Source organism: Sphingomonas degradans (genome assembly GCF_053502645.1).
The window spans coordinates 4,181,484-4,293,836 of sequence record NZ_CP177172.1 but is presented as its reverse complement, the minus strand read 5'-3'; the positions used below and the strand labels follow the sequence as shown (position 1 = coordinate 4,293,836).

106 protein-coding genes, 1 tRNA gene and 9 pseudogenes (2 of these 116 running past the window's edge) are annotated in these 112,353 nt (G+C 65.5%); 69 read left to right on the top strand and 47 right to left on the bottom strand.

From position 1 onward, the window contains the following. The 5 genes from ACG3SL_RS19875 to ACG3SL_RS19855 all read right to left on the bottom strand — a co-directional run. On the bottom strand, positions 1-130 hold the start of the coding sequence (locus tag ACG3SL_RS19875; RefSeq protein ID WP_448662872.1) for a flagellar protein FlgN. Its footprint begins 182 nt before the window's first position; only the first 130 of its 312 coding nucleotides appear in the window; it begins with the start codon at positions 128-130; its stop codon lies off the left edge, out of view. After that, positions 117-410 carry a flagellar biosynthesis anti-sigma factor FlgM gene (flgM, locus tag ACG3SL_RS19870; protein WP_448662871.1) on the bottom strand — a complete coding sequence of 98 codons (294 nt, stop codon included), beginning with the start codon at positions 408-410 and terminating at the stop codon, positions 117-119. The genes ACG3SL_RS19875 and flgM overlap by 14 nt, the downstream gene beginning before the upstream one ends. Before the next feature lie 69 nt (positions 411-479). Next, entirely contained in the window at positions 480-1,010 is a 531-nt protein-coding gene (locus ACG3SL_RS19865) for a flagella basal body P-ring formation protein FlgA (protein ID WP_448662870.1), read from the bottom strand. Positions 1,011-1,021: 11 nt separating this feature from the next. Further along, positions 1,022-1,573: a flagellar motor protein MotB gene (locus ACG3SL_RS19860; RefSeq protein WP_448662869.1), complete on the bottom strand. Its 552-nt coding sequence runs from the start codon at positions 1,571-1,573 to the stop codon at positions 1,022-1,024. Continuing rightward, positions 1,570-2,235 (bottom strand): motility protein A, encoded by a 666-nt coding sequence (locus tag ACG3SL_RS19855; protein WP_448662868.1) that lies wholly within the window; start codon positions 2,233-2,235, stop codon positions 1,570-1,572. The genes ACG3SL_RS19860 and ACG3SL_RS19855 overlap by 4 nt, the downstream gene beginning before the upstream one ends. 212 nt (positions 2,236-2,447) lie before the next feature. Between ACG3SL_RS19855 and flgB the strand changes: the two genes are divergently transcribed. The 13 genes from flgB (at position 2,448) to ACG3SL_RS19790 (ending at position 13,089) form a co-directional block, all read left to right on the top strand. After that, positions 2,448-2,801, top strand: coding sequence for a flagellar basal body rod protein FlgB (gene flgB, locus ACG3SL_RS19850; protein WP_448662867.1), 354 nt, complete (start codon positions 2,448-2,450; stop codon positions 2,799-2,801). Between the two features lie 3 nt (positions 2,802-2,804). Next, entirely contained in the window at positions 2,805-3,215 is a 411-nt protein-coding gene (gene flgC, locus ACG3SL_RS19845; protein WP_448662866.1) for a flagellar basal body rod protein FlgC, read from the top strand. A 2-nt stretch (positions 3,216-3,217) separates the two neighbouring features. Then, entirely contained in the window at positions 3,218-3,901 is a 684-nt protein-coding gene (locus ACG3SL_RS19840) for a flagellar hook assembly protein FlgD (RefSeq protein WP_448662865.1), read from the top strand. 23 nt (positions 3,902-3,924) lie between these two features. Continuing rightward, positions 3,925-5,220, top strand: a complete 1,296-nt coding sequence (locus ACG3SL_RS19835) for a flagellar hook protein FlgE (RefSeq protein ID WP_448662864.1) — start codon at positions 3,925-3,927, stop codon at positions 5,218-5,220. A gap of 24 nt (positions 5,221-5,244) precedes the next feature. After that, entirely contained in the window at positions 5,245-5,988 is a 744-nt protein-coding gene (gene flgF / locus ACG3SL_RS19830) for a flagellar basal-body rod protein FlgF (RefSeq protein ID WP_448662863.1), read from the top strand. 12 nt (positions 5,989-6,000) lie between these two features. Further along, a complete protein-coding gene (flgG, locus tag ACG3SL_RS19825; RefSeq protein ID WP_448662862.1) occupies positions 6,001-6,789 on the top strand; it encodes a flagellar basal-body rod protein FlgG in 789 nt (262 codons plus the stop codon). Between the two features lie 10 nt (positions 6,790-6,799). Next, a complete protein-coding gene (locus tag ACG3SL_RS19820; RefSeq protein WP_448662861.1) occupies positions 6,800-7,495 on the top strand; it encodes a flagellar basal body L-ring protein FlgH in 696 nt (231 codons plus the stop codon). Positions 7,496-7,511: 16 nt separating this feature from the next. Next, positions 7,512-8,609, top strand: coding sequence for a flagellar basal body P-ring protein FlgI (locus ACG3SL_RS19815; protein WP_448662860.1), 1,098 nt, complete (start codon positions 7,512-7,514; stop codon positions 8,607-8,609). After that, positions 8,606-8,941, top strand: coding sequence for a rod-binding protein (locus tag ACG3SL_RS19810; protein WP_448662859.1), 336 nt, complete (start codon positions 8,606-8,608; stop codon positions 8,939-8,941). The genes ACG3SL_RS19815 and ACG3SL_RS19810 overlap by 4 nt, the downstream gene beginning before the upstream one ends. Then, a complete protein-coding gene (gene flgK / locus ACG3SL_RS19805; protein WP_448662858.1) occupies positions 8,938-10,266 on the top strand; it encodes a flagellar hook-associated protein FlgK in 1,329 nt (442 codons plus the stop codon). The genes ACG3SL_RS19810 and flgK overlap by 4 nt, the downstream gene beginning before the upstream one ends. Continuing rightward, complete coding sequence (gene flgL / locus ACG3SL_RS19800) at positions 10,266-11,165, top strand: flagellar hook-associated protein FlgL (RefSeq protein WP_448662857.1); 900 nt, start codon at positions 10,266-10,268, stop codon at positions 11,163-11,165. Before flgK ends, flgL begins: the two co-directional genes overlap by 1 nt. Before the next feature lie 105 nt (positions 11,166-11,270). Next, entirely contained in the window at positions 11,271-12,134 is an 864-nt protein-coding gene (motA, locus tag ACG3SL_RS19795) for a flagellar motor stator protein MotA (RefSeq protein WP_448662856.1), read from the top strand. A 4-nt stretch (positions 12,135-12,138) separates the two neighbouring features. After that, on the top strand, positions 12,139-13,089 hold the full coding sequence (locus ACG3SL_RS19790; RefSeq protein ID WP_448662855.1) for a flagellar motor protein MotB: 951 nt from the start codon (positions 12,139-12,141) through the stop codon (positions 13,087-13,089). Between the two features lie 70 nt (positions 13,090-13,159). Here ACG3SL_RS19790 and ACG3SL_RS19785 read toward each other — a convergent pair whose 3' ends face one another. After that, positions 13,160-14,680, bottom strand: coding sequence for a TonB-dependent receptor domain-containing protein (locus ACG3SL_RS19785; protein ID WP_448662854.1), 1,521 nt, complete (start codon positions 14,678-14,680; stop codon positions 13,160-13,162). A 5-nt stretch (positions 14,681-14,685) separates the two neighbouring features. Here ACG3SL_RS19785 and ACG3SL_RS19780 point away from each other — a divergent pair, with 5 nt between their 5' ends. The 4 genes and pseudogenes from ACG3SL_RS19780 to ACG3SL_RS19765 all read left to right on the top strand — a co-directional run bounded on the left by ACG3SL_RS19780 (position 14,686) and on the right by ACG3SL_RS19765 (position 20,033). Beyond that, positions 14,686-15,174, top strand: a complete 489-nt coding sequence (locus tag ACG3SL_RS19780; protein ID WP_448662853.1) for a hypothetical protein — start codon at positions 14,686-14,688, stop codon at positions 15,172-15,174. 186 nt (positions 15,175-15,360) lie between these two features. Further along, positions 15,361-15,456: pseudogene (locus ACG3SL_RS19775) on the top strand (VirB3 family type IV secretion system protein); the annotation flags it as partial. Positions 15,457-15,463: 7 nt separating this feature from the next. After that, positions 15,464-15,658, top strand: a pseudogene (locus ACG3SL_RS19770) (hypothetical protein); the annotation flags it as partial. 355 nt (positions 15,659-16,013) lie between these two features. Further along, entirely contained in the window at positions 16,014-20,033 is a 4,020-nt protein-coding gene (locus ACG3SL_RS19765; protein WP_448662852.1) for a hypothetical protein, read from the top strand. A 39-nt stretch (positions 20,034-20,072) separates the two neighbouring features. Here the strand turns inward: ACG3SL_RS19765 and ACG3SL_RS19760 are convergent, their stop codons facing one another. The 8 genes and pseudogenes from ACG3SL_RS19760 to ACG3SL_RS19725 form a co-directional block, all read right to left on the bottom strand. Further along, positions 20,073-20,966, bottom strand: a complete 894-nt coding sequence (locus ACG3SL_RS19760) for a DUF4238 domain-containing protein (protein WP_448662851.1) — start codon at positions 20,964-20,966, stop codon at positions 20,073-20,075. Continuing rightward, positions 20,967-21,724, bottom strand: a pseudogene (locus ACG3SL_RS19755) (IS5 family transposase). A gap of 77 nt (positions 21,725-21,801) precedes the next feature. Beyond that, a complete protein-coding gene (locus tag ACG3SL_RS19750; RefSeq protein WP_448662850.1) occupies positions 21,802-22,038 on the bottom strand; it encodes a hypothetical protein in 237 nt (78 codons plus the stop codon). A gap of 50 nt (positions 22,039-22,088) precedes the next feature. Beyond that, a pseudogene (locus ACG3SL_RS19745) lies at positions 22,089-22,870 on the bottom strand (IS5 family transposase). Positions 22,871-22,906: 36 nt separating this feature from the next. After that, a complete protein-coding gene (locus tag ACG3SL_RS19740; RefSeq protein ID WP_448662849.1) occupies positions 22,907-23,218 on the bottom strand; it encodes a hypothetical protein in 312 nt (103 codons plus the stop codon). Positions 23,219-23,699: 481 nt separating this feature from the next. After that, positions 23,700-24,998, bottom strand: a complete 1,299-nt coding sequence (locus tag ACG3SL_RS19735; RefSeq protein ID WP_448662848.1) for a hypothetical protein — start codon at positions 24,996-24,998, stop codon at positions 23,700-23,702. Between the two features lie 78 nt (positions 24,999-25,076). Then, the gene (locus tag ACG3SL_RS19730) at positions 25,077-25,757 is read right to left on the bottom strand and encodes a hypothetical protein (RefSeq protein ID WP_448662847.1); all 681 of its coding nucleotides are present in this window, start codon (positions 25,755-25,757) and stop codon (positions 25,077-25,079) included. Beyond that, entirely contained in the window at positions 25,754-26,635 is an 882-nt protein-coding gene (locus ACG3SL_RS19725) for a restriction endonuclease (RefSeq protein WP_448662846.1), read from the bottom strand. The genes ACG3SL_RS19730 and ACG3SL_RS19725 overlap by 4 nt, the downstream gene beginning before the upstream one ends. A gap of 160 nt (positions 26,636-26,795) precedes the next feature. Here ACG3SL_RS19725 and ACG3SL_RS19720 point away from each other — a divergent pair, with 160 nt between their 5' ends. From ACG3SL_RS19720 to ACG3SL_RS19710, 3 genes are all read left to right on the top strand, one after another. Then, a complete protein-coding gene (locus ACG3SL_RS19720; RefSeq protein ID WP_448662845.1) occupies positions 26,796-27,443 on the top strand; it encodes a DUF6088 family protein in 648 nt (215 codons plus the stop codon). Further along, complete coding sequence (locus tag ACG3SL_RS19715) at positions 27,440-28,492, top strand: nucleotidyl transferase AbiEii/AbiGii toxin family protein (RefSeq protein WP_448662844.1); 1,053 nt, start codon at positions 27,440-27,442, stop codon at positions 28,490-28,492. Before ACG3SL_RS19720 ends, ACG3SL_RS19715 begins: the two co-directional genes overlap by 4 nt. A gap of 130 nt (positions 28,493-28,622) precedes the next feature. After that, positions 28,623-29,411, top strand: coding sequence for a YkgJ family cysteine cluster protein (locus ACG3SL_RS19710; protein WP_448662843.1), 789 nt, complete (start codon positions 28,623-28,625; stop codon positions 29,409-29,411). Between the two features lie 13 nt (positions 29,412-29,424). On the opposite strand, the pseudogene ACG3SL_RS19705 reads toward ACG3SL_RS19710, so the two are convergent. From ACG3SL_RS19705 to ACG3SL_RS19695, 3 genes and pseudogenes are all read right to left on the bottom strand, one after another. Next, a pseudogene (locus tag ACG3SL_RS19705) lies at positions 29,425-30,182 on the bottom strand (IS5 family transposase). Positions 30,183-30,224: 42 nt separating this feature from the next. Next, positions 30,225-30,641, bottom strand: coding sequence for a hypothetical protein (locus ACG3SL_RS19700; RefSeq protein WP_448662842.1), 417 nt, complete (start codon positions 30,639-30,641; stop codon positions 30,225-30,227). A gap of 489 nt (positions 30,642-31,130) precedes the next feature. Next, positions 31,131-31,727 carry a hypothetical protein gene (locus ACG3SL_RS19695; RefSeq protein WP_448662841.1) on the bottom strand — a complete coding sequence of 199 codons (597 nt, stop codon included), beginning with the start codon at positions 31,725-31,727 and terminating at the stop codon, positions 31,131-31,133. A 302-nt stretch (positions 31,728-32,029) separates the two neighbouring features. Between ACG3SL_RS19695 and ACG3SL_RS19690 the strand changes: the two are divergent. The 7 genes and pseudogenes from ACG3SL_RS19690 (at position 32,030) to ACG3SL_RS19660 (ending at position 37,909) form a co-directional block, all read left to right on the top strand. Continuing rightward, positions 32,030-32,811, top strand: a pseudogene (locus ACG3SL_RS19690) (IS5 family transposase). A gap of 365 nt (positions 32,812-33,176) precedes the next feature. Beyond that, complete coding sequence (locus ACG3SL_RS19685; protein WP_448662840.1) at positions 33,177-33,479, top strand: PHP domain-containing protein; 303 nt, start codon at positions 33,177-33,179, stop codon at positions 33,477-33,479. 62 nt (positions 33,480-33,541) lie between these two features. Next, positions 33,542-34,614: pseudogene (locus tag ACG3SL_RS19680) on the top strand (IS3 family transposase); the annotation flags it as partial. A gap of 75 nt (positions 34,615-34,689) precedes the next feature. Then, positions 34,690-35,807 (top strand): IS3 family transposase gene (locus tag ACG3SL_RS19675; RefSeq protein WP_448662839.1). Its coding sequence is split into 2 segments (ribosomal slippage): positions 34,690-34,942 and positions 34,942-35,807, totalling 1,119 coding nucleotides; the frame shifts between segments, so codons are not numbered across the junction. Positions 35,808-35,964: 157 nt separating this feature from the next. Further along, positions 35,965-36,300: pseudogene (locus ACG3SL_RS19670) on the top strand (AAA family ATPase); the annotation flags it as partial. 388 nt (positions 36,301-36,688) lie between these two features. Then, positions 36,689-37,570, top strand: a complete 882-nt coding sequence (locus tag ACG3SL_RS19665) for a hypothetical protein (protein WP_448662838.1) — start codon at positions 36,689-36,691, stop codon at positions 37,568-37,570. Positions 37,571-37,579: 9 nt separating this feature from the next. After that, positions 37,580-37,909, top strand: coding sequence for a hypothetical protein (locus tag ACG3SL_RS19660; protein WP_448662837.1), 330 nt, complete (start codon positions 37,580-37,582; stop codon positions 37,907-37,909). A gap of 90 nt (positions 37,910-37,999) precedes the next feature. Here ACG3SL_RS19660 and ACG3SL_RS19655 read toward each other — a convergent pair whose 3' ends face one another. From ACG3SL_RS19655 to traA, 3 genes are read right to left on the bottom strand one after another with little or no spacing between them, the layout of a single operon-like run. Further along, entirely contained in the window at positions 38,000-38,143 is a 144-nt protein-coding gene (locus tag ACG3SL_RS19655) for a DUF5818 domain-containing protein (RefSeq protein WP_448665182.1), read from the bottom strand. A gap of 41 nt (positions 38,144-38,184) precedes the next feature. Beyond that, complete coding sequence (locus ACG3SL_RS19650; RefSeq protein WP_448662836.1) at positions 38,185-38,898, bottom strand: DUF6118 family protein; 714 nt, start codon at positions 38,896-38,898, stop codon at positions 38,185-38,187. After that, a complete protein-coding gene (gene traA / locus ACG3SL_RS19645) occupies positions 38,895-41,915 on the bottom strand; it encodes a Ti-type conjugative transfer relaxase TraA (protein ID WP_448662835.1) in 3,021 nt (1,006 codons plus the stop codon). The genes ACG3SL_RS19650 and traA overlap by 4 nt, the downstream gene beginning before the upstream one ends. A gap of 171 nt (positions 41,916-42,086) precedes the next feature. Between traA and ACG3SL_RS19640 the strand changes: the two genes are divergently transcribed. From ACG3SL_RS19640 to ACG3SL_RS19630, 3 genes are read left to right on the top strand one after another with little or no spacing between them, the layout of a single operon-like run. Then, positions 42,087-42,410, top strand: coding sequence for a conjugal transfer protein TraD (locus tag ACG3SL_RS19640; RefSeq protein ID WP_448662834.1), 324 nt, complete (start codon positions 42,087-42,089; stop codon positions 42,408-42,410). 16 nt (positions 42,411-42,426) lie between these two features. Further along, positions 42,427-42,651 carry a conjugal transfer protein TraD gene (locus ACG3SL_RS19635; RefSeq protein ID WP_448662833.1) on the top strand — a complete coding sequence of 75 codons (225 nt, stop codon included), beginning with the start codon at positions 42,427-42,429 and terminating at the stop codon, positions 42,649-42,651. A gap of 8 nt (positions 42,652-42,659) precedes the next feature. Beyond that, complete coding sequence (locus ACG3SL_RS19630; RefSeq protein ID WP_448662832.1) at positions 42,660-42,815, top strand: hypothetical protein; 156 nt, start codon at positions 42,660-42,662, stop codon at positions 42,813-42,815. Between the two features lie 13 nt (positions 42,816-42,828). Here ACG3SL_RS19630 and ACG3SL_RS19625 read toward each other — a convergent pair whose 3' ends face one another. From ACG3SL_RS19625 to ACG3SL_RS19615, 3 genes are all read right to left on the bottom strand, one after another. Further along, entirely contained in the window at positions 42,829-43,749 is a 921-nt protein-coding gene (locus tag ACG3SL_RS19625) for a HEPN domain-containing protein (RefSeq protein ID WP_448662831.1), read from the bottom strand. 68 nt (positions 43,750-43,817) lie between these two features. Continuing rightward, entirely contained in the window at positions 43,818-44,042 is a 225-nt protein-coding gene (locus ACG3SL_RS19620) for a sigma factor-like helix-turn-helix DNA-binding protein (RefSeq protein ID WP_448662830.1), read from the bottom strand. After that, positions 44,039-44,947 carry an ArdC family protein gene (locus ACG3SL_RS19615; RefSeq protein ID WP_448662829.1) on the bottom strand — a complete coding sequence of 303 codons (909 nt, stop codon included), beginning with the start codon at positions 44,945-44,947 and terminating at the stop codon, positions 44,039-44,041. The genes ACG3SL_RS19620 and ACG3SL_RS19615 overlap by 4 nt, the downstream gene beginning before the upstream one ends. 1,107 nt (positions 44,948-46,054) lie before the next feature. Here ACG3SL_RS19615 and ACG3SL_RS19610 point away from each other — a divergent pair. The 7 genes from ACG3SL_RS19610 (at position 46,055) to ACG3SL_RS19580 (ending at position 52,756) form a co-directional block, all read left to right on the top strand. Further along, positions 46,055-47,920: a reverse transcriptase domain-containing protein gene (locus tag ACG3SL_RS19610; RefSeq protein ID WP_448662828.1), complete on the top strand. Its 1,866-nt coding sequence runs from the start codon at positions 46,055-46,057 to the stop codon at positions 47,918-47,920. A gap of 303 nt (positions 47,921-48,223) precedes the next feature. Continuing rightward, positions 48,224-48,433: a helix-turn-helix transcriptional regulator gene (locus ACG3SL_RS19605; protein WP_448662827.1), complete on the top strand. Its 210-nt coding sequence runs from the start codon at positions 48,224-48,226 to the stop codon at positions 48,431-48,433. Between the two features lie 10 nt (positions 48,434-48,443). After that, on the top strand, positions 48,444-48,884 hold the full coding sequence (locus tag ACG3SL_RS19600) for an Eco29kI family restriction endonuclease (RefSeq protein WP_448662826.1): 441 nt from the start codon (positions 48,444-48,446) through the stop codon (positions 48,882-48,884). After that, complete coding sequence (locus ACG3SL_RS19595; protein WP_448662825.1) at positions 48,881-49,795, top strand: HNH endonuclease; 915 nt, start codon at positions 48,881-48,883, stop codon at positions 49,793-49,795. The genes ACG3SL_RS19600 and ACG3SL_RS19595 overlap by 4 nt, the downstream gene beginning before the upstream one ends. 371 nt (positions 49,796-50,166) lie before the next feature. Beyond that, positions 50,167-51,330, top strand: coding sequence for a DNA cytosine methyltransferase (locus tag ACG3SL_RS19590; RefSeq protein ID WP_448662824.1), 1,164 nt, complete (start codon positions 50,167-50,169; stop codon positions 51,328-51,330). Positions 51,331-51,372: 42 nt separating this feature from the next. Further along, on the top strand, positions 51,373-52,320 hold the full coding sequence (locus tag ACG3SL_RS19585) for an Eco29kI family restriction endonuclease (protein ID WP_448662823.1): 948 nt from the start codon (positions 51,373-51,375) through the stop codon (positions 52,318-52,320). After that, positions 52,292-52,756 carry a very short patch repair endonuclease gene (locus ACG3SL_RS19580; protein WP_448662822.1) on the top strand — a complete coding sequence of 155 codons (465 nt, stop codon included), beginning with the start codon at positions 52,292-52,294 and terminating at the stop codon, positions 52,754-52,756. The genes ACG3SL_RS19585 and ACG3SL_RS19580 overlap by 29 nt, the downstream gene beginning before the upstream one ends. A 49-nt stretch (positions 52,757-52,805) precedes the next feature. Here ACG3SL_RS19580 and ACG3SL_RS19575 read toward each other — a convergent pair whose 3' ends face one another. Next, positions 52,806-53,900 (bottom strand): hypothetical protein, encoded by a 1,095-nt coding sequence (locus ACG3SL_RS19575; protein ID WP_448662821.1) that lies wholly within the window; start codon positions 53,898-53,900, stop codon positions 52,806-52,808. Continuing rightward, a complete protein-coding gene (locus ACG3SL_RS19570; RefSeq protein ID WP_448662820.1) occupies positions 53,860-54,324 on the bottom strand; it encodes a thermonuclease family protein in 465 nt (154 codons plus the stop codon). Before ACG3SL_RS19570 ends, ACG3SL_RS19575 begins: the two co-directional genes overlap by 41 nt. Positions 54,325-54,462: 138 nt before the next feature. On the opposite strand from ACG3SL_RS19570, the gene ACG3SL_RS19565 reads away from it, so the two are divergent. The 4 genes from ACG3SL_RS19565 (at position 54,463) to ACG3SL_RS19550 (ending at position 59,794) form a co-directional block, all read left to right on the top strand. Further along, the gene (locus ACG3SL_RS19565) at positions 54,463-55,662 is read left to right on the top strand and encodes a PDDEXK-like family protein (protein ID WP_448662819.1); all 1,200 of its coding nucleotides are present in this window, start codon (positions 54,463-54,465) and stop codon (positions 55,660-55,662) included. A 91-nt stretch (positions 55,663-55,753) separates the two neighbouring features. Beyond that, positions 55,754-58,069, top strand: coding sequence for a hypothetical protein (locus tag ACG3SL_RS19560; protein ID WP_448662818.1), 2,316 nt, complete (start codon positions 55,754-55,756; stop codon positions 58,067-58,069). After that, a complete protein-coding gene (locus ACG3SL_RS19555) occupies positions 58,066-59,046 on the top strand; it encodes a hypothetical protein (protein ID WP_448662817.1) in 981 nt (326 codons plus the stop codon). Before ACG3SL_RS19560 ends, ACG3SL_RS19555 begins: the two co-directional genes overlap by 4 nt. 109 nt (positions 59,047-59,155) lie before the next feature. Beyond that, positions 59,156-59,794: a S1 family peptidase gene (locus ACG3SL_RS19550; protein ID WP_448662816.1), complete on the top strand. Its 639-nt coding sequence runs from the start codon at positions 59,156-59,158 to the stop codon at positions 59,792-59,794. 5 nt (positions 59,795-59,799) lie between these two features. On the opposite strand, the gene ACG3SL_RS19545 is transcribed toward ACG3SL_RS19550, so the two are convergent. The 3 genes from ACG3SL_RS19545 to ACG3SL_RS19535 form a co-directional block, all read right to left on the bottom strand. Next, complete coding sequence (locus ACG3SL_RS19545; RefSeq protein ID WP_448662815.1) at positions 59,800-60,159, bottom strand: hypothetical protein; 360 nt, start codon at positions 60,157-60,159, stop codon at positions 59,800-59,802. A 283-nt stretch (positions 60,160-60,442) separates the two neighbouring features. Then, positions 60,443-61,717: a tyrosine-type recombinase/integrase gene (locus ACG3SL_RS19540; protein ID WP_448662814.1), complete on the bottom strand. Its 1,275-nt coding sequence runs from the start codon at positions 61,715-61,717 to the stop codon at positions 60,443-60,445. A 227-nt stretch (positions 61,718-61,944) separates the two neighbouring features. Further along, a tRNA-Leu gene (locus tag ACG3SL_RS19535) sits at positions 61,945-62,031 on the bottom strand. A 186-nt stretch (positions 62,032-62,217) separates the two neighbouring features. Here ACG3SL_RS19535 and ACG3SL_RS19530 point away from each other — a divergent pair. The 6 genes from ACG3SL_RS19530 to gltB all read left to right on the top strand — a co-directional run bounded on the left by ACG3SL_RS19530 (position 62,218) and on the right by gltB (position 71,537). Beyond that, entirely contained in the window at positions 62,218-63,144 is a 927-nt protein-coding gene (locus tag ACG3SL_RS19530) for a complex I NDUFA9 subunit family protein (RefSeq protein ID WP_448662813.1), read from the top strand. Positions 63,145-63,174: 30 nt separating this feature from the next. Next, the gene (locus tag ACG3SL_RS19525; RefSeq protein ID WP_448662812.1) at positions 63,175-63,981 is read left to right on the top strand and encodes an undecaprenyl-diphosphate phosphatase; all 807 of its coding nucleotides are present in this window, start codon (positions 63,175-63,177) and stop codon (positions 63,979-63,981) included. Between the two features lie 122 nt (positions 63,982-64,103). Then, the gene (locus ACG3SL_RS19520) at positions 64,104-65,546 is read left to right on the top strand and encodes an NAD(P)-dependent oxidoreductase (protein ID WP_448662811.1); all 1,443 of its coding nucleotides are present in this window, start codon (positions 64,104-64,106) and stop codon (positions 65,544-65,546) included. A gap of 14 nt (positions 65,547-65,560) precedes the next feature. Continuing rightward, positions 65,561-66,250, top strand: a complete 690-nt coding sequence (locus ACG3SL_RS19515) for a DUF2059 domain-containing protein (RefSeq protein WP_448662810.1) — start codon at positions 65,561-65,563, stop codon at positions 66,248-66,250. Between the two features lie 8 nt (positions 66,251-66,258). Beyond that, entirely contained in the window at positions 66,259-66,999 is a 741-nt protein-coding gene (locus ACG3SL_RS19510; RefSeq protein WP_448662809.1) for a DUF2059 domain-containing protein, read from the top strand. Beyond that, positions 66,996-71,537, top strand: coding sequence for a glutamate synthase large subunit (gene gltB, locus ACG3SL_RS19505; RefSeq protein WP_448662808.1), 4,542 nt, complete (start codon positions 66,996-66,998; stop codon positions 71,535-71,537). The genes ACG3SL_RS19510 and gltB overlap by 4 nt, the downstream gene beginning before the upstream one ends. A 15-nt stretch (positions 71,538-71,552) precedes the next feature. Here gltB and ACG3SL_RS19500 read toward each other — a convergent pair whose 3' ends face one another. Next, positions 71,553-73,304 (bottom strand): hypothetical protein, encoded by a 1,752-nt coding sequence (locus ACG3SL_RS19500; protein WP_448662807.1) that lies wholly within the window; start codon positions 73,302-73,304, stop codon positions 71,553-71,555. A gap of 149 nt (positions 73,305-73,453) precedes the next feature. Between ACG3SL_RS19500 and ACG3SL_RS19495 the strand changes: the two genes are divergently transcribed. Both ACG3SL_RS19495 and ACG3SL_RS19490 read left to right on the top strand, forming a co-directional pair. Further along, on the top strand, positions 73,454-74,125 hold the full coding sequence (locus tag ACG3SL_RS19495; RefSeq protein WP_448662806.1) for a glutathione S-transferase family protein: 672 nt from the start codon (positions 73,454-73,456) through the stop codon (positions 74,123-74,125). A 58-nt stretch (positions 74,126-74,183) separates the two neighbouring features. Continuing rightward, positions 74,184-74,804 carry a YbhB/YbcL family Raf kinase inhibitor-like protein gene (locus ACG3SL_RS19490; protein ID WP_448662805.1) on the top strand — a complete coding sequence of 207 codons (621 nt, stop codon included), beginning with the start codon at positions 74,184-74,186 and terminating at the stop codon, positions 74,802-74,804. Between the two features lie 48 nt (positions 74,805-74,852). Here the strand turns inward: ACG3SL_RS19490 and ACG3SL_RS19485 are convergent, their stop codons facing one another. The 4 genes from ACG3SL_RS19485 to ACG3SL_RS19470 all read right to left on the bottom strand — a co-directional run bounded on the left by ACG3SL_RS19485 (position 74,853) and on the right by ACG3SL_RS19470 (position 79,129). After that, on the bottom strand, positions 74,853-75,710 hold the full coding sequence (locus tag ACG3SL_RS19485) for an SDR family oxidoreductase (RefSeq protein ID WP_448665181.1): 858 nt from the start codon (positions 75,708-75,710) through the stop codon (positions 74,853-74,855). A 505-nt stretch (positions 75,711-76,215) separates the two neighbouring features. Next, positions 76,216-77,247 (bottom strand): GGDEF domain-containing protein, encoded by a 1,032-nt coding sequence (locus tag ACG3SL_RS19480; RefSeq protein ID WP_448662804.1) that lies wholly within the window; start codon positions 77,245-77,247, stop codon positions 76,216-76,218. Positions 77,248-77,396: 149 nt separating this feature from the next. Beyond that, a complete protein-coding gene (locus ACG3SL_RS19475) occupies positions 77,397-77,942 on the bottom strand; it encodes a peroxiredoxin (protein ID WP_448662803.1) in 546 nt (181 codons plus the stop codon). A gap of 116 nt (positions 77,943-78,058) precedes the next feature. Then, positions 78,059-79,129 (bottom strand): phospholipase A, encoded by a 1,071-nt coding sequence (locus ACG3SL_RS19470; protein ID WP_448662802.1) that lies wholly within the window; start codon positions 79,127-79,129, stop codon positions 78,059-78,061. Between the two features lie 87 nt (positions 79,130-79,216). On the opposite strand from ACG3SL_RS19470, the gene hisN reads away from it, so the two are divergent. Continuing rightward, a complete protein-coding gene (gene hisN, locus ACG3SL_RS19465; protein ID WP_448662801.1) occupies positions 79,217-79,999 on the top strand; it encodes a histidinol-phosphatase in 783 nt (260 codons plus the stop codon). 62 nt (positions 80,000-80,061) lie between these two features. Here hisN and ACG3SL_RS19460 read toward each other — a convergent pair whose 3' ends face one another. The 4 genes and pseudogenes from ACG3SL_RS19460 to ACG3SL_RS19445 form a co-directional block, all read right to left on the bottom strand. Then, a complete protein-coding gene (locus tag ACG3SL_RS19460; RefSeq protein ID WP_448662800.1) occupies positions 80,062-80,541 on the bottom strand; it encodes a hypothetical protein in 480 nt (159 codons plus the stop codon). Positions 80,542-80,583: 42 nt separating this feature from the next. Beyond that, a pseudogene (locus ACG3SL_RS19455) lies at positions 80,584-81,033 on the bottom strand (IS5 family transposase); the annotation flags it as partial. Next, the gene (locus ACG3SL_RS19450; RefSeq protein ID WP_448665180.1) at positions 80,931-81,221 is read right to left on the bottom strand and encodes a transposase; all 291 of its coding nucleotides are present in this window, start codon (positions 81,219-81,221) and stop codon (positions 80,931-80,933) included. The pseudogene ACG3SL_RS19455 and the gene ACG3SL_RS19450, both read right to left, overlap by 103 nt. A 689-nt stretch (positions 81,222-81,910) precedes the next feature. Beyond that, entirely contained in the window at positions 81,911-84,037 is a 2,127-nt protein-coding gene (locus ACG3SL_RS19445) for an AsmA family protein (RefSeq protein WP_448662799.1), read from the bottom strand. 189 nt (positions 84,038-84,226) lie between these two features. Between ACG3SL_RS19445 and rpmI the strand changes: the two genes are divergently transcribed. The 7 genes from rpmI to pheT all read left to right on the top strand — a co-directional run bounded on the left by rpmI (position 84,227) and on the right by pheT (position 90,566). Beyond that, positions 84,227-84,430, top strand: coding sequence for a 50S ribosomal protein L35 (gene rpmI / locus ACG3SL_RS19440; protein ID WP_044334398.1), 204 nt, complete (start codon positions 84,227-84,229; stop codon positions 84,428-84,430). 13 nt (positions 84,431-84,443) lie between these two features. Further along, complete coding sequence (rplT, locus tag ACG3SL_RS19435; RefSeq protein WP_448662798.1) at positions 84,444-84,809, top strand: 50S ribosomal protein L20; 366 nt, start codon at positions 84,444-84,446, stop codon at positions 84,807-84,809. 90 nt (positions 84,810-84,899) lie between these two features. Beyond that, positions 84,900-85,517 carry a LysE family translocator gene (locus tag ACG3SL_RS19430; RefSeq protein WP_448665179.1) on the top strand — a complete coding sequence of 206 codons (618 nt, stop codon included), beginning with the start codon at positions 84,900-84,902 and terminating at the stop codon, positions 85,515-85,517. A gap of 143 nt (positions 85,518-85,660) precedes the next feature. Beyond that, positions 85,661-86,662, top strand: a complete 1,002-nt coding sequence (locus ACG3SL_RS19425; protein ID WP_448661285.1) for an IS30 family transposase — start codon at positions 85,661-85,663, stop codon at positions 86,660-86,662. Between the two features lie 65 nt (positions 86,663-86,727). After that, positions 86,728-87,057, top strand: a complete 330-nt coding sequence (locus tag ACG3SL_RS19420) for a GIY-YIG nuclease family protein (RefSeq protein WP_448662797.1) — start codon at positions 86,728-86,730, stop codon at positions 87,055-87,057. Positions 87,058-87,060: 3 nt separating this feature from the next. Further along, positions 87,061-88,146 carry a phenylalanine--tRNA ligase subunit alpha gene (pheS, locus tag ACG3SL_RS19415; protein ID WP_448662796.1) on the top strand — a complete coding sequence of 362 codons (1,086 nt, stop codon included), beginning with the start codon at positions 87,061-87,063 and terminating at the stop codon, positions 88,144-88,146. Then, positions 88,143-90,566 carry a phenylalanine--tRNA ligase subunit beta gene (gene pheT / locus ACG3SL_RS19410; protein WP_448662795.1) on the top strand — a complete coding sequence of 808 codons (2,424 nt, stop codon included), beginning with the start codon at positions 88,143-88,145 and terminating at the stop codon, positions 90,564-90,566. The genes pheS and pheT overlap by 4 nt, the downstream gene beginning before the upstream one ends. Positions 90,567-90,716: 150 nt before the next feature. On the opposite strand, the gene ACG3SL_RS19405 is transcribed toward pheT, so the two are convergent. Beyond that, complete coding sequence (locus tag ACG3SL_RS19405) at positions 90,717-91,469, bottom strand: sulfite exporter TauE/SafE family protein (protein WP_448662794.1); 753 nt, start codon at positions 91,467-91,469, stop codon at positions 90,717-90,719. A 53-nt stretch (positions 91,470-91,522) separates the two neighbouring features. Between ACG3SL_RS19405 and ACG3SL_RS19400 the strand changes: the two genes are divergently transcribed. Continuing rightward, on the top strand, positions 91,523-91,846 hold the full coding sequence (locus ACG3SL_RS19400; protein ID WP_448665178.1) for an antibiotic biosynthesis monooxygenase family protein: 324 nt from the start codon (positions 91,523-91,525) through the stop codon (positions 91,844-91,846). 44 nt (positions 91,847-91,890) lie between these two features. Then, complete coding sequence (locus ACG3SL_RS19395; RefSeq protein WP_448665177.1) at positions 91,891-93,153, top strand: MFS transporter; 1,263 nt, start codon at positions 91,891-91,893, stop codon at positions 93,151-93,153. Here ACG3SL_RS19395 and ACG3SL_RS19390 read toward each other — a convergent pair. After that, positions 93,104-95,392 (bottom strand): CDC48 family AAA ATPase, encoded by a 2,289-nt coding sequence (locus tag ACG3SL_RS19390; RefSeq protein ID WP_448662793.1) that lies wholly within the window; start codon positions 95,390-95,392, stop codon positions 93,104-93,106. The two genes, ACG3SL_RS19395 and ACG3SL_RS19390, sit on opposite strands and share 50 nt — an antisense overlap. A gap of 312 nt (positions 95,393-95,704) precedes the next feature. Here ACG3SL_RS19390 and ACG3SL_RS19385 point away from each other — a divergent pair, with 312 nt between their 5' ends. Then, positions 95,705-96,595: a LysR substrate-binding domain-containing protein gene (locus tag ACG3SL_RS19385; RefSeq protein ID WP_448662792.1), complete on the top strand. Its 891-nt coding sequence runs from the start codon at positions 95,705-95,707 to the stop codon at positions 96,593-96,595. A gap of 83 nt (positions 96,596-96,678) precedes the next feature. Here ACG3SL_RS19385 and ACG3SL_RS19380 read toward each other — a convergent pair whose 3' ends face one another. Together ACG3SL_RS19380 and ACG3SL_RS19375 are read right to left on the bottom strand one after the other, a co-directional pair. Then, complete coding sequence (locus tag ACG3SL_RS19380; RefSeq protein ID WP_448661419.1) at positions 96,679-97,680, bottom strand: IS30 family transposase; 1,002 nt, start codon at positions 97,678-97,680, stop codon at positions 96,679-96,681. Positions 97,681-97,860: 180 nt separating this feature from the next. After that, positions 97,861-98,289, bottom strand: coding sequence for a peptidylprolyl isomerase (locus ACG3SL_RS19375; protein WP_448665176.1), 429 nt, complete (start codon positions 98,287-98,289; stop codon positions 97,861-97,863). Positions 98,290-98,420: 131 nt separating this feature from the next. On the opposite strand from ACG3SL_RS19375, the gene mgtE reads away from it, so the two are divergent. Both mgtE and ACG3SL_RS19365 read left to right on the top strand, forming a co-directional pair. Beyond that, the gene (gene mgtE, locus ACG3SL_RS19370; RefSeq protein ID WP_448662791.1) at positions 98,421-99,824 is read left to right on the top strand and encodes a magnesium transporter; all 1,404 of its coding nucleotides are present in this window, start codon (positions 98,421-98,423) and stop codon (positions 99,822-99,824) included. 31 nt (positions 99,825-99,855) lie between these two features. Further along, positions 99,856-100,257, top strand: coding sequence for a DUF1489 family protein (locus tag ACG3SL_RS19365; RefSeq protein WP_448662790.1), 402 nt, complete (start codon positions 99,856-99,858; stop codon positions 100,255-100,257). A gap of 332 nt (positions 100,258-100,589) precedes the next feature. Here the strand turns inward: ACG3SL_RS19365 and msrA are convergent, their stop codons facing one another. The 3 genes from msrA to pabB form a co-directional block, all read right to left on the bottom strand. Next, positions 100,590-101,246, bottom strand: a complete 657-nt coding sequence (gene msrA, locus ACG3SL_RS19360) for a peptide-methionine (S)-S-oxide reductase MsrA (RefSeq protein WP_448662789.1) — start codon at positions 101,244-101,246, stop codon at positions 100,590-100,592. Positions 101,247-101,324: 78 nt separating this feature from the next. Beyond that, on the bottom strand, positions 101,325-102,524 hold the full coding sequence (locus tag ACG3SL_RS19355; RefSeq protein ID WP_448662788.1) for a pyridoxal phosphate-dependent aminotransferase: 1,200 nt from the start codon (positions 102,522-102,524) through the stop codon (positions 101,325-101,327). A 30-nt stretch (positions 102,525-102,554) separates the two neighbouring features. Further along, positions 102,555-104,288, bottom strand: coding sequence for an aminodeoxychorismate synthase component I (gene pabB / locus ACG3SL_RS19350; RefSeq protein ID WP_448662787.1), 1,734 nt, complete (start codon positions 104,286-104,288; stop codon positions 102,555-102,557). A gap of 94 nt (positions 104,289-104,382) precedes the next feature. On the opposite strand from pabB, the gene ACG3SL_RS19345 reads away from it, so the two are divergent. After that, complete coding sequence (locus ACG3SL_RS19345; protein ID WP_448662786.1) at positions 104,383-105,027, top strand: MBL fold metallo-hydrolase; 645 nt, start codon at positions 104,383-104,385, stop codon at positions 105,025-105,027. 3 nt (positions 105,028-105,030) lie between these two features. Here the strand turns inward: ACG3SL_RS19345 and ACG3SL_RS19340 are convergent, their stop codons facing one another. Then, complete coding sequence (locus ACG3SL_RS19340) at positions 105,031-105,465, bottom strand: MAPEG family protein (RefSeq protein ID WP_448662785.1); 435 nt, start codon at positions 105,463-105,465, stop codon at positions 105,031-105,033. Between the two features lie 182 nt (positions 105,466-105,647). On the opposite strand from ACG3SL_RS19340, the gene rpmF reads away from it, so the two are divergent. The 5 genes from rpmF to ACG3SL_RS19315 all read left to right on the top strand — a co-directional run bounded on the left by rpmF (position 105,648) and on the right by ACG3SL_RS19315 (position 108,600). Continuing rightward, positions 105,648-105,827: a 50S ribosomal protein L32 gene (rpmF, locus tag ACG3SL_RS19335; protein ID WP_448662784.1), complete on the top strand. Its 180-nt coding sequence runs from the start codon at positions 105,648-105,650 to the stop codon at positions 105,825-105,827. A 29-nt stretch (positions 105,828-105,856) separates the two neighbouring features. Further along, entirely contained in the window at positions 105,857-106,888 is a 1,032-nt protein-coding gene (plsX, locus tag ACG3SL_RS19330) for a phosphate acyltransferase PlsX (protein ID WP_448662783.1), read from the top strand. Beyond that, positions 106,885-107,856: a beta-ketoacyl-ACP synthase III gene (locus tag ACG3SL_RS19325; protein WP_448662782.1), complete on the top strand. Its 972-nt coding sequence runs from the start codon at positions 106,885-106,887 to the stop codon at positions 107,854-107,856. Before plsX ends, ACG3SL_RS19325 begins: the two co-directional genes overlap by 4 nt. Before the next feature lie 107 nt (positions 107,857-107,963). Then, positions 107,964-108,263, top strand: a complete 300-nt coding sequence (locus ACG3SL_RS19320; RefSeq protein WP_448665175.1) for an integration host factor subunit alpha — start codon at positions 107,964-107,966, stop codon at positions 108,261-108,263. Position 108,264: 1 nt separating this feature from the next. Continuing rightward, on the top strand, positions 108,265-108,600 hold the full coding sequence (locus tag ACG3SL_RS19315; RefSeq protein WP_448662781.1) for a MerR family transcriptional regulator: 336 nt from the start codon (positions 108,265-108,267) through the stop codon (positions 108,598-108,600). Between the two features lie 7 nt (positions 108,601-108,607). On the opposite strand, the gene ACG3SL_RS19310 is transcribed toward ACG3SL_RS19315, so the two are convergent. Beyond that, complete coding sequence (locus tag ACG3SL_RS19310) at positions 108,608-109,144, bottom strand: SixA phosphatase family protein (RefSeq protein ID WP_448662780.1); 537 nt, start codon at positions 109,142-109,144, stop codon at positions 108,608-108,610. Then, the gene (locus ACG3SL_RS19305; RefSeq protein WP_448662779.1) at positions 109,141-111,861 is read right to left on the bottom strand and encodes an ATP-dependent DNA helicase; all 2,721 of its coding nucleotides are present in this window, start codon (positions 111,859-111,861) and stop codon (positions 109,141-109,143) included. Before ACG3SL_RS19305 ends, ACG3SL_RS19310 begins: the two co-directional genes overlap by 4 nt. 320 nt (positions 111,862-112,181) lie before the next feature. On the opposite strand from ACG3SL_RS19305, the gene ACG3SL_RS19300 reads away from it, so the two are divergent. Next, positions 112,182-112,353: the 5' end (the start) of a glycosyltransferase family 4 protein gene (locus tag ACG3SL_RS19300; protein WP_448662778.1), read on the top strand. 998 nt of this gene lie beyond the right edge of the window; only the first 172 of its 1,170 coding nucleotides appear in the window; it begins with the start codon at positions 112,182-112,184; its stop codon lies beyond the right edge, outside the window.

The following is a 112,353-nucleotide window of genomic DNA, read 5'->3' as shown; positions in this document are numbered from 1 at the left end:
CCACGGTGTCGATCGCGCCCAGCTTGGCCTGCGTCGCCGCTTCCAGCGCGGACACGTCGTTCGCCTTCAGCGCGGCGATCTCGGCATGGAGTGCCTCGATCACAGCGATCAGCGCGTCACGCCTTGTCATTGGGATTCCATTCCATTTTCAACGCGAGCAGGCGGTCGGCGACCGTCGAGGGCAGGATCGGAAACCGACCGTCCTGGATCGCCTTGCGGATGCGGGCGACGCGCTCGCTGTCCACCGGCGGTGCCGAGGCCATGTCGCCGGAAAGCCGGGCGGCAGTCGATTCCACTGCCGCGCCCTCGGGCGCCACGCTCTTTGCAGCCTCCACGGGGGCCGAGCCGCCAACCGCCGCAACGCGCAGGGTCGATACCGCATTTGCCTTGTTGCCGATCGGATCCACCATTGCCGTGTCCTCAGAACCACTGTCTGCACAGCTAGGAACGACCGCCGGCGCAAAGCCTTTAGCAAATAATCAATCACTCCATCCGGGCAGCTTGGCGCGGCCCGGCTCCAGCGCGATGGCCTGGATCGGCGGCTTCTTGTCGTCGATCTTCACCGCGACGCGCGCGCCCGCCGCCGCATCGTTCATCGCCACCCCGTCGCGCGAAATCGAAAAGCCGGTGGCGCCGACCGCAATGGTAATCAGGTCGCCGCGCCGGATCACGGGCTCGGCCTTGACCACGGGCGCAGGGCGCACCGCCACGGCGTTCGGTGTCGCGACCGGCGCAGGGCGTGGCGCGGCCTTTACCGGCACGAATATCCGCCAGGCCGGCGCCATGCAGCGCACGACCACGGCATCATGCGCATCGGTGCGCCAGCTTAGCTGCGGCGCGGGACAGGCAGCAAGCTTCAGCCGCCCATCGACCGGCGTCATTGCCCCGCCCTCGCTGCCGATCGGCTGACCGGTGAACTGTGTGACGATGGCGTCGAGCGCCGTCGTGGACTGGAACGGCTCCGCCGCGAGCGGAACCGGGGCGGCGACAAGCGCAAGGACCAGAAACATGGCCTTCTCCTTCATGGGCGGTCGGGGGCGGCAGCGGCGGGTTGCCGGCCGGCAACCGCTTGCCGCCCGCCGTCATAGCCAAGGGTGAGGACCGCGCGGCGCTGGCCGCGCGCGGTGGACAAGGCGATCCGCTCGGGCGCCACGGCGCCGGAGCGGACCAGCATCGCGGCGATGGCGCGCGCGCGGTCGGCGGCCAGGATCGGGCCGCTGCCGGTGATCGGATCGACATCGGCGGCGCTGCCATCGACTTCGCCGATGATGCGCAACTGCGTGCGCGGATCGCGCGCCGCCGCCCGCGCCCATGCGATCGCGGCGCTTGCATCGGCGGGCTGCATCGATCCGGGCGCAAAGCCGGTGACCATGGCGAGGTCGACCGGCATCGCCGGCGCCTCCGCCACGCCGAAGCCGGCGCGGATTCCCGCCGCCAGCGCGCGCGGCTCGATCGGATTTGCCTGGAGAAACACGAAGAAGCCGACCAGCAGCAGCGACAGGTCAGCCAGCGTTATCAGCCACACCGGGCGCGCGGGCGGATCGTCCGGCTCCAGAAGCACCTCGCCGCTCATGCCGCCCGCTCGCGCCGCACCGCGGGCTGTTCGACTGCCGCCAGCGCCAGCAACGGCGCCTCCAGCCGCGCGCGCTCCTGCGCTTCATGCCGTGCCCGGCGTTTCAGCCGCGCAGCGATCGGCAGCGCGACCAGGCTCGCGAGCAGCGCGCCATAGAGTGTCGCCAGCAGCGCCACGGCCATCGCCCCGCCGATCGCCGCGGGATCGCGCATCGCCGTGAACATCTGCACCAGCCCCACCAGCGTGCCGACCATGCCCATGGCGGGCGCGGTCTCGGCGGCACAGCTCCACATCTCTGCGGCGGCGCGGTGTCGCTCGAATCGGGCAAGGCGGCGGTGCCGGAGCAATTCGGCGACCGCATCGGGCGCAGCGCCATCGACAATGGCTGCCACGGCCGCCGCGACATCGGCGTCGGCAATCACCGCGCGATCCAGCGCGATCACGCCATGCCGCCGGGCAATGCGCGCGAGCGCCGTGACCTGCTCCAGCAACGGCTCGACCGGAAAAGGTCTCCGCACCAATACCCGCAGGGCACCAATCCCGCGCTTCAGGTCGCCCAAAGGCGTGCGCAACATCGTCGCCAGCACCGTGCCGCCCCCAACGATGGCGAGCGCGACAGGGTCCAGAAACGGGGCGAGCGCGGAAAGGGCGTGCGGTTCCATGCGCCCATGATTGCAAGGCGCGGGCCAAATCGCCCGCCTTCGCCGCGCCGTCGCTCTTCCGGGGCCACCGGGCATCGGCTTGCCGCCCGCCCGGCAAGAAACTGCCGCCCCCGGCCCGCGCGCCGCCTTTCGAGCGGCATCCCCGGCCCTGTGGGAAATTGGCACGCCCATTGCAGATAGCCCGGCGAACATTGTGCGAAAGGACCGTGCAGATGACCGACAACAGCCTTTTCGGCGTGCATGGCGCGGCGCTTGCCGTGCGTTCGCAGCGCATGGGCGTGCTGGCGTCGAACATCGCCAACGCATCGACTCCGGGCTACAAGGCCAAGGACATTGATTTCCGCGCCGCGCTCGCATCGGCAGAGGCGCCGGGCGGGTCGATCGACGGCGCGATCGACGCCTCCACGCTCTACCGCGTGCCGGTCCAGTCCTCGGGCGACGGCAACACCGTCGAGCTGAGCACCGAACAGACAGCCTTTGCCGAAAACGCCGTCGCCTATCAGACTACGCTGTCCTTCCTGAACGGGCGGATCAGCCAGGTCACGCGCGCGCTGCGGGGGGAATAAGCGATGGGGGACCAGCCGCTTTCGATCTTCCAGGTCGCCGGGCGCGCAATGAGCGCGCAGCTCGTGCGGATGAACACGACCGCGTCGAACCTCGCCAATGCGGGCACCGTCGCCTCCAGCGCGGGCGCCGCCTATCGCACGATCAAGCCGGTGTTCCGCACCGCGATCGACGCCGCCAGCGGCATGTCCACCGTCGATGTCGAACAGGTCGTCACGGCGGGGGCCGAGCCCGAGAAGCGCTACGATCCCGGCAACCCGATGGCCGACAAGGACGGCAATGTCTGGGAAAGCGCCGTCGATGAAACCCGCGAGCTCGTCGACATGATGGAGAGCGCGCGCACCTACCAGAACAATGTCGAGGTCATGCAGACGGCAAAGTCGCTGATCGTCGACACCCTCAAACTGGGTCGCTGACAATGACAGATTTCGACAGCACGCTCGCCAGCCTGGGTATCGCCCGCACCGGCAGCACCGCCGGCACGGCGAACAGCAAGACCGGCACGACCAGCATGGACCAGGCCGATTTCCTGACGCTGATGACCGCGCAGCTCAAGAACCAGGACCCGTTCGATCCGGTCGACAACAGCCAGATGGTCGCCCAGATGGCACAGATTTCCAGTTCCTCGGGCATTTCCGAGATGAACACCACGCTCAAGGCGATTTCGGACAAGCTGGCCGGCACGTCGCTGGGCGAGGCGATCGGCTATGTCGGCAAGACCGTGCTGACCGCCGGCGACACGGCCTATCCGCGCACCAGCGGCGGGCTGGCCGGGGCAGTGAGCCTCGACAAGGATGCGACCAGCGTCTCGGTCACCATCCAGTCCTCGACCGGCGAGACGCTGCGCACGATCGACCTGGGCGCACAGGACAAGGGCGCCGTCGCCTGGGACTGGGACGGCACGACCGACAGTGGCGCGGCCGCCGGCGACGGCCCGTTCACGATCAAGGTATCCGCGCGCGATGCCAGCGGCGCCGTGAAGGCCACGCCGCTCGTCTGGGCACCCGTCTCGACCGTCTCGCTCGGCAGCGATGGCCAGCCGACGCTCACTCTGCCCGGCATCGGCCAGGTTCCGCTTTCCGCCGTCTGGCAAGTCGGCTGACCCCCAACAAGGAGTAACGCACCATGTCCTTCTTCACGTCGCTCAGCGGGCTCCAAGGGGCCCAGACCGAAATGTCGGCGATCTCGAACAACCTCGCCAACGTATCGACCAACGGCTTCAAGAAAAGCACGACGCAGTTCGCCGATATCATCGCATCGACGTCGAACTCCAACCCGACCCAGATGGTCGGTTCGGGCACCGTCGTGAAATCGGTTCGCCAGCAGTTCAGCCAGGGTGGCTTCACCCAGTCCTCCTCGGCGCTCGACCTTGCGATCTCGGGCGACGGCTTTTTCGTGGTGAAGAGCGCAGGCACCGGCGGCGACGGCGTCGCCTATACCCGCAACGGCAGCTTCTCGGTCGATGCGAACCGCTATGTCGTCGATGGCCAGGGCAACAAGCTCCAGGTCTATCCGGTCGACGGATCGGGATCGGTGGTCTCCTCCACGCTGGGGTCCACCACCAGCCTCCAGCTGCCCCAGACCAGCGGCACCCCCAGCGCGACCAAGACCGTGTCGATGGGCGTCAGCCTCAGCTCGACGGCGGCGGTTCCTTCGGAGGCAAAGACCGATGGCAGCTATGCCTTCGATCGCTTCGATCCGAGCACGTACAACCAGTCGACTCAGACGACCATCTACGACGCCAATGGCAACGCGCTGACGATGAACAACTATTTCGTCCGCGAGACCAAGCCGACCGCAGAGGGCGGCACCAGCAGCTGGTCGGTCTATTCGTTCGTCGGCGACCAGCAGCTGGGCACCAGCGCGGGATCGACCGATCCGATCACGCTCAGCTTCGATGCCACCGGCAAGCTGACCAGCCCGACCAGCCCGACGACCTTTGCGGGCTTCACGCCCCCGGGCGCCGCTGCCGAACAATCGCTGACGCTCGATTTCGGCACCGCGACCAACCAGTCTGGCACGGCGTTCAACGCCGGCACCCCCACGCAGGACGGGTCCGCCGTCGGCCAGCTCGAAGGCGTGACGGTGGGCGAGGACGGGATCGTCAAGGCCAGCTTCTCGAACGGCGACAGCCGGGCGCTGGGCAAGGTGGTGCTCGCCAATTTCTCGAACGCGGCCGGCCTGCGCCAACTGGGCAGCAGCACCTGGGCCGCCACCGGCATTTCGGGCGAACCCCGGCTGGGTGAAGCGGGCAGCAACGGCTTTGGCGACCTGATGTCGGGCGCGGTCGAACGCTCCAATGTCGACATCACCGAGGAACTCGTCGCGCTGATCGCCGCGCAGCGCAATTTCCAGGCGAACGCGAAGGCGCTGGATACCGCCAGCCAGCTTTCGCAGACCATCTTCAACATGCGCAGCTAAGCGCCGGGCTGAGAGGGAACGCGCATGGACCGGCTCGTCTACACTGCAATGTCCGGCCTCAAGAGCCAGATGGCGGCCCAGTCGACGATCGCGAACAACATCGCGAACGCATCGACCGTGGGCTACCGGGCCGACCGCGTCACGTTCGACCGGATGGTGCTGCAGGGATCGGGGATGGATTCGCGGCAGATGGCGGCGGAGGAAGTCAACGACTTCGATCGCCGCGCCGGCGCGATCTTCCAGACCGCGCGCCCGCTCGACATCGCAGTGACGTCCGATTCGTGGATCGCGGTCCAGTCGGCGGACGGGACCGAAGCCTATACGCGGCGCGGCGACCTGCAGGTCGCGCCGTCGGGCGTATTGGAAACCGGCGACGGTTTCCCGGTGATGGGGTCGGGGGGCCCCATCACCGTGCCGCCCTATCAATCGATCACCATCGCCGCCGACGGCACGCTGTCGATCGTGCCCCAGGGCGGCGACGCGACGCAGCCGCAGGTGATCGACCGGATCAAGATGGTCAGCACCGAAGGCAGCAAGACAGTGAAGGGCCTCGACAACCTGCTCCATGTGAAGGCCGGCGGCACGCTGCCCGCCGACATGGATGCCAAGCTCCAGTCGGGCGCGCTCGAGCAATCGAACGTCAATCTCACCCAGGCGCTGGTCGACATGATCGAGAACCAGCGCAGCTACGAAGTACAGGCGAACCTGCTCAAGGAAGCCAAGAACATGGACGAAAGCGCCGCATCGCTGATGCGGATGCCGGGTTAAGGAGAACAGACGATGGGTTCATCGGCAATGCACATCGCGCGGACCGGGCTCGACGCCCAGGATACGCGGATGCGAGTGATCTCGAACAACCTCGCCAACGTGAACACCACGGCGTTCAAGCGCGATCGCGCCTCGTTCCAGACGCTGGCGTACCAGGTCGTGACCGCACCGGGCGCGGCCAGCACGGCGGAGACCAAATACGCCACCGGGCTGAACATGGGCACCGGCGTGCGCATCCAGGGCACGGCGCGGATCGAGACGCAGGGATCGCTCGCCACCACGGGCAATTCGCTCGACCTGGCGCTGGACGGCAATGGCTATTTCCAGGTCCAGATGCCGGGCGGCACGCTGGGCTACACCCGCGCGGGCAATTTCTCGCGCTCGCCCGAAGGGATGCTGATTACGTCGGAGGGGTATCAGGTGATGCCCGGCATCACTGTGCCCGAAGGCGCGACGTCGATCACGATCGGCACCGACGGCACCGTCTCGGCCCAGTTGCAGGGCCAGACCGAGGCGAGCCAGATCGGCCAGATCCAGGTCGCCAATTTCTCGAACCCCGCCGGGCTTCAGGCGACGGGCGACAATTACCTGATCGAAACCTCCGCCAGCGGCGCCGCCAGCCTGGGCGTACCCGGCGAGGACGGGCGCGGCCGCATCCGGCAGGGGATGCTCGAGGGATCGAACGTCAATGTCGTCGAGGAGCTGGTCGACATGATCGAGACCCAGCGCGCCTATGAGGTCAATTCCAAGATGATCTCGGCGACCGACGAGATGCTGAAATATGTCAACCAGAACATCTGAGGGCGCCGCGATGAAGTTCCTCGCAGGCATCGCCGCCGGATCGCTGGTCGTCGCCGCCATGGCGTTCACCGCCACCCCGGCGCGCGCTCAGATCCTGGGCATCGGCAAGAAGAAGGTGCGCGAGGACTTCTCGGTCACGCTCCCGCCTGCCGTCGCGCCGGCGCCGCCCGCCAATGGCAGCATCTTCCAGGTCGCCGATGGCTATGCCGCGCTGTACGAAGGCCAGCGTGCGCGCCGCGTCGGCGATCCGCTGACGATCGTGCTGGTCGAGCGGACGAGCGCGTCCAAATCCGCCGCGACCAAGCTGGACAGCGGCGGCGGCGTTTCGCTGACGCCGCCCAGCACGGGCGCGCTGTCGCTGTTCAAGTCCACCGACGCCAGCGCCAGCGGCACGCGCAACTTCACCGGCAGCGGCACCGCCGACCAGGCGAACGCGCTGTCGGGCGAGATCAGCGTGACCGTCGCCGCCGTCTATCCCAATGGCACGATGCTGGTGCAGGGGCAGAAGCGCGTAACGCTCAATCGCGGCGACGAATTCGTCCAGATCAAGGGCATTGTCCGCCCCGCCGACATCGACGCGAACAATCGCGTGCCGTCGACGCGCGTGGCGGACGCCCGCATCGCCTATACCGGCAAGGGCGATGTCGCCCGCGCCAGCCGCCAGGGCTGGCTGAGCCGGTTCTTCCAGATGATCAGTCCCTTCTGACGCGGAGCACCTGCACATGATCCGGTCCTGCCTTGCGCTCCTCGCGCTCCTCTTCGCCGCCGCCGCGCCTGCCCAGGCACAGCGCGTCAAGGATCTGGGCGGATTCCAGGGCATCCGCGCCAACCAGCTCACCGGCTATGGCATCGTCGTCGGGCTTCCCGGCACGGGTGACGACAATCTGGAATATACCGTCCAGTCGATGAAGAGCGTCGCCTCGCGCTTCGGCCTGCAACTGCCTGCCGGAGTGGCACCGGGGCTCAAGAACGCCGCCGTGGTGATGATCACCGCCGAACTCCCCGCCTTTGCCAAGCCGGGCCAGCGGCTCGACATCACCGTATCGTCGATGGGCAAGTCCAAGTCGCTGCGCGGCGGCACGCTGATCCTCACCCCACTGCTCGGCGCCGATGGCCAGATCTATGCGATGGCGCAGGGCAACCTCGCGGTCGGCGGGCTGGGGGCCGAGGGCAAGGACGGGTCGCAGATCGTCGTCAACACCCCCTCCAGCGGTCGCATCCCCGAAGGGGCGACGGTCGAGCGCACGGTCGACACCGGTTTCGACCGGTCCCCCTTCCTCACCTTCAACCTCGCCCGCGCAGATTTCACCACGGCGCAGCGCGTGCAGGACGCAATCAACGCCCGCTTCGGCGGCGCCCGCGCCCGCGCGATCGACGGCGTGTCGATCGCCGTGTCGGCGCCCGCCGGCGCCGACGTCCGCGCCGAGCTGATGAGCGAGATCGAGAACCTGACTGTCGAGGCGGCGGAGGCGCCTGCCCGCGTCATCGTCAACGCCCGCACCGGCACGGTCGTGATCAACTCCGCCGTGCGCGTCACGCCGGCGGCGGTAACACATGGTAAACTGACTGTTCGTATTGATGAACAGCAACAGGCCAGCCAGCCCGCCCCGTTCAGCAAGGGCCAGACCGTGATGGAACAGCATAGCGGGGTCGGCGTGGAAGAGGAGAAGCGCCCGATGTTCCTGATCGAACCCGGCCCCAAGCTGTCCGACGTGGTCAAGGCGGTGAACGCCATCGGCGCATCGCCTGCCGATCTGGTCGCGATTCTCGAAGCGCTCAAGGAAGCCGGCGCCCTCAAGGCCGAGTTGATCGTCCTGTGACCGATCTGCCCGCCCTCACCCCCGCCCTCACCGGCAGCGTGTCGTCCGACACGTCACGCCTGGCGTCGAAGGCGAATCTGGAGGCGGCGGGCCAGCGGTTCGAAGCGATCTTCACCGGCATGATGCTGAAATCGATGCGCGCAGCCAAGCTGGGCGACGGGCTGTTCGACAGCAAGGCCGAGGACCAGTTCCGCGACATGCAGGACCAGCAGCTCGCCCAGAGCATGGCCGCACACGCGCCGATGGGGATCGGCAAGGCGATGACCGAATTCCTCGCCCGCTCCGCCCCCGTCGATGGCGCGGCGCCGGCCAGCGGGGACGGTACGCCATGAGCGACATGCTCTCGATCGGCGCGTCGGGCGTGCGCGCCTATCAGACGGCGCTGAGCACCACGTCCGAGAATATCGCCAACGCCGGTACCGCCGGCTATGCGCGGCGCACCACCGGCGTGCGCGAACTCACCGCCACCACCGGCAGCCTCAACGCCACCGTCAACGGCATGGGCGCGGTCGCGACCGGCGTGGTGCGCAGCGACGACGCCTATCGCAGCGCCAATGTCCGCACCGCCAGCGCCGACCTGGCCAAGACCGAGACGAGCGCGACCTGGCTGGGCCGGATCGAAACCGCGCTGACCGGCGCGAAGCTGGGCGATTCGATCACGCGCTTCTTCACCTCCGCGACGACGTTGTCGGCGGATGCCACGTCGCTCAGCTCGCGCGCCGCGATGCTGGAGGCAGCCTCGGGCGCCGCATCCGCCTTTGCCACCACCGGCAAGGCGCTGGACGGGGCGATGGCCGACCTGGATTCGACGGCGCAGGCCGCCGTGTCGCAGCTCAACACGCTCACCGCCGCGCTGGCCAAGGTCAATAGCGGGCTGGGCCGGGCGGCGCCGGGGACCAGCGGCGCGGCGGCGCTGCTCGACCAGCGCGACCAGTTGCTCGAACAGATGAGCGCGCTCACCGACGTGTCGGTCACGCTCGACACCAGCGGGCGCGCCACGGTGCAGGGCGGCGGCGGCGTGCTGGTGGATAGCACGGGCGCGGCGACCATTACCTATGCGCGCAACGGCGGCGCCACGGCCTTCACGCTTACCAAGGACGGCGAGGCGCACGCGCTGTCCGCTACCGGCGGCGCGATCGCGGGCGTCGCCGAGGGTGCGCAGCGCATCCAGGCCGCGCAGGACGCGCTGTCCGACCTCGCGCGCGACTTTGCCGAGGGCGTCAACACCGTCCAGGCCGGCGGACAGGATCTGGATGGGCAGACCGGCGCCCCGATCTTCGCGATCGGCGACCCCGCCGCGCAGCTCAGCGTCACGCTGACCGACCCGCGCGGCATCGCCGCAGCCGCACCCGGCGGCGGCACGCGCGACAACAGCAATCTAAAGGCGCTCGACACGCTGCGCACGACCGGCAAGGTCGAGACCGGCGTGTCGGACCTGACCGCCGCCAACGCCTCCGCCCTCGCCGCGCGCAAGAGCGTGGCCGAGGCCCAGAGCGTGATCCGCGACGGCGCGGTCAGCGCGCGCGATTCGGTCACCGGCGTCAACATCGACGAGGAAGCGGTCGACCTGATGCGCTTCCAACAAGCTTATCAGGCGTCGAGCCGCGTGATCCAGATCGCGCGCGACACGCTGCAATCGATACTGGATATCCGCTGATGCGCATCGCCACTTCGCAGACGTTCGACCGGCCCATGTCGCTGATGCAACAGCTGACGGCGCAGGCCGACACGATCCAGACCCAGATCGCGACGACCAAGAAGAACCTGTCGCCATCGCAGGATGCCGGCGCCTATCTTCAGTTGCAAAGCCTGACCCGCGCCGGTGCCGACGCGACTGCCTATGCCAGCAATATCAGCCTGGCACAGGGGCTGGTGGCACAGGCCGACACCGCGCTCGACAGCATCGAAACCCAGCTTCAGCGCGTCCAGGAACTCGCGACCAAGGCGGCGAACGGCACCAATTCGGACAGCGACCGCGCGGCGATCAGGACCGAGCTGGATTCGATCCGCGAGACGCTGGTTTCGCTGGCGAACAGCACCGACGTGCGCGGCCAGCCCCTGTTCGGGGGCGCCAGCGGCACCACGCCCTATGCCGTCGGCGCCGACGGCACGGTCACCTATACCGACACGGGGTCTCCCGCCGCGATTCCCATCGGCGACGGGGTTTCGGTCCAGGCGGGGGTGACCGGCGAGACCGCGTTCGCCACCGGCGACGGCGGCGACATCTTCTCGGTCATCGCCACCCTGTCCGGCGCGCTCGCTGCGGGCGGAGACACCAGCGCGGCGGCACAGACCGCGCTCACCGGGATCAAGGCCGCGCAGCAGAATGTCACCCAGTCGCGCACCTCGCTGGGCGCCCGCGCCGCGCGGCTCGATCTCGACGCGGAGACGCTGACCCAGGCCGCAGAGACGCGCGACACCGCGCGCTCCGCACTCGAAGACACCGACATTTCCAGCGCCACCGTTGCGCTGCAAAAGACGCTCACCGCGCTCCAGGCGACACAGGCGAGCTTCAGCAAGCTCTCCAACCTGTCGCTGTTCGATTATCTGAAATGATCCGGGCCGCGCCCGTCGCCGCCCACATTTTCCACTGAATTTTGCGGCGAACCGGCCGTTAACCGACACAGGCGGCCACTCGGGCCAGGGGGAAGACGCAACGCCATGTTTCCATTGATCGGCCTAGTCGTACTGCTGGCGATGGTGTTCGGCGGCTTCACGATCACCGGCGGCGCCTTGGGCCCGGTGATGGAGGCCATTCCGCACGAAATGCTCATCATCGGCGGCGCCGCGCTGGGCGCGCTCATCATCGGCAATTCGATGCACGAGCTGAAGGCGCTGGGCGGCGGCGTGGCCAAGGTATTCAAGGGGCCGAAGTACAAGAAGCAGGACTATCTCGACACGATCTTCCTGGTCTCCAAGCTGATGAAGATGCTGCGCACCGAGGGGCCGATCGCGCTGGAGCCGCATGTCGAGGACCCCAAGTCGAGCGCCATCTTCGCCGAATATCCCCGCCTGCTCGCCGATCACACGCTCATCAGCCTGATTACCGACACGCTGCGGCTGGTCGTCGTCTCGTCGGGCACGCTCGACGTCCACGCAGTCGAGGACGTGATGGACAACGCCATCAAGACGCATCACCACGAAGTGCAGGGGCCGCAGACCACGCTCCAATCGCTGGGCGACGCACTGCCCGCACTCGGCATCGTCGCGGCGGTGCTGGGCGTGGTGAAGACGATGGGCTCGATCGACAAACCGCCCGCGATTCTGGGCGCGATGATCGGTTCGGCGCTGGTCGGGACCTTCATGGGCGTGCTGCTGGCCTATGGCATCGTCGCGCCGCTGGCCGGGCGGCTGCAACAGGTGATCGACGCGGACTCCGCGATCTATCAGGTGGTGAAGCAGATCATCATCGCCTCGCTCCACGGCCATCCCCAGCCGCTGGTGATCGAAGCCGCGCGCTCGGGCATCGCGCATGCGAACCAGCCGGGCTTCGGCGAAGTGTTCGACGGACTGCGCGGACGCTGACGCCATGGCCGCCGCCCGCGCTCCCCACGGATCGAACCAGCCACCCAAGATCATCGTCAAGAAGGTCTATGTCGAGGGGCATGGCGGCCATCATGGCGGCGCGTGGAAAGTCGCCTATGCCGATTTCGTCACGGCGATGATGGCGTTCTTCCTGTTGATGTGGCTGCTCGGCGCGACCAACGAGAAGCAGCGCAAGGCGCTGGCCGATTATTTCGCGCCGACCCTGGTCGAGCTGAAGCAGAACAGCGCCGGTTCCAACGGGATGTTCGGCGGCGATGCGATCAACAGCCAGGACAATTATCCCAACAAGGCGTCGCAGACCGGCACCAAGTCGCTGACCGTCCCGGTCGGCGGGGCGGGCGGCAAGGACGTGGGCACCGGGCAGAAGGGCACGCTGAAGGACCAGCGCGCGATTACGGCGCAGGACCAGAAGAACTTTGCCGAGACCGCCAAGCGCATCCAGTCGCGGATGCGCGCTACCCCGGCACTGGCCAAGCTGGCCAAGCATATCCGCTTCGTGCCGACGCGCGACGGGATGCGGATCGACCTGCTCGACGATGCCAATTATTCGATGTTCGACCTGGGCACGACCGCACTGGTGCCAGAGGCGAGCGCGCTGATCGGCACGATCGCCGAATCGATCGCGGGCATGGAAAACCCGATCATGATTCGCGGCCATACCGACAGCCTGGGCTATGGCGACCCGCGTAACATGAACAACTGGATGCTCTCCAGCGGCCGAGCCGAGGCGACGCGGCGGCGGCTGGCCTCAGGCGGCGTGGGCGAGGCCCGTTTCGAGCGGATCGAGGGCGTGGCGGACCGCGAGCCGCTGATCGCCGACAACCGGATGGACGCGCGCAACCGCCGCGTGGCAATCACGCTGCTGTACCGCCGGATCATGGACCAGGACGAAGGCGCACGGTTCGGCGCGGGTTCGCGGAGCGCCCGGCCCTAGCGAAGCCCCCTGCCAAGGCAGGGGCGGAGCGGTGGCCCGGCCAGCAGGCCGGCCGGGCCGAACCCGCCGATCAGTAGCGGAAGCGGAAGCCCACCGACACCGTGCTCTCTTCGTAGCGGACGCCGCGCGGGAACGTGACTTCACCGGCGTTGTTGCGGTTCGACACCAGCCGCGACGTCAGCGGCTGGCCCAGTGCGTTGGTCCAGTCGGCGAACACCGTGAAATTGTGGATGACGTCATAGCTGCCCGAAAAGTCGAGCCGGCTGATCGGATCGATGAACTCGCGGTACAGATCGTCCCCGCGCGTCTGGCGCGAAGCGAGGAAGGCGCTCCGTCGATTGTACGAGGCGCGCAGCGAGAGCCCCGCATTCTCATAGATCGCCGCCACGTTGTACGTCCATTTCGAGACCCCGACGATCGTGTCGCGTTCATAGACATTGGCGGTGTTGGTCGCCTGGTCGGTCTTGGCGTCCAGATAGGTGACGTTGGCCTGGATGCCGAACGACTTGGCCCAGCCGGGCAGCCCGAGCACGTCGAAAAAGGTCTGGAACTGCGCCTCGGCGCCGTCGATGCGGCCCGCGCCGGAATTGACGTTGCCGTTGACCAGCACCGGGCCGAGCTGCGGATCGGTGTAGCGCACCTGGCTCGGCTGGATGAACCCGCGCAGGTCACGACGGAACACGGCGGCGGACGCGAAGCTGGTCGGCGCGAAATAATATTCGAGCGACGCATCGTAGTTGTTCGATTCGAACGGGTTCAGATACGGGTTGCCGCCATTGCCCACCGTCCGGCACGTGTCGGATTCGGGGCTTGCGCCCACCGGACAGACCGCCGGCGGACCGAAGTTGGCGGAGGGGTTGAGCTGGCCGAAGGTCGGCCGGGTCCGGGTCTTGGTGGCGGACAGGCGCAGGTTGAGCTGGTCGGAGAGATGCACGCGCGCACTCGCGTTGGGCAGCCAGTCCCAATAGCTTCGCGTAACTTCCACCGGCGTCCGCACGCCCGCGACGGTCGAGGTGCCGGCGATGTCGAGGTCGGTGCGCGTCACGCGCATCCCGATCACGCCGTCGATCCGGAACCCGTCGGCGCTGCCGATCTCGTAGCGGAGCTGGCCATAGCCGGCCCAGGTCTTTTCATTGGCGTCATAGCCCTGCAGCGGATCGGCGGCGACGGTGCCGGTCGATGCGTTGCCCGGCTGGCCGGGGGCGTTGGCGATGCTGAATTCCCGCAGCTTGCCCAGATTGTCGCGCACGCTCTGATACGTGGGCGAGAACCATGTGGTCGGCACTGCGGCATCGGTGCCGCGGAAGCCCGGCGTGAACAGCTGGTAGTCGAGCGGCGCCTGCGTCACCGGCACCGCCGAATAATCGGCCGCGCCGATGAAGTTCCAGTACCGGTTGCCGAATTCGCGATGCGCCTTGCGATCGGTGAAGCGGAATCCCGCCTCGACCTTTTTGAGCACCTCGACGCCGGTGTCATAGGACACGTCGAAGCCCAGGAATTCGACGGCGACCCGTCGCTGATCGTTCGCGAATATGATCCCTTCGCGCGCTGATTGCGCGCGGGGAGCGCGGCGCGTCGCGCCGATTAGCAAAGTCTTTGCTGCTAACAGCCTATGCCGATGCAATGTCGGCGGAGGGGCAAAAGCTATATCCGGGGGAGGCGGCGAGCCCGGCCGAAGTGCTCGCGCTCGCCCATGAATATCGGCGCGCCGCCGAGGCCTTGCTGCCGATCGGGCGTCGCCGCTCGCCGCTGTCGCGCGCGCCGTACCGCTTGATCGCCATTCACGCGATCGAGCGGTACCTGAACGCCTATTTGCTCACGGCGGGACATTCTCCGATTGAAGTCCGGCGCCTCCAGCATGACAGCGGCTCGCGCACGCAACGCGCGGTGGACATGAAGCTGGTGCTGAAGAAGCGCACGCTGGCGCACCTGAACCGGCTGTCGGAACGCCGCGAATACCTCACCACCCGCTACGACTGCGCCCCGACGGAAACATCGGAGCTCAACCGGCTTGGTGCATCGCTGGCGGAGGTGGCGGAGAAAGTCTCGGCGATCGTCGGTGCGCCGCGGGCAGATTCCGCATAGCGCCCCTGCGAACGGCGGCGCGCCATCTCCGGCTGAAGACCCTGGCCGCGAGGTCATGCTGAAGCGCGCAGCCGGACAATCGGAGACCCTGGTCGCACGTGGCGTCGTCGTCGGGATGCGCGGATGGCGTGGGTTGCCGGGTCAGCTGACGTTCCGGATCGTGCCGCATCCGCGGGCGTGCCTGCGGGTCATGCCGCCGCCGTCTGGGCGGCGCGCCGGGATCCCCAATTCCTCGAAGTCGGGCGGCGCCACATGCGCTATCCCGCCTTCCTGCGCGCGTGAGCCGGCCATAATGTTCCTTCGCGAATATCGTGCGCGCGGCACGACGCTCTCCGATTTCCTGCCCTGGGCGGCGCTGATCGCGCCGGGCGTGGTCCTCAACAAGGACGGCTCGTTCCAGCGGACCGCCGCGATTCGAGGTCCCGACCTGGATTCCGCGACACCTGCGGAGCTGGTTGCGACCGCCGGGCGCCTCCACGACGCCGAACTGGCCGCCATCGATCCGGAAAACCACGACGATGGTCATGAGGGTTCGCGCAAGACTCCAGGCGTTCTTCTGAGCGAGGCTGAGCGGCATTTCGAAGCTCCTGTCCGGGAGCGGGGACCGCCCCCCGCTCGACAGGCGCCCGAAGTGTCCGGCGCACGGCCGCAATCACCGCGAAGACGCAGGCGAAGCGGCCGCATGCAAGGCATAGCGGACCCTTTACGGGTTGATGGCGTCAGGCCGTGGGCCGGACCAAGGAAGTGCCTCAAAGAGCGGGGGCGGTCGTCGCGGCAGGTGGGCCGGACAATATCTACGGGCCTTGAGTGATGACCGCACAAGGCGCTACGTTCCACTTATGTCCTCGTCGCGCCAAGAAGATACCGACGATATTGCAGGCGATGGGGCGCGGCAGGCGATCCACGCGCTCCGAGGCTATGCGTATCAGCTGTATACGAGCGCGATCGCATGGCTCGACCTTCGCGGCGACGAGGAGCTCCATCTCGAAGTTGCCGAAGATTATGCCGTCGCCACCAAGTCGGCGCTCAGCGCCGTCCAGGTCAGGGATACGCCCGGATCAGGTTCGATAACGCTGGGGACGAGAGCAGCCGCGCAGTTCCTCGACAGTTTCGTCGAACTTACCCAGGGCAATCCGGCGCGCACCGTCACCTGCCGCTACCTGACCACGGCACCGATCGGGCGGGAGCAGGATACGGCCCTGCGGGCGAGTGCCGAGGGGTCGCTGGCCTATTGGCGCAGCGCCGCCGCCGGTGGCGATGTAGCCCCGCTCCGCCTCGCACTTTCCCATGCGGCGCTTGCTCCCGAGACCCAGGCCTTCCTTGCGGCGCGTGACGACAGTCAGCTGCGCGCAGAGGTGCTTCGGCGCATTCAATGGGATTGTGGCGCCCGTGACCTGAGTGGAATTCGCGAGGAGCTTGAGCAGCTCCTGATCCCGTGCGCCTGGGTCCAGGCACGAATTCCTCCTGCCGAAGCCCGGCTATTGGCCGGCCCGGTCATGGAGAAGCTCCTAGTTACCTGCACCCAGAAGGGGCATCGCCGGCTCAGCCGGGCTGATCTCCTGACATTGATCGACAGCCACTCGCGACTATCGGTCAGCCGCGCGGATGCCGAACGACTGATGGCGCAGGGTGCCGGTCCATTTGCCAGCGTGCGACGGCTGGTGCCGGAAGAGCAATTGGGCATGCCGCAATTGCTCGCGACCCGCGAGGCATTCACGCAGACGCTCGCCACAACACTCGGCGAACATGGCGTCGCGCTGGTGCTGGGCGGATCGGGAAGGGGAAAGACAATCGCCGCCAGGCTGGCCGGGCGAGCGACCCAGCGCCGCTGGGCGATCCTCGACCTACGCGATCTCGCCGCAACCGCCGCCGCGGCCCGGCTGCGCGAAGCGCTCGGCGAGATCGGCGAACCAGGCCTTGGCGGCGTCCTGATCGACGACATTAATCAGCTCGACGATCCCGGTGCCGCCCGAGCGTTCGCGCAATTGCTTCACGCCCTGCGCCGCCGCGATCTGCTCGCCTGCGCCACATTGTACACGCGCCCAGGCGTACGAGCGCTGGGCGAGCTCGGCATTCGGCTGGAGGCTCTTATTGAGGTGCCCGATCTGGCACTCGACGAAGTCAAGGCCATGGTCGAAGCGGCCGGCGGCGACCCTCAGGTCTGGGCGGCTCCGATCCATCGACGGGCTGACGAAGGGCATCCGCAGCTCGTTCAGGCCAGTATCGTCGGCTTGTCCTCGCGGGGCTGGCCGCCGGCGGACCTGTCAGCACTCGCGCCAGCCGGCGGCGGACTTCAGGATGTCGCCGAGGAACGCATCGCGACGCGGGCGTGCCTCATTGGCTCCGTGCCGGAGGCGTCGCGTGCGCTGCTCTATCGGCTCAGTCTGGCGATTGGACGTTTCGACCGGCGCACCGCGCTCGCCCTTAGCGAGTTGGAGCCGGCCATCGCCAGTCCGGGCGAAGCGCTGGACCCGCTGATCGGGCCGTGGATCGATGCCGCTGGTCAGGGCGAGTATCGCGTGTCGCCGCTGCTCTACCGGGCGGGCGAAGACATGCTCGGGGATCCCGCGACGCGCGCGGTTCACAAGGCCTTCTCTGAAGCAATCATGGCGCCCGACCTGATCGACCCCGACCAAGTAAGCGCCGCTTATGTCCATGGCATCGCGGGGCGGGCGGACGAGGCGCTGACCAAACTTGCTTTGGGCCTCATCACCGCAAGCACCGAGACGCAGCTCAGGGTATCGCGCTACATGACGTCGCTGCGCCTTACCCAGACCAAGCGCCCGATCATACCGGACAATATGCAGGTCTCGGGCCTGCTGCGGCTCGCTCAGCTCATCGTATGTCTGCACACGGCCAGCGAGGAAGAAATCTCCAAGGTCTGGCGCGTGCTCTGGAGCGAGAAGGACGAGGTCACTCTCAACGGCAATGCGGCGCGCTTCGAGGCGATGATCCTCACCAAGCTTCTCGTCTCGGATCGGGCGTGCCGCGCCATTCCGGACTGGCTCGACCTGATTCTGCGCCTAGACGCGCTGGGTCGTGAGGACGCCAAGGTTGCGGATCTCATTCGCGAGATCGAAACGCCAAGGAGACTGAAATCGGCGCCGACCGTGACCGGCATGTTGTTCATGGCACAGGCCGGGAGATTGCCAAGCGTCACCGCGCTGGTCGCGGTGTTCGAGCGCCTCGACAAGCTCGATGAAGTCACACGGGGGCGGTTGCTCGCCGAGTATTCGCAGATCCCGAGCGAGTTCGCGATTCTCATCAACAATGCCTGGCTCAACGATCACCGCGCCGGGACGATCGATGCGAGCGCGGCCGCGAAGGGCTTCCGGGAAATCGCCACGCTCGCCGAGCGCTGGAACTATGGGACGCTTGCGGCTCGGGCCGAGATTGCGGTCGCCATCATGCAGGATGAGTATGGTGGGGACAGCCAGGCAGCGCTCGACACCCTGGCGCAGGGTCAGGCCAGGCTTGGGCATGCCGATCATTTCGGGCGATCGGTGGCGAAGGTCTTGTATCGCAAGAACGACTATGCTGGCGCGCTCGCCCAAATCGAGGCCCTGGACCCGGATTTCGCCAAGGCCGACCACATCGAACGCTCGTACCTGTTAAGGGAGGCCGGTATATGCGCCGCGCATCTCAGATGCTTCGAGGATGCTCGGAGCTGGTTTGATCGGGCACGGGTCGCGGCCGCGCTTGTGCCTAGCAACATGATGCTTCCGATGGCGATCGGCCTACGAGCGGATGCGGCATACGCATCCTATCGCGATGGTGACCGACAACGCGCGTTCGAGGAGCTTGCGGTCACGCTGCGTGAGCTCGAAAAGCTGATGCCTTTGGCATCGCTGCGAGCGACCCACTGCTACAAAGTCGTCGGGCACATGATCTTGTCGATCAACAATGATGCGAGCCACGATTTCGGGGACAAAGTCGAAGGCCTCGATCTGCTTCCGCCGGGAAGCTGCAGCAATCCGGAGCCCAATGAAGGCATCAAGGATCTTCCGCAGGCGCCTTTGGATTCACTCTGGTACCTCTTGGCGGACGCCGCGGCTCGATTCCACATCGATGCCGGTATCGCCAAGACTCTGCAGGACAGGGTTGGTGATTTGCCGCTGATCACGATGGAGATGCGCCTGCGCGACGGGCATGTCAGCGCAGCCATCGAAGGCCAGGACGACGCAGCTCTAATCCCGGCGCTCGAGCGCTGGGTTGATCTGCGAGTCTATTTGCCGGACCGGTTTGCGGCAATTCGAGCGGCCGGCTTGGAAGCGCCACTTCGCGAGCCGATCCCGGCGGCTACGCCCCAGCAGCTTGCTTCAGAGCTGGCGCGCGACGCGACCGAGGACGTGCTGTTCGTCCACAGCGTCGTACGCGTGTTGGGCGGCAACCATGGACCGCTCGGCGACTTTGTTGCGACGTGCCGTGCGCAGCTCCCGGCCGGGTTTCCGGGCGGGGATTTCCTCGACGCCCTCTGCAATCCGAGAGCACCCGATATCGACACGCGCCTGATCTGCGCGCGAATAATCGGGGAGATCGCGCAAGGTACGCGGTTCGGCGCTCAGGACCTGCTCAACGCCACCGTTCGTCTCGTCGAGAAGGCTGGCCGACTGCCATCCTTCCAGCGCGAGGCTGCTTTCCCGATCGATCGCTGGATCGCGACCGAGTGGGACCAGATGATCGCCACCCAACGCTTCGCGCTTCTCACTCCTTCTCTCACGATCCCACCCATCGAACGCGCTTTGGCCCGTTCGCCCGGTCTGGCGCGGGCCGCAGCAATCGTGCTCGCGGCCGAGCCTGCGATCGGCAATCTCCTTTCGCCCGACTTCCGGGCCTACTTCGCTGAGCTTGCGCAATAGTGAGCGAGGAAGCGGAAGGAGCCGACCGCCGCGATAGATTCAATCGTCATCACGTTCAGCAATTGCCGCCGCGATATCCGAGAGCAGCACGGACCGCGGCTCACGTGCAGGAAGCTGTGGCAACACAAACGACGGGTGCGAAAGGAACTCCCGATCGGACGCCCGCATCAGCGCAGCGGTGATCCGTGCGGCAAGCGCCTGGTCGGCAGGGAGATGCCGGGGCACGATGCGCTTCGTCTCTTCGCGATTGGGCAATGTGACAAAGCAGGCTGTTGGCGAAAGTGGTGCGATAAGCCGCAACCCATCCCGGCCTGGTGCACGGACACCAAATGTATCGGGCAGCACGAAAACTGGTTGGGCAGACTTCACCAACGCCCATCGGCTCTCCATCACAGGGGTCGCCAGCAGGCGGTAGAGGTCGTTGTTCTGGAACATCGCCTCGTAAGACCGCTCAAGTGTCCATTCGCCCTCGCTCGGATCGAGACTCTCCAGGACCGGAGCAAGATGCTCATTGTGCGCCTCGATGAAGGCCGGATTGCGCAACAGCTGGATGATGAGAAAGCCGACGAACGCCTCGCGCTGGGGACCATTAAGCGGCCTGGTGTCCAGCAGCATCTCTACGGGTTTCTTCGCATCGCCCTCGAGGAGTCCGAAATACGCTTCGAGGCGATCGCTATAGAGATTGTGGCGATATCCCCATTCACCGAACCCGCGCCGGGCAGAAGTCCAGCCATCCCCATCGCGCCGCCAACGAAGCACCTTGCCCTCGACAGCCCAGAGGTCGCGGATGCGCCAGTCAGCACCTTCGATACGGCGCTGCGCGACATAGCCGGACGGACCGGTTTGAAAGGAAGCGGCTCGGCGACAGGAGGACGCGCCGAAGGCGTCCCGCCAACGACGGGCGTGCGCGCCATCGCTAGCGCGGATCGACATTCAACGTAACCAGATCATGGCGGCGGCGAGGTGGATAAAGCCGGCGAAGTGGATAGAGCGACGATCATAGCGTGTGGCAAAGCGCCGGAAATGCTTGAGGCGACCAAAGCATCGTTCGATGCGGTTGCGCTGTTTATAGGCGACCGCGTCATGGGGGATTGGGAGCTTTCGGCAGCGGTTTGAGGGGATGACGGCCTCGGCGCGCATCTCTGCGATGATCGCGCGTAAGGCATTGCTGTCATAGGCTTTGTCGGCAAGCACGGCATTGCCGCTCTGCCCCTGAAGCAGAGCCGGGGCCTGGGTGATGTCGCCGGTTTGGCTAGGCGTGAGGATGAAGCGCAGCGGGCGACCGAGCGCGTCGGCCAGCATGTGGACCTTGGTCGTCAGTCCGCCTCGGGAACGCCCCAGCGCCTGGTCGCCCGCCCCCCTTTTCCGGTCGCCGCCTGCTGGTGGGCGCGGACGATTGTGCTGTCGATCATCAGATATTGATTGTCCCGGTCGGCGGTCAACGCATCGAATACCCGTTCCCAAACGCCGGCATGGCACCACCGGCTGAAGCGGCGATGGACGCTCTTCCACTTCCCATAGCGCTCCGGCAGATCGCACCAATGCGCTCCAGAGCGCAGCACCCACAAACATCCGTTTACGAACAATCGGTTATCGGCACCCGAGCGCCCCGGATCCGCCACCTTGCCAGGTAACAGCGATGCTATCCGTTGCCACTGCGCATCGCTCAGTTCGTACCGCTTGACCGCCATCAGTTGCTCCGCGTCTCAACACGGATGCCTATGAATCAGCGATCAGCCCATTTGGGAATCCCGAATGTCGATCCCCGCTAGAGCCCGGTAGCTGCTCGAAGCTCGTCGAGCCGCTCGAGGCAGACATTCTCGACGATATCGCGCAACCGCTTAACGGAACCGGCGAGCGCGTCGAGATCATCAACGCCAATCTCATAGCTCGGCGAGTAGCGCGCCTCGACATAGGCGCGCTTGAGCAATTCGAAGCGACGGCGATCTACCCGGCTGGTTCGGGGCCAGGCATCAATTAGCCTCGGCTCTTTATCTTCCGCCAAGGAGCGGAGGAATTTGATGTTGTGCGATCGCGGAAAATAGAGCGTCCGAACTAGGTCCTGTTGACAAAGTTAGGCAGCCACCGGCGGATGGCGGCGAGATTGAGGAAACTGGCGAACGACAGTGCGGTCTTGTCGTACCGGGTGGCAATACGGCGTTGATGCTTGAGGTGCCCGAACATGCGCTCGATGCGGTTCCGGTCTCGGTATCGACGGAAGTCGCAGGCGATGGGTTCGCGCCGGTTGGCCTTTGGCGGGATGATCGGCAGGATACCGCGGATCAATAGGTTCGCCCGGACCGCATCGCCGTCATAGCCTTTGTCGGCCAGCAGCGCCTTGGGCTTGTTGACCGGCAGCGCCATGAGGTCATCGACAGTGCCGTAATCCGACGCTTCGCCGCCGGTCAGGACGAAGCCGAGAGGGCGACCCTGATTGTCACAGCGGGCGTGGACTTTGCACGTAAAGCCGCCGCGTGATCGACCAAAAGCCTCCTTATGAGTCCCCCTTTAGCGCCCGCTGCCGAAATATGGCCGCGAACCGTGGTGCTGTCGATCATGTGCTGCCAGTCGTCGGTCAGCCCGAACTCGACCAGCGTGGCCAGCATCGCATCCCAGACGCCTTGTTCCGCCCAACGCCGGAACCGCACATAGACCGAGTTCCACTTGCCGTAGCGCTCGTGCATGTCCCGCCAGGGGCAACCGACCCGCAGCACATGCAGCATGCCGTTCAGAAATCGCCGGTTGTCATGGGCGGGGCGCGCCTTTCGGCCGCGCTCGGATGGCAGTAGACCTTCGAGCACCGCCCATTCCTCGTCCGTCAGATCGCCACGCGCCATTGCCGCTCCTCGCAAAGAGCAGCCTTGAATCAGAGATCAGCCCGCTTGGGAATCAACTTTGTCAACACCGCCTAGGAGGAAGCATATATACAGGCGCTCGGTTGCCTGGTGCAGCTGAAAGGCGGCGTTGTTTCGCCGATTCCGCTTTTGATTGAATTCAAAGTTTTCATAGAACTCATCGGCACTCGGCAACCAATGGTCGAAATAGCCCTGTGCCATCTGATAAGCGTCCACCGGCGTCAGCGGCTGCGGCGCGGCGAGCGCGTGCTGGGGTAGCTCGTAGAGCACGACTCCGTCCCGCACGATATCGACCCAGAAATACTCGCCGCGCTGGAGCGCGTGGTTCACCTCGTTGAGGGTATGGACGATGATGTTGACCGGGCGTTGGACGGCGGGATCGTGGAGGATCCACCCGAACCTCGCGGGTCTCGATGGTCCGGGTCGTGGCGCGCTTCGCCCGCGCCAGGGTCGCGGCATGGAGCTCGCGCAGCGAGAGGTAGCGCTCGTCGTCCGGCCGCGAGAACCATTCGGACGAAACACGGCCGATGCGGCCGCCGCGCGAGATATCGACCTTGTAGGGGGCCGACCGAAGGGGCGGCGCAGGGGAGTGGTTGAGGACAGTCGCCATGGAAATTCTCCGCGACGGGCGCCGGCAGACTCTCTCCCGGCCCTGACCCGTCACGGCCGAACGGCCGCTCTCTTCCTCTCGGGGCGTTGCGGGGCGAAGCGCCCGCAGAAGGGGTACGGCCAGACGCGGCTGGCCGTCAGGGGAAGACCTTCCCCTTTTCGGATCTGCCAGCGGGAACCCCGCCATTCTGCAAGCCCGGTATCAGGCGAGGCCGTTGAGGAAATCCGCACGCGCCATCTGCCCGGCCGGCCCGTTCGCCGCGTCGATCAGCGCTACGGTCACCCGCCGCGCGAGGCGGCGCGCAAGGTTGCGATCCTTGCTCGGCACCAGTCCCTGGATCGCCCGGCCATGCACGAAGGCACTGCGCGTCTCGAACAAGGCGGCATAGTCCGCGCCGGCCTTCGGATCGGCGAGGAGCACCTCGACGCGGCGTGCCTGGCGGTCGCTGGGCGCCATGCGGGTTCCCTTGGGCCGTCCCGCCTGGCTGAAATCGGACCGGAGCCCGAGCGCTGCCTCGATCGTGGTCATATGCGCCATGATCTGGTCCATGCCCTCGCTGAACGCGGCACGGACCAGGAAATGCTTCACCGGCGTCTCGAACAGGCTGGTCGCCTGAGCTACCTCGACCCTGGCCCACCATGAGGCGTCGAATCCGGCGAGGACCGTTTCGGCGGCGTCGTACAACGGCACGCGGACCGGCCGCTCATATTCGACGACTTCGCCGTCATAGCCCTCGTGCGCGGCATCCTCCCGGGTAAGGGTGTCGGCGGTCGGCACCGGGCGGGGACGAAGGAACAGGTCATCGGTCGCGACATGGATCCAGGGAACGAGAAAGCCGCGCCAGTCGGTTTCGAGCGAATGCCAATCCTCCCAGGGCGCCAGGAGGAGGCCGAACAGGGCGTCGGTCACCGCCCCCGGATGCGTGCCGCCGTGCGGATCGATCGCCCCGAAATCGCGGCTCCAATTCTCGTAGAGGAACGGCAGGGCTCGCTGTCCGGCGCGCTCTGGCACCGGCACCTGCTCCTCGACCACCAGCCATTGGAACTCGCTGAGCCGATCGACGTCGAGCCGCTCCCGGGAAAAATAGCGCGCCAGCGCAACCCCGTCGAAGAGCTGCTCGAGCTCGGCGGACGCGAAGCGCCGAACCGTCGCTTGGCCGAACCGCATGTCGGGCATCGTGTCGGCAAGGTCGAGCGGGCACAGATAACGCCGCCGGATCGGCCTTGCCTCGAAGGCTTGGACGATCCTGTGCGCCGCTTCCTCGACCGAGGAGGGCTTTGCGGGCCCGGACATCAGGCATGGCAGGCCCGCGCCGCGAAGCGCGTCGGACAGCCCGAAGGAGAAGCCCATACCGCGGTCCGCAGCGGGGAAGCGCTGCTCGCAGAACGCCTTGAATGCGACGAAGGCGGGATGCCGGTAGAAGTCCTTCGGCCCCGGCGGCGCCAGGCGCCAAAGCGGTGCCAGCGCCTCCCTGGTCGCCTCGAGATGCTCGTCGCTCATGCCGCCGGTCTTGCCATGGCGGTCATGCCGGCGGCTAGGGGCTATGGCGATGGCGCAAGATGGTTCGCCTCGGCCAGGTCAGCCCAGCGAGGCTTCGATGATGTCGAGCGGCCCGGCCGTGTGGGCGGCGGTCCGGCGAACCGGCAGGCCCGCATCGAACAGCAGCTCCCATTCCGGTGAGCTCCCGACGTGGCCCCACATCGCCGGCAGGTCGCGCGCGAGCGTGAGCAGATAGATGGTCTGCCGTCCGCCAAGCTGGTTCTGACGGCGGATCGCGCTCAGCCGCGCGACGAACGGGCTGAGGCTGGTCGACAGATAGGCGTGGTAGAGCGGAGCCGCCGTGGGCAACTGATCGCTGCGCCCATGTAGCACGAGCTGCCCGCGCGGTACGATCACCTTGCTGGCGGCGATTTCGGCGGACAAGCCATTGGCTAGCGCAAGCTGCCGGGGGGTCGCGGTGCCGGCGGCGCGGTCGAATGCCGCCTGCTTGTAGGCATCGTACTGCCTGCCGCGATACGCCTTGAAGTGCGGCGCCGCCTTGAGGCGGGTGTAGAGGCCGGGCCAGCTCATCGCTGCCGCGCTGGCCTTGAGCCGCTTGTCGATCTGCCCGGTCGGCAGCTCCTCGCCGGCTGCGAGGTGCGTGAGCAAATCCAGGACTTGCGGGAAGTGGAGCGGCACCGGCGGCGGATTCAGGCCGAGCGCGACCAGGTCGGGGCGGCCGCCGCCGATGCTGAACTGCCAGTCGGTCATGTCGATCATGAGGCCGGACGCTGTCGGCGGGTGGTGTCGAGCATCGGGTTGCTGTCGATCACCGCGGTGCGGATCTTGTCGCGCAGCACGTCTCGCAGGTCGCTGCCGTTGGTCAGCACGTTGACGATCTCGTGAAGCGTGGCGAGCACGATGGTCTCTTGGCGCAGCGCGTCGCGCACGGCCTTGATCGCCGGCTCGGTGAAGCCGGGGTTGGCGATGAACAATCCGCGGGCGCCGTCGCGGCCGAACACGCGCACCATATGGGTCGAGACGTCGCCGACCCCGATATTCTCCGCCCACCATTTAAGCTCGACGAGATAGATCTGCCCGTCGATCTCGATGACGCCGTCGATCTGCTCGACGATTCCCTCGCCGGGGTCGCCGCGCAGCTCGAAGGATTCGCGGACGAGGATGCCGTAGACCGCGAACAAGTCGTTGAGGATTTTCTCGAGCGCCTTGCCGCGCCGGTGCGGGTTGGTTTCGCCGAACAGGGCGAACAGCCGATCCTTGACGTCGGCGACCGCGGCGGCCTGGCCCCGGGCCTTTTGCTGGTCGCTATCCCAGCAGATCGAGAAATCCTCGAACTCGACGACACGCTTGATGACCTCGCGGCGCGCGGCCAGGGTCGCATCGCCGCGCTCGTTGAGGCGGGTGAGCACGGCGCGCGCGATGGCATATTTGGTGAGGCTGTCCTTGTCCCGGGCGAGCTCGGCTTCGAGATCCGACAGAATATCCTGCGCGACGCCGGCGCCGCGGAAGAAGGTGAAGACGCCGCGCTTCGCCCGCACAAGAAGCGGAATCGTGTCGATGAGCTGCTCGAGCAAGTCGGCAGGGAAATGATAGGCCTCGTCGAACACGGGGCCGCCGGGTGAAGTCGCGTTGGTCATTGCCGGTTTGAGATCGTCATCTTTGGGTGCGAAGTCCAGAGAGCGAATATGCCAGTCCGGCTATGATCGGCCACACAGCGCCATTCTGTCCGAAATTTGTTGTTGTTTTTCGGACAAGCAGTTATGAGCTCTGTCCGAAATATGTAGGCAAATTTCGGACATGGATACGCCCGACCTCAAGACCCAGATGCTGCAGCGGATCGCCAAGGCAAAGCCGCGCGCGGTGTGGACGCCTGCCGATTTTCTCGACCTCGGCACCAGGGACGCGGTCGACAAGGTGCTGCAGCGCCTGGTCAAGGCCGGCGACCTCCGGCGGATCGACCGGGGCCTGTACGACAAGCCCGGCATCAACAGCCTGACCAGGCAGCCCACGGCGCCGGACCCGCGCGAGGTGATCGACGCGATCGCGCGGCGCGACCAGATACGCGTGCTGGTCGACGGCATGACCGCCGCCAACGATCTGGGCCTCACCAATGCGGTGCCATCCAAGATCGTGGTGCATACCGACGCGCGGCTGCGCTCGGTCCATCTCGGCAACATGATCATCACCTTCAAGCCGGCGGCAGCGAGCAAGCTCTACTGGGCGGGCCGCCCGGCGATGCGGATCGTGCAGGCGCTGCACTGGCTGCGCGACACGCTGGGCGATCCCGACGGGCGGGACGATCTCAAGCAACGCCTCGACGATCTGCTGCACAGCGGCCCCAACGCCGCCAAGGTCCGCAACGACCTGCGCGACGGGCTGTCGACGCTGCCGGCCTGGATGCACGATTTCCTCAAACCCCTGCTGAACGCGAGGCGCGCCGCATGAACCCCGCTTATGATGCGATCTTGTCCGCCGATGCCGCGACGCGCGCCGGCCTGTTCACCGCGACCGCCCAGCGGATCGGCACCACGCCGCAGAATGTCGAGAAGGACTTCTGGGTGTGCTGGACGCTCGACGCGCTGTTCAACGGCCTGCCCGAAGGCCCGCGCCTGCTGTTCAAGGGCGGCACCTCGCTGTCGAAGGGCTTCGGCCTGATCCGCCGCTTCTCGGAGGATATCGACGTCACGGTGTTCCGCGACGATCTTGGCGAAGCCTATTCGGTCGAGGATCTCCAGGGCATGACCGGCAAGAAGCGCGACAAGGCGCTCGATGCCATCCGCGAGGCGTGCGAGGCCTTCATCAACGGCAGCATGCTCGATAATCTCAGCGCAATCGCGGCAGAGGCCTCGGCGCGCACCGGCATCGCAGCGGGGCAGCTCAGCATCGTCCCCGACGAGAAGGACAGGCAGACCTTGCTGGTGCGCTATCCGACCGCGACCGATCATGACGCCTATATCCCCAAGGCGGTGAAGATCGAGTCCGGCGCCAAATCGGCGCTCGACCCGAATTCGGTCCGCGCGATCCGCCCCTATCTGGAAGCGGACGCGCCGGGGCTGGACCTCGAAGTGCCCAACATCACGATCGTCGATGCCGAACGGACCTTCTGGGACAAGGTCGTCATCCTGCACGGCCTGCGCCACTGGTACGAGGCGAAGGGCGTGCTGCGCGGCGGCGGCAACCGCATCTCGCGCCATTATTACGACCTGCACGAGCTGATGCATGCCCCGCTCGGCGAACAGGCGATCGCCGATCCCGCGCTGGGCGCGGACTGCGTCGCGCACGCGCGCATGTTCTTCAACCGCCCGGCGTTCGACCTGGCGAGCGCGGTGCCGCCGACGTTCGCGCTCATGCCCGAAGGCGAGATGTATGATGCTCTCCGCCAGGATTATGCGGCGATGTCCGGCATGATCTTCGGCACCGCCCCCAGCTTCGAAGCCGTCACCGAAAGCATTGCCGACCTCGAGCAGCGGGTGAACCTGCTCCAGCCGGGCTGAGCGAAGCCTGCCATCGGGTTGCGTGTCTGCGCCGAAGCACCGTTCATGCGTTCTCTTTTGCGGCCGCGACGGGCTCCTCGACGCAACGCGCCGGCGTCCCCATCTAATGTCTCCGGAATAGGGGAAGCATATGAACAGGGCGGATCGGCGTCGGCAGGAAAAGGAAGACGAGCGCAACACGGCACGCGGCCTGAATATTGAGGAACGTGACCCCGCCCAGGTCATGGCGCTGACCCGACTTGTCCATCGCGAGGTCCTCACTGCCCGCACGACCGGGCGTGTCACACCGGTACTCGACCTGTTGCTGCGCAACCTCGCCAAGACCGACTCGCAAGCGCCACACGATCTGGTCGCTTGTCGCAAGGGATGCTCCCATTGCTGCAAGATGTGGGTCTCCGCGACAGCGCCAGAGATCTTTCACCTCGCACGCGCGGTGCGGGCTGCGCGGCTTGACGTCGCCGATATCGTCGCGCGGTGCGGCACCACTCAGGGGCTGAGCTTCGAGACCCGCCAGCGCATAATCGGCGAATGTCCGTTGCTCAGTAGCGACGGAAGCTGCTCGGTCTATGCGGCGCGGCCGATGGTGTGCCGCACCGCGGCATCCGCAGACGCGGAAGTTTGCCGGCGCGGCTATCTCGAGATGAGCGGGGAGGATGTCCCCACGCCGATGTTCTTCATGTTTCAGCGAACCGGCTATCTGATGGCGTTGCGCGGTGCGTTTCTTCAGGCCGGCCTCCGGCTCGAAACCTATGAAATGAACGAAGCGCTGGCGGTCGCGCTGGCCGTGGAAGACGCCGAACGGCGATGGCTTCGCGGCGAGGATGTGTTCGCGGGGGTCCAACAGGATCCCGGTCCCAATCCGGTCGATGATCCGGCGAGCCGCTGGTTCCTCGCCCAGGCCTTTGGCAGCGAGGGCTAGCGCGGATCGACATTCAACGTAACCAGATCATGGCGGCGGCGAGGTGGATAAAGCCGGCGAAGTGGATAGAGCGACGATCATAGCGTGTGGCAAAGCGCCGGAAATGCTTGAGGCGACCAAAGCATCGTTCGATGCGGTTGCGCTGTTTATAGGCGACCGCGTCATGGGGGATTGGGAGCTTTCGGCAGCGGTTTGAGGGGATGACGGCCTCGGCGCGCATCTCTGCGATGATCGCGCGTAAGGCATTGCTGTCATAGGCTTTGTCGGCAAGCACGGCATTGCCGCTCTGCCCCTGAAGCAGAGCCGGGGCCTGGGTGATGTCGCCGGTTTGGCCAGGCGTGAGGATGAAGCGCAGCGGGCGACCGAGCGCGTCGGCCAGCATGTGGACCTTGGTCGTCAGTCCGCCTCGGGAACGCCCCAGCGCCTGGTCGCACGCCCCCCTTTTCCGGTCGCCGCATGCTGGTGTGCCCGGACGATCGTGCTGTCGATCATCAGATAGTGATTGTCCCGCTCGGCGGTCAACGCATCGAATGCCCGTTCCCAAACGCCGGCATGGCACCATCGGCTGAAGCGGCGATGGACGCTCTTCCACTTCCCATAGCGCTCCGGCAGATCGCACCAATGCGCGCCAGAGCGCAGCACCCACAAACATCCGTTTACGAACAATCGGTTATCGGAACCCGAGCGCCCCGGATCCGCCACCTTGCCAGGTAACAGCGATGCTATCCGTTGCCAATGCGCATCGCTCAGTTCGTACCGCTTGACCGCCATCAGTTGCTCCGCGTCTCAACACGGATGCCTATGAATCAGCGATCAGCCCATTTGGGAATCCCGAATGTCGATCCCCGCTAGGAGTCGCGGGCGCTCGCGTTCGCTGTACGTCAGCTCCTTTCTGACCACGTCCAGGATTACATGTGGGGTGGGCGCATGGAGATGGGAGTGGTCCAGCTCTTCGTTCCGCTGAAGGAACCAGCGGGAGACGACGGCAACGGCTTCGATGCTGGTGAGCGGGCGGGCAACGACTTCGCCCAGCCGCTTGCGTGCCGCGTCGACGGCCGCCCAATACCGCTGCTCGGCGAAACCACGGAGGCGCTGCGCCTGCTCCAGGCTGTCCGTATTCAGCGCAAGACGGAAAGGCGCGCGACCTACGACCGGCCACAGCGCCTTGGGGAACGCCTTGTTGAAGGACCAGCGCCCATTTCGCTGGATCTGGTTGAATTTCCGCGACACGTCGCGAGCCTCTTCTGTGACAAGTTTATGTGCCGCCGGCTGCCGTAAGCTACAGAAATCCAATGATTACCTCCCCCTAGGGGGAAGTGGTGCCCAGAAGAGAACGCAAAAAAGTTAACTAAGTATTTAATATTGTTACTAAATGTGCTTGTATAAGAGCAATATAGTACACGAAGTATGGCCAATTCAGCTTAGCATGATTTTGGCCCAGAGATTTGACTACCGTTTGCGCCAAATAATGTCAAGAGATCTTAAGAGATGTTCCCAACGAAACAATCGTAGATTGCTTGCCGTTGAGGGCATTCTTCGGCCTCACCCTCCCACACGAAAGGCCACTTTTGGGCCGAGACCAGGCTGGCAGCTTTCGGGCGACCAGCTTGGGATAGCCGACATTCAGAACGGCTGTATCGGCTGCAGAGAATTTTTCCGTTGAAAGTGTTCGAGGCCGTCAGAAGGCGATGAACTGACGTTGATGCTGCGTTCGAATTCTCAGTTCCCACCCTTTACCTGGACCACATAGAGCTGAGCATTGAATTCCCGCAGTCCGATGTCGGCGAGCTCACGTAACACGCGCTTGTCGGGATCGACAGGTAGCGTGGCATCGCTGACTGCCGGAATTCTCGCTTCCTGCCTGCGCTTGAAGGCCTCCGCCGCGGAGATCGCCTCCGGGGCTGCTGCAACGCTGCGAAGCTCGAAGCCGTCTTCGCGCGCGGTGCGGCGTTCGATGCGATCGATACGGTCTCGCGAGCGGTCTCGCGCCGCTTCCGCCTCGTTTAGCGCCTCCTGGGCCACTGCGCGGAGAGGCCGCTTGTCCTCGGCGAGTTGCGCCGCGAACATGGATTCGAGATCGGCGGCGCCTAGCGCCTCAATCTCCGTCGGCTCGGACATTACGATACACCTGCTGCCGTCGAACGAGACATGGTGCGGGCGGTCGTCGGAAAAAGATCCGATCAAACGCGGTCGCACGAAAAACGAGCGCTGGCGAACGGTGCCGCTCAGAAAAGCAGCATCGAACTCATCCTTTTGATGAAACATGGGCGCCGCGTAGAACACCCGGTTGGGGGCCTGGTCGAGATCGATAAGCATCTCGTGCTGCCGGGAATCTCGCTTCCCCGTGATCTCGCAACGATAGAAGGGCACATTGAGCCGGGCACCAGCGCGTATCTCTCTAGCGTTCCGCATTTGTAGACACTCAGAGCGCTTGAACTGAAGGAAGAGAGGAATACCCGGGGCCTCGAGTTTCACGTCATAGCCACCGCCTGTCCGCCCTTCCTCGATCAGCGAGGGAAAGATTGGAGCCGCGGACAGGCTGCCTAGGTTGTGTTGACAAAGTGGATTCCCAAACGGCCTGATCTCTGATTCAAGGCTGCTCTTTGCGAGGAGCAGCAATGGCGCGTGGCGATCTGACGGACGAAGAATGGGCGGTGCTTGAAGGTCTGCTGCCGTCCGAGCGCGGTCGAAAGGCGCGCCCCTCGCATGACAACCGGCGATTTCTGAACGGCATGCTGCATGTGCTGCGGGTCGGCTGCCCCTGGCGCGACATGCACGAGCGCTACGGCAAGTGGAACTCGGTCTATGTGCGGTTCCGGCGCTGGGCCGAACAAGGCGTCTGGGATGCGATGCTGGCCACGCTGGTCGAGTTCGGGCTGACCGACGACTGGCAGCATATGATCGACAGCACCACGGTTCGCGGCCATGTTTCGGCAGCGGGCGCTAAAGGGGGACTCATAAGGAGGCTTTTGGTCGATCACGCGGCGGCTTTACGTGCAAAGTCCACGCCCGCTGTGACAATCAGGGACGCCCTCTTGGCTTCATCCTGACCGGCGGTGAAGCGTCGGACTACGGGGCAGTCGACGACCTCATGGCGCTGCCGGCCAACAAGCCCAAAGCACTGCTGGCCGATAAAGGCTATGACGGCGATGCGGTTCGGGCGAACCTGTTGATGCACGGTATCCTGCCGATCATCCCGCCAAAGGCCAACCGGCGCGAAACCATCGCCTGCGACTTCCGTCGATACCGAGACCGTAACCGCATCGAGCGCATGTTCGGATACCTCAAGCATCAACGCCGCATTGCTACCCGATACGACAAGACCGCACTGTCGTTCGCCAGCTTCCTCAATCTCGCCGCCATCCGCCGGTGGTTGCCCAACTTTGTCAACAGAACCTAAGGCGATTACGAGTTCGTGCGTAAGCGCGAAGCCATACGAGAATTCGGAAATTAGCGACTTCACCTCTGCCTCCCCCCAAAAGTTTGCCCAGTAAACTTTCAAACTGATTGCGATCATTATTTAGGTCATGTGACGGGCGTGCATCGACTACCCTGGTAGCGGTCTCGACGACTCGGCTTAGCCGTATAAGTATCATGGTCCACCTGACATCAACGGCGATGGCACCGTCTTAGATCGAAGGCAGTGGCCCGCGCTTCCTCTCGGAAGCTTCTAGGAAATAGCTCCTCGGTGGCAAGTAAGGTCGCGATTTTAGCCGGTACTGGTCAAAACAGCGCCTCGAGTTTATTCTTCCCGGGGGGTATCAGATGGACATTGTCGTAGCTCAGACGCTGGACCGCGGAGCGCGGTTCTTTCGAGGCGACCTTCACATTCATAGCGTCGTGGGATCTCACGATGTTTCGGATGCCACGGCGACGCCCGAAGCAATTGTGGAGACCGCTCATCGCGAGGGGTTAGACCTGATTGCCATAGCAGATCACAACGAGATCACCGCAGTAGAACGCGCGATCGCCGCGGCGAAATCACTCCCGCTGATGGTCGTACCTGGCGTCGAACTCTCCACCGCCCATGGGCACGTACTCTGCTATCTCCCGACCTTGGAGGCCTGACGTGACCCCCGTTTCTTCATCCAGGTGGAACTAGAGACCGGCCCCTCAAAGGGACGGACGGAATGAAGCGGAAGCAATTCTCGGAAGAGCAGATCATCGGTATCCTGAAGGAGGCCGAGGCGGGCGCAGTGGTGACGGAGTTGTGCCGCAAGCACGGGATGTCGAGCGCGACCTATTACGCGTGGAAGGCGAAGTTCGGCGGCCTGGAGGTGTCCGACGCAAAGCGCCTGCGGTCACTCGAGGAGGAGAACGCCCGGCTCAAGCGGCTGCTCGCGGATACGATGCTCGACAACGCGGGGTTGAAAGACCTGCTGTCAAAAAAGTGGTGACGCCCGCCGCGAAGCGGCAAGCGGTCGCGCATCTCCAGGCGACCCTGGGGATGAGCGAGCGGCGGGCATGCGCGGTTGTCGGAGCGGATCGCACGAGCATGCGGTATCGCTCGTGCCGGGCAGATGATGGCGACCTGCGGTCGCGGCTGTGCGAGTTGGCACAGCAGCGTCGGCGGTTCGGCTATCGACGGTTGCACATCCTGCTGCGCCGGGACGGCATCACGATCAACCGCAAGAAGACCCAGCGGCTCTACCGGGAGGAAGGTCTGACGGTCAGGCGCCGGAAAGGACGAAGGCGCGCCGCGGGCGCGCGGGCACCTTCACCGGTGCTGGCGCTCCCCAACCAGCGCTGGAGCCTCGACTTCGTCCACGACCAGCTTGTCACCGGGCGGCGGTTCCGTGTGCTCAACATCGTCGACGACGTGACGCGCGAATGCCTCCGGGCGGTAGTCGACACGTCAATTTCGGGCCGGCGGGTCGTGCGCGAACTGGCCGATCTGATCGCCGAGCGTGGCAGGCCGAAGATGATCGTCAGCGACAACGGGACCGAACTGACCTCCAATGCGGTGCTCGCCTGGTCCGCCGATGCCAGCATCGAGTGGCATTACATCGCGCCAGGCAAACCGACGCAGAACGGGTTCGTCGAGAGCTTCAACGGTCGCATGCGCGACGAGCTGCTCAACGAGACGCTGTTCTTCACCATTGGCCAAGCCCGCTCGATCCTGGCCCGCTGGGTCGACGACTACAACACCGAGCGGCCGCACTCGTCGCTCGGCTACGCTACCCCGGCCGCATTCGCTGTGACCTGCTGCCCGTTTCTTGGACCATTTTGAGCTGGAAAATTCCAGTTATGGAGGAGGGCCAGGGAAGCGGAGTGAGCGATGAAGAGGTCGAAGTTTTCGGAGGCGCAGATCGCGTTCGTGTTGAAGCAGGCGGAGGATGGGACGAGCGTCGGCGAGGTGTGCCGCAAAACGGGGATCAGCGAGGCGACCTTCTATGCGTGGCGCAAGAAGTACGCGGGTCTGATGCCGTCGGAGATGCGACGGCTGCGTCAGCTCGAGGAAGAGAACGCTAAGCTCAAGCGGCTAGTGGCTGATCTGAGCCTCGACAAGGCGATGCTGCAGGATGTCGTCTCGCGAAAGCTCTGAGGCCTGACCGGCGGCGGCAGTTGGTCGATGATGTGCGGAGCACCTGGCAGGTCAGCATCAGGCGGGCATGCGGTGTGCTTCGGGCGGAGCGATCGACGTACCACTATCGTGGACGCCGCGCCGATCAGGCCGATCTGAAGAAGCGGATGAAGGAGATCGCCGAGACGCGGGTGCGGTACGGCTATCGCCGGATCCATGTGCTGCTGCGGCGCGAAGGCTGGGACGTGAACGCGAAGCGGATCTATCGGCTTTACAAGGAGATGGGCTTGCAGCTGCGGCACAAGCCGCCGAAACGCCGGGTGAAGGCGAAGCCAAGAGAAGGCCGCTGCGCGGCGTCTTGTTCGAATGAGGTGTGGGCCATGGACTTCGTCCATGACCAGCTTGCGACGGGGCCGAAGCTGCGCATCCTGACGGTGGTCGACACGTTCAGCCGGTTCTCGCCGGCGGTGGTGCCGCGGTTCAGCTTCCGGGCTCCCGACGTGGTCGAGGTGCTCGAGCGGGTGTGCGGGGAGCTGGGCTATCCGGCGTCGATCCGCGTTGATCAGGGCAGCGAGTTCATCTCGCGCGACCTCGACCTGTGGGCGTACACCCGCGGTGTCGTGCTCGACTTCAGCCGACCGGGCAAGCCGACCGACAATGCGTTCATCGAGTCGTTCAACGGCAAGTTCCGAGCGGAGTGCCTGAACCAGCACTGGTTCATGAGCCTCGACGACGCGGTCCGAAAATGCGAGGCTTGGCGCAGAGACTACAATGAGGTGCGACCGCATAGCGCCATCGGCAACAAGACGCCGATATCGCTGGTGAACCAGTCAGCGGCACATGGCCCGCCGCTGCCGGCAGATGCTGGATGAACGCCAGCCGAGTGGTCCAAGAACGGGTAGCGGCTCAGCTGCCGGGCTCGAACAGCAACGGGCGGGGTTAACCCCGCCCGTTGCTTCACCTGCGCTCATGCGCGACAACACCGGTCGGTCTCTGGTTGCCGCTGGTTGAAAGACTGGGGTCACGTCACTTGCGCTCATGCTGTCAGCCGAGTCCAACAAGCCGCTGATCATCGATCAGCCCGAAGACCATCTCGACAGCGAGTTCATCTATCAAACGCTCGTGCCGGTTCTGCGACGCGCAAAGGAGCGGCGCCAGGTGATCGTTGTCACACACAATGCGAACATTGCGGTGCTCGGCGACGCGGAGCAGATCATCGTCCTGAAGGCCATGGATGACAAGGGTATGATCGTTTCCACCGGTTCAATCGACCACCCTGAGACTCGTCGCAACGCCTGCGCGATTCTCGAAGGATCGGAAGAGGCGTTCAAGCGCCGCGCGAAGATTTACGGCGTTGTGAGCTAGTCGAAGAACGAGCTAAAGGCGGCTTTTAGGAGTCGTAGCCATGCCGCTCGATTACCGACCATAGGGCGCGAAGCGGACTGTCGGTAGATGTGATCCCCAGATCTGGTTCGCGTCTCTGAATCCGGTGCGTGAAAGCAACGCTCCTAAACACTGCAACGAACTGCGGCGCTTTGACGTTAAGAGTCGGACGCGCGTTGCGCCGGAGGTAAGGCGGCGGCGCACCTGCCAAATCCTCTGCCGCAAGGCGTAGCGGTCCGTGTCGGCTCTAGATTGAGGACAGCGCGACTTTGGTCCGGTACGGTTTCGATTGTGCGACTTTAGGCTGCCGCTCAGGCCTTATCATAGGGCGCGGACCCGCGTATTCCGTCCGAATCGTCCAAGCGTCGACATGGAAGAGCGCACAATCATGAGCTTGCAGAGGACGGCGCTACCGGAAGCCGACCGCCGGTTCATCATCGGTCGATCGGCTGGATCCTGCAACAAATGCCGGATGCGGGTATTCGTCGAAAATGAATTTGGCGAGCGTGCACGGCTCGCCGATGATGCGCACATCTACGCCTATTCGGCAGACGGCCCACGCGGTGACTCGCCTGGCGCGCCGGCTAACCCCAATGACCGCGGTAACATCATCCTGCTCTGCAAAACCTGCCACAGCGAGGTCGACCAGCAGCCACTTCAATATACTCCTGCGGTCCTGACGAGCATGCGCGAGGAGCATTATGCGTGGGCAGACGCGCGGCTTGGCCAGGATGCCATCGAGAAGCCGCGATTTCGCTACATTCTTTATCTCAACCTGATCCGCACCGACCTGTACGCCGTCGCGAGCTCGATCCTGCCACCGCAGCTAGACCTAGGCACGGCGCAGCGCTTCTCCGACCTGGGCATTGGTGCGGGGCGGGTCATGGCCAACTATACGCACATCTTCAACAATGAAGAGCTTTACGGTCGGCAGATCGCTCCCGATGATCGGATCGATGACCTGATCGTGGGGGACTATTGCTTCATCGAGGAGGCCAATTTTCGAACGGTCGCGATCGGTAAATCGCGCGCTGTTGAGCAGGCCTGGGCCAGGGACCAGAGCGTCATCTACCGTGACTGTGCCGGCTGGCGCCTCATTTGCGCGATCGATCCCCGCTGGATCACAACAAACACGGCAGGCGTGACGTTGGAGTCAGGCCATGCTCGGCTGTGCGGGGTTGTTCGCATCAATCGCATCGATGATGAGGCGCACAAGGTCTACGCGTCCCCGCTCTTTCTTGCCCAGCCCTGAGGAATTGACATGCGTGTCGATCATGTTGCTGCCACGGCCCATTTCGCCGGTCTGGATGAACACCCCGTAATTACAGAGGACAGCGCAACATGGGTTGGTGCCATCGAAAATTGCGACGTCTGCTCACGCCCGATGCAGGGCGAAACCTACATGATTGACGGCAAAGCGCGACCTTTTGCGGACTCGATGTGGGCCAATCTTTGCGTGTCGTGCGCCTACAAGAGCAGCCCGAACATCGGCTGGGGCATCGGGCAGCTCTACCGCCGCCAGGATGATCAATGGTACCTCGTGGCAGGCGGACCGCCGCCTGAAGATATTTATGATAATTTCGGTGATTGAGATCTTGCACCAAATTCTATTGCTAACTTCATCATGCTCGAGGGTGGGCGTAATTCCGTCCGCAACAAGATCTTGTGCAACCAGAACGCCTCAAACGCGAACGCGCTTCTCGACGTGATCGACAGTTACGCGACGAAGCTCAAGCTCGTATCGACCGCCGAGGTCGCGACGTAGCACGAACGTCGCGCCATCGCGGATGGATAAGCGTCCGCTTTTTGGTTCACTCGAAGATATCTCGAATGACCGAATCTGGGGCGCAATCCAGTCGAACGGCTTCAGCGGGCTTTCGGCGTTCCTACTTCGATTCGGCACCTAATCCGGCCACTGGATCGCGCGGCGCGCTTGCGACATTCAGCCACGGCCTTCGCATTGTCCTGCACAAGCCGCGCGGCGTCGTCCAAAGCGCGCAGCCGCGCCGGGTCAGCCACCCGGAGCAGATGTACGCCTGCATCCCATTCTGTGCGCTCGAGCATTCGCGCAGCAGCGCGCTCCGGCCAGCGCCAGCTCTCAGGCACCGACCGTGCGACCGCCATCGGAAGGATCGCCCCCAGCGCGAGCCCCAGAACCGAAGCTGCCAGGGCAACGCCGATCATCCAACGCTTCTGGTTTTCGGCGGTCGCCGCAGACTCGACCATGCCCTGAAGCGACCGGATCGCGACGCCCAGCTCTCGGTTGGCCTGGTCCCATGCCTGATGATCGACAGCCCTTACCTGCGCGCCGGCTTCGGCAATCTGTTGACCGATCGTCGCGGGGGTAAGCGCAACACCGGGCTTGTCGGCGAGGAAGTAGAACGCCTCGACGACCTTGTTCCACCGCTCGTGGATCTTGGCCAGATCCGGCCCGTAGTCGCGGGCATGCAGTTCCTGCTGTCGCGCCGCGAACCCTTCCACAGCGGCGGCCAACCCGGCCAGCTTGCGGCTCATGGTCGCGAACGCGACCTCCGGATCGTCGATGTCGCCTGCTGACGTGGCAATGGTCTCTTCGGTCATAGCCCGATCCCAAGATTCCGCCCGCGATCGATCGAGAGCGCCAGTTGCTGGGCGATCGACCGCGTCCGCGCTTGCTCTGCGAGCGCAGAACCGATGCCGCCATCATGGCTGCCGGGCGCCCATTCCAGCGACCATTGCCGCCCGATCAGCTCGCCGCCACGGCGGCTGAGCGCGGCGCCTAGCGCCGGGTCGGCTTCGAGCCCCTTGGCCAGGGCGCGCATGTGGCCTTCGACTGCACCGCGGGCATCAAGATCCTGCCATCCCGGGAGATTGTCGCGCTCCGCGCGCAGCTGCTGCCAGCGCTGGACGAACCGGTCGGCCCGAAGCTCGGGATTGGTGCGCACCTCCGCCTCCAGCTGCATCTGACGGATAGCGCCGGCAGTGCGGCCATTGGCTGCTTCGCCGACCAGGCCGGGCTCGCGCGCGAACGCCGCGTCGAGGTCGCGCGCGCTATTGGGTTGGACGGCGTCGAGCGCCTGGGCTGCCTGAAGCTTGGCGGCCTTCTGATATTCGAGTGCAGGGAGGCCCTGCCCGGTCATGCGATCCATGTCCTGTACGGCGCGGGCGTAGCGCTGGACCGTCGAGCCGAGCGCGGACTGCTGATCGCCTGGGGCTTGCTCCGGAGAAGTCGACAGCTTGAGACCGTCGAACCGGCTGCGCGGTCGTGCCGGCTCGGCATCGTGCACCCGCAGCCGCAACCCGTCGAACCTGCCACGCTTCGGCGGTTCGGGCGCCGTATGGCTACGATCGACCAGCGGTTCGCGAGCCAGCGCGTCGAGAATGCGCGACCGATCAAACCCGCGCCGCTCGGCAAAGCGGGTTGCGCTCTGTTGGTAATCAAGCGCGCTGTCCTTTGCCCGGTCGCGCGACAGCGTGCGTGCAAGCCGTTCGACGCCCTCGAAGTCGTCACGGCCATAATGGAGATGCACCGCGTCACGGTGCCGCGACAGCGAGACATAGGCAGCGTGCCGATCCAGACCAGGCGTCGCCAGCACATGCACCCGATCGACGGTGAGCCCCTGCGCCTTGTGGATCGTGGCCGCATAGCCATGGGTGAGGTCGGCGTAATCTTTGACGTCGAACGCGACCCGCCGACCATCGTCGAGCCGCACTGCCATGCGGGCGCGATCAACCTGTTCGATGGTGCCAAGGGAGCCATTCTTCACGCCCAGTTCGCGTTCGTTGCGCAGGAACATGATGCGGTCCTGAGGCCCAAACAAGCGCTCGCCGCGCGTGGTTTTGACAGCAACTTCAGCGACTAACGTCCCGCCACGCTTCATCCGGTCCCGGGCCAGCGCATTCAGTTCATCGCATTCTTCGTTGGTATGCGACAGGATGATCGACGAGCGCGCCTGATCACTGGTCCGGTCGCCATCCCAGCGTTCGATCAGCGCCTCGCGCGCCTCCGCGCGGGTCTCCGACTCGACGAGCATTCCGGCGCGGGCATAGACGCCCAGCGCTTCTTCGGTGCGGCCGGTCGCCAGTTGCCTGGTGGCGTCGCGCTGCCAGTCTTCGCGCTGGCGGCGGACCTCTGTTATCTCAACGCCGCCGTGCCGCTCGGCGGTGGCGCGGAATGCAGCCCCGGCTTCGATCGCCTGGAGCTGTTCGGGATCGCCGACCAGCACGATCTTGGCGCCGCGCTTCTCGGCCTCTGCCACCACGCGCTCCATCTGTCGCGAGCCGATTAGCCCCGCTTCATCGATGACGAGGACAGACTTGTCGGTCAGCAGCTCCCTGCCCTGCCCCCATTGATGTTCGATGCTCGCGATCGTCCGCGATGCGATGCCCGATCCGCTCTCGAGATTCTCGGCGGCGATGCCGGAGAGCGCGAGCCCTTGGACCTGATAGCCCGCGCGCTCCCACGCCTCGCGCGCAACGCCGAGCATCGCGGATTTGCCGGTGCCAGCATAGCCGATGACGATGCCGAGATCCCTGGCATCTGTGACATGTTCGAACGCCGCGCGCTGTTCGCCCGACAGCAGAATCCCGCGCCGCTCGGCAGCTTCAAGCGCGCGCTCGCGGTTCCGCGCTCCGACGCGGTGCCGCTCGCGTTCCGCCAGCGCCTGCGTCTCTCGCGCGAGCCGCTGCTCGGTCTCGATCATCTCCCGGCTAGTGAACCGCTCTTCGCCGCGCCCGTCGCTGCCAAGCGCGACCAGTTCGGGCGATCCCCGCACCGCCGCCATCACCGAATCGAACTGGTCCTTCCCCTCGCTATGCCGGTGCGCAAACCGGGCGAGGTCACGGGTGGTGAACGTCGCCTGGGTGTGCGTGATCGCATCGAGCGCGAGTGCCGGACGGGCGATGATCTTCTCGCCGTTCGAGCGCGCGATCTCGAGATGCTCGGCGGCGCGCTCGGACTCAAGCCCCTGCGCTGCCATCCGCGATGCCGCCGGGCCGATCTTGTGCTGCGGCTCGAGGTCGATCCCTTGCGCTTCCAACGAACGGTGATCGATGCGGACGTCGATATCGAGCTGGGCGAGCCGTTCGTTGACATGGCCGCTCCAGCGCTCGCGCCACTTCTCGAGCAGGTCGGTGCGGTTCCAGTCGCGGTTCTTACTTCCGAACCCGTCCTCGCCAACCTCGCGCATGGTGAGCATCACATGCGCATGCGGCTTGGGTTCGCCATCGGCGCCAATATCCCAATGGACATTGAGGTCGGCGATCATGCCGCGGTCCACAAACTCGTCGCGCACGAAGTCGCGGGCGAGCGCGATCCCCTGTTCCCTAGTCATCTCCTTTGGAATCGCGAACTCGATCTCGCGCGCCAGCTGCGCGTCGATCCGCTTCTCGGCTGCCTCGACTTCGTTCCACAGCCGCTCGCGGCCCGACAGATGCTCCGGCGCCCCCTCCGGCAGCAGCACTTCGGAGTGGACGACGCCCGTCTTGTTCGAGAAATCATGATGCCGATCGAGCCGCTGGTCGTGCAGCCGCGAAGCCGAGCGATATGCAGCCGACGCAAGCGCGCTCGAACCAGCAGCGCGCGAAATGACTTTGGCCGTGAAGTGATAGATCGCCATAGTGGCAATCCATCTACACTACACAAGCGACGTCGGCACGACGTATAAGCGCGCCCTCGAAAGAATTTATCTTTCTCGGGACTGCGCAATCCCATGAGATTTCAGGGCGTTGTCGCTGATCGAAGGCAGCGATAACTGGTCGATCCTCATCGTGCAAATGAGGGGCGAGCCATGCGCAAACTCCGTGATTATGATGCCGAGCTGAAGGCTCTCAACGACAAGGCCCGCCAGCCGCGCGAGCAGAAGCTGCGCCAACTGGGTGAGTTGATGGTGGCCAGCAGCGCCGACGCGCTGCCGATCGAGCAGCTGGCCGGCGCATTGCTGCATGCCGCCGAGTCCAAAGACGCTGCGACAAAGGAGGTTTGGCGCAAGCGAGGCGCCGCCTTCTTTCAACGTGCACGCACCGCTGGCGACGGCGCTGGCGAGCAACCGCGCGACGCTGCGGGGGCTGGTGGCGGCGCGCCATCGTCACCAAGCTCAGATCGCGCGAAATGACAAGCGGGCATGGGCCGTGAAGCGTCGCGAGCGCACCCGCCAGTTGATCGAACTTGGCGGCCTGGTTGCCAAAGCCGGGCTAATCGAACTGACCGACGACGATCGCGCGGTATTCTTTGGCCTGCTAGTCGAAGCAGCCGCCATGCTGCGCAGCGAACGCGGCGATGACGCGCGCCTGCTCTGGACGCGACGCGGCAAGCGGGCCTTTGCCCTTGCCGGGGATGCCGAGCCAGCCGCATAGCATCGGGCATGACCGAGAACCTTGCGGGCACTATTGCCGCCCTCCTTGCGCGGACACCGGAATGGATACGGCAGGAAATGCTATCCAAAGAACCGGGCACGCGCGAACGCGCCGAGGAAGCGCTCGCCGCGATGATCGCCGGCGTGCTGGAAGAGCAGAAGTAAGTAGACGCCGCCTTTATGCTTCGGCGGCTTGCCTCAGTTCGGCGAGTCGTTCGGCGTTAACTGCCGCGACGATATCGCGAAGCCGTGCAATCGAGGTGGCGAGCGTCTCCAGATCTTCGGCCGTAATCGCATAGCTGGCCGAATAGCGGGCCTCGACATAGGCCCGTTTCAACCGCTCGAACCGCGCACGATCCTGTTTGGTGGCGCGAGGCCATGCATTCACAAGCCGGGGCTCCTTGTCCTCGGCCAGAGAGCGCAAGAATTTGATGTTGTGCGAGCGCGGGAAATAGAGCGTCCGCACAAGCAAGAAACAGGCGTAGAGGGCTTCCGTGGCTTGATGAAGCATGAAGGCAGCTTCGTTGCGCCATGTCTGAGAATCTGTGGCTCGGGATAACTGAAACTCGAACGTCTCAATTCGATGTGACGCGATAGCCGCATTTCGATCATAGTATTCGCCCGCCATCCTGTAGGCGTCGGACGCGCTGAGTGGCATCGGCGTGGCCAGCGAATGACATGGAAGCTCGTAGATCGCGACGCCATCGCGAGCGATATCGGTCCAGAAATATTCGCCCCGCTTGAGCGCGGTGTTCACCTCGTTAAGCGAATGCACGATGATATTGACCGGACGCGCGATGGTCGGATCGCGTGCGATCCGGTCCTCAGCGATGTACCAGTAATCTGCGATGTCGGTCAGGTCCTCATGGCTGACGACGATCAGCAGATCGAAGTCGGACTGATAGCCATTCTCCGGCTCGTCGACCCAATCGTCGCGCGCATAGCTGCCGAACAGGATGATCTTGTAGACCTTGCCGTCGCGCTTGTGCGGCTTGGTCGCGGTGGCGATGGCCTTATCGAATTCCTCGAGCAAGATTTCGCGCACGCGCGCCAGCTCGCGCTGTTGCCGTTCGGGGAGGTGATCCAACTCGGTCTTCATGAAACCACTCCTAACCGGCGTTGCGGGAAGCGCAAAACCTCGCCGGGCAAGAGCCCGGCGAGTGTCGTTCAGCGACCCCGCCGCCAGCGGCTCCGCCGCCTGGTTCCGCGATCGAGAGCGATCAGCACCCGCGCAACGGTCTGCTCCACCTCCTCAACGCTGCAGCCGTGCAGTGCAGCGGCTGCGACATAGTCTAGATCGTCAAACCGAACCGATCCAAAGATCGCGCGATCCCGCTCCGGCAGCGCTCGAAACGTGCGGCGTATCCGCCGTATTTCCAGCCACTGGATCATGACAGCGCCTCCTCGGCAGGCACAAAGCCAAGCAGGAAATCCGCCGCCTTGCTGGCAGCGCTGGCCGCCCGGAAAATCGCCTTTTCATCCTCGCGCAGCACCGCCAGCCAGCTTCCGATATAGTCGGCATGGCGCACAGTCGGGCGGATCGACAGCGACGCGCAGGTAAAGGCGCTGGCCATCTCAGCAATCAGTTCCTCGCGCGCATAAGGGCCACTTCCGAACGCGCCGGACTGGTCCCGATTGAGCCGCGAACGGTGCCCGGTCCAGTGCCCCAACTCATGGAGCGCGGTGCGATACCAGTTGATCGGCTCGCCGAATGCCTGTTGCGGCGGCACCGCCACATAGTCCGCGCCGGGGCTGTAATAGGCTTCCCCACCGCCGATCCGGAAGTCTGCGCCGCTCGCTTCGAGCAGCGCATGCGCCGCCGGAATCCGGTCGGCATCCTCCACCGGCCTGGCTTCGATCTGCGGCACGAAGCGCTCCGGCAAACCCTCGCACTGGTCGATGTTGAACACGGTGAAGCGCTTGAGAAATGCCAGCTGCCGCGCCTCGCGATCCTCGTCCCGCGCCCGCTCGGCCTCATCCTTGGGTGTGAAGCGATCCGCATAGCAGATGGTCGTGCCGCGCTCGCCCTTGCGGACATTGCCGCCCGCTGCCTGCGCCTGTTTGTAGGTCAGCCAGCGCTGCGAGGCATATTGCGCCTCGATCACCGCCGACCACAGGATCAGCACATTGATTCCCGAATAGCGCCGACCGGTCATGGCATTGGCCGGCATGGTGCACGGACACGCCGCCGCGTCCCATGGCCGCACCCAGGGCAACCGCCCCTCTTCCAGCTCGGCAATCACACGGGCGGTCACTTCGGCATAGAGGCTCGCTCGGTTCTCGGTCCTGGCAGTCATGCTCCTTACTCCTCAAACCATCGCAGCCGGCGCCGGAATGGCGGGGGTGGGCGGCAGGAGCGGACCGGCAGTCTCGCCGATAGAGGCGGGCAGCACTCGCAGGGCCGAAACGAAGAGGAGGACCCGCGCAGCGGGTTGCGGCCCGCCACGGCGGGACTAGAGGGTAGCGACGCCCACCCCCGCCAGTTCGAGTGCCGGAGGCAAAAACTCCGCCGCGCCCGCGCGGCGTCCGCAGCCATCAGCGCAGCGCCCGGCGCCCAAGGCGCCCATCAAAGCAGCACTCTCGAATCCGGTCGGCCGTCGCGGCGGCGTGCGCGCGCAACTGTGCGCCAGCCGCCGCCGCGCCTTCCGGCCGGATCGAGTGTGCCACGCGGAAAACAGGAAGCACTGCGAACCCTGGCGGCTGCGCAGCAGTCCGTCAGAGAACGACCATCAGATATCGCGTTCCGCAGAACGGCATCGCCGTCCCCGCGTCAGCGATCGCAACCCGAATGGGCGTGCGCCGTTGTGGCGCGGAGAAGAAAGGAGTGTTCTATCGAACGAAGCTTATTGGCGTAGCTTCTGTCTGACCGACTTACCGGTGCCGGCGACGAGCCGGCTGAAATCCCGAAAGGGGAACGGGACCATAGCATGTCGGTGAGGGATCGAAATCGGGCTCCGCAGCCTGATGGTTGACCCGCAGACAAGGTGCGCATGGTGAAGACTGGATTGTCTGAATCCCAGTTCCCTGCGGTTAATAGGTAAGCGGTGGTGAATGCGGATGACACGCCACTTCGCGTGCAGTGTGAAGTACGGCCTTGCGGATCACTGCCAATGCACGCGGCGCAGCCCCGGTAAGGGGATCACGGGAACGAACGGGGCACCTAAACGCACCGCAACTCCTCGCTCGCGCAACTGCGGGATCGCCTAAACAGGACGGCTGGCCCGGACCTGCATGGCGACGGAGCCGTCATAGTACTCGAACGCCCGGCGTAACGGCCGGGACAGCCGCCACGAAGCGGACGGAGCATCGGCATAAGGGTCGGGTGACCGGCGCGAACCCCGCTGCATCCGGGGGAAGGACGGCAGTTCTGTAAAACTCGGCAACTCGATGGAAAGGAACTGCTGATGCAGGCCGCTACTATCCTGAGACGGATCGAGACGCTTCCGGCCCTGTCTCGGGCGGGCAAGCGGATCAATGGTCTTCACCGCCTCATGGGGCCTCGTTACCTTTATGAGCGGGCCTATGTCAGGGTGTCCCGGAACCGGGGCGCAATGACGCCGGGCATCGACGGCGCGACGTTCGACGGCATGACGCTGGAGAAACTCGACCGTCTTGCCCGGAGCGTGGCCGAAGGCCGTTACCGCCCTCGCCCGGTGCGGCGGGTCTATATCCCCAAGGGCAATGGTAAGTTACGCCCATTGGGCATCCCGACGGCGGATGACCGCATCGTTCAGGAGGTGGTCCGGACGATCCTCTCGGCAATCTATGAGCCTGTGTTCTCGAAACACAGCCACGGGTTCCGGGCGGGCCGGTCGTGCCACACGGCTCTCGAAGAGATCCGGCACACCTGGACGGGCGTCAAATGGCTGATCGAAGTGGATGTCCGCGGGTTTTTCGACAACATCGACCATGAAATCCTGCTCATGCTGCTGTCGCGCCGGATCGACGATCCTTTGTTCGTCGGCCTGATCGAGGCGATGCTGAAAGCGGGGTGTATGGAAGACTGGAAGGTCGAGCGGACCTATAGCGGAACGCCACAAGGCGGGGTCGTCTCGCCGCTGCTCGCCAACATCTACCTCCATGAGCTCGATCTGTTCATGGAGGAAATGCGGGCGGGCTTCGATCGGGGAGTGCGCAGGCGGGCCAACCCCGCCTATATCTCGCACTCCAACCGGATCGCCGAACTTCGCAAGAAGATCGATGTTCTGCGTGCCGATGGCGCGCAGGGTGCCGAGGTCCGCGCGCTTCTGGCGCGGGTCAAGGCCATCAAGAAGGAACGGCTGACGGTCCCGTCGGTCGATCCGATGGACCCCGGCTTCCGCCGCCTTCGCTATTGCCGATATGCTGACGACTTCCTCGTCGGCGTGATCGGCAGCAAGGCGGACGCCGTGCAGATCATGGCCGATATACAGCACCTCCTCGCTGAGCGGCTCAATCTCGCGGTGTCACCGGAGAAGACGGGTGTTCGCGATGCATCGAAGGGATCGCCGTTCCTCGGCTTCCATGTCTGCGCCTTCACGTTGCGCACCGCCGGTTCGATGGCGGAGCGACCCAAGCCCGGCGGCGAAACACGTCGTGTTCGTCGTCGGCCAACGCGGGGCAATATCAAGCTGTGGGTGCCGATGGAGCGGGTCTATGCGTTCTGTCGCCGCAAGAAGCTCGGCAACCTCGACCTGAGGAATGGCCGGGCGCGTGCGCAGTTCCTCGACTCCAGTGACGCGGAAATTATCGTTGCGTACAACTCGGAGCTTCGCGGCTTCGCCAACTATTATGCGATCGCCGACGGCGTCAAAAGCTCGCTCAGCAAGCTCGAACTGGTCATGTTCAGAAGCTTGTTGGCGACGATGGCGTCCCGGCACCGCACGACGGTGAAGCGGACCATGAGGCGCCTGAGGATGGGGGCGGACTATGGTGTCACGACCATGGTCCGTGGCGAGCCGCGCATCCACAAGCTGTGGCGGCTGAAACACCTGACCGTGACGACATGGCAGCACGCTGCCGTGGACAACATCACGGTCGGCTCGCGCCTGGCGCAAAGTCCGAACGACCTGATCTCGCGGCTCAGCGCTTCCGAATGCGAAGCGTGCGGCAACGAAAATGGTCCGTTCGAGGTGCATCATCCCAATCGGTTGAAGGACAAGCGGAGCGGCCCGATGACACTCTGGAAGCAATCGGCGCGGCGGCGCAGGACGGTCGTCCTGTGCCGATCATGCCATGTCGCGTTCCACGGTGGCCGGGTGCCCGACAGAATGGAGAGCCGTGTGCATTGAAAGGTGCATGCACGGTTCGGGGGGAGGCGCAGGGGTGTCCTCGCAAGAGGCATCTCGCGCCTACCCTACCGAGACGCGCAGCGACTCGGGGCCGCGATTTCGCGGCGTAGAGCGCGGTCACGCGAAGCTTGAGACGCCCTGACACGCGCGCCCAGAAGCCAGAAAAATAAATTTCTACGCTGTTCTACGCGTAGCTACGCGGGACGACGCAGACCGCTTGGCCACCCCTTGCACCGCCAAGAATCCGTGCCCAGCCTTTCCTGCGGGGCACCACTCAGACGCATTAGATGCAAGGTGAAACCAATGCAGACCGACACTCCAGACCGCATCCTCCGGATCAAGGCCGTCCTCCAGCGTACCGGCCTCAGCCGCTCGACCATGTACCGCAAGATGCAGAACGGGACGTTCCCGAAGAACGTCCAGATCAGCACCCGTTGCGCAGGCTGGCGCGAATCCGCGATCAACACCTGGCTGCGCAATCCTATGTTCTACTCCGTCGAAGCGGGTCAGTAAGCCGAGCAGAATGGGTCGGCACGTTCAAGCGCTCCTAGCCGAGCGGCTCCGCCAGCACGCGACCTCCATCAATGAAGTTGACAATCTCGGCCTGGCCGACTTCTGGGTGCGTTACCTGGTCGTCGACGACATCTGGATTCCGCTGGGCGAGAATATGCTGATCGAGACGTTCAAACCCGTTTGGAATCGCGCCGTCGACGGCTTCGGCAATAAGGACCCTGGCCGCCGCCGGAAGGATCAGTTCCGCTCACCTTGGGACGTCTTCCATCCCGGCCGCGTCTTCGCGCGAAAACTCGCGGAGAGCCCGGTCGACGCGCCTTTCCTCGAAACGCGCGTCGATGACTATTTCAGCGGCCGGAAAATGGCGAAGTTGCCGCGCAAGGTGATGGAGCAGCAAGCCGAGGAGCAAGCGCTCGAGCAGACGGATCTCAAGGATACAGCGAGCGCATGAAGGGCGTCTTCGATACGAAGCGAAACTCTCGCTACGACGACGAGATCGCTCGTCGGTACCATTTTTCTGGAACGCTGTACCGAGACCGCGCCCGCCAAATGATTGGCGACTGGATCGTATATCGAGAACCCCAGCGGGAAGGTGGCCGACGCGCCTATGTGGCTGTCGCGCGTGTCGTTGACGTGGTGGAGGATCCTACCCGGGCCAAGCACTATTACGCCATCCTGGACAGCTTCCTGCGCTTTCCGAAACCCGTGCCTTTTTGGACGCCTGGTGGATATCGCGAGGAACCTCTGCGCTCGATACCGGATCGCGCGACGATAGGCCGAACACTGCAGGGTCACTCGATCCGAATGCTGGCGGAGGATGACTTCGCCTCGATCACGCGCGAAGGCCTGTCCGTCACATTGGATCACGACAATTTTCGCCGATTGAACCTCGATCCGGATCAGATCGATACCGCGACCGCGGACCTTCTCGCCGCGCCGGAGGAGACCCAGAAGCGGCGCATCGAACAGATCCTAGTCAACCGGAAGATCCGGGACGCCGCGTTCCGCGGGGAAGTATGCGACGCATACGACAATCGATGCGCCGTCACGCGGTTGCGGATGATCAATGGTGGCGGTCGAGCCGAGGTTCAGGCCGCGCATATCCGACCGGCTTCGGATGATGGACCAGACATCGTTCAAAATGGTTTGGCGCTCTCCGGCACCGCGCACTGGTTGTTCGATCGCCACCTGATCAGCATCACTGACGACTATCGTTTGCTCGTGTCGCACAACAAGATCCCCGAGGAATTCCGGGGCCTTCTGGCGCCGCAAGTTGAGCAAATCCATCTGCCGACCGACAAGGCTCTATGGCCAAGGCCCTCCTTCCTTCAGCATCATCGCGATCGGTTCGTCGGAACCTAGGGGTCAAATCGTGGACGTGAACGCGCGATCGCCCAGGCCTGGCGTGGTCGCCCATGCCTCGTGACGTGGTGTTGGCCGAGAAGGCGTGTTTCCCCTATGTTCCATTTTGCTTGATTCGCGGCGGCAGACGGATTAGGGCGATTCAATCCGCAGCATTTTGCCGCGGATTGAATCGGGAACCGCGATGGGACGGGACGGCGCCGACGCCAAGCGCGTCACGACAACGCTAACGATTCACAGGAAAACGCAGCTTGAGCGTCTCGCGGAGCGCGAGGGCGTGAAGGAAGCTTGGATCGTTCGCCGGGCCGTGGAAAGGTACCTCGATGAGGTTGGAGATGGGTCGGTTCTCGACTCTGTGAGGGAGCGTCAAAATGATCGGGGCTGAGCTGTTCGCGGGTTGTGGCGGCCTCGCGCTCGGGATGTCTCGAGCCGGCTTCACCCACTCCCTGATGGCCGAATTCGATCATGACGCCGTCGAAACCGTGCTGCACAATCGCAAGCGCCGCGTGAAGCACGTCGCCCATTGGCCAATGGAATTGACCGATGTTCGCGACATCGACTGGTCTCGGCACACTGGCACGCTCGACATCGTCTCGGGTGGCCCGCCCTGCCAGCCCTTTGGCATTGGCGGCAAGAAGCTGGGCCACGAGGATAGTCGCGATATGTGGCCCGAGGCCGTGCGCGCGATCCGTGAGGGCGCGCCCAAGGCCTTTCTATTCGAGAATGTTCGCAATCTGGCGGGGCCCCGGTTCCAGCCCTATCTCGACTGGATCACCTTGCACCTTCGCTACCCCAACGACACGCGCCGCGTCGGGGAGGATTTCGACAGCCATCGCGAGCGGCTGCGCTTGTCGAGCAAGCCCGGCGCGTACCAGGTTCGCTGGCAGGTGGTGAACGCGGCCGATTTTGGCGCGCCGCAGATCCGTTTCCGTGTGCTGATCGCGGGGTTGGCCGCCAGCTTTGGCGTGGCGCCGGAGGCACTACGCCCCACCCATTCACGCGACCGTCTTTTGTGGGACCAATTTGTGACTGGCGACTATTGGCGCCGGCACGGCCTGCCCAAGCGCGAGCGGCCGACGCTCCTACGCGACCAGGCTCGTGTCGAGCAGCTGCGCGCCGCAGGGATGGCCCCAGCGGGCTTGCCTTGGGTCACGGTCCGTGATGCCCTGCTGGGCCTCGGAGAGCCCGACGGCACGCGCAATCACGTCTTCCAGGCCGGCGCTCGCGTATATCCCGGCCATACCGGCAGCCCGCTTGATCTTCCCGCCAAGGCGTTGAAGGCAGGCGACCACGGCGTGCCGGGCGGCGAGAACATGATGGTCCGTGACGATGGCTCGGTGCGCTATTTCACCATGCGTGAAGCCGCGCGCCTAGTCGGCCTCCCAGACGATTTCGAATTCTCGCGTTCCTGGTCCGAGACAATGCGTCAGCTCGGTAACGCGGTGCCCGCGCAACTCGGCGAGGCCGCTGGACGCTGGATGCGTTCGATGATCGAGCGGGAGAACGAGGAAGAACAAGGCCGCGCGGTCGCCTGAGGACATTGTCGTTCCGTCACAAGGCGGTATGACGCTCGCCTGATGGCGAACAAATCCCCCGACAGAATCGCGTTCGACGCTTTGGACGCCGCGCTCGCCGCAGTAGTTCACGCGGCGGAGGGCGGCGCGGCGCCGGCCGTGGCGCGCCGCATCCGAAAGGGCCTCGCCGACCACGCCCTCGCTATCGAGGCAGCCCGCGCGGCCACCGATCCGATCGCGACGCCGCGCGCGAGCTTTGATCCATCGGACCCCAAGGTAGTTGGGCGAATGGTCGCGCTGGCGCTGCTGGCGCAGAACCGCGTCCCGCTCAACCAGATCACACCGACCTACGGTTCGGGCGTGTACGCCATCTATTATGAAGGCGATCATCCCTTCTACGCTGCGATCAGCGGAACGGAGACGCCGATCTATGTGGGGAAGGCCGATCCCGCTTCGGGCGATGCGAGCACCGTTCGCGAGCAAGGACCCCGCTTGACCGGACGCCTGCTCGAGCATGCGGGAACAATCGAGACAGCGGCGAACCATGGCAAGGCGGCCCTCGCCGACGGCCTGTATCCAATCAAGCTCGAGGACTTCACCTGCCGGCGCCTGGTTTGCGCGACCAATGCCCAGCTTGTCGCCGAAAAGCATCTTATCGGCATGTTCTGGCCCCTCTGGAATTCCGAGACAAAGGCTTGTTGGGGAATGAGCAAGCACGGCGACGCGGCCAAAACGCGCGCCAATAAGCGGTCGCCATGGGATGTGGTCCATCCGGGCCGCGCATGGGCGCTAGATGAACTCCTTGTCGATTCCCTGACGCCTGCGGAGATCAAGGCGCGTATCGACGCGATCCTGGGCCAAGTGCCACCCCGCACGGATCACGCGAGCCTGCTCGAGGAAGTTCTCGAGGCTTTCCGCCAACAGGATGCCATCCCGGAGGAGCCAACAATATCGCCTCTCGGGGATGTCGATGGACCGACGGATGACGAAGCCGGCGCCGCCGAAGACTGAGGTCGACGCGGAACGCAGCGCTCAGATGGCGCGCGTGAAGGGTCGTGATACTGGCCCGGAGCTAAGGGTAAGGCGGGCGCTGCACCGCGCGGGCTTGCGTTTCCGGCTGCACGACCGGGGGCTGCCAGGGAAACCCGACATCGTGCTTCCCTCAAGGCGGCTCGCCATTTTCGTGCATGGCTGCTTCTGGCATCGGCATCCCGATCCCGCGTGCAAGCTGGCGCGCTTGCCCAAGTCACGTCTCGACTTCTGGGTGACTAAGCTCGAGGCGAACCGCGCGCGTGACGAGCGAAACGCGGCCGCGCTAATCGCGAAGGGTTGGGAAGTGCGGACGATTTGGGAGTGCGAGTTGAGCGATAGCGAAGCCCTGGCTCGCTTTGTTGAAGCCTGCCGTCTCTCCCCGATTGAAACGCCCCCCCGGCGCAAAAGGGAGTGAGCGCCATCCACACTTTCGCGAGAGGCGCCTCAGGCGGTCGCGATTGCCGTCAGGGCCAGCGGATTACGAAGCCCTTCTTACCCTTGGGCCAGGCGATCCCGAAGCCATTGTCCAGCGCCAAGGCGAGATCGTCGGTACCGTCCACCGGATTCTCGACAACGATGAGCTGACGGCCATTCCAGAGCTGATGCTGACGGTAATCCAATAGCTGCCCGATCGCGGTGCGAATGGCATAGCGCTGGCTACCCTGATCGGTCGGCTTGACCTCCACCATCACCGGAACTTCTCCCTCCACGGTGTAGCGAAGGTCGTCGCGGTAGCATTCCGGGAATTCAATGCGCGCGTGCTTGGCTCGCAAATACGCTTTGAACCGCGTCTCGAGCTCGTGATGCCGCGGATGAACCTCGACCTCGAATTTACGAAGGTACCGTCGGTGCGGCTCGGACGGCGCCGGACCGGCCCTGCCACCGCGCCCGCCGCGCCCGCGACGATTTCCCTGAGCATGGATTGGCGCGACCGCTTCCCCATCCATTTTCGCGCGCACCGCCGCGAGGAACGCGATCGCATCAGGGTCGGTGCTGTCCTCGGCGTACCACCAGCTGACTTGCCCGCTCCAACCGCGTCCACGGCGAAGCTGGAGATCGCGATCCCTGGGAGGAATCAACACGACGTCCGCCGCTCGAGCCTTGACCTGATAGGAGCCGATCTGGTCCTTGCGGTGCCGCGCGGAAGGAAACTCCTCATCAAACGCCTGGCGTTCGCGATAGAGCCGGGCCCCGCGATACCAGCCGACAACAACGCGAGGATCACGGCCCCGAAGCGGCGCGGTCCAGACGATATCGACATTGTCGAGATAATCATCGGTTCGCGAAGCACCAAGGCGCTCGAGCTTCACCTGCCGATCCACGCCGTTCTTGCTGATCTCGAAATGGCCATAGACCATGCCGTCATCGCCAACGAGGAAGTTGCATTCCTCGCCGCAATAGCCCTCGGCGCGAGGGAAACCGCCTCCGCCAAGCGGCGGGTCGTTTGGGTCGCGGCCGGCATAGTCGTCCATCCAAGCGACGTTGCAGAACAGGATTGGCATAGCCCCCTCGATGTTTTCAGCGCGCGGCGGCGCATATGCGAGCGAGCCGCCCGTCATTGTCCCATCGCGGCTTGTAGATCGCCTGATGCTGATTGAGCTGCCAGCAGGAGAGATCGCCCTTCGCGCCGGAGACCAGCGCCAGGGTACGGCCATAGCGATCGGTTCCGACCCGATCGATGCGCAACGGTAAGAGAAGCGCGCGACGAAGGCTCTGCGTTGAAGCGAACGGGTCACCCGGCGCGCAATCACGGCCTTGGGCGCAATGCCCTGGTAGCTCCGGAGCATCTATGCCGAGCAGGCGGATGCGTTCACCCTCGCATCGCAACGTGTCTCCATCGACACCCGCGCAGGAAACGGTTGGGCCAGGTGAGGTGGGCACGGGCGCGGCGCTGGATCCGATCAGCCTCGGCGCCACGCCAGCGAGCGCGCCGACGATCGCGGCGCCACCAAGAACAAGTAGGATCTGGTTCGAAAAGCCCATGCTCGCTTGTGCCGCGAGCCGCCCTGGCTAGGCAAGCGGACCGCTCGCTTTTGAATGCATCAAGATGGCGCCGATCCGTGAGGCAAGCTCCGAAAGCCGAGGATTGTCTCAGCGGCTAGGTTGGCTACGAGTCTTCAAATGATGATCGACGACCAGCTTAGCGCCCTTTTCGACGATCCCGACTTCGCGGAAGTGCAACGCCGAACCGCTCGCTTCAATATCTTCGAGGCCGTTGGCGCGGTGCACGCGGAGCTGCGCCATTCGAACTTCCTCGGCTATCTATTGGCGCCAAGCAGGCCACACGGTCTTGGCGCCCGCCCGCTCGCCCAGGTGCTGCGGCGGTTGCTCGAAACGGTACCCTCGAACCGGCGCCCCCTCAGCACAGTCGAACTGCTGGTTGGCGACCTCGATGACGCAGTCGTTCATCGCGAGCGCGACAGCATCGACTTGCTCATTGAGATCGACTCTCTTCAACTCGTCGTACTGATCGAGAACAAGGTTCACGCCAAAGCCGGCGATGGGCAGCTGCGTCGCTACCGGGAGCTCGTCGAGAGGCGCTACCCCACCTACCGCAGGCTGCTCATATTCCTGACGCCCGAGGGCACGGATCCGCATGACCCCGCCTATTTGCCATTCAGCTATGCGGCTCTCGCCGGAACGCTCGACACCCTGGTCTCTGATCTGCCGGCGGCGGATGCGACGAAGCTGATCGTCAGCCACTATACGGAAATGCTGAGGACCCATATCGTGGAAGACGAATATCTGCGCGGCCTCGCGGCCAGACTCTACGAACGGCATGCTGAGGCTCTCGATTTCATCTTCGAGAGCCGACCTCGGCAGGCAAGCCTGGTGGAGCTCGTGGGGCAGCGAGTTCGATCGATCGAAGGCCTGACCGTCGATACGGACGGCATCTCCATGCTGCGTTTCGCGCCCGACCGGTGGGACGCCGAATTGTCACTCCGCATTGACAAGAAGAAATGGACGCGCTCCGGTAGAGGCCTGTTGTTCGAGGTGAAGTCCTTCAATAGCAAGCCGGGGCGTATTAATGTCTCGCTAATCCTCGGGCCCGGTGAGACGGAGTATCGCGAGGCGTTCTACCGGGCCGCCCAGGCACGCCCTGAGCTATTCACCGGTCTTGTGAAACCCATGGGCCTACAATTCTCGACAGTCTTCAGCAGGGATCTGCTCACGGCGGAGAAGGCCGCCACGATCGGAGCGGAGGCCCAAGCCAACAATGTCTCGCTCGCATGGTCGAACTTTCAAGGGGAGACGCTGCCGCTCCTGATTACGGCTTCGCTTGAGATCGATGCGGCCATCAGCGATTCACGCGCGGGGTAATTTGAAGGTCGGATGACTGGACATGCCGAAGAGCCGAGGACGCCGCCGCAAGCAACCGACCAAGCCGCCTCGCGAGGCGACGGGATCCAAAATGAGCGTCCTGCGGTTTCCCGAGGGCGCCGATCACGCGGCCTTCAAGGAAGCGATGATGGAAGCGGCTCGCACCCGGGTCGAGAAGCTTCCAGCGCTCTTCGTCGAGTTCCAGAACATGTTCCGGGAGTTCAATCCCACCGGGCTAATGGCGTCGGCCGCGTTTTACGGCCTTCAGCGATCGATGAATGACCAGGGTGTCATGCACAGCATGCGGCAGCAACTCGAGCAGTTCCAAGTCGAGTTGCTGCAGGCCATCATGTTGACCATTCCGGAGGCGGATTGGGCCGCCTCGCCGTCAACGCCGCGCGCGACCCAGAAGATATTCGATACTCTCCCGTCACTCTCGGACGCTTTCATGGCCCAGCGTCTCGTTTCCGCCAAGGATACGGAGGACCAGCAGGAGCGCGCCGTGGAGGGCTTGCAGGAGAGAATGCGCCTGCACACCCACGCTGTTCGGAACTGGGGATATTTCCGTGACGTGGTCCGGATCGCGAAGGAACTCTACGCGCCGCTCGACGAGCCGTTTCTGGCGACGCTCGGCTTCGCGGCGACCGATGTGATCGCCCTCGGCGCAACGATGACTTCCGAATTCGAGCGTCGAATGTCCGAATGGAGTAGCTCGTTCCGGCGTGTCGTCCGTCAGAAGAAGATCCCGGAGATGATCGCCGCCTATTACAAGGCGTTCCCGGAATTGGTGGGCGATCCCGAGCATCTGTTGGGCATGATACCGCCCGAGGCCAGTCTTCAGCGTGTTCTCTCGATGCTGATGGGCCATGCCGATCTACGCCTTCCAGCCGCGGCGACTTTCGACCCAGCCGATCTCGCGGCGATCATGGAAATCGATGTGGTTCGGGTTTCCAAGGCGCTTGGCGCGATCTCCCTGAAGCCGGGGGCGCTAATCGAACAAAAGCTCGATTATCTCTTTCTGACCAACCCTGTCTGGCACGCTCCCGCCATAGAGCTGCCCGCCGGCTTCTTCGTGCCCGTGCCACAGATGGTGATGAGCCATATCCATGGCATTCTGCGACGCCTCGCCGGCGACGCGGATCTTCTCAAGAAGCTCGATCGTGCTCGGGCCGACTATCTCGAACGTCGCCTAGCGCAGGTGATCACAATGGCATTGCCCGGCGCGAATATTGGCGCGGGCGTACCTTGGTCTCATCAGGGCACACGTTTCGAAACGGACGTGATCGCCCAAATCGACAAGGTCGTATTGATCGCCGAGGCCAAGGCGCATCACCTGTCTCCTCAGGGACTTCGCGGCGCGCCCGACCGCGTCCGCAAGCACGTCCGCGATCTCATTCTCGATCCGTCGGTCCAGTCGGCACGGCTTGAGGCACTGATTTGGGAAGCGAAAGCCGGATCAGCCGAAGCGATCGAAACTGTCGGCCAGGCGGGCATCAGCGCTCCCGGTAACGTCGAGCTTGTAATCCGATTGTCCGTCTCGCTCGACGACCTTTCAGTACTTTCCGCCTCGGAGACAGAGCTGCGGACCGTCGGCTGGATCCCGGAGTACCATGTGTTGGCGCCGATGATGAACATCGCCGACCTCGAGGCGGTAGCGGACATCCTCGATCAACCCGTCTTGTTTCTGCACTATCTGCGCGAGCGCGGGCCCTTCCAGCGTGCCTTCAATCTGCTCGGGGACGAGCTCGACTATCTGGGCGCGTATCTGGACAACGGCTTCAACTTGGCTGGCCTGCCCGATGGCGCTCGCTTCGCGCTATCTGGCATGTCTGGGCCAATCGATCACTATTATGAGGCCAGGGACGCCGGCATTACCGTCGCCAAGCCGCGCGCCAAACTGACCGCAATGATACGCTCAACCATCGACAGGCTGGAGGAGCGCCGTGCATCCGGCTGGTCCATCGCGGGTATGCACCTCTTGGCGGCGGCGGACCACGCCGAACGGGCTCGCCTCAACCGTTTGCTCGAAAAGGCGCGTAAGGCGGTCCACCGCAAGAAGCCTGGTATGGAAGGCGGGGCCGTGGTCCAGGCTATACCGCCGCTCGCCCGTAAGGCCGTGGTTACGTTCTTCGTCCACGAGATTCCGCCGGGGGATGAGCTCAGGGCCGCCGTCGAACAAGTCGCTGCTACTTCCTTGGAATCCTCGGATTCAAGAGAGGCTATCGTGTTTGTTCGAAGCGTCGAGCGCTGGGACGAGCCCTATCAGATGGTGTGCATTGTGCGCGCGCGCGACACCGAGGATGAGTCCGCTCCCAAGGACCCACTGGCGGTGGAGAACGAGGCGGACAATAGCGGCGCGCCAGCGCTCTATCCCGCCGGTTCCGACGATAGTAATTCGCTCGCATGAGCACCGATCAATCCAGTCCAACCACCGTCGACGTGGTCAACCAAAGCAAGCTGGCCGCCTATCGTGAGTTTCGTGAACGAAGCCTCCAGCAGCTGAAAACCGACCCGGTCCACAATGTCTACAGCCAGATCGTCGCGATGATCGACCGCGACAGGACCTGGCGTCTCATCAATGAAACACGCAGGCTAGCGCGGGAACGCAAGGCGACGGACGGCGAATGGCGATCGGCGGCCCAGAATGGCATGCTCGCCGATTTCTTGGATGCTGGTCACGTCGCCATGCAGACTTTGGCGATCCGGCGCCTACTGGAGGAGAAACAGTCCAACCCGAAGGGGCAGATCATCTCGCTTCGCCGGGTGGTCGCCGCGGTGAAGGGCAATCGCGGCCTCATCACCCGAGAGAATTTTGTCTGCCATGATGGCCTGCCGTATGATCCGGCGCCAGGTGTGGCGCGAGCATTCGCGGCCGCAGCTGAGAAACCCGACGAAATGTATTGGATCGCCACCGACGGAAGCGAGGGCTGGGACATGGCCGAGACCCTCCATGAGGCGTTTGATACGCTTTCCGGGGTCTCGCGCGATCGGCGCTCGCGGGAGGACCTCATTCGCGTGGCCTATTTCGATGAGCTGGAAGCCCATCTCGGGGACCCCGCCTTCGACGCGCTAGAGGCGTATGCGAACAAGTTCGTCGCGCATTCCGCCGATGAGCGATCGCGCGAAGCGGCCGGCGGCGATATCGACGTCACGATCGAGAGGATCGCGACTTGCCACGCGGCGATCATCAAGGTGTTCCACGCGCTAATCGCCGATGTGTTTCAGGTCGCGACGCATTCCCCTGTCGCTTACCGGAGCGACCCACTCCACAACCTAGACCAAGCCTGGGTCGCGACCGACCAGCTGACCGAACTCCGTCAGTGGTGGATCCAGCATATGAACGACTTGGAAGCACTCGTTGGTGTGACCAGCTTGGGCGGTTAATCGCTAACTTGGAAGTATAACGATTCGATCTCGCGCTGCTCCGGTGACGGGCGCGGCTATTCGCCCTGCTTCGATTCCAAACATCGCTGAGCGCTGCTATGTCCGCCGTATGACCGAAGCAGCGATCCCTCTGACCACTTCGATATTACCGGGAACCGCCGATAAGCACGTGGCGGGATCTGGTTTTTTGGCGAAGCTGAAAGGGGGATATTGGCTCCTTACGGCTGCACATGTGCCGATCGGAGTGCCGCAGCATAACGATTGGACCAGGTGGCCTGAGAAACTGATCCTGGTGCGCGCCGAAGGCAGCGGGTCGATTGACCTCCCGCTCTTTCAAATAACGGGCGCGGTTCGCGCTCCGATCTTTAGGCACTGGTATCAGGCGAGCGGCCAAATGCATGACTTTCTCGCCTATCCTGTGTCGAAGGAGTTCGCCCGAGGCTTGCCCGAATATCAAGTTTTCGACATCGCGGCGGGTAAGGCCGGCAAAAAGGGCATGTCCCTGGTGGTTCGGGGCCACCCGACCGCGGACAATCCATGGCCCCATCGGCCGAGTCGATCTCTAAGAGCTCAGGCACTGGGCGAAAAGGACGGGTTGCTTCTTTTCAGTCCTCCGCCGTCAGAAGGCTTTTCGGGCGGGCCAGTGCTCACTGCGGCTGGCAAACTTGCCGGCATGACGATCGGGTTTGACGGCCAGACCGGTCAGGCGGCTTCCGTTACCTGGATTAAGGATGTGCTCCCGCGCTAACCAACCTAGCTGGCTCCGAGATCGGACTCACGAACCGAAAACCGCTCGACCTCGAACTCAGGCGCGCTCGCATGACCGTCTCGCCACTGATCGCTTGAATAGGGGCCGATCGCCGGCTCGCATTCCACGAATATCTCCTCGACCCCGCCGGTCTTGGGATCGCCCTCCATGCCGCCTGTCTCTGGGTGAAAGAGGCGCCACCACACCCTCCTCACGATCATGTCCTCGCTATATGGCCGGCGCTTATCGGGCCGCTGGATCGACAGATAATCGCCTTCACGCGGCAGCTCGGGCGCTTCGAATCCAAGTGAATAATCGGGCTTCAGGCGCCCGGTCTCTCGAACGACGACAATGAACCTAATCACTACTTTTCCCCCGGTCTCACGCGCACATTGAGCACCGTATCCAGCCGCGCGATAATCCCGGCTTAGGCTCGGATTGCCAAGCACCGCTGAAACCATTTCGGACTCACCGTTCGCGAGCAGGTGCGACTCCAGTATGGATCGAGTTCCCCGCCCAGTTCCAAGCCCTTTGGCGCGGAGTGGGCGATGATCTATCGATCGCCCTTAGTCTCGCAGGCGCCAAGGAGCTTGGTACCGCTCACCCGCAGGTCATTCTGGTGAGTGACCACGGACCCGGTCATTCTTCTCACTTGCCACTCTTGCTAGCCAACTTGCCGATCGTGCTTCGAGCGCTATCTCGACAAGGCACCGGCGCCGCTCCTGCATGCTTTCCAAACGGGCCGTCACGCAGCTCGTCGAGATAGTCACTCCACCATTGGTGCATGGCTACCCGCTCATTCCAATAGGCGCCGCGATTATAGGTGCCACGCACCGCATCCTTGTCGGCGTGTGCTAGCGAACGCTCGATCGCATCCGGACTCCACTTGCCGCTTTCGTTCAACAGGGTCGAAGCGGTCGTCCGCAGGCCGTGCGCCGTCACTTCACCAGCCGCGTAACCCATGCGCCGGAACGCCTGATTGACGGTATTCTCGCTGAGCGGTCGATGAGAGGTATGGAATGCCGGAAAGATGAAGCCGTCAGGACCAGTCAGTTCGAACAGCTCCTCAAGCATCGCCTTCACCTGCCGCGACAGCGGAATGTTGTGCGGCCGCCGCATCTTCATCCTAGTCGCAGGTATCCGCCACACGGAATTCTCGAAGTCGATCTCGGGCCATACCGCCTGCCTGATCTCCCCGGGGCGGGCCATCAGATGAGGCGATACCTGGGCCGCGAGCCTGGTTATCCGGTGGCCGGGATAGGCTTCGATTGCCCGCAACAATTCCCCAAACGCCGCTGGATCGAGAATCGCCGCATGGTGCGTGGTCTTGGGCGTGATCAATGCCCCACGCAGGACAGGGGTAGGGTCGTTCTCGGCCCTCCCGGTCGCCACGCCATAGCGAAACACGCGGCCGGCAAAGGACCGGCAGCGCCGCGCGGTCTCGAGCTTGCCCTTCGCCTCGAGGCGTTTGAGCGCAGCGAGAACGTCGATCGGCTTCAGATCGGCAATTGGCTGTCCGCAAAGTGGCTGAAGCTGTTCCAGTAACCAATCGGCTTTGGAAGTCGTGGAGGTCGCGCGGCCCTCGGCGATCATTTTCTGGATATACTCCCGGGCCACGTCGCCGAAGGTATTCGCCGCTTTATAGTGGGCCATGAGCTTGGCGCGCTTGCGTTCGGCGAGCGGATCTACGCCATCGCGCAGCTTCTGCCGCGCCTCGTCCTGCTTCTGTCTGGCTTCCGCAAGAGTGACCTCCGGGTAGCGTCCCAAGGCCAGCCGCTTGTCCTTGCCGAGATAGCCGTACTTAAAGCGCCAGAGTTTCGAGCCGCTCGGATGCACCTCGATATATAGGCCGCGCTCGTCAGCTTTCTTGTAAATGCGATCCCTTGGCTGGAGGGCGCGAATTTCCATGTCTTTCAAAGCCATAACCCAAACTCCCGATTCGATCGGTTCTGTTCGGATGGCGCCCATCTTTCAGTCGAAATGGCCCACCGGGCCATCATTTTTCCCGGGCCATATTAGGCCCGGATGGTGGCCCATATGGCCCCTGGGATCGACTGAAACCTGCTAGGATCGTCTCGGACAGAACCCAGCGAAAATGGCAGATTTCTGCCGTTTTCGTCGAGGTCCTGGGATCCTGTGAGACAGGAAAATGGTGCCCAGAAGAGGACTCGAACCTCCACGACCTTGCGATCGCCAGCACCTGAAGCTGGTGCGTCTACCAATTCCGCCATCTGGGCACGGGGTAGGCGGCGGGCTTTACGGGGGGGATTCGGGGGTGTCAACACGCTTGCGCAGAAAATCTGTTGTGCCCGGTGGCTTGGCGGTGGCGGGGCCGGGGTAGTGGCGGCGGGCTTCTGGGTGCTTGCCGTTTGCGTGTGTGCGCGGCATGGGGTGGGGCAAGTATCCAGGCGCAAGAGGCAGGCATGAAGGACAAGCTGGTAACGCTCATCGGCGGCGGCGGATTTTTTGGCCGCTATGTCGCGCAGGAATTGCTGCGCACCGGCGCGCGGGTGCGCATCGCCCAGCGGCGGCCGCGCGACGCGTTTTTCCTGAAGCCGCAGGGCGGGCTGGGCCAGACGCAGTTCGTGGCGGCCGACGTGACGATGCCCGATACGATCGCCCGCGCGGTCGATGGCGCGGATGCGGTGGTCAACCTGGTCGGCATCCTGGCCGGCAATTTCCAGGCGGCGCATGTCGATGGCGCGCGCACCGTCGCGGCGGCCGCGGCACAGGCGGGCGCATCGGCGCTGGTCCATGTCTCGGCGATCGGCGCCGATCCCGCATCCGATTCGGCCTATGGCCGGTCGAAGGGCGAGGGTGAACAGGCCGTCCTGGCGACGTTCCCGAACGCCACGATCCTGCGCCCCTCGATCATCTTCGGGCGCGAGGATGCGTTCGTGAACCGCTTCGCCACCATGATCGCCGCTGCGCCGGTGGTCCCGGTGCTGCGCGCGGGCGTGAAGTTCCAGCCGGTCTATGTCGCCGATGCGGCGCAGGCCGTGGCGGCGGCGGTCGCCGATCCTGAGCGCTTCGGGGGCAAGACGTTCAGCCTGGGCGGCCCCGACATCATCAGCATGGGCGAACTCCATCGCTGGATCGCGGCGGCGATCGGGCGCAAGCCGGCGTTGCTCGAACTCCCCGATTCGGTGGGATCGCTGCTCGCATCGCTGCCCGGCACGCCGATCACCAAGGACCAGTGGCGGATGCTCCAGCACGACAATGTCGTGCCTGCGGGCGCAGAAGGGCTCGCCGCGTTAGGAATCCCCGCCACGCCGCTGTCGGCAGTCGCGCCGTCCTGGCTCGTGCGCTTCCGCCGCAATGGCCGCTTTGCCAAGCGCGGCGTCGCCTGAACCCTGCGCCCGCGCTGAAGGAAGCACTGCATGACCGAGATTCTGGTCGCGATCCTGCTCGGGATCGTCGAGGGCGTCACCGAATTCCTGCCGGTATCGTCCACCGGCCACCTGATCCTGGCCAGCGAGCTGCTCGGCTATGACGCCGCGCAATGGGCGATGTTCAACGTCATCATCCAGCTGGGCGCGATCCTGGCGGTGGTGGTGCTGTACTGGCGCACCTTCTGGGCGGTGGCGGCGGGGTTGCTCCAGCGCAACCCGGTGTCGCTGCGCTTCGTGCGCAACCTGCTGATCGCGTTCATTCCCGCCGCCGTCATCGGTCTGGCGCTCCACCATTATATCGAGGCGCTGCTGGGCAGCCCGCGCGTGGTGGCGGTGGCGCTGATCGTCGGCGGCGTCGCGATCCTGGTGATCGAGCGGCTGGTAAAGCGCGCCGACATCGTCGGCATCGCGGAAATCCCGCTGGTGCGCGTGATCGGCATCGGTTTCATTCAGTGCATTGCGATGATCCCCGGCGTCAGCCGTTCGGGCGCGACGATCCTGGGCGCGCTTTCGCTCGGGGTCGAGCGGCGCACGGCGGCGGAGTTCAGCTTCTTCCTCGCGATCCCCACGATGCTCGGCGCGACGCTGCTCGAACTTGCGAAGAACAGCGACACGCTCACCACGGGCCGGGTCGGCTGGACCGAAGTGGCGGTCGGCTTTGTCGTGTCGTTCCTGGTGGCGATCCTGGTCATCAAATGGTTCGTCGGGATCATCAGCAAGCACGGCTTCACGCCGTTCGCCTGGTATCGAATCGTCGCGGGCACGGCGGCGCTGGTGTGGCTGGGGATGCGATAAGGCCGAATCGGACCTTTTAATTTGCCATTTCGTCCTGATTTTCGCTCTTTTGGCGACCGAAACGATATATAGGTAAGTAATGCTGTCTTTTGTCTGTGGTGCCCCTGCGGTAAGGGGCGCCCATGGCAGACGATGCAATGCTCAAATTCGTGGTTCGCGGGCAATCCTACCCGGACAAGCGCCCCGCCGACCTCCGCGCCGAGGATTTCCAGGAAATCGCGGAGCGCTATGCCGTGCCCGATGCGGAAGCGCAGGCCGGGCGCTGTTCGCAATGCGGCGTGCCCTATTGCTCGGTGCATTGCCCGCTGCACAATCATATCCCCGACTGGCTGCGGTTAACCGCAGAGGGGCGGCTGCGCGAAGCCTATGCGCTGTCGAACAGCACGTCGACCATGCCCGAGATCTGCGGCCGCATCTGTCCGCAGGACCGGCTGTGCGAGGGTAACTGCGTCATCGAATTCTCCGGCCATGGTGCCGTGACGATCGGTTCGGTCGAGAAGTTCATCACCGACACCGCATGGGCCGAGGGCTGGGTCGAGCCGGTGCAGGTCGGCGCGGCGCGCGGCCAGTCGGTCGGCGTGATCGGCGCGGGGCCCGCCGGGCTTTCGGCTGCCGAATATCTGCGCACCATGGGCTATGACGTCCATATCTATGACCGCCACGATCGCGCCGGCGGGCTGCTGACCTATGGCATTCCCGGCTTCAAGCTGGAGAAGCACATCGTGATGCGCCGCGTGGCGCGGCTGGAGGAAGCGGGCATCGTCTTCCACACCGGGTTCGAGGTTGGCCGCGACGCGACGCTGGACGAGCTGCGCGCCCGCCACGACACGATCCTGATCGCGACCGGCGTGTACAAGGCGCGGGCGATCAAGGCTCCCGGCGTCGGTGCGCAGGGCGTGGTCGAGGCACTGGATTACCTCACTGCGTCGAACCGCAAGGGCTTTGGCGATGCCGTCCCCGCGTTCGACGATGGCAGCCTGGATGCCGCCGGTAAGAACGTCGTCGTCATCGGCGGCGGCGACACCGCGATGGATTGCGTTCGCACCGCGATCCGCCAGGGCGCCACGTCGGTGAAGTGCCTGTACCGCCGCGACCGCGCGAACATGCCCGGATCGCAGCGCGAAGTGGCCAATGCGGAGGAAGAGGGCGTCGAGTTCGTCTGGCTCTCCGCGCCCGAGGCGTTCGATGGCGGCGACACCGTCACCGGCGTGCGCGCTGCACGGATGCGGCTGGGCGCGGCGGATGCCTCTGGCCGCCGCGCGCCCGAGCTTGATCCGGGCAGTTCGTTCCACTTGCCCGCCGATCTGGTGATCAAGGCGCTGGGCTTCGAGGCGGAGGACCTGCCCCGGCTGTTCGGGGCCGAGGAACTGGGCGTGACGCGCTGGGGAACGGTGCGCGCGGACGGCAAGACGATGATGACCAGCCTCGACGGCGTGTTCGCGGCGGGCGATATTGTGCGCGGCGCGAGTCTCGTCGTCTGGGCGATTCGCGACGGTCGCGATGTCGCGGCGCACATGCATGCCTGGATGCGCGCGCGCGCGGACGCGGCTGTCCGCGCGGCCTGAGAGGACGGCGAAACATGAAGCATCTGGTTGCAGCCCTTGCGCTGGGCACCACCGCGCTGATCCCGTTCGCGGCATCGGCCCATACCCCCGTCGCACCCGCCCCGGCGCCCAGCCCCGAGGCGGAAAAGCTGATCGCGCTGCTCGTCGGCGAAGAGGCGATGGTCCGGATGGGTAGCCGCGCGTTCGACGTGGGTATCGAACAGGAAATCGCCGCCGATCCGCAGGCGGGCGCACTGTACGCCACCGATCCGGGGCTCAAGACCTATGTCTCGGGCAAGTTGCGGGAGACCTTCGTCACTGTGCTGCGGCGCGAACTGCCGACGCTGCGCGGGCAGCTGATCGACATCGTCGCGCGCGCGATGACGCCGGGCGAGATCGCCGACACGCTGACCTTCTTTTCCAGCCCGGTCGGGAAGAAGCTGACCGCGCAGGTCTATCAGACGATGGCCGACAAGCCGACCCAGGACCAGGCGGCGATGCAGCAGGCGGCGATCCAGTCGGTGATGGCGAACCTCCAGCCCGAGGATTACCCAGCGCTGATGGCGTTCGGCGCCAGCCCCGCGTCCAAGAAGATGCAGGAAGTGAACCCGCAAATCGCGGCGGCCAGCCAGGCCTGGGCGGCGAAGCTGGTGGCCGACAACGAAGCGACGATGAAGCTGCTCGCGACCAAGGCGGCGGCCGAATATCTGGCGCAGAAGAAGTGAGCGCGGTGGTGCGTCTCGCGATCGCCGCCGCCGCGCTGGCGATGCCCGCTGTCGCCGCCGCGCAGACCGCGCCGGTGGTGACCGTTGTGGTCCCGCCCGCGCCGATCGAACCCGCGCGGCTGGCCGTGGCGCAGCGCGTCGTGGCCAAGCTGTTGCCCGCCGGCATCTACAAGCGGATGCTGGGCGAGAACTTCCGCAAGATGATGGAACGGATGATGGGCGCGGCGGGCGACATGCCGCTCAAGCAGGTCGTCCGCCTGACCGGCGTGGACGAAGCAGAGGCCAGCAAGCTGGGCGACGGCACGCTGGGTGAGGTCATGGCGATCTATGACCCGCATTGGCAGGACCGCACCAATCGGATGATGGACCTGTTCACCGCGCTGATGACCGATCTCGGCACCGAGATGGAGCCTTCGCTGCGCGAGGCGATGTCGCGCGCCTATGCCCGCGAATTCACGGCGGCGGAACTCGCCGAGATGGACCGTTTCTTCACCACCCCGGCAGGGGCGCATTATGCGGACCAGTCGATGGCGCTGAGCATGGACCCCGAAATGGTCGAGGCGATGCAGAAGATGGTTCCGACGATGATGGAGCGGATGCCCGCCATTGTCGAAAAGATGCAGGTGACGGAGAAGGACTTCCCGCCCGCCCGCAAGAACAAGGACCTGACGCCCGCCGAACGCGCCAAGGTCGCGCGGCTGCTGGGTGTCGACCCCAAGACCCTCGAGACGCAGGGCGAAGACGAATGACGAAGCAGGAGCAATTGATCGTGACCACCGGCTTCCCCACCGCAGAGCATGAACGCCTCGCCCGCGAAGGCATGTACCGCCCCGAGTTCGAGGGCGATGCCTGTGGTGTGGGCATGGTCGCGGCGACCGATGGGCAGCCGTCGCGCCGCGTGGTCCAGTCGGCGATCGATGCGCTGAAGGCAGTGTGGCATCGCGGCGCAGTGGACGCCGATGGCAAGACCGGCGACGGCGCCGGGCTCCATGTCGACTTGCCCGCGCGCTTCTTCGACGACGCCATTGCGGCGGGCGGCCACCGCGTGCGGCCGAACCGGCTGGCGGTGGGCATGATCTTCCTGCCGCGCACCGATCTGGGCGCGCAGGAAACGTGCCGCACGATCGTGGAAAGCGAAATCATCGACGCGGGCTATACCATCTATGGCTGGCGCCAGGTGCCGGTGGACGTGCGCGTCATCGGGCTCAAGGCGCAGGCCACCCGGCCCGAGATCGAACAGATCATGGTCGCCGGGCCGATGCCCGACGATGTCGACGCCGCCGAATTCGAAAAGAACCTGTACCTGATCCGCCGCCGCATCGAAAAGCGCGTGATCGAGGCGCAGGTGGGCGGATTCTATGTTTGCTCGCTGTCGTGCCGCTCGATCATCTACAAGGGGCTGTTCCTCGCCGAATCGCTGTCCGAATTCTATCCGGACCTCAAGGACGAGCGCTTCACGAGCCGCGTCGCGATCTTTCACCAGCGCTATTCGACCAACACCTTCCCGCAATGGTGGCTGGCGCAGCCGTTCCGCTGCCTGGCGCACAACGGCGAAGTCAACACGATCCGCGGCAACAAGAACTGGATGCGCAGCCACGAGATCAAGATGGCGAGCATCGCGTTCGGCGAGCAGAGCGAAGACATCAAGCCGGTGATCCCCGCCGGCGCCTCCGACACGGCGGCGCTGGATGCGGTATTCGAGGCGATCTGCCGCGCGGGCCGCGACGCGCCCACGGCCAAGCTGATGCTGGTGCCCGAGGCGATGGGCGACGAGACGCCCGAGGCGCATCTGTCGATGTACAAGTACCTCGCCAGCGTGATGGAGCCGTGGGACGGCCCCGCCGCGCTCGCGATGACCGATGGCCGCTGGGCGGTCGCGGGGATGGACCGCAACGCGCTGCGCCCCTTGCGCTATACCCAGACCGCCGACGGGCTGCTGATCGTCGGATCGGAGACCGGCATGGTCCAGGTTTCCGAATCCAACGTCGTGGCGAAGGGCCGGCTGGGGCCGGGCCAGATGATCGCAGTCGACCTCGACCAAGGCGTGCTGCTCGACGACATGGCGATCAAGGACAAGATCGCCGGCGAGGCGGACTATGCCGCGATGATCGGCGAATTCCTCGCCATCGACGATCTGCCCGCGCCGGCAGCGGCGCCTGCCTATTACGACCGCGCCGACCTGACCCGGCGCCAGGTCGCGGCGGGCATGACGCTCGAGGACATGGAACTGATCCTCGCGCCGATGGTCGAGACGTCGAAGGAAGCCATCGGATCGATGGGCGACGATACGCCGCTTGCGGTGATTTCGGACAAGCCCCGGCTGATCAGCCAGTTCTTCCGCCAGAATTTCAGCCAGGTCACCAACCCGCCGATCGATCCGTTGCGCGAACGCCACGTGATGTCGCTCAAGACCCGCTTCGGCAACCTGGCGAACATCCTCGATGTCGAGGGCGGCAAGAGCCCGGTGCTGGTGCTGGAAAGCCCGGTGCTGACCAACGCCGACTGGCACCGCCTGCGCGCGCATTTCGGCAGCCAGAGCGCCGAGATCGACTGCACCTTTGCCTCGGGCGAGGGGCCGGACGCGCTGCGCGCCGCAATCGCGCGCATCCGCTATGAGGCCGAACAGGCGGTCCGCGCGGGCTGTACCGAGCTGTTCCTGACCGACGAGCATGTCAGCGCGGATCGCGTCGCCATCGCCGGCGTGCTGGCGGCAGCGGCGGTGCACACGCACCTCGTCCGCCGGGGGCTGCGCTCCTACGCCAGCGTCAACATCCGTACCGCCGAATGCCTCGACACGCATTATTACGCGGTGCTGATCGGCGTCGGCGCGACGACGGTGAACGCCTATCTCGCCGAAGCCTCGATCGCTGATCGCCAGGCGCGCGGCCTGTTCGGCGACCTGAGCCTGGAGGAGTGCCTCAAGCGCCACCGCAAGGCGATCGACGAGGGGCTGCTCAAGATCCTGTCCAAGATGGGCATCGCGGTCATCAGTTCGTATCGCGGCGGCTATAACTTCGAAGCCGTCGGGCTCAGCCGGGCGCTGGTCAACGATCTGTTCCCCGGCATGCCCGCCAAGATTTCGGGCGAAGGCTATGCCTCGCTCCACCTCTCGGCGATGCTGCGGCACAACGCCGCCTGGGACCCCGCAGTCGCGGCGCTGCCGATCGGCGGATTTTATCGGCAGCGCTTCGGCGGCGAGACGCATGCCTATTCGGCGCAGTTGATGCACCTGCTCCAGACGGCGGTGTCGACCGACAGCTATTCGAGCTACCTCGCCTTTTCGCGCGGCGTGCGCGACACGCCGCCGGTCTATCTGCGCGACCTGATGGAGTTCAACTTCCCCGCAGAAGGCGTGCCGATCGACCAGGTCGAGGCGATAACCGAAATCCGCAAGCGCTTCGTCACGCCGGGCATGTCGCTGGGCGCACTGAGCCCCGAGGCGCACGAGACGCTGGCGATCGCGATGAACCGTATCGGCGCCAAGGCGGTGTCGGGCGAGGGCGGCGAGGATCGCATCCGCTACAAGCCGTATGAAAACGGCGACAACGCCAATTCGGTCATCAAGCAGGTCGCGTCCGGCCGGTTCGGCGTGACCGCCGAATATCTGGGCGCGTGCGACGAAATCGAAATCAAGGTGGCCCAGGGCGCCAAGCCCGGCGAGGGCGGCCAGCTGCCCGGGTTCAAGGTCACCGAGTTCATCGCCAAGCTGCGCCACGCGACGCCGGGCGTGACGCTGATCTCGCCGCCGCCGCACCACGACATCTATTCGATCGAGGATCTCGCGCAGCTCATCTATGACTGCAAACAGATCAATCCGCGCGCGCGGGTGTGCGTCAAGCTGGTCAGCTCGGCGGGCATCGGCACCGTCGCGGCGGGCGTGGCAAAGGCGCATGCCGACGTCATCCTGATCGCGGGCCATGTCGGCGGCACCGGCGCATCGCCGGTCACCTCGGTCAAGTACGCCGGCACGCCGTGGGAAATGGGGCTGTCCGAAGTCAACCAGACGCTGACGCTCAACGGCCTGCGCGGGCGCGTGACGCTGCGCACCGATGGCGGGCTCAAGACCGGGCGCGACATCGTCATCGCCGCAATCCTCGGTGCCGAGGAATTCGGCATCGGCACGCTCAGCCTCGTCGCGATGGGCTGCATCATGGTGCGCCAGTGCCATTCGAACACCTGCCCCGTGGGCGTGTGCACCCAGGATGAGAAGCTGCGCGCCAAGTTCGTCGGCACGCCCGAAAAGGTCATCAACCTGATGACCTTCATCGCCGAGGAAGTGCGCGAGATCCTTGCCAAGCTGGGCGTCCGGACGCTGCACGACATCGTCGGGCGCACCGAGCTGCTCCGCCAGGTCAGCCGCGGCGCCGAGCATCTCGACGATCTCGATCTCAACCCGATCCTGGCCAAGGTCGATGCCGATGATTCGGAGCGCCGCTTCAGCCTGAGCACGTTCCGCAACGAAGTACCCGACAGCCTGGATGCGCAGATGATCCGCGATGCGCAGGCCGTGTTCTCGCGCGGGGAAAAGATGCAGCTAACCTATTCGGTGCGCAACACGCACCGCGCGGTCGGCACCCGGCTGTCGAGCGAAGTCACCCGCACCTTCGGCATGTCGACGCTCCAGGACCATCACGTCCAGGTCCGGCTGCGCGGCAGCGCGGGCCAGTCGCTGGGCGCGTTCCTGTGCAAGGGGATCACGCTGGAAGTGTTCGGCGACGCCAACGACTATGTCGGCAAGGGGCTGTCGGGCGGCGTCATCGTCGTGCGCCCGATGGTCAGCTCGCCGCTGGTGAGCCAGCACAACACGATCATCGGCAACACCGTGCTCTATGGCGCGACCTCGGGCCGGCTGTTCGCGGCGGGGCAGGCGGGCGAACGCTTCGCGGTGCGCAATTCGGGCGCCGACGTGGTGGTCGAGGGCTGCGGCGCGAACGGCTGCGAATACATGACCGGCGGCACTGCCGTGGTGCTGGGCAAGGTGGGGATGAACTTCGGCGCGGGCATGACCGGCGGCATGGCGTTCGTCTATGACGAGGACGGCAGCTTCGAGCGCCGCGCCAACCCGGAGAACATCACCTGGCAGCGCGTCGCCTCCGCGCATTGGGAGGGCAAGCTGCGCGCGCTGGTCGAAGCGCATGCGGACGCGACCGACAGCAAATGGTCGCGCAGCCTGATCGAGGATTGGGACCGCGTCGTCGGCAGCTTCTGGCAAGTCGTGCCCCGCGAAATGCTGACGCGGCTGCCCTATCCGCTCGACGACAGCGTCGAGGCGGTGGCGGCGGAATAGCCGCCGCCACCCCCGTCACTGCCGCATCCGCGCTGCGGTGAAGTTGCGCACTTCCTGTGCGGTGACCGGGTCGGGGAGCTGGAGGTAGATTTCCTTGGTCAGCGGGCGCGAGATGGTCTGGCCGCCGATCGCGGGGCCGATGTGATAGGATAGCGTGCCGGTGACGCGGCACGCGCGTTTGGGATTCAGCGGGTTGCGGATGTCGTTCGACGCCGCGCTGGCATAGCGGCTGCGGATCGTCAGGCGAAAGCCGATGCGCCCGGCCTGGCGGTCCTGTAGCATCATCTCACCCTTCAGCATCGGATAGGGCAGAGGCAGGCCGCAATCGTCGCCGAGCTTCAGGTCGGTGTCCACCACGCCTGCGGCCAGCTGGTTGTTGTCATAGATCCAGCCATTGGTCTGCCACACCAGGAATTCGGCGCCCGGATCGGCGGGCTCGATCGCATAGAGCGCGTGCATCGCGGCGAGCGATTCCAGCCGGGGAATGTCCAGCCGGCGGAACTGGATCGTCGGGACGGGGATATGGAATCCCGCCATGCCGGACGGCAGCCCGGCGGCGCGGCGATGGATCTTGAAACTGACGTCCGCCGTATTGCCGGTCAGGCTGTTGGGGGCAGTATAGGCCGTGGTGAAGCGGCAACGATTGTCCGGGCGCATCGCCACGCTGCGGATTGAAACCGTGCCCGCCGATACGTCGATCGCTTCATAGATGCCGGCGTCGCGGCACAGTTTTTCCGGCATCGCCGGCACATCGACATAGGCAAGGCTGGGCAGCCCCGCGACCAGCATGTCGCCCATGTCGCCAAAGCTGACCTGTGGCGTGGTCTGGGCGATGATCGCAATCAGACTTGCCTCGCCCGGCATCTCGAACCGGCTGGCGACGGTACGGCCCAGCGCTTCGGTGGTGATGACTTCGAACGACTTCATCAGATAGTTGGAGGAATCGCTGTAGCGTCCTTCCGCCTTGGTGCGCAGTGTCAGGAAGGGGATGAAACCCAGATTGGCGCTGGCGTTCGCTTCCACGGATGCAGTGAAATCGCTCTCTTCGGACCGGCTCAGCGCCATCCCGTCGAATTGCGGGATCAGATACGCCTCTTCCACGCCCACGCGCGCGCGCCAGTCCCAGAAGATCAGCGCGATATAGGCCTTGCTTTCGCCGGTACTGGCGGGCGCGCGATACGCATCGACAAAGGGCGAGGTGAACGTGCCCGCTGCGACATCGACTCGATTCTTCACCTTTCCGCTCGACGTGGCCTTTCCCGCCGCTTCGATCGTGCCGCCGGAAAACTCGATGCCCGATTCGATCGCCGCCTTGAACGCCGTGTCGCAGGTCTGGCGGAATACCGCCTCGCCCACGCCGCCGCGCAGCAGCATCCGTTCGGCCTGCTGGTCATATTCGGCGAATAGATAGCGCTCCACACGGCCGGGAAACGCGCCGCTCTCCACATCGGCGCGAGTGAACACATAGCCGAACTGCCGGCTGACGTCGCGCGGGCCGAGTGCCCAGTAATCGGTCTTGCCATTGTCGGAGACCCAGCGCTGCAACGCCTTGGGCACCGCGCTTACCACCTTCGAATCGGTTCCCGGCAGGTTGCGCTTGAGCTTGATCTGGGTCGCCCCCGCCAGACAACTTTGCACCACCGTGTCAAAGCGGTTGTTCAACCAGTCATATACTTTGCCGGTGGCCGGATTGGCAGGCGTCTGCGCCTGCGCCGGCGCGATCCAGCCAGTGGAAAGGATCAGGATTAGTCGCATGCTCGTCTTCATGGCGTTTCCCCGACGCATGAGATCTACGCAGATACTATCCGCATATCAGGTCATGTTTCGTGGCCATGGTCAATCATGCGGTGCGGCGGACCGGCATTTCGGGGGGCTTTGCCCTTTCGCCGGGTGTGCGGGCGCGGTAACAGGCCAGCATGTGGCAACTCTATACCTTCCCGCTCTGCCCCTTTTCCCGGAAAGTCCGGCTGCTGCTGGGCGAAAAGGGTGTCGGCTATGAGCCGGTGCGCGAATCGCCCTGGGCGCGGCGCGACGAGTTTCTCGATCTGAACCCCACCGGGCAGGTGCCGGTGATGGTCGATACCGAGCGCGGGGTCGCGCTGATCGATTCGAGCGTGATCTGCGAGTTCTTCGAAGAGACGGTGGACAAGGCGGCGATGCTCAACGGCACCGCCGTCGACCGCGCCGAGATCCGGCGGCTGACGATCTGGTTCGATACGCAATTCTTCGGCGAGATCACGGCGCCGCTGCTCCATGAGCGGATGATAAAGCGCATCGTCCACAAGGTCGCGCCCGATGCCAAGGCGCTGCGCGAGGCGATGAAGGCGGCGGTCGCGCATCTCGACTATATCGATTTCCTGCTCGATCACCGCACCTGGCTGGCCGGGCCGACGATGAGCCTCGCCGATCTGGCGGCGGCGGCGCAGATTTCGGTTGCCGATTATCTGGGCGGGATCGACTGGAAGAGCCACGAACAGGCCAAGGGCTGGTACATCCGCATGAAGAGCCGCCCGAGCTTCCGCCCGCTGCTGAGCGAGCGGATGGAGGGCATCCCGCCGCCTGCCGATTACGAGAAGCTGGACCTGTAGAGGCGCGGAGCTTTCCGCCGCGCGCGGGGTTGTCCTGCCGAGACTGCAGGAGAAGCCCATGCTCGAACATATCCCCCATTGGCTCGGCAGCGCGCTGAAAAGCGTGCGTGCGGGGGCGGAGAAGCTGGCGATCGTCCATCCGGGGCTGGGCAGCTTCACGGCAATGGACCTGCGCAGCCCGGCCTTCGCCGATGGCGCGCGCCTGCCCGAACGCTTCACGGCAGACGGCGCGGGCATATCGCCGCCGCTGTTCTGGACCGGCGTGCCCGAGGGGACCGCGCTGCTGGTGCTGCTGGTCGAGGACCCCGACGCGCCCGCGCCGCAGCCGCTGGTCCATGCCGTGGTGTGGAACCTGCCGCCACAGGACGGCACGCTGGCCGAGGGCGCGATCGCAGCGGACGGGGAGGGCGATGCGGGCGGCAGCGATGTCGGGCGCAACTCCTATCTGGCCGAGGGCTGGCTGCCCCCCGATCCGCCGACCGGGCATGGCGAGCATCGCTATGTCTTCCAGCTCTTCGCGCTCTCCGACGGTGGCCCCGATGCCGGGCATAATCCCGGACGCGGCGCGATCCTGCGCGCGATGGAGGGGCATGTGCTGGGCGCCGGGCTGCTGACCGGCACCTATTCGCGCGGAGAGGACGCGACGGTCGGCCCGGTCGGAGCGACTGCCCCCACCTGAAGGACAGGATCGAGCGGCTGGCGCATGGTCCAGCCGCTCGCTCCTGCTTCACCCGTTGACGATGATCCCGCCATTGGGATGCAGCACCTGTCCCGACATGTAGCTGGCATCGTCGCACGCCAGGAACAGGAAGGCGGGGGCCACTTCGTTCGGCTGGCCCGGGCGGCCCATCGGCGTGTCCTCGCCGAAGGTCGCCAGCTTCTCGGGGCTCGCGCCGCCCATCGGGTTGAGCGGGGTCCAGATCGGGCCGGGCGCGACGGCGTTGACCCGGATGCCTTCGCTCACGAGATTCTCGGACAGGCTGCGCGTGAATGCCGTGATCGCGCCCTTAGTCGCGCTATAGTCGAGCAGTTCCTTCGACCCCTGATACATCGTCACCGACGTGCAGTTGACGATCGCCGCGCCCGATTTCAGGTGCGGGCGCGCGGCCTGAACCAGGAAGAACATGCCGAAGATGTTGGTCTGGAACGTGCGTTTCAGCTGTTCCTCGGTAATGTCGGTGATGTCCTTGTCGGGATGCTGCTCGCCGGCATTGTTGACGAGCACGTCGATCCTGCCGAACTTCTCGATCACTTGCGCGATGGCGCGCGTGCAGAAATCCTTGTCGCCGATGTCACCCGCGATGGTCAGTGCCTCGCGGCCTTCGCCACGGACGATCTGGGCAGTCTTTTCGGCATCGTCATGCTCGCAGAGGTACAGGATGGCGATGTCGGCGCCTTCGCGGGCGTAGAGCGCAGCGACTGCGCGGCCGATGCCGCTGTCGGCGCCGGTGATGACGGCGACCTTGTCTTTCAACCGGTCGGAGCCGGGATAGCGGGGTGCCCAGTCGGGCTTGGGGGTGAGCGCGCTTTCATGGCCGGGCAGCGCGTCATCGTGGATCATGTCGATCACTTCGGTGTCGCTCATCATCTTGGTTCCCTTGGATAATGCGTCCAGGAGAACCCGTTCGGAACGACGGAAGTTCCGCGCGATCGCCGCGCCGGGCGGCGTGGGTTCAGCCCAGAAGGGCCGAACCCTGCGCACCGGCGGCGAGGACCATCGTGGTGGTGCAGGCGAACGCGGCAAAGCCCAGCACCACGCTGCGGACGACAGAGATGCGTTCCATCGCGGCGATCATGCGATCGGAACCACGGGCGTGGAGAGCACGACCAGGGCAACGGTGAAGAGGATGGCGCCGAAAGCGGCGGCGCTGCGCTGTACCGAGTCGAGATGTGCGGTCATGATGTTTACTCCCTGAGCCGATCGGCGAACCATTCGCGATCGATGCCAGAGAGTTTGCAGGGAGCGTGCCAATTTTCTAAGCAATTGAATCGCAAAGATTATCAATTTCAAGCGCGGCGAGTTGGTGAAATTCGCGCCGGAAGTTGGCGCATTTTACCAATCAAAAGCGGACATGGCTGTCCGTTATCGGTCACCCGGTGCGCAGGCAGTTCCGCCCCGCGCTTTTCGCGGCGTACAATAGCCCGTCGGCGCGCTGGAATGCCGCGTGGTACGGGTCGTCGGGGTGCACCGGGGTCAATCCGGCGGAGAAAGTGATCTCGCCCAGCGGCGCGTCGCTTTCGCGCACCCGGTAGCGGCGCGTCGCCACCGTGGCGCGGGCCGTGTCGAGCGTGTCGGCGGCCGCCGCCAGGTCGATGCCCGCGAACAGCACCGCGAACTCCTCGCCGCCATAGCGCGCGACGAGATGGCCGGCACATGCCTGAGTCAGCGCTTCGCCGATCGCCTTGAGCACGCGGTCGCCGACGGCGTGGCCGAAACGGTCGTTGACCGATTTGAAATGATCGACGTCGCACACCGCGATGCACACGGCGACGCCGCTGGCCTGCTGGGCGGCATAGGCCTCCTCGAACGCGCGGCGGTTGGGCAGATCGGTCAGCGGGTCGCGGCGGGCATTGTCCCGCGCTTCTTCCAGCTTCTTGCGCAGCTCGCTCGCCTCGCGCGTCGCGGTCTCCAGCCGCGCCTCGGCGCTGCGGACCCGCGCGAGCATCGCCGCGGTGATCCGCGCGACTTCGTCGACCATGATCGCGGTGCCGCCCGTGCCGGTCGATCGCGAAATCGCGGCGGCGCTGGCCGCCAGATCGCGGCCAAAGCCTTCGGTCTCGACGCGCATCGCGCTGACCATGTCGGCAAAGCCTTCGACTTGCATCTGGGTGCGGGCGACCAGCCCCTGGGCCTTTTGCGTCGTGGTTGCTGCTGGCGCCGCCGCGGCGGGGCCGGGCTGCATTTCGACGCCCAGTGTCGCGATATCGCGCTGGGTCAGCCGCACCCCGCCATCGGTGAGCGCGTGGACGGCGCGGGCCAGCGGACCCTCCGGGTCGGCGAGCAGATGATAGGCGAAGGCATAATTGCCCGGATCGGGGTCGAGCCGCTGGTCGGCCAGAAAGGCGCCGATCCGGTCGTACAGGCCACGCGCGGCATCCGCCTCGGCGTGTGGCGCCCGCACTCCTCTCGAAAACCCCAAATGCTTCACTGGTTCACCAATGCCTGAAGCGGCCCCGATCGCCGCCAATTGCGTGGCGACGAAATAGGCGAGCAACTGCTAACATCCGGTGAGTAAATCCCCGGATTTTGTCGAATACGGGCAGTGCCGTGTCAGCGCCGGGCCGCCTTGTACTTGCGAACTGCTTCCAGAGTCAGCCGAATATGGTCCGCCGGGCTCATATCGGTATGGGCGAACACGATCTTGCCATTCGGCGCAATGACGAAGCTGGTGCGGCTGGTGATCCCGGTGGGCGTGCCGTCCGGCTTCTTCAGCAGGACGTCATAGCCCTTTGCCACGGCAGGGCTGGCGGCTGCGACCGCGAACTTGCCCGCGCAATGCTCGGCCGAGAATTTCTGGAGCTGGTCGACATTGCCTGCCGTCATGCCGATCACGGTGGCGCCGGCGGCGGTGAAATCGGGCAGCGCCTCGGCAAAAGCGTGCGCTTCGGCGTTGCAGCCCGAGGTGAAGGCGGCGGGGAAGAAATAGAGCACGACCGGCCCCTTCTTCAGCGCGGCCTTGAGATCGACGGTAAAGGGCTGGCCGGCCGACGCGCCGGGCGCGGTAAAGATCGGCGCCTGGGCGCCGGGGGCGAGCGCCGCTGCGGCGGGCATGCCAAGCGACAATGCAAAGGCGGCGAGGGCAAGGCGTGCGCGCATGGAATCGATCTCCTGTGGTTGTGGCATTCTACGCCGGTGTGGAGGACAAGGCTAGCGCGGCAGCGCGGTTGCGGGACAAGGCTAGCGCGCCAGCGCGGTTGCCTCGGGTCAGCGCGTCAGCGCGTCAGCGCGATGCCCAGCCGGGCATGGGTATCGCGGCGCGTATAGTCGCTCAGCACCTCGCCATGCCCGGTAAATGCCTGGCCGAACAGATAGACGCCCAGCCCGCCAATCCGCGACAGCGGATAGGACACGAACAATTCGGCCGCCCCGCGCCGCGTCTCGACATTGCCGCGCGCCGTGACGGAGAGCTTGATCCCATTGGCCTGCTGGATCGCCGCAGTGAGCGCCGTGTAGCCGAAATACTCGGCGACATCCCGTGCGTTGCCCGCATGGCCGACATAGAACCACGCCTGGGGCGCAATATCGAGCCGCCAGTCATCCCCCAGGTCGAACCGCTTTTCGACCCGCGCGAAGATGCGGTTGAGGTCCACCGAATGCAGCCCGTCGCCGCCGTTCGAATCGTGGCGCCAGCCCAGTGCCACCTGCGTCGAGTCGTCGAACGGCACTTCGGCATAGATTTCGGGGCTGTAATTGGTCGCGCGGAACGGTCCCGAGGGCTCGTTGATCGCCCAGAACATCGTCTGGGTATAGGCGAAGCGCAGATTGGCCAGCTTGAGCGGTGCGCTCTCGGCAAAGGGGCGGAACGCAAAGCTGAACTGGACCTTCCCGCCCGCATCGCCGGTGCCGAACGCGCCATAGATCGGCTCGTGCGGCGCGAAGCGATCGAGGAACACAGACGCGGCGCCGGTGGAACTCTGCACGATCGTCTCGTCCGACGGGGTCGGGGCGGCGGCGTGCTGGGCGGCGGGCGCCACCTGCACGCCGGCGATGCCGACGGGCACATAGCGCGCCTTGACGAAGCTGCCCGGCGCAAGGACGGCGACCGGCCCCGGCGTGCGCTCCAGCACCAGCCGGGTGCCGTCGGCGGCAGTCACCTCGATCTGGCGCGGCCCCTCGGCGGGGATAGGGGCGGGGCCTTCGTTGACCAGGAAGACCTCGACCCCACGCAGCGCCGCCTGTTCGGAATCGGGCTGGGCCGGCACGGCACGCACCTGTGCCATGGCCGGCGCGGCGGCGCACAGGCACGCGATCGTCAGGGCCGGGGGGAAAAGGGGCGCGCGCATCGCCGTGACGGTTGGCAGGGGTTTGTGACGTTTGCGAGTCAAAATTCGATGCTGGCGGAGGCGCTTCGGTGCCGCTAGTCGCGGGAAATGCCAGTCACCGCTACCGATATCGCCCTTGCCGAGCGGCTCGCCGACGCAGCCGGCGCCGCGATCCGCCCCCGTTTCCGCGCCGAACACGGCCTGGAGGCCAAGGCGGACCTGTCCCCGGTCACGCTCGCCGACCGCGAGGCAGAGGAGGCGATGCGTCGCCTGATCGTCGCCGAACGTCCGATGGACGGCATCATCGGCGAGGAATTCGGCGTGCGCGAAGGGACCAGCGGCCGCCAATGGGTGCTCGATCCGATCGACGGCACCCGCGCCTTCATCGCCGGGCGGCCGATCTTCGGCACGCTGATCGCGTTGATCGAGGATGGCTGGCCGCTGCTGGGCATCATCGACCAGCCGATCATCGGCGAGCGCTGGCTGGGCGTGACGGGGCGCCCGACGCTGTTCAACGGCAAGCCCGCCAGCACGCGCGCCTGCCGCGAATTGAAGGGCGCGATCCTCGGCACGACGTCGCCCGCGCTGTTCGACGACGACCAGCTGCACGCGTTCGAGCATCTCGACGCCGCCGTCATGAGCACGGTGCTGGGCGGCGACTGCTACAGCTATGGCTGCGTCGCCAGCGGCTGGATGGACATCGTGGTCGAGGCGGGGCTGAAGCTCCACGATTTCGCCGCGCTGGTGCCCGTGGTCGAGGGCGCAGGTGGCCGGATGTGCGACTGGCAGGGCGATCCGCTCCATGCGGGCAGCAAGGGCGAAGTGATCGCCGCCGGCGACCCGGCGCGGATCGAGGAAATCCTGGAAATCCTGGCCTGTCGCGGCCATTGAGGGCGTGAACCCCTAAACGACCGCGCGCGAGCACTGAACCGCCGACATTGGGGGGCGGTCGCTCAGCGCTGTCGGGAAAGCGCGGCAAGCTCTTCAGCTTCGCCAGCTGTAACCTCGCTCCAGACCTTTGATTGGCCGCAGTTATAATTGACCCACAAGGCACCCTTGGCAGACGGTGGGAGGACCTTTGGAAAAGTGTGCGGTGTCAGAAACAATAGATAATCCCTCTCGAGATCGGGCCCTCCACCGTCGCTATCCATATAAAAACCACCGCTGTTGCGGTACGTGAAGAAGGTGAAACGTGCCGACAGCTTGCCCTTGTACGATTTTACAATCTTAAGTCGGTAGATTGCCCATGATTCATCTTCGTCCGACCAATGATAATCAACCGAGACGACATGCGCGCGGACAACCCATCGGGAGTCCCTAAACTCCTCGGCGATAGTGGTTTTTGCGTCATCCACACCGTCGTATGTACAGAGCGCGGAAGCCGGGAAGCTCCACGCCATCACCAGAATTGCTGCAATGAGCTTCCTAAACATGCCTGACGATAACCCAGAGGCACAGCGCCCGCTATCGGGGCCCTAGGCGGCGTGGACAAATTTGAGCCAACATCTGGCGGTGGCGATGTGGACCATGCCGAGGAAGCTGTTGGCCAGTAGGTCGTAGCGGGTGGCGATGGCGCGATTGATCTTGAGATGGCCGAACGTGCGCTCGATGCGACTGCGCTGTCGGTAGAGCGCCCGATCATAATCGATTTTCACACGGCGATTTGATCGGCCCGGAATGACGGCCTTGATCGTCCTTTCGGCGAGGTTCGCGCGGATAGCGGTGGCGTCATAGCCCTTATCTGAAAGGAAGGCATCGGGTCCGCGCTCGGGCAAATCGATCAGCGCATCATACGCCTTGCAGTCCGCTGCTTCGCCACCAGTTAGAATGAAAGCAAGCGGTCGTCCGAGGGCATCAGCCAGGCAGTGAAGCTTACTGGTGAACCCGCCCCGCGAGCGGCCAAGAGCGCGTCGATGAGTCCCCCTTTTCCGCCCGCTGCCGAAACGTGGGCGCGGACTGTGGTGCTGTCGATGCTATAGTGGCCGCTGTCTGCCATGATCTCGGCCAGCGTCACGGCCACGGTCTCCCAGGCCCCGGCCTCGCTCCATCGTCGGAACCGCCGATAAATGGTGTTCCAACTGCCATATTTGGGCGGAACGTCCCGCCACGGCACTCCACAGCGGAGACGCCAAAGAATGTCGTTGATGATTGGGCGGTTTTGTTCGGGACGCCTTGCCTCGACCGCGATTTTCAGGCTCGATTGGCAACAAGCCCTTCGATTGTGTTGAAAAACTCCTGGTGGGCCGATCACAGTGGTCAGCACTGAAATATAGATGCTGTAAAGCCTCGCCAGTTACGTATTAATAACTCGTTACCCAATCTATGCGAACTTATGTTGCGCTCCATCGCTGTCGGTCAGCCGATGACAGAGTTTTTCAACACAATCCCTTCAAAATCCGCCATTCCGCTTCGGTGAGATCGCCCCGGCTCAAACCTGCCTCAAAAAAGCAGGCTTGGATCAAGGGCTGGCCACCGCGTCAATCACGTTCCCAGACACCTTACAGAAATCGGTGTTTTTCTGGTCACTTCGCGATAGGTTACGCCCAATGAGGAAAGTGACCCGACGGGATTGGCTCGCTCTATCTGCTCCGGCCATTGGCAGTATTCTGGTGGCCTATTTTCATGGTCAGCAGAAGGGATGGGGCGCAGGTATAGCGAACGGAGCAATCATGTTCGCTTTCGCCGTCTGGTTATGGCGGCGACAAATCATCAAATATCCCGAAGATACTTGGAAAGCCCGCCTCTAGGAAATTTGTCCACGCCTAGTGGGCAAGCTTCACTTTACGAGCCCGGCCCGGCCGCTCAGAAAATCCCCAGGAATTTCTTGCGCTGCTCCTTGCGCTCACCAGCGGCGGGCTTGCCGCTTTCCGACTTGGCGGTGGTGCCCTTGCCCACATCGTCGCGCGGCTTGCCCTTGGTGGTGCGCTGCGCCCGCGCCGATGCGCCGGCCAGCACCGGGCCGCAATCGGCGGCCTTGGCGTCGCCCACATCGACAAAGGCGATGATCGCGCCGAGCGGCGTCGCGGTGGCCGCCAGCGCCAGGCCGGCGCCCGCGCGCGCCAGCAGGTCACCCGAGACCACGTCGATCTTTGGCTTCGCGAAATAGCCGCCGATCCCCATCGGCGACTGGCCGGCGAACAGGCTGAACTTCTTGCTGTCCGCACGGAAGGCGAGGTCCAGCGTCTCGTTCTTGAAGCTGAATCCGCCGCGGCCCAGCATCACGTTCTTCTGCGTATCGATCAGGATCGGATCGGCGGCGGCAATGCCGTTTCGCACCGAAAAGCCGATCAGCCCGCAATTGATCTGCACCGGCTCCTTCAGCTTCTGTTCGAACATCTTTTGCACGAAGGTGCCGATGTCGAGTTCGGACAGCTGGACGTTGCGGGTCCAGAACTGTCCCTTGGGCAGGATGATCGCGATGCGGCCATTCGCGTTCGCCAGCGAATCGTGCACGCTGTTGCCGCTGCCGGTCAGCTGGACGCGCGCCTTGAGCGTTCCCGTGGTGCCCGATTCCTCCAGCCCGAACCCGGCGAGCAGCACGCCGATCGGCGTCGGCGACAGCCTTATGTCATAGGAGGTGAAGACGGGCTGTTTCCGCGCATTTATGATGATGTCGGACTGGACGGTGCCGCGCGCGAGGCTGAAGTTTAGCGGGCTGAGCTTGAGCAGCATGTTGTCGAGGTCGAGCCCCAGCTTGATGTTCGACACCGGCAGATTGTCGGCGCGCACGTTGCGGACGTTCCACGTCAGCTTGGCGTCGAAATTGCGCAGCGCCTCGACGCGCAGCGGTGCATCGGGGAGCAGCCGGGGCGTGCCGCCGACTTGCGTGATCGCACCGGCGGCGCCCTGCGCCTCCAGCCGGGCGGGGTCATAGCCGATGAACGGGCCGGCATCGACGATGTCGAGCGTACGCGTCTCCAGCGCCGCCGTCAGCATCAGCCTGGGCTGCCCCAGCGCGACGGTGAGGCTGCCGGCAAGGTCGCTCTCGCCCACGGTGCCGCGCAGCCCCGTGAAGCGCCATTCCTGCCCGACCTTGGTCAGCGCCGAGGTCAGCCGGTAGCGGCGCGTATCGGGCACCGCGACTCCGGCGACCGCGAAGATATCGGCAAGGTTCTGGCCGCGCGCGTCTACACGCAGCCTGGCGCCTTCGATCTCGGTCGCGCCGGGCAGCGTGCCGGCCACGTCGACTCGCGTGCGAACGCCCTGGGCGCGCAAGCGTAGCTGGTTCTGGCCGCCGGTGATCGTCGCGTTCGGCGTCAGCAGCGCGCCGGACAGCGAAAAGGGCGTGCCGCGCGCGGTGCCGTTGCCGTCGAAGCCGATGCTGCTGGCGAAGCGCGTATCCTTCGCCTCGACGGTGTGGACACGGATCGCGGCCTGCACCTGCATGCGCGGATCGACATAGCGGACCATCGTGCCCTGGATGAGGGCGCGGCGGATCACCGGCAGGTCCAGCGGCTCGCCCTTTTCCTCGCTGAAAGTCCAGCTGTTGCGCCGATGGGCCTTGTCCCATTGCAGATCGAGTCGGCCATCGCGCAGCCCCAGCCAGTTCACCCGGCGGTTGCCCGTCACCAGGCTCCAGGTCGAGATGCGGGCATCGATGCGCGCCGCCGACAGGAAATTGCCGGCCCCGGCCCATGCCGGGTTGGCGATGCTGAGCCCTTCCGCCACGAATTTCACGTCGAACGGCGCGAAATAGAGCTGGAAATCGCCCGCGACCTTCACGTCCCGGTGCGTCTGTGCGGCGACGATCCGCTCGAACGGCGCTTTCAGGAAACGCCCCTTGGTGACGAACAGGATCGCCCAGGCCAGCACAATCAACCCCAGGATCGTGGCCGCGACCGCGATCGCGCTCGCCAGCGGCGTGCCCAGCGTGCGCGCGGGCCGCGCCGCAGCCGTGTTTCCGTTCGGGAGCGCGGGGTTCTGTGCCATCGCGCTCCAAAGCATCGCGCAGGCGTCGGTTCCGGCGTGTGCGGTGGATCGAGCGGCGGCGCGATCGCCCAGCCGGGTTGCCAGCCGGCCCCGCTTCGGTTAAGGGCCGCGCTTTCCGCGATCGAGGGACCGTCCGGCTAATAGGGCTGCCGTGGCTGTTCGCAATCGTCGAACCATAAGGAGACGAAAATGCCCAAGCTCAAGACGAAGAGCGGCGTGAAGAAGCGCTTCAAGTTCACCGCCACTGGCAAGGTGAAGCATGGAGTCGCCGGCAAGCGCCACCGACTGATTTCGCACAACGCGAAGTATATCCGCCAGAATCGCGGCACCAGCGTGCTCGCCGATGCCGATGTTGCCCATGTGCGCCAGTGGGCGCCCTACGGCCTGAAGTAAGGAGGGCCGCTAGATGGCACGAGTAAAGCGTGGCACGACCACCAAGGCGAAGCACAAGCGTATTTTGGTGCAGGCGAAGGGCTATTATGGCCGTCGCAAGAACACCATCCGTATCGCACGCCAGGCCGTCGAAAAGGCCGGCCAGTACGCCTATCGCGACCGCAAGGTTAAGAAGCGCACGTTCCGCGGCCTGTGGATCCAGCGCATCAACGCCGGCGTCCGCGCCGAGGGTCTGACCTATTCGCAGTTCATGCACGGCCTGAAGCTGGCGGGCATCGAACTGGACCGGAAGGTCCTGGCCGACATCGCTATGCACGAGGGCGCAGCATTTAGCGCCATCATCGCGCAGGCGAAGGCGGCACTGCCCCAGGCCGCCTGAGCGGACTGCGCGCAAGCTGAAATTGGGGCGTCGAGGCTGCGGCTTCGGCGCCCTTTTTCATTTCAACCGGGGGAGGGGTTTCCCGTGGCGATGAAGACCTGGTGGCTCTACGTCACCGCCGTGTTTTTCGTGTCGATGACGCCGGGACCGAACATGCTCCACGTGATGGTGCAGAGCATCCGCGAGGGCGCGCGCAGCGTGCTGCCGACCACCGCGGGGCTGATGAGCGCGAACATGTTCTGCCTGATCGCGTCGGCGGCGGGGCTGGGGGCGCTGCTCAAGGCGTCGCCGGGCTTGTACGACGTGCTGCGCTATGCCGGTGTCGCCTATCTCGTTTGGCTGGGCATCAAGGCGTGGCGCGCGCCGGTGGGGGAGGCGCATGCCGATGCACCGGTACCGGCGCGCCAGTCGGTGCGCGCGCGCTATTTCACCGGGCTCGGCACGGGGCTGTCCAACCCCAAGCTGATCGTCTTCGCCGCCGCGCTGTTCCCGCAGTTCCTCGACGTCAACCGCCCGTTCCTGCCGCAGCTGGCGATCCTGATTCTAACCTTCGCGGTGATCGAGGCATTCTGGTTCTCGGTCTATGCGCTGGGCGGCCGATCGCTGGCGGCATGGCTGGCACCGGCGGCCCGCCAGCGGATGTTCAACCGGGTGACGGGCGGCGTGTTCGTCGCCTTCGGCGCCGCGCTGCTCGGCAGCCGGGCTTAACGCGAAGACCAAACCCCACGGCGTCATTCCCGCGAAGGCGGGAATCCATTGACTCATCGGGTGCGGCGTCTGCTGAATCGGCACGGGCAATGGATCCCCCGGACTCACGGAACAAGTGCACCACCTGCTAAGGTGATTGCGCGATGGGACGACATTACAGGCAGCTCAGCCTCGACGAGCGGATCGAGATATGCCGCCTTCATGAGGGCGGTATATCTTGCCGACAGATTGCCACCGCGATCGGGCGTGATCACACGACGGTCGGTCGGGAACTCAGGCGCAATAGCAAGCCGACCAAGGTCTGGCCCGGCGGCTATGCGCCCGGGCGTGCCCATAGGCTCGCGATCAGACGACGACGATGGGACGGCCGTTTCAAGCTGGCGCGCCAGCCGGACCTGCGAGATATCGTGAAGAACGGCCTTGCGATGGGATGCTCTCCCGAACAGATCGCCGGCCGACTGGCGCTTGAGCACGGTCGCACCATGGTCAGCCACGAGTCAATCTATCGATACGTCTATCATCGCTCGGCCCAGAAGGACTACTGGCACCGCCTTCTGCCCCGCTGCAAGGCAAGGCGCGGCCGCTATGGCCGCCAGGGCGGAAGCCCGGCCAGCTTCATCAAACAGCGCAGGCCGATCGGCGAACGCCCCCTCGAAGCCCGGGATCGCGCACAGCCGGGCCATTGGGAAGCAGACTATATGCTGTTCGCCCGATATGGGCACAATGTCCTCGTCTTGCACGAGCGCCACACACGCTACACCATCCTCGACAAGCCTCCCCACCGCAGAGCCGAGCTGACCGCACGCCGGATCACCCGCAGACTGCGCCATATCCCCCAGGATCTGCGCAGGACCATCAGCTTCGACAACGGCACCGAGTTCGCCGAACATCACCGCCTTCACGACAGTCTCGGCATCCAGACCTTCTTCTGCGATGTCCGAGCCCCATGGCAAAAGGGCGGTGTCGAAAACACCATCGGCCGACTGCGCCGAAGCCTGCCTCGCAAAACTGACCTCGACACCGTCAGCCACAGACAACTCCGTGCCTGTGCCGACCGGCTCAACAACATCCCCAGAAAATGCCTTGGCTTCCTCACACCCGCCGAGGCATTCTCCAAAATCTCAACCGGTGCACTTCAACCGTGAGTCCACATCCCAGCCTTCGCTGGGATGACGAACGGAGGGGATGGGGCGTGGACAAGCAACCTTGCGTGTACATCCTGGCAAGCCGGCGGCATGGCACCCTTTATACGGGTGTGACCTCGAACCTGCTGGGGCGCCTTTATCAGCATCGCGAGAAGCTGACGCCTGGCTTCACGGCCAAACACGATATCGCCCGCCTGGTCTGGTACGAAGTGCACGAGGATATGAGCGCCGCGATCCAGCGTGAGAAGCGGATCAAGAAGTGGAATCGGGACTGGAAGCTCAACCTGATTGAGCGTTCGAACCCGGAATGGGTTGACCTTGCAACGGGACTGGGGTTCGAGCCCCTGCAACCGACTGGAACATGGATCCCCGCCTCCGCGGGGATGACGGAGTAAATTGTGGCAGAGCTGGACCCGCAAGAAGCGATCCTCAACCGTATCCGGCAGTGCGAGACGCTTGCCGCGCTGGAAGACATTCGCGTCGAGATGCTCGGCAAGGCCGGTGTCATCACCGCCGAGCTGAAGACGCTGGGCAAGCTGAGCCCCGAGGAGCGGCAGGCGGTTGCCCCGGCGATTCATGCGCGCCGCGAGGCCGTCACCGAAGCCATCGCGACCGCCAAGGCCGGGCTGGAGCAGGCTGCGCTCGACGCGCGCCTCGCCAGCGAGACGGTGGACATGACGCTGCCGGTCGACGGCGTCGCCCCCGGCTCGGTCCACCCGGTCAGCCAGGTGATGGACGAGCTGGCCGAGATCTTCGCCGATCTGGGCTTCGCAGTCGCCACCGGGCCCGAGGTCGAGGACGACTGGCACAATTTCACCGCGCTCAACATCCCGGAGACGCATCCGGCGCGCGCGATGCACGATACCTTCTACCTCGCCGGCGAGCATGAACGGCCGATGGTGCTGCGCACGCACACCAGCCCCGTGCAGATTCGCACGATGACCAGCCAGAAGCCCCCGATCCGCATCATCGCGCCGGGCCGCGTCTATCGGTCGGATTCCGATGCGACCCACACGCCGATGTTCCACCAGATCGAAGGCCTGGTGATCGACAAGGGCATCACGCTTGGCCACCTGAAATGGACGCTGGAGACCTTCCTCAAGGCGTTCTTCGAGCGCGACGACATCGTGCTGCGCCTGCGCCCCAGCTATTTCCCCTTCACCGAGCCTTCGGCCGAAGTCGATGTCGGCTTCACCTGGAAGGACGGCAAGCGCGTCATCGGCGGCAGCGGCGACGCGCCCGGCGGCGGCTGGATGGAAGTGCTGGGCAGCGGCATGGTGCACCGGCGGGTGATCGAGGCCTGCGGGCTCGATCCCGAGGAATGGCAGGGCTTCGCCTTCGGCACCGGCGTCGATCGGCTGGCGATGCTCAAATATGGGATGGACGATTTGCGCCCCTTCTTCGACGGCGATCTGCGCTGGCTCAAGCATTATGGCTTCTCGGCGCTCGACGTGCCCACGCTGAGCGGGGGAGTCGGCGCATGAAGTTCACCCTGAGCTGGCTCAAGGAGCATCTGGAAACCGAAGCCTCGCTGACCGAGATTCTCGAGGCGCTGACCCGTGTCGGCCTCGAAGTCGAGGGCGTCGAGAACCCCGCCGAGCGGCTGACCGGCTTCCGCGTCGCCCGCGTGCTGACCGCCGAGCGCCATCCGCAGGCCGACAAGCTGCAGGTGCTGAGCGTCGACTTCGGCGAGGGCCCATTGCAGGTCGTCTGCGGCGCGCCGAACGCGCGTGCGGGGCTGGTCGGCGTGCTGGGACTTCCCGGCGCGGTGGTGCCGGCCAACGGCATGACGCTGAAGGTCGCGGCGGTGCGCGGCATCGAATCGAACGGCATGATGTGCTCGACCCGCGAGCTGGAGCTGGGCGAGGACCATGACGGCATCATCGAGCTGCCCGAGGACGCGGCTATAGGGACGGCGTTCGCGGACTATGCGGGGCTGAACGATCCGGTGATCGACGTGTCGATCACGCCGAACCGCCAGGATTGCATGGGCGTGCGCGGCATCGCCCGCGATCTGGCAGCAGCGGGCCTCGGCACGCTCAAGCCGCTCGACGTGGTCGTGGCGGGGCTCCCCGCGATCAGCCCGCAGGGCGCAGGCCCCGACGTGCGCACGGACGATGCGGCAGGCTGCCCGGCCTTCTACGGCCAGATCGTGCGCGGCGTGAAGAACGGCCCCTCGCCGGACTGGCTGCAGCAGCGCCTCAAGGCGGTGGGGCAGAAGCCGATTTCCGCGCTGGTCGACATCACCAACTTCGTGATGTTCGGGCTGGGCCGTCCGCTCCATGTGTATGACATGGCGAAGCTCTCGGGCGGGCTGGTCGCGCGCAAGGCCAAGTACGGCGAGACCGTGCTGGCGCTCAACGGCAAGACCTATACGCTCACCGACACGATGACCGTGATCGCCGATGATGCGGCGGTGCACGACATTGGCGGCATCATGGGTGGCGAGCATTCGGGCTGTTCGGACGACACGACCGACGTGCTGATCGAATGCGCTTATTTCGATCCCGAGCATATCGCCCGCACCGGCCAGAAGCTGCTGCTGACCAGCGATGCGCGTACCCGCTTCGAGCGCGGTGTCGATCCCGAATTCCTCGACGAGGGGCTGGCGATCGCCACCCGGCTGGTGCTGGCGCTGTGCGGCGGCACCCCGAGCGACGTCACCCGCAGCGGCACCCCGCCCAAGGTGGGCGCGGCCGTCGGCTATGATCCGGCGATGGCCGAGACGCTGGGCGGCCTTGCCGTTCCCGCGGCGCAGCAGGTGGAAATCCTGGAAAGCCTGGGCTTCACCGCCCAGCCGCTCGACGGCAATGGCGACCCGGTGGAGCTGGGCGAGGGCTTCGACGCGCTCCGAGTCACCGCGCCGAGCTGGCGCCGAGACATCGACGGTCCGGCGGACATCGTCGAGGAAGTGATCCGCATCGCCGGCATCGACAACGTGCCCTCGGTGCCGCTGCCGCGCACGCCCGGTGTCGCGACGCCCACCGCCACGCCCGAGCAGAGGCTCGAGCGCCGGATGCGCCGCACGGCGGCTGCGCGCGGGCTCAACGAGGCGATCACCTGGAGCTTCCTCCCCGAGTCGCAAGCTGAAGTCTTCGGCGGTGGCGCCTGGACGCTCGCCAACCCGATCAGCGAGGACATGAAGGTCATGCGCCCCTCGCTGCTGCCCGGCCTGCTGGCGGCGGCGGAGCGTAACCTCAAGCGCGGCGCCACCAGCGTCCGCCTGTTCGAGGTCGGCCGCCGCTATCTGGCAGACAAGGAGCGGCTGACGCTCGGCGTGGTGCTGGCGGGCGCCAAGGCCCCACGCGGCTGGCAGGGCGGCAAGGCCCAGCCGTTCACCGCGTTCGACGCCAAGGCCGAGGCGCTGGCGCTGCTCGAGACTGCCGGCGCGCCGGTCGCCAACCTGCAGGTGATGGGGGAGGCGGGTGCCGCCTACCATCCTGGCCAGTCGGCGACGCTGCGGCTGGGGCCCAAGAACATCCTCGCCAGCTTCGGCATCGTCCACCCGAGCGTGCTCAAGGCGTTCGACCTCGACGGCGCGGTGGCGGCGGTGGAGATCCATCTCGACGCGCTGCCGGCCAAGAAGGCGACCGGCTTCACCCGCCCGGCCTTCACGCCGCCTGCGCTGCAGGCGGTGACGCGCGACTTCGCCTTCCTGGTGCCGGTGGCGCTGGCAGGCGGTGATCTGGTGCGCACCGTAAAGGGGGCGGAGAAGGGCACGATCGTCGATGCCCGGCTGTTCGACGTCTTCACCGGCCAGGGCGTGCCGGAGGGGCAGAAGAGCCTCGCCATCGAAGTGACGCTGCAACCGGGCGAAAAGAGCTTCACCGATGCCGACCTCAAGGCCGTGGCCGACAAGGTCGTCGCGGCGGCGGCGAAGCTGGGGGCCACGCTGCGCGGCTGAGCCGGTTAGTCTCCTGTTTCCCCGGCCTGCTGAACTTGGTTCAGCATCCAGCGTGCCGAAAGTACCGCATTCGCCCGTGGCGGGTTGGGCCCTGAAACAAGTTCAGGGCGACGGCGCATTGGGGATGCGATCTGGGGAGCGGCCCTGGCCTCAGCCCAGCGCTTCCCAGATCAGCCCCAGCCCTACCGCGACCATCAGCCAATAGATGGCGCGGTAGAAGCGGGCGGGCGATACCCGGCGGACCAGCCATACCCCCGCCAGGGTCGACAGGATGGCAAGCGGCAGCAGCGCCGCCGACGTCAGCAGGTTCGCCGCGGTGAACTGGCCCAGCGCCGCATAGGCCGGCACCTTGATCCAGTTGATCGCGGCGAAGAACACCGCCGTCGTGCCGACCAGCACGTCGCGCGGCAGGTTGCGCGGCAGGACCCAGAGCTGGAACGGCGGCTGGCCGGCATGGGCGATCTGGCTGGTAAAGCCTGAGGCGACGCCGAACAGCGCGCCCACCCATTCGGGCCAGCGCCCTGCCCCCGCCGGCGCAGCCGCATGGCGCGACGCCCATAGGCGGTAGCTGCCGAACAGCACCGAAATCGCGCCCACTGCCGCCATCACGGCCATCGGCGACACGGTGGCGGCGAAGCGATAGCCGAGCCAGATCCCCAGCACGGCGCCCGGCACCATCCAGCCGAGCAGCCGCCAGTCGACGCTGCGCCGGAACGCCCATACCCCCACCACGTCCTGCGCGATCAGGATGGGCAACAAAATCGCCGCCGCCCGCACCGGATCGACCGCGAAGGCGAGCATCGGCATCGACAGCGCGCCCATCCCTGCGAAACCGCCCTTGGCCAGCCCGACCAGGATCACGGCGGGGATGGCGAGCGCGTAGAAATGCCAGTCGAGGATCATCGCCCCCCGCTACCCGGTTTGCGCATCGGACCAAAGTGCCTATCGTCCGCACCATGGAGAGCAACCGCGAGGGGCAGGTCGCCGTGATCTTCGTGTCCGAACGGACCGACGAAGACGCGCAGGGCTATGCGGACGCCGCAACCCGGATGGCGGCGCTTGCCGCGCAGCAGCCGGGCTATTGCGGAGTCGATTCGGCGCGCGAAGCGGACGGCGTCGGCATCACGGTCAGCTATTGGGCAGACGAGGCGAGCGCCGTCGCGTGGCGCCGCCACCCCGAACATGCCGCCGTGCGCGAAGCCGGGCGCGGGCGCTGGTATCGCTGGTATCGCCTGTATGTCGCGACGATCGGCCGCAGCCATGACTGGGCAGCATCGTGAAGCCCGCCGGGTTGGACCGCACCTTTGCGCTGCTGTTCACGGTCATGCTCATCATCGCGGCGGGCAATACCGCGCTGCAATCGGTGCTGCCCGCGCTCGGCCGGTCGCTGGGCGTGGCAGACAGCGCGGTGGCGGCGGTTTTCTCGGTGTCGGCGCTGCTGTGGGTCGTGGCGGCGCCGTTCTGGGCGAACCGTTCGGACCGGCACGGGCGCCGCGCAATGGTGTTGCTGGGCGTCGCGGGGTTCACCGTCTCGCTGTTCCTGTGCGGCCTGTTCCTGGCACTGGGCATCAACGGCGTGCTCGCGCCGCTGGCCACGTTCATTGCCTTTATCCTCGGGCGGATGATCTACGGCATTTTCGGCGCCGCCGCGCCGCCGGCGGTGCAGGCGCTGGTGGCCGGGCGCACCAGCCGCGACGAACGCACCCGCGCGCTGACGCTGATCGCCTCCGCCTTCGGACTGGGCACGATCCTGGGGCCGGCTATCGCGCCCTATCTGGTGCTGGGGCATTTGTGGCGCGGCGGACCGGAGATCGGGCTGGCCGGCCCCGCCTTCTTCGCCGGCGCGTTCGGGCTCGTCGTCTGGATCGCCGTCGCCCGGCTGCTGCCCGACGACGATCGCGCCGCGCATGGCGGCGCGGTCGGCTATCCCTCGATCGGCGGGCAGGGCACCGGCGCCAGCGTGACCGCGACGGTCGCCGACCAGTCGGAGCCGGTGGGCTATTTCGATCCGCGCATCCGCGGCTGGATCATCGTCGGGCTGGTCGTCGGCCATGCGCAGGCGATGACCGGACAGGCGATTGGATTCCTCCTGATAGACCGACTCCACGTCACTCCGATGGAGGCGTTGCAACCCACCGGGCTGGTATTGATGATGGGCGCAGGCGCGGCGCTTCTGGCGCAATGGGGACTCATTCCCCTTCTCGACCTCAAGCCGCGCGCGCTGGTGCTGGCTGGCGTCGCGGTAAGCGCGCTCGGGTGCATCGCCACCGGCACCGCGACGTCGTTGTACGGCATCGCCATGGGCTATGCGCTGGCCTCGCTCGGGTTCGGCTTTGCCCGGCCGGGGTTCACCGCCGGATCGTCGCTGGCGGTGGGATCGGCGGCGCAGGGGTCGGTCGCGGGCAAGGTCACGTCGATCAACGGCGCGGCGTTCGTGCTCGGGCCGTCGATCGGCGTGGGACTGTATGAGCTGTGGCGGCCGCTACCCTATCTCACGGCCGCCGGCTGGCTCGTCTGCCTGCTTGTCTATGCGTGGTTCAGTCTATCACCTTCCCGCCGCGTGCCTGGAGCATCCCCGGCGCGATGAAGCCGATCGGCTGGATCGCGGCGGCATCCTGTTTGAGCCGCCCCGACATCGCCTGATACTCCGCCTCCATCTCGGGCGTCACGGTCGCCCGCGATTCCTTCAGCGCGGCATCGAAATGCGCCATCGTGACTTCGCGAGTCGCCAGCGATTCGCGCAGAGCGACCAGGCCGGCGCGGCGCACCACATCCTCCAGGTCGGCACCGGTGAAGCGCACCGTCCGTGCGGCCAGGGCCGTCAGGTCGACATCGCTCGCCAGCGGCATCTTGCCCGTCTGGATGCGCAGGATGCGTTCGCGCCCGGCCTGGTCGGGGACCCCGACATAGACCAGCTCGTCGAACCGGCCTGGACGCAGCAACGCCGGGTCGATCAGGTTCGGGCGATTGGTCGCGCCGATCACGATCACCGATTGCAGCTCCTCCAGCCCGTCCATCTCGGCCAGGATCGTGTTCACCACGCGCTCGGTCGCCTGCGGCTCGCCCATCCCGCCGCCGCGCGCCGGCACCAGCGAATCGAGCTCGTCGATGAAGATCACGCACGGCGCCACCTGCCGCGCGCGGGCGAACAGCCGTGCGATCTGCTGCTCGCTCTCGCCATACCATTTACTCAGCAGGTCGCTCGACTTGGTGGCGATGAAATTCGCCTCCGCCTCGCGCGCCACGGCCTTGGCGAGCAGCGTCTTGCCGGTGCCCGGCGGGCCATAGAGCAAAAAGCCCTTCGCCGGGCGGATGCCCAGCCGGCGGAACGCGTCGGGGTCCTTGAGCGGCAGCTCGACGCCTTCCTTGAGCCGCATCTGCGCGTCATCAAGCCCGCCGACATCCTCCCAGCGGACCTGCGGCGCCTGCACCATCACTTCGCGCATCGCGCTCGGCTGGACGCGCTTGATCGCCTCGAGGAAATCGAGCCGCGTGACCGAGAGCGTGTCGAGCACTTCGGGCGGGATGCTGCGATCCTCCAGGTTGAGCCGGGGCATCAGCCGCCGCACCGCCTCGATCGCCGCCTCGCGCGTCAGCGCCGCGAGATCGGCGCCGACAAAGCCGTACGTGGTCCGCGCCAGTTCCTGAAGGTCGACATCATCGCCCAGCGGCATGCCGCGGGTGTGTATGCCCAGGATCTCGCGCCGCCCGCGATCGTCGGGCACGCCGACCACGATCTCGCGGTCGAACCGGCCCGGACGCCGCAGCGCCTCGTCGATCGCCTCGGGGCGGTTGGTCGCCGCGATCACGACGATGTTCGCGCGCGCCTCCAGCCCGTCCATCAGCGTCAGCAGCTGCGCGACGAGCCGCTTCTCGGCCTCGCCCGACACCTGCCCGCGCTTGGGCGCGATCGAATCGATTTCGTCGATGAACACGATCGACGGCGCATCCTTTGCCGCCGCCTCGAACACGTCGCGCAGCCGCTTTTCCGATTCGCCATAGGCCGAGCCCATGATTTCCGGCCCGTTGATCAGGTGGAAATTGGCATCGCTCTCGTTCGCCACCGCGCGCGCCAGCCGCGTCTTGCCGGTGCCGGGCGGGCCGTGAAGCAGCACCCCCTTGGGCGGATCGACGCCCAGCCGCTGGAACAATTCGGGATAGCGCAGCGGCAACTCGACCATCTCGCGCAGCTGGTCGATCGTGCCGGCCATCCCGCCGATATCGTCATAGGTGACGTCGGCGCGGCGGCTGTCGCCCGCCTTCTCATATTCGGTGCGCAGTTCGACTTCGGTATTCTCGTCGATGTGCACCACGCCCTTGGGCGCGGCCGAGACCACCGCAAGGCGGATTTCCTGGAGCGCATAGGCCGGCGCATTGACGAAGCGCTGGATGTTGGGATCGACCACGCGCTGGTGCCCGGCGGTTGCCACGACATCGCCCGCCACGAGCGGGCGGCCGTAAAAGGTGCGCTGGAGCGCGCTGGCCGAGCCCTGGAGCCGCAGATTTTCCTGCGCGGGCGCGAACACCACGCGAGTCGCGGGCTTGGACTGCACTGCGCGCACTTCGACGAAATCGCCCGAGCCGACGCCGGCATTCGCGCGCTGGAGCCCGTCGATTCGCAGCAGCTCCAACCCCTCGTCCTCGGCATAGGGCAGCACGGCGCGCGCAGGCGTCGAGCGCTTGCCCACAATCTCGATCACGTCGCCTTCGGTGATGCCCAGCGCGCCCATCATCGCGCGCGGGATATGCGCCAGCCCGCGCCCGCTGTCCTCGGGTCGCGAATTCGCGACCTGCAGCTTGCGTGCTCTGGTTTCGTCATCGGCCATTCAAAATCCCCTAAAGGCATGAATGCGGGAACATAGGAACGCCGATCGAGTGCCGGGAGGGGCACAAAAAAAATGGCGGACCACAAGGGCCCGCCGGGAAAGTTTTAGGAGAGGATGCCTGAAAGGCCTGCTCTATGTGCAGTGCGGCGAACTTTTGTGCAAGTGCGAAATATACGTAAAGTGATTGCACGGGTTGCAATCGTTTTGCCGCGAAACGATACTGTGCCATAGCACAGCACAGGAGAGGCGGGTCGTTGGGGCTCGTGCGCTCCCATGCCGCACTGCACAAGAAAGATACTGCACGACAAGACGATGCGCCGATTACCTCCCCTCACAGCCATCGAAGCGTTCGTCCAGGTGGCCCGGCTTGGCTCGATCAAGGCGGCCGCGGAAGAACTCGCTTTGTCTTCGCCCGCGCTCAGCCGCCGGGTCCAGTCGCTGGAACGCTTCATCGCCAAGCCGTTGTTCGAACGCCGCCACCAGGCGCTGCGCCTGAACGCGGAGGGCGAACGCCTGCTCGCGCTGATCGCCCCCGCGCTGGACGCGATGACCGATGCGGTCGAGACGATGACGAGCGGCGGCGAACGGCTGCGGCTGCGCCTGGGCGTGCTCCCGCTGTTCGCGACGCAGCGCCTGCTGCCCAAGCTGCCCGACCTCAAGCGCCGGCATCCCGAACTCCACCTGGACGTCGACACCGCCGGGCACGGCGTGGCGCGACTCGGCGACGGGCTCGACGCGGCAATCGTGATTTCGCGCGACATCGATCCGGGGCTCTATGCCCGCCGGCTGGATCGCAACCGAGTCCACGTGATCGGCGCGCGCGCGCTAGTCGAGGGGCCCGATCCGATCGTCGCGCCGCAACAGCTTTCCAAGCTGACCGCGCTGGTACACCGCGACATGCCGGAGACGTTCACGGCCTGGCGAGTCGCAGCGGGATTCCCCGACCTGGAGCCGCTGGCGATCGATCATTTCGATTCGGGCAATCTGATGCTGGAAGCCGCCGCGCAGGGGCTGGGCGTCGCGTTCATGCTCGAATCGCATTTTGAGGCGGCGCGCGACGAACGGCTCGTCCAGCTGTTCGACCTGACGGTCGAGAGCCATTACAGCTATTGGTTCGTATGCCGCCCGCGCGCGCTGGCGCAGCGGCCGGTGCGCATCTTCCACGACTGGCTGGTCGAGGCGCTGGGGGCAGAGGGGCTTTAGCGCCCGGCCCGATGCGGCAGCGAAATCGGATATGACAGCGCAATTATAAACGCAGTCATCCCAGCGCAGGCTGGGATGTGGACTCACGGTTGAAGTGCACCGGTTGAGATTTTGGAGAATGCCTCGGCGGGTGTGAGGAAGCCAAGGCATTTTCTGGGGATGTTGTTGAGCCGGTCGGCACAGGCACGGAGTTGTCTGTGGCTGACGGTGTCGAGGTCGGTTTTGCGAGGCAGGCTTCGGCGCAGTCGGCCGATGGTGTTTTCGACACCGCCCTTTTGCCATGGGGCTCGGACATCGCAGAAGAAGGTCTGGATGCCGAGACTGTCGTGAAGGCGGTGATGTTCGGCGAACTCGGTGCCGTTGTCGAAGCTGATGGTCCTGCGCAGATCCTGGGGGATATGGCGCAGTCTGCGGGTGATCCGGCGTGCGGTCAGCTCGGCTCTGCGGTGGGGAGGCTTGTCGAGGATGGTGTAGCGTGTGTGGCGCTCGTGCAAGACGAGGACATTGTGCCCATATCGGGCGAACAGCATATAGTCTGCTTCCCAATGGCCCGGCTGTGCGCGATCCCGGGCTTCGAGGGGGCGTTCGCCGATCGGCCTGCGCTGTTTGATGAAGCTGGCCGGGCTTCCGCCCTGGCGGCCATAGCGGCCGCGCCTTGCCTTGCAGCGGGGCAGAAGGCGGTGCCAGTAGTCCTTCTGGGCCGAGCGATGATAGACGTATCGATAGATTGACTCGTGGCTGACCATGGTGCGACCGTGCTCAAGCGCCAGTCGGCCGGCGATCTGTTCGGGAGAGCATCCCATCGCAAGGCCGTTCTTCACGATATCTCGCAGGTCCGGCTGGCGCGCCAGCTTGAAACGGCCGTCCCATCGTCGTCGTCTGATCGCGAGCCTATGGGCACGCCCGGGCGCATAGCCGCCGGGCCAGACCTTGGTCGGCTTGCTATTGCGCCTGAGTTCCCGACCGACCGTCGTGTGATCACGCCCGATCGCGGTGGCAATCTGTCGGCAAGATATACCGCCTTCATGAAGGCGGTATATCTCGATCCGCTCGTCGAGGCTGAGCTGCCTGTAATGTCGTCCCATCGCGCAATCACCTTAGCAGGTGGTGCACTTGTTCCGTGAGTCCGGGGGATCCATTCAACCGCTCCGTTTCGTCAAAAGCGCGGACAAAGCACCGAATGGATCCTGACTTTCGTCAGGATGACAGCGTTTATTGCCATATGCGTAGCCCTCCCCGATGCGGGGAGAGACCACAGGTATCGCTTATTCGGCGCGCATGCTCACGATCTTGCCGGGCGTGCGGGGCGGCTCGCCCTTGGGCAGCGCGTCGACATGTTCCATGCCCGACGTCACTTCGCCCCACACCGTGTACTGGCGATCGAGGAAAGTCGCGTCGTCGAGGCAGATGAAGAACTGCGAATTGGCGCTGTTCGGGTCCATCGTGCGCGCCATCGAGCATACGCCGCGGACGTGCGGCTCGCTGCTGAATTCGGCGGGAAGGTTCGGCTCCTTCGAACCGCTGGTGCCCGTGCCGGTGGGATCGCCGCCCTGCGCCATGAAGCCGTCGATCACGCGGTGGAACACCACGCCGTCGTAAAAGCCGTCATTCGCGAGCTTGGCGATGCGCGCGACATGCTGGGGGGCCAGATCGGGGCGCAGCTTGATCTGCACTTCGCCGGTTTCGAGCGTCATGGTGAGGGTCGTCGGTTCGGACACAATGCTACTCCTTTGATTTACCCGTCACCTAAGCTGCCTGCGAAGGAGTTGCAAATCGCCCGCGACGGTGGCAGCGGCAACGCGGGGCCAGACAGGGAGATCGGACGATGAGCGAGACCGAACTCCGCGACGACACGGCATCGGCCGAAAGCGAGCTGGACGAGGACGACCGGCTCAAGCCCGAGTTCGTCAGCGCGGTTCTGGAAGCAGTCGCCGCCGGCGACAACGAAGCCGCGCATGCCAAGGTCGCGCCACTGCACCCGGCCGACATCGCCGACCTGGTCGAACTGACCCCATCCGAACTGCGCCCGGCGCTGGCCGCCGCGATTTCCGACCTGATCGACGGCGACGTGCTCGCCGAAATGAACGACTGGGTGCGCGAGGCGCTGATCGAGTCGCTCACCGCCACCCAGGTCGCCGACATCGCCGCCGAACTCGATACCGACGATGCCGTCGCGATCATCGAGGACATGGACGCGGAGGACCAGCGCGAGGTCCTGCGCGCGCTCGACCCCGACGATCGCGCCGCGATCGAGGAAGCGCTCAGCTATCCCGAGGAGACCGCCGGCCGCCTGATGCAGCGCGAGCTGATCGCGGTGCCCGAGCATTGGACCGTCGGCAACGTGCTCGACTATCTGCGCGGCGACGAGGAACTGACCACCGATTTCTGGGAAATCTTCGTCGTCGATCCGGCGCACAAGCCCGTCGGCACCTGCATGTTGTCGTGGATCCTGCGCACCCCCCGCGCCGTGACGGTCAGCGACGTGATGAAGCGCGAGCAGACGCTGATCCCGGCCGACATGGACCAGGAGGAAGTCGCGCTACGCTTCCAGAAATACGCGCTGATCTCTGCCGCGGTGGTCGATTCGAGCGGGCGGCTGGTCGGCATGATTACCGTGGACGACGTGGTCCACATCATTTCGGAAGAAGCCGGCGAAGACATATTGCGGCTGTCCGGCGCGGGCGAAGGCGACATCAACGAGCCGGTGTTCGACAGCTACAAGGGCCGCGTCCGCTGGCTCATCACCAACCTGGCGACCGCACTGGTCGCCGCGACGATCATCAGCCTGTTCGAAGGGACGATCCAGCGGATGGTCGCGCTGGCGGCGTTGATGCCGATCGTCGCGGGCGTGGGCGGCAATGCCGGCACCCAGACGATGGCAGTCACTGTCCGCGCGCTGGCCACCAACCAGCTGACGCAGTCCAACATGCTGCGCGCGGTGCGCCGCGAGCTTTCGATCGCGCTGCTCAACGGGCTGACCGTGGCGGTCGTGATCGGCACGGCAGTGGGCTTGTTCTATGGCCATCCCGCGCTGGGCGCGGTGATCGCCACCGCAATGCTGGGCAATATCGTCATCGCCGGGCTGGCGGGCGTGATCGTGCCGCTGACGCTCGACCGGCTCAACGCCGATCCCGCCGTGGCATCCTCAATCTTCGTGACGATGACGACCGATTCGATGGGGTTCCTGGTGTTCCTCGGCCTCGCCTCGGCCAGCGGGATCGTCGGTTGATCGCCGCGCCTGCCGTTCCCAGATAGCGCGCGTGCCCCTGCATCTCACCAAGGTCGCCTTTGGCTGCGACAGTATCGACTTTCTCCAGGAACGGCTGGCGCTGCGCGCGGCGCAGGGGCCGGCGGTCCTGACGACGCGCTATCTGCCCAAGCGGCACGAAGAGATCGTCGGCGGCTCGCTGTTCTGGATTCTCAAGCACCAGCTGGTCGGGCGTTCGCCCATCCTGGGCTTTGGCGAGGCTGAGGAGAATCGCGTCGCCATCCACCTCGAGCCCCGCCTGATCCTGGTCCAGGCCCGCCCCAAGCGCGCGCATCAGGGCTGGCGCTATCTGGAGGGCGCCGACGCGCCGGCGGACCTGGGCGATTCGAGCGGCGACGTGGCAGCGATGCCGCCCGAAATGATGGGCCAGCTCTCCGCGATGGGGCTGCTTTGATCGGTTAGGCGGCCGCTTTCCGAGCGGGATGAAAGTCCGAGGTGTGCCGAGCGTTCATTACGATGCGCAAGCGGCTCCATTTCATCCTCCCCCGGAGGGGGAGGGGGACCAGCCGCAGGCTGGTGGAGGGGTAGTCTCCGCATGGTCCACGAATCGAAGAACACTAATAGAGACGGCTCTAAAGCTCCGAACCGCGCAGAATCCTGTCCGACCTAAACGCGACGATCCGCCACACCACAGTTATCCCGCGTGGAGACTACCCCTCCACCGGCTTCGCCGGTCCCCCTCCCCCTCCGGGGGAGGAACGATTACGGCATCCAGCGCCCGCGCCCCTAATTCGCCAGTTGCGGAAAGGCGTTGCGGAATGCCGCCACCTTGGGCTTGTCCCAGCGCACGATATAGGGGTGCGTGGGGTGCCGCCAGAAAAAGTCCTGGTGATAGGATTCCGCAGTATAAAACGCGCCGGTCTCCAGCTTGGTCACGATCGGGCGCGGATAGGCCTTGGCGCTTGCCAGCTGGCTTATATACGCCGCCGCCACGCGGCGCTGGTCCTCGCTCTGCGGGAAGATCGCCGAGCGATAGCTGGGCCCGCGATCGGGGCCCTGGCGGTTGAGCTGAGTCGGATCGTGCGCGACCGAGAAATAGACGCGCAGCAGCGACCCGTAGCTCACCTTGCGCGGATCATAGACGATGCGGACCGCCTCGGCATGGCCGGTCCGCTCGGTCGAGACCTGGGCATAGGTCGCGGTCTCGCGCGTGCCGCCGGCATAGCCATTGGTCACCGACTGGACGCCGCGCACCGACTGGAACACGGCCTCCATCCCCCAGAAGCAACCGCCCGCGAACACGGCGGTCTGCGGCGTCTTCGCGGCGGGCACATCAGTGGCGGGCGGCGGAATCGCGATGGCGGTCTCGGCCGGACGCCCCGTCCCCGCGAGCAGCACCACGCCACCCGCTGCAGCGGCGACAAGGACGAAAAGCTTGAACATCGGCGCAAGTCCTGAAGATGAAGCGTTGCTTCTATACGTCGGAATGCGCGCCGATGTTACAAGGATTGCGTGCCCTGCTTATCGCAGCGCGGCGCAGGCCGTCTGGATTCGGGTGCAGGCTTCGGTGAGCAGCGCGTCCGACGTGGCATAGCTGATCCGCATCGCCGGCGAGAGGCCGAAGGCGGCGCCATGGACCGCCGCGACCTTTGCCTCGTCGAGCAGATAGTTGATCATCGCCTCGTCGGTGTCGATCACTGCGCCCTTCGGCGTCGTCTTGCCGATCAGCCCCGAAAATTCCGGGTATACATAGAAGGCGCCTTCGGGCGTGGGGCAGGTCATGCCGTCGATCTGGTTGAGCATGCCCACCACCAGGTCGCGCCGCCCCTGGAACGCGCGGGCGCGCTCCTTGAGGAAGCTCTGGTCGCCGTTCAGCGCCGCAACCGCCGCCGCCTGCGCAATCGAGCAGGGGTTCGAGGTCGACTGCGACTGGAGCTTGGCAATCGCCTTGATCAGCGGCGCCGCGCCGCCGGCGAAGCCGATCCGCCAGCCGGTCATCGCATAGGCCTTGGAACAGCCGTTCACGGTCAGCGTGCGCTCGTACAGCGACGGGCAGACCTGCGCGATCGTGACGAAGTCGAAATCGTCATAGACGATGTGTTCGTACATATCGTCGGCGAAGATCCACACATGCGGATGCCGTTCGAGCACTGCGCCCAGCGCCTTCAGCTCGGCGGCGGTATAGGCCGCGCCGGTCGGGTTGGACGGCGAGTTGAGGATGACCCACTTGGTGCGCGGGGTGATCGCCGCCTCAAGCTGTTCGGGCAGCAGCTTGTAATTCTGTTCGGCGCCCGCCGCGACGAACACCGGGGTGCCGCCGGCGAACTGGACGACGTCGGGATAGCTCACCCAATAGGGGGCCGGCACGATCACTTCGTCGCCGGCCTCGACCGTGGCGACGATCGCGTTGAACAGCGTGTGCTTGCCGCCGACGTTCACGGTGATCTGGGCCGGGGTGTATTCCAGGCCGTTGTCGCGCTTGAACTTGGCGGCGATCGCGTCCTTCAGCTCGGGCGTGCCGTCGACATTGGTGTATTTGGTCTTGCCTGCGCGGATCGCCTCGATCGCGGCTTCCTTGACGAAATCGGGCGTGTCGAAATCGGGCTCGCCGGCGCCCAGGCCGATCACGTCGACACCCGCACGCTTCAGCTCGAATACCCGGCTGGTCATGGCGAGCGTGGGCGAGGGCTGGATGCGCTGGAGCGCGGCGGAGATGTGCATGAAAGGCGCCTTTCCGGTGGGGACGCGCGCCTATACGTCTCCCTGCGCGTTTTTCGCAACTGTAACGGCTGCAACCAGTCCGCGCAGGGCGTTGCCGACGAAGAATCCGCCGCCCAAGTCCTCGGGCCGCAGATCGCCTTCCACCGCGCGGCCGCTCTCGATCAGCTCGGCGCGCAACACCCCCGGCAACAGCCCCCGGTGCAGCGGCGGCGTGACCAGCACCTCGCCGCGCGGCACGAACAGCGAGGTGAAGCTGCCTTCGGTCAGGAACCCCTCGGCATCGGTGAACAGCACTTCCCACGCGCCGCCCGCGCGCCGCGCGGCGTCATAAAAACCGCGCCGGCTGGTCTTGTGCGACAGGCGGAAATCGTGCCTATCGACCGGCAAAGGCGCGATTGCGACGCGCACCGGCGCCTCGGGCACGGCGGGCAGGGGGGCCACGCCGATCGCCACTGCCCCCGAGCGCGCAAGCACCAGCCGCACGCGCGCGGGCTCGCGCAGGCGAAAGGTTGCCGCCTGCAATTCGTTGCGCGCGCTGTGCCGATCGAACGCGAAGTCCAGCGCCAGCGCGCTCGCCTTGATCCGGCTCAGATGGCGTTCGAGCAGCGCGATGCCCTCGACCGGATCGAAGCGCATCGTCTCGATCAGGTCGAATCCCGCCTCGCCCGCCGTCACGAACGCCCCCTTGGCCAGGCATTCCTCCCATTCCTGACGCACGACAGAATCGGCGACGACGCCCGAGCCAAGCCCCAGCACCGCGCCCCCGCGCCCATCGCAAACGAGAGTCCGGATCGCCACGTTGAACATCGCATCGCCACTCGCATCCAGCCTGCCGATACTACCAGTATAGACGCCGCGCGGAGCAGGCTCGACTTCGGCGATCACTTGCATCGCCCGGATCTTGGGTGCGCCGGTGATCGATCCGCAGGGAAACAGCGCCGCCAGCGCATCGATGCCGTCGCGATCGGGCAGCAGCTCCGCCGTCACCGTGGACACCATCTGGTGCACCGTCGGATAATGCTCGACGTCGAACAGGCTCGGCACCCGCACGCTGCCGGGCCGGGCGACGCGGGCCAGATCGTTGCGCATCAGATCGACGATCATCAGGTTTTCGGCGCGCTGCTTGGGGTCGCTGCGCAGTGCCTCGGCCAGCATGCTGTCCCGTTCCGGGTCAGGGCTGCGCACTGCGGTGCCCTTCATCGGCCGCGCCGTGAGCCGGCCATCGTCCAGCGCGAAGAACAATTCGGGCGACAGGCTGAGCAGCCACTGCGTCCCCGTCGCCACCAGCGCGCCATAGCCCGCCCCGGCCCGGCGACGCAGCAGCGCATACAGCGCCGCCTCATGCCCGGCATAGCGCAGCGCGGTGCGGATCGTCAGATTGGCCTGATAGATGTCGCCGGCGGCGATATATCCGGCCACCCGCGCAAAGGCGTCGGCATAGGCGGCCGCGTCCACCTGCGGCACCGGCGCGCCCGCCCATGCGCCCTCGGGATCGGGGAGCAGCGCGGCAACGTCCTCCGCACGCAGTTCGGTGAACGACGGGAATACCCCGAACCACAAGGGCGCCCCGCTTGCCCCGTACGAGAGATAGCCCGCCGCATGCAGCCCCGCCTTTCGCACGTCGCGCAGCCGCGCCAAGGCCGCCGGAACGCCGGCTGCATCGGTCGCCGCGACGATCTCGACCGGATCGGCATAGAGCCGGGCGGCAGCGCCATCGGCGCGGGCGTCATCCAGCAGTATAAAAGGCGCATCGGGCAACCGCATTGTTAACAGGCATGCAACCACAGGCGCCGCCGGGCAAGCCCGTGTTGCTCCCCGGCGCCACGCACCCTATCTCCGGGCCATGGCAAATCCCCCGATGCGCGTCGCGATCGTCCCCGTCACGCCGCTCCAGCAGAATTGCAGCCTGCTCTGGTGCACGCAGACGATGCGCGGCGCCTTTGTCGATCCGGGCGGCGACCTTCAGAAACTGCGCTCCGCCGCGGCGGAGCATGGCGTGACGATCGAAAAGATCCTCATCACCCATGGCCATATCGATCATTGCGGCGCGGCGGGCGAGTTCGCGAAGGAACTCGGCGTCCCGATCGAGGGCCCGCACGAGGCCGACCGGTTCTGGATCGCGCGGCTTGAGGATGACGGGCGGCGCTATGGTGTGCGCGGCGCGCCGTTCGAACCCGATCGCTGGCTGGAAAATGGCGAACAGGTGACGGTGGGGACGCTGGTGCTCGACGTCTATCACTGCCCCGGACACACGCCGGGGCATGTCGTGTTCCACCACGCCCCGTCAAAGCTGGCGATCGTCGGCGACGTGCTGTTCCAGGGATCGATCGGGCGCACCGATTTCCCGATGGGCAATCATCAGGACCTGCTCGATGCGATCACCGGGCGGCTCTGGCCGCTGGGGGACGACACAGTGTTCGTCCCCGGCCACGGCCCCGCGAGCAATTTCGCGCATGAGCGCCGCACCAACCCCTATGTGAGCGATGCGGCGCTGGCGGGATAGGAGTCAGGGGCGCGGCGCGATCTTGAACACCGTCTCCGCCGGATGCGTCGCCGGCGCCTGATCGAACGCCAGCCATACGCCATAGCCGGCAAGCCCGAGCATAAGGAGCATCGTCACGATCACGCCGATGCGGCGGCCGAGCATCCATCCGTCCATGCCGATGCCGTGGGCGATCCGCCCGACCAGGAACAGCGCGCCGGCCGACCACAGCCACAGCGTCGATCCCGTCGCCAGTTCGATCAACGCGATCAGGATCAGGATGATCGGGGCATATTCGGCGAAGTTCGCATGCGCGCGCATCCGTGCCAGCATGCGCGGGTCACCTCCGTCGCCGATCGAGATCTTCTTGGCGAGTCGTATGCTGCTCACGCGCCAGCCCAGCCAGAAATTGAGCAGCGCCGCGCCGCTGGCCGTCGTGAGTGCAACTGGTAATATCATTTCCTAATTCCCCTTGTGCGCCCGACTCTCGCTTGCAACCTGAGTACAAATCGCTATACGCGCGGGCTCGCTTCGTGACCTGTCCTCTGGTCCGGCGAGCGGTCGGATCGTTCCGTCGCTTGCCCGGTGCCAATTGTGGGCGTATCGCGACCTGATTCAAGTGTTGGTATAAAGGTGCCGAAATGGCCGTCCCTAAGAGAAAGACCTCGCCGTCGCGGCGTGGCATGCGCCGCTCGCACGATGCGCTGTCGATCGAATCGTTCCAGGAATGCCCGAACTGCGGCGAACTGAAGCGTCCGCACAACCTGTGCGGTGCTTGCGGCCATTATAACGGCCGCGAGATCGTTTCCGTCGAAGCCTGAGCCCAGCTATCGTTCGGGAAAGCGCCGGCATGACCAATCCCTCGCGAATCGCCGTCGATGCGATGGGCGGCGACGAGGGGCTCGCCGTCATGCTGGCTGGTGCTGCGCGTGCGCGGCACCGGTTCGAGGGGATGGAGTTCCTTCTCGTCGGCGACGAAACCCGGATTCGCCAGGGCCTGGAGCAACACCCCAATCTCGCTGCTGCGTCGGAGATCGTCCACGCGGCAGACATTGTCGCGTCCGATGAAAAGCCCAGCCAGGCGATTCGCCGCGCCAAGACCACGTCGATGGGAATCGCCATCGACCTGGTGAAAAAGGGGCAGGCGGGGGCCGCCGTATCGGCGGGCAACACCGGCGCGCTGATGGCGATGGCCAAATTGTCGCTGCGGACGATGCCCGGCATCGACCGCCCGGCGCTGGCCGCGCTGATGCCCAGCCTGGGTGCGACCGACACGGTGATGCTCGATCTGGGCGCCAATACCGAAGTCGACGCGCGCAACCTGGTGCAGTTTGCGGTGATGGGGGCAGCCTATGCCCGCATCGCGCTCGACCTTGAGCGGCCACGCGTCGCGCTGCTCAACATCGGCACCGAAGAGATGAAGGGCACGGAGAATATCCGGGACGCCGCAGCCAAGCTGCGCGCCGCCACGCACCTTCCGCTCGATTTCACCGGCTTCATCGAAGGCAACAAGCTGTCGCGCGGCGATGTCGACGTGATCGTGTGCGACGGCTTCTCCGGCAACATCGCGCTCAAGACCGTCGAGGGGACGGCCCGATTCGTCGCCGACCTGCTCAAGCGCGCCTTCAGCAGCTCGGTCCGGTCGAAGATCGGCTTCCTCATCTCCAAGCCCGCAACCGAATTGCTGCGGCATCATCTGGACCCCAACAACCATAATGGCGGGGTCTTTCTCGGCCTGAACGGCATCGTCGTGAAAAGCCATGGCGGTGCCAACGAACTGGGCATCGATACGGCGATCGGATTCGCGGCGAAGCTGTTGCGCGACGATCTGAACCGCCGCATCGCCGAGGATCTTGGGAATTTCGAGGCAAAAGCTGCGTGACGATTCGTTCGGTGATACTGGGTACGGGCTCGTTTCTGCCCGAGCGTCGCGTCTCCAACGCGGAACTGGCGGAACAGGTGGACACCACCGACGAATGGATCGTCGAGCGCACCGGCATCCGCTTTCGCCACATCGCCGGGCCTGACGAATCGACCAGCACGCTCGCGACGCAGGCGGCAAAGGCCGCGCTGGCCGCCGCTGGCGTTGCCGCCGACAGCATCGACCTGATCGTGCTGGCGACAGCGACGCCGGACCAAACCTTCCCCGCCACTGCGACTCGCGTCCAGACCGCGCTCGGCATCAACGATTGCGTCGCGTTCGACGTGGCGGCGGTGTGCTCGGGCTTTCTCTACGCGGTGCAGGTTGCCGATTCGATGCTGCGCGCGGGCGTCCATCGCCGCGCGCTGGTGATCGGGGCGGAGACGTTCAGCCGCATCCTCGACTGGGAAGACCGCGCGACCTGCGTGCTGTTCGGCGACGGCGCCGGGGCGATCGTGCTCGATGCGCAGGACACCCCCGACCAGGGCGGACGCGGCATCCTGTCGACCAAGCTCCACGCCGATGGCCGCTATAACGACCTGCTCTATGTCGATGGCGGTCCCTCGACCACCCAGACCGTCGGCAAGCTGCGGATGAAGGGGCGCGAGGTATTCCGCCACGCCGTCGTCAACCTGGCGGCGGTGATGGACGAATCGCTCGTCGCCGCCGGGCTTGCCGCCACCGATGTCGACTGGCTGGTGCCGCACCAGGCCAATGCCCGCATCCTCGATGCGACCGCGCGCAAACTGGGGCTGTCGCCCGAAAAGGTCATCGTCACGGTCGACGAACACGCCAACACCTCTGCCGCATCGGTGCCCCTCGCGCTCGATACCGCCGTCCGCGACGGACGCATCAAACAGGGCGACCTGGTGGTGCTGGAAGCGATGGGTGGGGGTTTTACCTGGGGCGCTGCCGTCGTTCGCATGTGATATTCCCCAAAATGGCGGAAGCGTTACGAAAGCGTGACGATGTTATTTGCGACCGAAACACAATCTGATACACGTAAGACAACACAGGTTAGCGGGGGAAATAGTTGATGTCGGCCGCAGGAACGCTAACACGAGCGGATCTCGCCGAGTCGCTACATCGCGAAGTCGGCCTTTCGCGCGCGGATGCTTCGCGCATCGTCGAGCAGATTTTGCACCATATGTGCGAATCGCTGTCGAAGGGTGAGAATGTCAAAATCTCCGGTTTCGGCAGCTTCATCCTGCGCGACAAGGGCGAGCGCGTCGGCCGCAACCCCAAGACCGGGGTCGAAGTGCCCATCGCGCCGCGCCGCGTGCTGACATTCCGGGCAAGCCAGATGATGCGCGACCGCATCGTGGCCGGCGGTTGAGATGACCCGGCCGGCGCCAACCAAGGCCGCTGGCGCGCTTCGCACGATCGGCGAGCTCGCCCAGGACATCGGGCGCCCGCAGCACATCCTGCGATATTGGGAAACGCGCTTCCCGCAATTGCGCCCGCTGACCCGCGCAGGTAACCGCCGCTATTACCGTCCCGACGATGTCGCGCTGGTCCGGCGGATCGATGCGCTGCTCAGCCAGGAAGGCTACACGATTCGCGGCGTGCAGCGGCTGCTCGAATCGGAGCGCCCACGCAGCGCCGCCAAATCCAGCGTCGAGTCGCTGGTGGAAATCCGCGACACCCTCGTCGCCGCGCTCGAAGAAAGCTAAGCCGCGCTCAGGGGGTGTCTGGCCCCAGGCTCGGGTCCAGATCGCGCGGCCGCACGAAACGCGTCAAAGCCGCAGCGCCCCGCATCACTGCGTCCCAGCGATCGATGGACAGGCGCAGCTCTGCCAGGCTCGCGGTCGGGAACTTGGTTTCCACCCGCGCGCGCAGTTCGCCGCCCTCCGGCGCCAGCAGCAGCACCAGTTCCTCCAGCCCGGGATTGTGCCCGACCAGCAGCACCGATTGGGTCGCATCCGGCAATTCGCGCACCGCGTCCAGCAGCGTCGCCGCCGAGGCAAGGTACAGCCGCTGGTCCCAGGCCGGCGCAAGGTCGCTGCCATAGCCGGTCGCGACGTGGCGCAGCGTCTCCACCACGCGCACGGCGGGCGAAGCGACGGCATGATCGAACACCAGCCCCTCGGCCTTCATGTGGCGCCCCATCATCGCGGCGGCGCGCTGGCCCTTGGGGTTGAGCGGGCGATCGAAATCGCGTGAGACGGGGTCGTCCCATCCCGATTTGGCGTGGCGCAGCAGCGTTAGCGTCTTCATGCGTCCTCGGGGCGACGGGCGGTTGCCGGGGCGTCATGCCGCAACCCGGCGGCCAAGGAAAGCCGAACCCGCGCCACTGCCTCCTCCAGCGTCACCCGCACTACCGGCGTCCCCGCCGGAAACGCGCCCAGCAGCCTCGAGGGCATGGCGGAGGAGAGCAGGACGAACGCCCCGCGATCGTCCGCGCGGCGAATCAACCGGCCAAACGCCTGCGCCATTCGCGCGCGGACGATCCGGTCGTCATAGGCGCTGCCCCCGCCGGCCAGCCGCCGCGCCGAATGGAGCACCGTGGGCTTGGGCCAGGGCACGCCCTCCATCACCACCAGCCGCAGCGAATCGCCCGGCACGTCCACGCCGTCGCGCAGCGCATCGGTGCCGAGCAACGAGGTGCGCGGATCGTCGCGGAAGATGTCCACCAGCGTGCCCGTGTCGATCGGATCGACATGCTGGGCGAGCAGCGGCAACCCCTCACGCGCCAGCCGGTCGGCGATGCGGGCATGGACCGCGCGCAGCCGCCGGATCGCCGTGAACAGCCCCAGCGTGCCGCCCCCCGCCGCGACGATCAGCTGGGCATAGGCATTGGCCAGCGCCGGCATGTCGCCGCGCTTCACATCGGTGACGATCAGAACTTCGGCCTGCCCGGCATAATCGAACGGGCTGTGCGCCTCGAACCGGATCGCCGGGCGCAGCAAATGGACCGCGCCGCTGCGCGCTTCGGCCACGTCCCAGTCGCCCCCCGCGCGCAGCGTCGCGGAGGTCACCAGCACGCCCTGCGCCGGCTCCAGCACGGTGCGCGCGAATGGGCGCGAGGGATCGAGCCAGTGGCGGTGGAGCCCGACATCATATTCGCGCCCCTCGGCCCGGTCGACCGCGAGCCAGTCGACATAATCGGGGTCCGCCGGCCCGCCGATGCGCGCGATCAGCGCCAGCCACGCGCCGATCGTCTCGGTCCGCCAGCCAAGCGAGGCGATAGCGCCTTCGATCCGGGCGCGGGCGGGGCCATCCATCCAGTCGGGGGCGTCGTCCAGCACCGCCTCCAGCCGCCGCCCGAGCCGCACCAGCGGGCGGACCAGCGCGTCGAGCGCGGCGCTGGCCGGTCCCGCCGCCTCGACCAGCGTGGGATCGGGCTCGGCCAGCTCGGTTTCGAGCCCATAGCCCGCCTCCGCCCCGCCATTGGTGTCGCGGGCATAGACAAGCCCCCGCACCGCGGCGAGCAGCGCCTCGATCGGGCCGAACGGCTCGCCTTCGTTGACGCGCTGGAGCCATTTGTCGCTGGGCAGCGCCTGCGCCGCGTCCACCGCCTCGGCAATCGCGCGCGCGCCCTCGTCGTCATAGCTCGCCACGTCGGACAATCGCGCCGCCAGCCCGCGCCGGCGCCCGCGCGATCCGCCTTCGGGCCCGATGATCCAGCGGCGGATCTCGATCGCCTCCTGCCCCGTCAGCGCGGCCGAGAACATGGCATCGGCGGCATCGAACAAATGATGCCCCTCGTCGAACACATAGCGGCTGGGCCGAGTCGCCGATTCGCGGCCGCGCGCGGCGTTGACCATCACCAGCGCATGATTCGCGATCACGACATCGGCATCGGCGCTGGCCCGCGCGGCGCGCTCGATGAAGCATTTCCGGTAATGCGGGCAGCCGGCATAGATGCACTCGCCCCGCCGGTCGGTCAGCGCAGTCGATCCGTTGCGGCGGAACAGGATCGGCAGCCAGCCGGGCAGGTCGCCGCCCACCATGTCACCATCGGCGGTATAGGCCGCCCAGCGCGCTACGAGCTGCGCCAGCACCGCCGCGCGGCCCGCAAACCCGCCTTGCAGCGCGTCTTCCAGGTTGAGCAGGCACACGTAATTCTCGCGCCCCTTGCGCGTCACGATCCGCCGCTTGCGCGCCTCCGCATCGGGGAACAGCCGTTCGCCCTCCTGCGACAGCTGGCGTTGCAGCGCCTTGGTGAAAGTGGACACCCACACCGCGCCATCGGCCTGTTCGGCCCAGAGCGAGGCGGGGGCGAGATAGCCCAGCGTCTTGCCGATGCCCGTCCCGGCCTCCGCCAGCACCAGATTGGGCGAATCGCGCATTTCGCGCGGCGCAAAGGCCGCCGCCGCCGCCGCCGCATAATCGCGCTGGCCCTGCCGCCGCTCGGCCCCGCTGCCGGTCAGCCGCGCCAGCCGCTCGGCAATGTCGGCATCGGCGAGCGTCACGGTGCGCGGGGCGGGGCGGGGGGCGTGTTCCTCCCATTCGGGCAGCTTGGAGAACAGCCAGCGTTCGGCGCGCTCGGGCTTGGCCAGGACCTGCGACAGCGCGGGTGCCCAGGCCCAGCGCAGCCGGAACAGCGATTGCAGGCCGTGCCACGCCCCTTCGCGCTCGGGCCAGTCGCCGCCGGGCACTGCGAGCAGCGCCTCCGCCACGCTGCGCAGCAGGGGCGCGGTCTCGGCATCCGACACAGGCGGGGCCAGCCCGACGGCGCGCGCAATCCCCTTGGGCGTCGGCACGGCGAAGCGCGCGGGATGGAGGAACGCGAACAATTCGAGCAGGTCGAGCCCCGAAATCTCGGGATGCCCCAGCCTCTGGCCGATCAACGGCGCATTGAGCAGGATCACCGGCGTATCCGCCGCGACCCGGATCGCCTCGCCCCGGCTGATCGCGCGCGTATCGTCGGCGGTGGCGATCCAGATGCCGGCATGGCTGGCGTGCAGCGCGGGATAGGGAAGCGGCGGCATCGATCGAGTCCACAGGCCATGCGACGCGCCGGACCGTCCCGGCGCACTGCGCCCTTGTACACTGTTCGTTCCCGCTGAACAGCCACGATGGGCAGCCGCGCGACGGCCCGGCGGCGGGTCATTTCGGCTGCGGCGATATTGCCCTTGGCATGGCTCCGCCTGCGCGCTTACAAACGCCGCCTCTCCCCGCAGGGGCCGGCCGATGGAACGACCGGTCCGGGGGATAGGCTCGCCGTTACCGATCCTTAGTCCTAGCCCGGAACCTTCATGACCTCGATGGCGCGCCCTCCGATCGCATCCCGAACCGGCAAGTTGCCGCAATGACTCTGTCCGGTCTTCGCGTCGCGCTGTTCAGCGGAAACTATAATTACACGCGCGACGGCGCCAACATGGCGCTCAATCGGCTGGTCGCATTCCTGCTGGCACAGGGCGCGGCGGTGCGGGTCTATTCGCCGGTGGTCGACGAACCGGCGTTTCCGGCGACGGGCGATC

Bases quoted from the DNA above. Each gene is read 5' to 3' on its own strand.
- flgM (WP_448662871.1), bottom strand. From the start codon at position 410: ATGGTGGATCCGATCGGCAACAAGGCAAATGCGGTATCGACCCTGCGC.
- ACG3SL_RS19865 (WP_448662870.1), bottom strand. From the start codon at position 1,010: ATGTTTCTGGTCCTTGCGCTTGTCGCCGCCCCGGTTCCGCTCGCGGCG.
- ACG3SL_RS19860 (WP_448662869.1), bottom strand. From the start codon at position 1,573: ATGAGCGGCGAGGTGCTTCTGGAGCCGGACGATCCGCCCGCGCGCCCG.
- ACG3SL_RS19855 (WP_448662868.1), bottom strand. From the start codon at position 2,235: ATGGAACCGCACGCCCTTTCCGCGCTCGCCCCGTTTCTGGACCCTGTC.
- flgB (WP_448662867.1), top strand. From the start codon at position 2,448: ATGACCGACAACAGCCTTTTCGGCGTGCATGGCGCGGCGCTTGCCGTG.
- flgC (WP_448662866.1), top strand. From the start codon at position 2,805: ATGGGGGACCAGCCGCTTTCGATCTTCCAGGTCGCCGGGCGCGCAATG.
- ACG3SL_RS19840 (WP_448662865.1), top strand. From the start codon at position 3,218: ATGACAGATTTCGACAGCACGCTCGCCAGCCTGGGTATCGCCCGCACC.
- ACG3SL_RS19835 (WP_448662864.1), top strand. From the start codon at position 3,925: ATGTCCTTCTTCACGTCGCTCAGCGGGCTCCAAGGGGCCCAGACCGAA.
- flgF (WP_448662863.1), top strand. From the start codon at position 5,245: ATGGACCGGCTCGTCTACACTGCAATGTCCGGCCTCAAGAGCCAGATG.
- flgG (WP_448662862.1), top strand. From the start codon at position 6,001: ATGGGTTCATCGGCAATGCACATCGCGCGGACCGGGCTCGACGCCCAG.
- ACG3SL_RS19820 (WP_448662861.1), top strand. From the start codon at position 6,800: ATGAAGTTCCTCGCAGGCATCGCCGCCGGATCGCTGGTCGTCGCCGCC.
- ACG3SL_RS19815 (WP_448662860.1), top strand. From the start codon at position 7,512: ATGATCCGGTCCTGCCTTGCGCTCCTCGCGCTCCTCTTCGCCGCCGCC.
- flgK (WP_448662858.1), top strand. From the start codon at position 8,938: ATGAGCGACATGCTCTCGATCGGCGCGTCGGGCGTGCGCGCCTATCAG.
- flgL (WP_448662857.1), top strand. From the start codon at position 10,266: ATGCGCATCGCCACTTCGCAGACGTTCGACCGGCCCATGTCGCTGATG.
- motA (WP_448662856.1), top strand. From the start codon at position 11,271: ATGTTTCCATTGATCGGCCTAGTCGTACTGCTGGCGATGGTGTTCGGC.
- ACG3SL_RS19790 (WP_448662855.1), top strand. From the start codon at position 12,139: ATGGCCGCCGCCCGCGCTCCCCACGGATCGAACCAGCCACCCAAGATC.
- ACG3SL_RS19765 (WP_448662852.1), top strand. From the start codon at position 16,014: ATGTCCTCGTCGCGCCAAGAAGATACCGACGATATTGCAGGCGATGGG.
- ACG3SL_RS19760 (WP_448662851.1), bottom strand. From the start codon at position 20,966: ATGTCGATCCGCGCTAGCGATGGCGCGCACGCCCGTCGTTGGCGGGAC.
- ACG3SL_RS19735 (WP_448662848.1), bottom strand. From the start codon at position 24,998: ATGAGCGACGAGCATCTCGAGGCGACCAGGGAGGCGCTGGCACCGCTT.
- ACG3SL_RS19730 (WP_448662847.1), bottom strand. From the start codon at position 25,757: ATGATCGACATGACCGACTGGCAGTTCAGCATCGGCGGCGGCCGCCCC.
- ACG3SL_RS19725 (WP_448662846.1), bottom strand. From the start codon at position 26,635: ATGACCAACGCGACTTCACCCGGCGGCCCCGTGTTCGACGAGGCCTAT.
- ACG3SL_RS19720 (WP_448662845.1), top strand. From the start codon at position 26,796: ATGGATACGCCCGACCTCAAGACCCAGATGCTGCAGCGGATCGCCAAG.
- ACG3SL_RS19715 (WP_448662844.1), top strand. From the start codon at position 27,440: ATGAACCCCGCTTATGATGCGATCTTGTCCGCCGATGCCGCGACGCGC.
- ACG3SL_RS19710 (WP_448662843.1), top strand. From the start codon at position 28,623: ATGAACAGGGCGGATCGGCGTCGGCAGGAAAAGGAAGACGAGCGCAAC.
- ACG3SL_RS19695 (WP_448662841.1), bottom strand. From the start codon at position 31,727: ATGCTTATCGATCTCGACCAGGCCCCCAACCGGGTGTTCTACGCGGCG.
- ACG3SL_RS19685 (WP_448662840.1), top strand. From the start codon at position 33,177: ATGGACATTGTCGTAGCTCAGACGCTGGACCGCGGAGCGCGGTTCTTT.
- ACG3SL_RS19665 (WP_448662838.1), top strand. From the start codon at position 36,689: ATGGAAGAGCGCACAATCATGAGCTTGCAGAGGACGGCGCTACCGGAA.
- ACG3SL_RS19660 (WP_448662837.1), top strand. From the start codon at position 37,580: ATGCGTGTCGATCATGTTGCTGCCACGGCCCATTTCGCCGGTCTGGAT.
- ACG3SL_RS19650 (WP_448662836.1), bottom strand. From the start codon at position 38,898: ATGACCGAAGAGACCATTGCCACGTCAGCAGGCGACATCGACGATCCG.
- traA (WP_448662835.1), bottom strand. From the start codon at position 41,915: ATGGCGATCTATCACTTCACGGCCAAAGTCATTTCGCGCGCTGCTGGT.
- ACG3SL_RS19640 (WP_448662834.1), top strand. From the start codon at position 42,087: ATGCGCAAACTCCGTGATTATGATGCCGAGCTGAAGGCTCTCAACGAC.
- ACG3SL_RS19630 (WP_448662832.1), top strand. From the start codon at position 42,660: ATGACCGAGAACCTTGCGGGCACTATTGCCGCCCTCCTTGCGCGGACA.
- ACG3SL_RS19625 (WP_448662831.1), bottom strand. From the start codon at position 43,749: ATGAAGACCGAGTTGGATCACCTCCCCGAACGGCAACAGCGCGAGCTG.
- ACG3SL_RS19620 (WP_448662830.1), bottom strand. From the start codon at position 44,042: ATGATCCAGTGGCTGGAAATACGGCGGATACGCCGCACGTTTCGAGCG.
- ACG3SL_RS19615 (WP_448662829.1), bottom strand. From the start codon at position 44,947: ATGACTGCCAGGACCGAGAACCGAGCGAGCCTCTATGCCGAAGTGACC.
- ACG3SL_RS19610 (WP_448662828.1), top strand. From the start codon at position 46,055: ATGCAGGCCGCTACTATCCTGAGACGGATCGAGACGCTTCCGGCCCTG.
- ACG3SL_RS19605 (WP_448662827.1), top strand. From the start codon at position 48,224: ATGCAGACCGACACTCCAGACCGCATCCTCCGGATCAAGGCCGTCCTC.
- ACG3SL_RS19600 (WP_448662826.1), top strand. From the start codon at position 48,444: ATGGGTCGGCACGTTCAAGCGCTCCTAGCCGAGCGGCTCCGCCAGCAC.
- ACG3SL_RS19595 (WP_448662825.1), top strand. From the start codon at position 48,881: ATGAAGGGCGTCTTCGATACGAAGCGAAACTCTCGCTACGACGACGAG.
- ACG3SL_RS19590 (WP_448662824.1), top strand. From the start codon at position 50,167: ATGATCGGGGCTGAGCTGTTCGCGGGTTGTGGCGGCCTCGCGCTCGGG.
- ACG3SL_RS19585 (WP_448662823.1), top strand. From the start codon at position 51,373: ATGGCGAACAAATCCCCCGACAGAATCGCGTTCGACGCTTTGGACGCC.
- ACG3SL_RS19580 (WP_448662822.1), top strand. From the start codon at position 52,292: ATGACGAAGCCGGCGCCGCCGAAGACTGAGGTCGACGCGGAACGCAGC.
- ACG3SL_RS19575 (WP_448662821.1), bottom strand. From the start codon at position 53,900: ATGACGGGCGGCTCGCTCGCATATGCGCCGCCGCGCGCTGAAAACATC.
- ACG3SL_RS19570 (WP_448662820.1), bottom strand. From the start codon at position 54,324: ATGGGCTTTTCGAACCAGATCCTACTTGTTCTTGGTGGCGCCGCGATC.
- ACG3SL_RS19565 (WP_448662819.1), top strand. From the start codon at position 54,463: ATGATGATCGACGACCAGCTTAGCGCCCTTTTCGACGATCCCGACTTC.
- ACG3SL_RS19560 (WP_448662818.1), top strand. From the start codon at position 55,754: ATGAGCGTCCTGCGGTTTCCCGAGGGCGCCGATCACGCGGCCTTCAAG.
- ACG3SL_RS19555 (WP_448662817.1), top strand. From the start codon at position 58,066: ATGAGCACCGATCAATCCAGTCCAACCACCGTCGACGTGGTCAACCAA.
- ACG3SL_RS19550 (WP_448662816.1), top strand. From the start codon at position 59,156: ATGACCGAAGCAGCGATCCCTCTGACCACTTCGATATTACCGGGAACC.
- ACG3SL_RS19540 (WP_448662814.1), bottom strand. From the start codon at position 61,717: ATGGCTTTGAAAGACATGGAAATTCGCGCCCTCCAGCCAAGGGATCGC.
- ACG3SL_RS19530 (WP_448662813.1), top strand. From the start codon at position 62,218: ATGAAGGACAAGCTGGTAACGCTCATCGGCGGCGGCGGATTTTTTGGC.
- ACG3SL_RS19525 (WP_448662812.1), top strand. From the start codon at position 63,175: ATGACCGAGATTCTGGTCGCGATCCTGCTCGGGATCGTCGAGGGCGTC.
- ACG3SL_RS19520 (WP_448662811.1), top strand. From the start codon at position 64,104: ATGGCAGACGATGCAATGCTCAAATTCGTGGTTCGCGGGCAATCCTAC.
- ACG3SL_RS19515 (WP_448662810.1), top strand. From the start codon at position 65,561: ATGAAGCATCTGGTTGCAGCCCTTGCGCTGGGCACCACCGCGCTGATC.
- gltB (WP_448662808.1), top strand. From the start codon at position 66,996: ATGACGAAGCAGGAGCAATTGATCGTGACCACCGGCTTCCCCACCGCA.
- ACG3SL_RS19500 (WP_448662807.1), bottom strand. From the start codon at position 73,304: ATGAAGACGAGCATGCGACTAATCCTGATCCTTTCCACTGGCTGGATC.
- ACG3SL_RS19495 (WP_448662806.1), top strand. From the start codon at position 73,454: ATGTGGCAACTCTATACCTTCCCGCTCTGCCCCTTTTCCCGGAAAGTC.
- ACG3SL_RS19490 (WP_448662805.1), top strand. From the start codon at position 74,184: ATGCTCGAACATATCCCCCATTGGCTCGGCAGCGCGCTGAAAAGCGTG.
- ACG3SL_RS19485 (WP_448665181.1), bottom strand. From the start codon at position 75,710: ATGAGCGACACCGAAGTGATCGACATGATCCACGATGACGCGCTGCCC.
- ACG3SL_RS19475 (WP_448662803.1), bottom strand. From the start codon at position 77,942: ATGCGCGCACGCCTTGCCCTCGCCGCCTTTGCATTGTCGCTTGGCATG.
- ACG3SL_RS19470 (WP_448662802.1), bottom strand. From the start codon at position 79,129: ATGCGCGCGCCCCTTTTCCCCCCGGCCCTGACGATCGCGTGCCTGTGC.
- hisN (WP_448662801.1), top strand. From the start codon at position 79,217: ATGCCAGTCACCGCTACCGATATCGCCCTTGCCGAGCGGCTCGCCGAC.
- ACG3SL_RS19460 (WP_448662800.1), bottom strand. From the start codon at position 80,541: ATGTTTAGGAAGCTCATTGCAGCAATTCTGGTGATGGCGTGGAGCTTC.
- ACG3SL_RS19445 (WP_448662799.1), bottom strand. From the start codon at position 84,037: ATGGCACAGAACCCCGCGCTCCCGAACGGAAACACGGCTGCGGCGCGG.
- rpmI (WP_044334398.1), top strand. From the start codon at position 84,227: ATGCCCAAGCTCAAGACGAAGAGCGGCGTGAAGAAGCGCTTCAAGTTC.
- rplT (WP_448662798.1), top strand. From the start codon at position 84,444: ATGGCACGAGTAAAGCGTGGCACGACCACCAAGGCGAAGCACAAGCGT.
- ACG3SL_RS19430 (WP_448665179.1), top strand. From the start codon at position 84,900: ATGAAGACCTGGTGGCTCTACGTCACCGCCGTGTTTTTCGTGTCGATG.
- ACG3SL_RS19425 (WP_448661285.1), top strand. From the start codon at position 85,661: ATGGGACGACATTACAGGCAGCTCAGCCTCGACGAGCGGATCGAGATA.
- pheT (WP_448662795.1), top strand. From the start codon at position 88,143: ATGAAGTTCACCCTGAGCTGGCTCAAGGAGCATCTGGAAACCGAAGCC.
- ACG3SL_RS19405 (WP_448662794.1), bottom strand. From the start codon at position 91,469: ATGATCCTCGACTGGCATTTCTACGCGCTCGCCATCCCCGCCGTGATC.
- ACG3SL_RS19400 (WP_448665178.1), top strand. From the start codon at position 91,523: ATGGAGAGCAACCGCGAGGGGCAGGTCGCCGTGATCTTCGTGTCCGAA.
- ACG3SL_RS19395 (WP_448665177.1), top strand. From the start codon at position 91,891: ATGCTCATCATCGCGGCGGGCAATACCGCGCTGCAATCGGTGCTGCCC.
- ACG3SL_RS19390 (WP_448662793.1), bottom strand. From the start codon at position 95,392: ATGGCCGATGACGAAACCAGAGCACGCAAGCTGCAGGTCGCGAATTCG.
- ACG3SL_RS19385 (WP_448662792.1), top strand. From the start codon at position 95,705: ATGCGCCGATTACCTCCCCTCACAGCCATCGAAGCGTTCGTCCAGGTG.
- ACG3SL_RS19380 (WP_448661419.1), bottom strand. From the start codon at position 97,680: ATGGGACGACATTACAGGCAGCTCAGCCTCGACGAGCGGATCGAGATA.
- ACG3SL_RS19375 (WP_448665176.1), bottom strand. From the start codon at position 98,289: ATGACGCTCGAAACCGGCGAAGTGCAGATCAAGCTGCGCCCCGATCTG.
- mgtE (WP_448662791.1), top strand. From the start codon at position 98,421: ATGAGCGAGACCGAACTCCGCGACGACACGGCATCGGCCGAAAGCGAG.
- msrA (WP_448662789.1), bottom strand. From the start codon at position 101,246: ATGTTCAAGCTTTTCGTCCTTGTCGCCGCTGCAGCGGGTGGCGTGGTG.
- ACG3SL_RS19355 (WP_448662788.1), bottom strand. From the start codon at position 102,524: ATGCACATCTCCGCCGCGCTCCAGCGCATCCAGCCCTCGCCCACGCTC.
- pabB (WP_448662787.1), bottom strand. From the start codon at position 104,288: ATGCGGTTGCCCGATGCGCCTTTTATACTGCTGGATGACGCCCGCGCC.
- ACG3SL_RS19345 (WP_448662786.1), top strand. From the start codon at position 104,383: ATGCGCGTCGCGATCGTCCCCGTCACGCCGCTCCAGCAGAATTGCAGC.
- ACG3SL_RS19340 (WP_448662785.1), bottom strand. From the start codon at position 105,465: ATGATATTACCAGTTGCACTCACGACGGCCAGCGGCGCGGCGCTGCTC.
- rpmF (WP_448662784.1), top strand. From the start codon at position 105,648: ATGGCCGTCCCTAAGAGAAAGACCTCGCCGTCGCGGCGTGGCATGCGC.
- plsX (WP_448662783.1), top strand. From the start codon at position 105,857: ATGACCAATCCCTCGCGAATCGCCGTCGATGCGATGGGCGGCGACGAG.
- ACG3SL_RS19320 (WP_448665175.1), top strand. From the start codon at position 107,964: ATGTCGGCCGCAGGAACGCTAACACGAGCGGATCTCGCCGAGTCGCTA.
- ACG3SL_RS19315 (WP_448662781.1), top strand. From the start codon at position 108,265: ATGACCCGGCCGGCGCCAACCAAGGCCGCTGGCGCGCTTCGCACGATC.
- ACG3SL_RS19310 (WP_448662780.1), bottom strand. From the start codon at position 109,144: ATGAAGACGCTAACGCTGCTGCGCCACGCCAAATCGGGATGGGACGAC.
- ACG3SL_RS19305 (WP_448662779.1), bottom strand. From the start codon at position 111,861: ATGCCGCCGCTTCCCTATCCCGCGCTGCACGCCAGCCATGCCGGCATC.